Raw genomic sequence first — 115,343 nt, 5'->3', positions numbered from 1 at the left:
CGTTGACCGGCCAGCCCAACGCCATGGGCGGGCGCGAAATGGGTTACATGGGACCCGGTTTGCCCGGTCAGCGCAGTGTGCTCGCGGTCGATGACCGGGAATTCGTGGAAACCGCGTGGGGTCTGGCTGCGGGTACCATCCGGTCCGACGTGGGTCCGGGCACCATCGGCATGTTCGAACAGATGGAGCAGGGCCTGATCAAGGCCTGCTGGATCATCTGCACGAATCCCGTTGCCAGCGTGGCCAACCGTAAGACCGTGATCAACGGCCTGGAGGCGGCCGAGCTGGTCGTCGTGTCCGACGCCTACCGGTCCACGGCGACCAACCACTACGCCGACATCCTGCTGCCGGCCGCGTTGTGGGCGGAATCCGAAGGCGTCATGGTCAATTCGGAGCGCAACCTCACGCTGCTGTCGCAGTCGGTGGAGCCGCTGGGGCAGGCGCGGCCGGATTGGCAGCTGATCTGTCAGGTGGCCGCACAGTTGGGGTTCGCCGAGCATTTCACGTACTCGTCGGCCGAAGAAATCTTCGACGAGATCCGCCGGTTCGCCAACCCGAAGACGGGTTACGACCTGCGCGGCGCCAGCTATGAGCGGCTGCGCCAGACGCCGCTGCAGTGGCCGGTCCCGCCCGCGGACGCCCCTGCCGGGGACGACGACCGCCACCCCATCCGCTATCTCAACGACGGTGTCAGCCAGGACCTGTTCGTCGACGCCGACGGGCACACCCCGCGGCTGGCCTTCGCCACCCCGTCGCGGCGTGCGGTGTTCCATGCCCGGCCGCACATGGATGCCGCGGAGTTGCCCGACGACGACTACCCGATGGTGCTCAACACCGGTCGCCTGCAACACCAATGGCACACCATGACCAAGACCGGCAAGGTGGACAAGCTCAACAAACTCAACCCGGCCGCGTTCGTCGAGATCCACCCGCTCGACGCCGCCGAGCTGAAGATCGTCCAGGGACAATCGGTCGAGCTGACCTCGCGGCGCGGCCGGGCGGTGCTACCCGCGGTGCTGACCGACCGGGTCCGTCCGGGCAGTTGCTTTGCGCCATTTCACTGGAACGACGAACACGGCGAGTACCTCACCGTCAACGCGGTCACCAACGACGCCGTCGACCCGGAGTCGCTGCAGCCCGAGTTCAAAGTGTGCGCGGTCAGCCTGCGCCCGATCCCGACGGTCGAGCCGGTCCGGCCGGCCGAACCGGCCGAACCGGCCGCGGTGCTGCATCCGCTGGCAGCCGAACTCGGGTTGGCAGCCATCCCCAAGCCGTCCTTGAACGACGACGAAATGACCTATCTGGCGGGGTTTTTCACCGGTATGCCGGCAGATCCCGGTGGGGTGCCGGTGTTGCCGGAAACGGCGCCGATCAGCTCGAAGGTGCGGCTGTGGGTGGACGGCATGCTCGCCGGGCGCTACTCGCGGGCCGCCGGCTACCTCGCAGGCGGTGTCGACGGCGCCGTCGATCACTATGGCGAACGCCATGGCCAACGCAGCGCGGATACCGGTCCACTGGTGCTGTGGGCCTCCCAGACCGGCACTGCCGAGGAATTCGCGGCCGGGCTGGCCGGGCGGATCACCGGGGCCGCGCTGGTCAACATGGACGAACTCGAGCTTGCCGATCTGGCCGCCGCCCGCGATGTCCTCGTCGTCACCAGTACTTTCGGTGACGGTGGTCCACCGGACAACGGCGCCGACTTCTGGAGTCGGCTGCAGGCGGCGGACGCCCCGCAGCTGCACGGGATCCGGTACGCGGTGCTCGGTATCGGGGACAAGTCCTACGACAACTTCTGTGGGCACGCCAGATCCCTGGACCAGCGGCTGGCCGATTTGGGTGCCACCAAGCTGCTCGACCGCGCCGAGTGCGAGGCCTACGACGACGAGCCGCTGCGGACCTGGGTCGATGCGGTCACCACGGCACTCACCGGTGCGGCCGCCACCTCGGCCGTCGTCGCCGCCCCGGCCCGCACCGTGCTGCCGACCGAGCCGGACGAATTCACCCGGGCCAAACCGATTTTGGCCGCCATGGTGCGCAACGAGCTCCTGACGAAGCCCGGCTCGGTCAAGGAGGTACGCCAGTTCGGCTTCGACATCTCCGAGTACGACGTCAGCTACGCGGTCGGTGACTCGCTGGGCGTGTACGCCAGCAACGATCCGGCGGTCGTGGACGCCTGGCTGCTGGCCACCGGCCTGAACCCGAACGGGGTGATCGAGGTCGACGGCGTGGAGCAGTCGCTGCGCGATGCCCTGATCTGTTCCTACGACATCTGCCGGGTCACCCCCGACCTGCTGCGCTTCGTCGCCGATTCGTGCCCCGATCGCCGGGCGGCCAAGGTCCTGCGCAATTCCGGTGAGCGGCGCAGCAATTGGCTGCGCAACCGCAACGGTCTCGACCTGGTGACCGAGTTCGCCGTGCATGCCGACGCCGAACAGTGGCAGGAAGTGCTCGTCCGGCTGACCCCGCGCAACTACTCGATCTCGTCGAGCCCGCTGGTCAGCCCGCACGAGGTTGCGCTCACCGTGTCCGTGGTGCGGTACCGGGGCGCCTCCGGTGCCGCTCGCGGCGGGGTGTGCTCGACGTTCCTGGCCGACCGGGCCGCCGCGGCACCGGTGTTCCTGCAGCGTTCACCACACTTCCGTCCGCCCGAGGACCCACAGACCCCGATGATCATGGTGGGCCCGGGCACCGGGGTGGCCCCGTTCCGGGGCTTCCTGCACGAGCGTCGGGCGCTGGGGCACAGCGGTGCCAATTGGCTGTTCTTCGGTGATCAGCACCGCACCGAGAACTTCTACTTTCGCGACGAACTGGAGGGTATGGCGCGCGACGGTTTCCTGAACCGGTTGGACCTGGCGTTCTCCCGGGATCAGGCCGACCGGGTCTATGTCCAGCACAAGATGCTCGACGAGGGGGCCGAGGTCTGGCGCTGGCTGGACGCCGGTGCGCACTTTTACGTCTGCGGTGACGCCGCCCGGATGGCCAAGGACGTCGACGCCGCGCTCAGCACGATCCTGCGCACCCACGGCGGGATGTCCGAGGAGGCCGCCCGTGACTACAAGCGCGAGCTGGTGGCCGAGAAGCGGTACGTACGCGACGTCTACTGAGCGAGGCCTACCGGGTCAGGTCGCTCCAGACGATCTTGGCGAGCTCGTCCCGATCGGCGACGCCGAGCTTGATGCAGGCTCGGTAGATGTGGCCCTCCACAGTGCGGACCGAGACGATCAGACGCTCGGCGATCTCGCGGTTCGACAATCCTTGCGCCACCAGACCGGTCACCTCGCGCTCGCGGGCGGTCACCGGCAGCGGGCGGGCCGCCGAGCGAATGGCCGGGGTGGCCGCGCCACCGCACTTGGCGGCCAATTGCAGTGCGTGAGCGGCTGATTCGGTGCTGTTGCGGCGATGGCCCGCGCGGTCGTGCAGCGGGACCGCCTGGGCGGCCGCGTCGGCTGCCGACAGGAACAGGCCGGCCTGTTCGAACGCGGCGGCGGCCTTGTCCAGTTCGGCCGGATCGGCGGCGGCCACGGCGGCGGCGTGCCGGGCGTAGAGCCCGGGCAACGGGCCGTCCACCCGGTCCACCAGGTCCTGCAGGCGGCGGGTCACGCTGCGGTCGCCGAAGCGGGCGGCGGTGTGCAGTGCCTCGGCCTCGACCGCGTACTGGCCGGAGGAATGTGCGGCATCGGCGGCGGCCCGGGCTTCGTCGATGGCCGAGCGGTGACTGCCCTTGGCGGCGGCCAGCCAGGCCTTGGCGATCATCCGGTGTGGTTCGTGCAGCGCCATGAAGTCCCCGGAGTGTTCCTCGGCGTCCTCCAGCACGCGTTCGGCGTCGGCCGGATTGCCCACCGCGGCGTAGGCGCGGGCCAGCAGCAGCCGGCCCGGAAGTTGCCAGGGCAGCGAACTCTCGGCGTTCAGCGCGGCCAGGGCCTGTTCGATCGCGGCGATGGCGTCGCGGAATCGCCCGCTGTGGGTGGCGGCCACACCTTCCATGATCTTGGCGATGGCCCAGCCGGCGAACTGGCCGGCCGAGGAGAACTCGGCGTACTCGGCGGCGCGCTGCCGGGCCGATTCGAGCCGGCCGATATAGGCCAGGGCCAGTACCTCGCCGTAGAACACCATGATCCGGACCATGCCGTCGGTGGTCTTGCGCTGGGCGCGGCAGCGCGAGGCGATGGGCAGGAAATCGGTACCCCGGCCCACCAGCGGCATCGAAAGACCGGCCGCGAACGCCGCGAAATCGACCGCCTGCCGGGGCGCTTCGGGGTTGGCCAGCACCTGCTCGGCGATCGTCAGGCCCTCGTCGATCTTGTTCTGGTGCACGGCCATGCCCGCGCCGGTCGCATCGATGATCGATTTGAGGGCCGGGTGGGTGACCCGCTCGCGCACGAGATCGAGCACCTCGTTGGCCCGGGGCACATCGCCCATGGACCAGAACAGGTTGGACAGCCGGGGAACACCCCACTGCACGAGTTCCATCTCGTTGAGGTCGGCGGGGGAGAACTGTTCGAGGATGGCGTCGGCCTGGGCCGGATGGCCCTGCCACAACAGCGCGCGGGACAGCAGTGCGGCCGCGCCGAGACCGCCGCCGTGGTCGAAGGCCGCCCGGGCCAATTTCTCCCCGAGCGGAAGGTTGGACAGGAACACCGCGTCCTTGGCCGCGGTGACGAGCAGTTCGACATCGGCGCCCTGGTCACTCTCGATCGCCAACTCGGCCAACTTGATTCGGCTGGCCGGGGAATCGAGGTTGCGCTCGTGCAGCACCTTGGCGATCCGTCCGCGCAGTTTGCGTGCCGATGCGGTACCGACCCGGCGCCGTACCACCTCGCCGAACAGCGGATGGCTGAAACGGGCGTTGAGCTGACCGTCGTCGGCGACGACCCGGATCAGCCCGCGCATCTCGGCGGTGTCCACGGCGTCGGCCCCGGCCAGTTCGGCGAGCGCGTCGATGTCGAGCGGCTCGCACAGCGCCAGCAGCTTCAGCGCGTGCAGCACATCCTCGCCGGCGTGTACCAGCCGCTCGTCGAGCAACTCGACGAGGCCCGACGGGATCACGGTGGGGCCGCGGAACTGCCACACCCCGTTGACCTCGGTCAGCGCCCCGGCGTCGAGCGCGCCCTCGACCATGTTGCGCAGGAACAGCGGATTGCCGCCGGAGGTCTCCCACATCACGTCGGCGCTGAGGCCTTCGAGCGTTCCGCCCAGCACGGTTTCGATCAGGGCGATGCTCTGCTGCTTGGTGAACGGGTTGAGCTCGAATCGCTGGAGGTAGCCGTCCTTCCACAGTGAGGTGACGGCGTCGGGCACCGGTTCACCGCTGCGCACCGTGGCCACCACGTGTCCGGAACGCTCCACGGCGATCTGATGTAACAGGGTGGCCGACAACTGATCCAGCAGATGCGCATCGTCGATGCCGACGATGGTGTCGCCGGCCGCCACCAGGGATTCGTGGGCCGAGCCGATCAGGGCGATCGGATCGCGCGAGGCCGAGGAGGACACCCAGTGGGCGAACGCGCCGAGCGGGATGCTGCGCGAGGACTCGGTGCATGCGGTCCAGTGCACCTTGCGGCTCAGTGAGGCCGTGACGGTGCGTGCCAGCGTGGTCTTTCCGACTCCTGCGGCCCCGACGAGAACAACTCCGCAGCTGTCCGTCCCGCTGAGGGCGGACCGAATGGCCTCGTGCTCGGCGGGCCGGTCCATCAGCTGCCACTGACCAGGCATGAATCCTGAGTCTAGGGGCACTGGGCTTCCAACGCTGCCGAACAGCGGGTCAACTGCGGGTTTGGCGGGCCTGAGCGCGAAAGTTCTTCCCATTGCAAGTATTTCCCGTTCGCAGCCGTCAATCCGGAAGCTCGGCGATGTCGGCGGGTTCATGCCGGTCGATGTGGTTCACGTCGTGCCGGAAGTTGCTCGACGCCTCGTATACCGTGCGTTTGAGCCGGTTGATCGAGCCCAGCGGGCGGTGCGCCGCCAGCCCGCGCCACGAGTTGAACGACAACACGTCGTCCCCGTACGCGCGGCGCAGCGCACTGTAGGGATTCTGCCGGGGAAACACGACGGTGGCCACCGGCAGATACGGGGAATCCCAATGCTTCGTGGCGTCCTCGATCGGCATGGTGTCCGGATCGGTGCACAGCTGCACGCTGAATGTGTATTCCGCAGAGTTGTTCTCGAAGAACGCCATGATCAGGTCGCGGTGCTCGTCCTGCCCCGGGTTGCGCGGAAGGGTCTGCCCGGCAAGTGCTTTCAATTCCGGGCTGGCCGGCTCGTACTTGAACCGCGCCACGTAGTCGCCGTAGCGGATCGGGGCGGAGGAGAAGAAGGTCTCGCCCAGGATCGGCCGGTTGGGCGCGACAAACACCGCCAGGTTGGGCGGCAGCGGCACACCGATCTTGCGGACCAGGCCCAGAAGTTCGCTGCCCGCCCACAGCACGTTGTCGGGCAGCTTGGCCAGCGCCGTGGCGGTGGGCATCCCCAGCTTGAGATAGGCGTGGGCGTCGGCGAACAGAAATTCCTCGTGGGTGACCAGCACGAAATCCTGGGTGACATTCGGTTCATCGGCCGGGTCCTTCATGGCGCGGTCGCCGGACACCCCGATGGCCTTGAGGCCCAGGCCCCGGACACCGCGCATCTTGTCGCTGCGCAGCACCCCCGAGGTGGTCGAGATCCGGGCGATCACCGGATAGCTGCGGGGTTCGGCGAACATGCCCTGGGCCAGTACCTCCGGCAGATCCGGATGGACGGTCAGCTCGCCGCGCAGGATGGCGTGGCTCTTGGCGTGGGCGTCGCGCAGCCCGTGCTTGAACTTCCGGTAGGCACGTTCGTTGTTCTTGCGCAGTGCGGCGATGATCTTGTCGATCACCTCGGCCTCGTCGGCCTTCGGCTGCTCGAGGTTGTCGTGGTAGCGGACGGGACGGAGGTTCTCGGCGATACCGGTCATGTGGCGGCCTTTCTTTCAGGGGGAGACGGGATTCCACGGGGCGAACGGATTGGCCACCCCGGCCAGGGCCGGCGCCAGCTCGGGGAAGTGGCGCAGCAGCACCGAACGCATGTCGTTGTCGCGCACCCAATCCATTCCCGCGCGGGTGTAGGTCTCGTCACGGAAGTCGGTGGTGAAGAAGCGGTCGCTTTCCAGCCGCCGCGTCGCCATCAGGATGAAAACCCGGAACGCGGTGTCGCTGAAGCCGAACCCGGGTGGTTTGGGCTCGGCGTAGAGGCCGATCATCAGGTCGACCAGCTCCACGTCGTGATAGATCTCACGCAGCTCGGCCGCCAGTGCGCTCTCCCCGGTGAGCTCCTCGAACGTCGCCGCCGGCTTCAGCCGGAACAACCTGCGGAACTCGTTGTAGCGCGGCACCCCCCGCTCCCGGGACCGGATCACGTCGACGGTCCCCAGATCGAGCAGGGTGCCGTCGACCTGCTGCAGGTGTTGCAGCTGCCGGGGAAAGTTGTGCAGCGACAACGACCCCGGGTGGGCACGCCCGAACGAGTACAGCAGATCGGCAATCGGGGTTTCGGCCAGCCGGGCCCGCACGTTGAGCACCGTGAGCTCCCCGAACTCGTGCCGGGCGGTGATCCGGTCATCGGCCAGGGCGCGGAACGTGAACTCGTCGGGGATCAACGGGTGCATCCGATAGACCGCGACGAACTCCTCGGTCAGTGAGTACGGCACGCCGTGGTGGGTGGTCGGCGAACCCGGGATGCCGTGCAGCAGCGGGCTGCGCCCGATGCGCCCGAATCGTCGTCGCAATCGGGTGCCGAGCCGCTCGCCGAGCACACCGAACCAGTTGATCCGCATCGCTGCCACCGTCGTCGGATGCGCGATGATGGCCGGCGTCCAGTCCACGGTGTGGATCTTGGCCAGCAGCGCGGAATTCACCAGCCGCGCCTTGTCGTACAGCTGTTGGTCGGTCAGGTGCGGGTGTGCCTGCGCCAGGTGCTCGCAGATGGCGTTGTGTTCGCGCATGAACAGCGAGTGCAACAGGGCCAGGCCGACCCAGAAGTTGCCCGCGGTGCCGGTCAGATCGGCGGTGGCCTCGACCTCGGGCGGGGGCAGCCCGGACGCGTCGATGCGCAGCTTGCCCTTCTCCGGGGCACGCAGGGCACTGGCGAATTCCGGTGTGGTCCCGTAGATCTGGGAGCCGTCCCACCAGTGTGATTCCTGCGTGGTGAAGCTGGGCGGCCCGGGTGCCCCGGGATCCGGATCGGGGGCGGTGCGCTTCACCCGCATCGGCTGCTGCGGCCACGGATCGTCGTCGCGCAGCGGCACCACCCAGGGCTTGTCAGCCACGGTGCCGTGGGCGAACCAGTCGTGCACCTCGAACTGGATCCACGCCGCGGCCAGGAGATTCAGCGTGCGCGCCGGCTGGAATTGCTCGCGGGTCAGCAGTTTGCGGCTGATCAGTCGCGGGTTGGGGTCGACGACGCGGTGCGGGGATTCGGGATACGAGTGCTCGGGTGCGACATTGCGGCCGAACCGGCAACCCACCGCACCCATCCTCGGGTCGGCGAGGTCGTTGTAGGACCCGTCACGAGTGCGTGCACCCAGATAGTTGCCGGCATCGACCGGACCACCCGGTGGGTGCGCTACCGGTGCGGCGCCATACAGGTTCGATGTGCGCAGCTGGTGGCGCAGCCCGACCAGCACCGCCAGGCCGACCAGCTTGGGCAGCCGGGCCCAACCCACCCGCTGGTCGGTGAGCTGGGCCAGCCTGGCCGCTCCGGCGATGGTGGCCGACCGGACCCGGGAGCGGATGTGTTTTTGACACACACGGTGATTGTTGTGCACCGCGGCCGACTCCACATGCGTAGTGGGCTACTCGAACCCACCCGTCGCCCGGTCCGGCCGCGCACCCTCGGCCGACCACCCGGGGCGCCACCGCGGCGAGCACGCCGCGAATACAGGTAGCGGTCCACTCGTGTGACGGGCGCGGACCGCGCCGTACGTTCGCCGCTGACACCGATTGCATCCGGAGCCGAAGGAGGGACGACGATGGCATTCATACCGTGCACGATCAAGAGGTTGCCGACCGAGAAAGTGATCGCCTCCGCGGATGCGGCGGTGGCGGTCAACCCGGCGAATGCGCCGAACATCACCGGCCTGCCCGCACGCGATCGGCCGACGCGGGCACGCCTTTCGGTCATGACCAACAAGCGCTGGAGTGCCGGCGGTGTCCGGCTCACCGTCGGCTTCCTCGACAGCCCGCCCGCCGACCTTCGGCGCCGGATCCTGGCCCACATGAACGCCTGGGGCGCCTGGGCCAACGTCAGATTCGTGCCGTCGGCCGTCGACCCCCAGGTCCGGATTGCCCGCCTCGCCGACGATGGGTATTGGTCCTACCTGGGCACCGACATCCTGCTCGCCGGTCCGAACGAGGCGACGATGAACCTCGAAGGGTTCACGATGAACACGGCCGAGTCGGAGTTTCACCGGGTGGTCCGTCACGAGACGGGTCACACCCTGGGATTCCCACATGAACACCGGCGCAAGGCGATCGTCGACCGGATCGACCGGGAGAAGGCCATCAGCCTGTTCATGGCGACCCAGGGGTGGTCGCGCGAAGAGGTGATCGAGCAGGTGCTGACGCCGTTCGAGGTGTCCGCGCTGACCGCGACGAGCCAGACCGACGAGAACTCGATCATGTGTTACGAACTGCCCGGTTCGATCATGACCGACGGCATCGCGGTGCCCGGCGGAACCGACATCGGCAACCTGGACGCCCAGTTCGCGGCCAGTCTGTATCCGGGTCCGGTGTCCCCGAGTTCGGTGTGGCCCAGCGGCAAGATGTATTTCTTCAACGGTTCGCAGTACGCGCGGTTCGACGACGCCGCAGGCAAGACCGATCCCGGCTATCCGCTGCCGATCGCCGGATTCTGGGCCGGCTTCCCGGCGGACTTCGCCGACGGGATCGACGCCGACGTGTTGTGGACCAACGGCAAGGCGTATTTCTTCAAGGGGAGTCGGTACGTGCGCTTCGACCTGCCGAACGACAAGACCGATCCCGGCTATCCGATGGACATCTCGGCGGGCTGGCCGGGGGTGTGGCCGGACGGAATCGATGCCGTCGTGGTCTGGCCGAACAGCAAGGCGTACTTCTTCAAGGGCGCCGAATACCTGCGCTACGACATCGCCACCGATCAGGTCGACGCCGGATATCCCAAGCCGATCAAGGACAACTGGGCTCCCAATCTGCCCGTCGCGTACGAGAGCGGCGTGGACCACGTGGCGGTCAGGAACAACGGCAAGGCCTATTTCTTCAAGGGCTCGCAGTACATCCGGTACGACATCGCCTCGTCCCGGGTGGATGCCGGATATCCGAAGCAGGTGGCCGGGAACTGGCCCGGACTGTGGGCCGACGGTGTCGGCCGGCCGGACTGATGATGACGGCGCCGTTCACCACGCGGGCGCTCCTGCTCGAACCCGGTGCGCTGCACCGCCGCCTGAGCCACCTCGACTGTATCGATGAGCTGACCCGGCGCCAGCCGAAAACCCTTGCCGCCGTGGTGCACCGGGTGCAGCTGGGAGTGCACAACCACTACGTCGACGGTATGCCCAGGGTGCTGCCGATGATCGCCGGCCGGGCCCGCGGGGCATATCTGGCCGATGTCGACGGCAACACGTTCGTCGACCTCGACAACGGTCGGGGCGCGAACATTCTCGGCCACGCGCCGGCGGTGGTGACCGACGCCCTGCGGGCCGCGCTCGACGACGGTCTGTCGTTCGCCGCCGGGCACGAGACCGAGACCGCCCTGATGGGTCTGTTGCTGGATGCCGTGGACTGGGCCGGGGGCGGCTTTTTCGGAAACTCCGGCACCGAGGCGACAATGCACGCCCTCAAGCTGGCCCGGACCTACACGGGCCGGCCCCTGGTGGCGATGTTCGATCAGTGCTATCACGGCCATCACAACGATGTGCTGGCCACCCGCGCGCCCGACGGATCGACGGTGGGTTCGATGCCCGGCACAGCGCGGCCGGCCTCGACGCTCGTCCTGCCGTATGACCGCAGGGCGTTCGAGGTGATCGAGGCGCGGGCGCGCGAACTCGCCTGTGTCATCGTCGAACCCATCCGATCGAGTTGGCCGCAGTTGGACCGCGACTTCCTCTTCGGGCTGCGTGAGGTGACGGCGCAGCACGGCGTGCTGCTGGTGTTCGACGAGGTGCTGACCGGCTTCCGGTTCCGCTTCGGTGGTGCCCTCGGCACCCTGGGCCCGACCCCCGACCTGGCCACCTTCGGCAAGATCATCGGCGGTGGACTGCCCATCGGGGCCACCGTCGGCCGCGCCGAGGTGATCGAGATGGGGGTGAGCACCGGGGAACACCTGCGTGACATGCAGGACCGCACCCGGATTCTCGGCACCTTCTGCGGCAACATCCTGTCCTGCACCGCCGGTCTGGCTCAGCTCAGATATCTGCGCGAGCACCAGGATTCGGTGTACGCCACCATCCACGCGGCGGCCGAGCGTTTTGCCGGCGAGCTGCAGCGGCTGCGCGACGAGGCAGGGTTCCCGATCGCCGTGCGGCGCTACGAGTCGCTGGTCCGTCCGATGTTCGGCACCATGGGTACCGACGAGTTCGTCGATCTGGTGCATCCGCAGCGGTACCCGGTGGCCGAATACATGTGGACCTATTACCTGCGGGCCGCCGGAGTCCATCTGCCTGAGTTCCTCTATCCACTGTTCACCGCCGCGCACGACACCGTCGTGATGGACGCGGTCTGCGAAGCGGTCACCCGATCGGTTGCCGGCCTGCGGCGCGACGGGTTGTTGTGAATCACAACAGGCCGCGGTGGCGCAGCGCGTCGAGGTATCCGCCGATGAGCTGCGGGGTCAGCCGCGGCACCGGGCGCCGCTGCGACGGGAAGGCCGATCCCGCAACGGCTTCGGCCGGCTCGCTGAAGGCCGCCAGGAGCGGGAGCAGGCAGTGCCTGCGTGGCCGCGGCGGCAGGGCACGCAGGGCGGTGTCGAGGCGCGTCACCCAGTCCCGGTGCGACGCGATGCGGGTGATTGGCGGCCCGGCCTCGGTCAGCCAGTCCACGATGACGTCGAGTGAGATCGCGTCGTCGTGGTGGTTGACGATGTTGTGGGTGGCGAAGGTGCCCGCGGGTCCGGCCGGCCAGGCCAGTTCCACGATCGTGGCGGCGACGACGTCGACGGGCAGGCCGTCGTAGTGCGGCCGGGTGGCGGGGTGCCGGTAAAACGAACGCGGCGCGATGCCGGTCGCGGCCACGCTCAGGATCAGCCGGGTGAACACGTCGTCGATGTTCAGATAGTCCCTGAACCTGCTGTGCGCCAGGATCATCGACGGACGCAGCACCGTCACCGGCAGTCCGCACCGGTCGTGGGCTTCGCGCAGCAGCACCTCGCCGGCCCACTTGCTGAGCAGGTAGCCGTTGGCCGGTGCGGCCGTTCTGGTCCGGGCCGGGCAGCCGGCGCGGATGTCGATGTGCTCGGCGAGGGGGCGGCCGTAGTCGGTGGTGCCGGCTGCCGCGGTGGACACAAAGGCCATCGGTTTCAGGCGATCGGTGATCGCCAGCCGTACCACCTCGGCGGTGCCGGCGACATTGGGGGCGAACAACTCTGAGTAGGGCAGCAGATGGTTGACCAGCGCGCCCGGGTGCACGATCAAATCCACCGTGGCGGCCAGGCGTGACCAGGTGGCGCGGTCCAGGCCGAGCGCGGCGCGGGTCAGATCGCCGGCCAGGACTTCGAGCCCGGAGTCGGCCCGGCTCCAGGGCTCAAGCGTCATCCGGTGCCGGGCGTCGTCGTTGTCGGCGCCGCGGACCAGGCAGATCAGCCGGCCTCCGGTGGGGGCCAGCCGGCGCAGCCACTCGGTGCACAGGACGCGTCCGAGAAAGCCGTTGGCACCGGTCAGCAACACCGTCCGGGGCGCGTCGGTGGGAAGTCCGAGTCCGGTGGTGGCCCGGCCGAGGATGCCCGGCTCGATGAACCGGTCCAGGGTGAGGTCACGGGCGCGCACCCGGTCGGTGTCGCGGGCGGGCCCGGTGCCCCGCGGCCGGCCGCTCGCGCCGCGGCGCGAGCAGACAAGTGTGGCAAGCCCGCCCAGGCTGCGGGTGGGGGCGAGAACATCGGCCGCCGCGACGTCCACGCCGAAGAGCTCTGACAACAGGGTGGCCAGGCTCAGGGCGGTCAAAGAGTCCACACCTACGTCGGCCGGCACGGTGTCACAGGACAGCCCCGGGATGCCGAGCACGGCGCGGGCCGCCCGGCACACGGTCTCGGTGGGGTTCGCGGTGCCGCGGCGCAGCGCGGCGAGCTCGTGCTGCCGGCGGTCGGCGATGGCCGCATACAGCTGATCGAGCCGGTCGCGGTAGCGGTCGGTCAGCGCAGGCCGGGCGAGCTTGCCGGTGGCGGTGAGCAGACCGTTGTCGACACTGAACGGTTGTGTCTCGATCAGGATGTCGCGCGGTACTTCATAGGGACGCAGGCGCTGTTCCCGGGCGATGCGCCGCAGCGATTGAACGATCGCGGCCGTGCCGGCGTGGGGCTCGGGCACGACCACGGCCAGGACGAATGCCTGCGCGCTGTCGGCGTAGACGAAGATCTGGCGGATGCGCGGGCTGGCGACGAACACCGATTCCAGCTGCGAGAGCGCGACGAACTCACCCTGGGACAGCTTGACCACGTTGGTTCGCCGTTCCACGAATTCCAGCTGATCCGGCGCGATCTCGGCCATGATGTCGCCGGTGCGGTAGTAGCCGTCGGCGTCGAAGGAGCCGGCCGTGCTCTCGGGGCGCCGGTAGTAGCCGGGGCTGAGGTTCTCGGACTTCACCAGCAGCTCGCCGCGGGGATAGGGCCGGTCGGTGCCGTAATACCCGAGCTCGGGCACGTCGAGAAGTTTGTAGTCGGTCACCGGGGGCCGCACCACCCGACCGTCGTGGAGAATGTTGCCGGTTTCGGTGGTGCCGTAGCCGATTGAAAGGTGCACTCCCAGGCACGATTCGAGGAAGGTGGCCAGCTCTGTCGACAGCGGTGCACTCCCGGACGCCGCCAGCAGCAGTCGGCCGCCGAGCACGGTCTCGCGCAGCTCCGACATCACCTGTGCGCGCAGGGTCGCGGGATCGGTGTCCGGTGTCAGCCGGCGATCGTACTCGTGCTGGTACCGGCTGAAGATCAGCTCGGACACCCGGGGGATCAGCGGCAGTACGGTGGGGCGCACCGCGGTGAGGTCGTCGAACAGTGACGACATGTCCGATGTGGCGGCGAAATGGGCGGTGCCGCCGCTTGCCAGGGTGGTGAGTGCCAGCGCCTTGCCGCCGTAGTGGCTCATCGGCAGGTAGTTGTAGGAGATCACTGGTACGGCAACCGGATTGCGCCACGTGCCGGCCACCATCCGTTCGGTGTACATTGCGGCCTTGGGCCTGCCGGTGCTGCCCGAGGTGTAGTACAGGCCGACCAGCCGGTCCGGGTCGGCGGCCGGGGCCGGAACCGGCGGCAGTCGGCAGCCCCGCCGGATGACCTCGTCGAGATATTCGAGCACAACCGGATGCCGCGCCGCGGTCGCCCGAACACGGGCGGCCGCCAGGGTGTTCCGCGCGACGTCGGGGTCGGGCGACCGGTCGAACACGATGATCCGGCGCACCGCGGGTTCGGCGAGGGCCGCCGCTACCGCGGTGCTCAGCAGATCGGCGCTGACCGCGAGCACCGGGGCCCGGGTTTCGTCCAGGATCTGGGCCAGCTGCGCCGGAGCCGCACCACAGGGCGCCGGCACCGTCACTGCACCGGCCAGCGCGCAGGCCAGATCCACCGTCAGGTGGTCGGCGCTGGCAACGCCCAGAGTACAGACGAAATCACCCGGCAGTACCGGGAATTGGTAGTCGTGGCGCCACTGGGCGGCGATCGCGTTGATCCGGATCCACAGCGCGCGGTAGCTGACCGTGCGCGGCGTGGGCCAGCGCCGAACCAGGGCCGGCCGGCCGGAGTACGCACGCATCACCGTGCCGATGATGGCGGCGAGTCCGAGCCCGTCTGCGCTGAGCGCGGCGGAAACCTCGGGCCGCGGCAGGCATTCGCGGAACTGCCGATCCTCGGCATACAGCGCGGCCGCGCGGGCCGCGACCGGTGGCGCTACGGCTGGGCGCAGCGCGCGGCCGCATACGGTGCCAGGATCGGGCATACCGCCACCCCGAAAGGTGCCGAGCGGACAAACGGTGCGGGATCGGCCGGGTCGGGGCCGAAGGGGCCGAACCGGGAGAATCGGGCGATCTTGGTGACGCCGTCGTCATCGAATTTCTGGTCCGGGCCGGGAGTCGTCCGCAGGGTGTGCAGGTTGCCCCGGTCCACCACGCCTTGGATGGGCAAAAACGGCCGGTTCGGTGGGCGCTGCACGTAGCGGAGCACGCGCGGCGGCAGCTGCTGGAAGTCGGGTTTGATCAGTGCGGTCGGCCGGTCCCGCAGGATCGGTGCCTGTTGCATACCGAGCGAGAATGCGCGGATGCGTGCAGTTTCGGTCATGATTGGCTCCGTCGTTCGAGGGGGCGTGCGGGAGTGCGGCGCATCGGTGGTGCGACGGCCACCGATGCGCCGCAACAGGTTTCAGAGCAGGCCGCCCAGGATTCCGATTCCGGTGGTGGCGACTTGCTCCCACGGGAAGTCGAACGAGGCCGACACGCCCGCCTGGTTGGTGAATGCGGCGGCCCCGGCCGGCGTCCGGTCGATCGGCGACGCCTGGGGCGGCAACATCTCATGTGCTGTACTCATGGGTTTCTACTTTCTGGTTGTGTTTTTCGAGTGTTCGACTGGTGAGAATTCACCGGTTGTGTTGGTTTGCGATTCGCTCCTTTCCGGGCTCGACGGCGCTAGTACTTGATCCCCTGCTAGTACTTGATCCCCTTGGCGGCGTAACACATCGAACGGGCCAGTCCGGGAAGGTCTCCGCAGCTGACTGAGGCCTGTACCGAACCTGATCCGGGGCCGCCCGGGCGGCCGGCAGCTTCGGCGCCGTCGAGACGTGCGATACCGGCCCGCTGCGGGGGCAACGCGGCGGCGGGCGCCTGCCGAGAATGGGTACTCATATTCCTAACCTCCTGAAACCAGGTACTGATGGATGGGCGCCAGTTGAACCGGCCATGGATCACTGACGTCGACGGTGGCCTGGTAGACCACCCGGGCCCGGCGCTCGTTCTCGGGGGAGAAGAACGTGATCTTGACGTCCCAGCAGTCGCAGTCGAGCCGGCCGAACGGGCTCTTCACCGCGCTGATGCTCTCGAGCGAATACAGGCTGGTGACATCGCCGTCCACCAACTCGCCGGCCAACAGGCCCTTGGCCATGATGTCGGAGAAGATGAATGCGTTGGTGGCGGTGTAGTTGATCGCCCGATCTGCCGACGACTGGCCGAGATTGCGCAGTTCGTAGTAGACCTTGTCGAGCATCTGCCGCAGCTTGAGCTCGGTGCGGGCTTGCGCCTTGGACCGGTCGATGCCGAGCTGGTTGGTCAGCCGGTCGAAGTCGATTGCCCCCAGCACGGCTCGCACCAGGTTGTTCTCGTTCCAGGTGTAGAGGCCGCGACGCTGCACCACGATCACCGGAAGGCGTTGCCCGGCAAACGTTGTCACGGTGCGGCTGGTGAGCACGCCGGGCAGTGACACCCGCGAGATGAACTCGTCGTCCTCGGCCGGGAGCACCTGGCAGCGCAGTGCGTGGCGCAGCATCTGGTACACGGCTTCGTGATACGTGACCTCCGCCTCGATCGCGTAGATCGGGGTGAGGTTCAGGTTCATCGTCCAGATGAGTTTCGTCGACTCCCAGGGGTGCTCGTCGAGGTAGTTGGCGAGCTGGACCGCGTCGTACGGATTGGGTTCGCTCACGATGGGTGTTTCGTCCGTGCTCTCGACCGTCGGCATGAGTTGGCGGAAGCCGTCACGGCGCGCCTCGGTGCCGAAGTCGAATCCGATGTTTCCCAGTGCGAACACATTTGAGGCCGGCAGCGGATGGGCGGCCTGGGGCGGGGTCGGCGCTTCGTGTGCCGGGGCCGCCGGCGCGGCCTCGGCTGCCGCGGTGGCTCCGCAGGTGCACGGTGCGCCACCACACGACGGTGTCACGCCGGCCGGCTCGGGTTCGATGATCGGTGTTGCAGCTGTCTCGGTCACGGTGTCTCCTTGGGTGATCAGCGCATGTGCGCCGTGGACGTTGAGAATTCCCGCCAGGCAGCGGGGGTCTGGATCGGCGGTGGGCGAACCGCAGGGTTGGGCGGCGGCCAGGACCGCCCGGCGTACCGCGTCGATGTCGATCGCCTCGCCGCGGCGCCGTTGCGCGGACAGCAGCAGGGCGGCCAGGGCGCTGACGATGGGGGTGGCGAAGCTGGAACCGGTGAGCTCGGCGATCCCGCCGCCCGGGAGGGCACCGGGGATCGCCTCGCCCGGCGCCAGCACCCCGTTGACCAGGTAACGGTCGCCGAAGTTGCTCGACGGCAACGCCGTTCCGTCGCGGCCGAGGGCGCCGACGGCCAGCACCGTGGGCAGCGCGGCGGGTACGTGCAGGCAGTCACAGCCGTCGTTGCCGGCCGCGGCGACGATCAGCACCCCGTTGCGTTCGCAGGACTCCACCGTGCGGGCCAACAACGGGTCCGGTTCGCCGCGCTCCACGAGTTCGCCACCGCTGATGTTGATCACGGTCGCCCCACCGGCCATCGCACGTTCGATGGCGCGGGCCAGATCGAGCTGGGACAGTCGCCCGGTGCTGTCGGTGAAGATCGGGACCGACAGCCCGCGGCAGCCGGCGGCCAGGCCCAGCGCGCCGGTGTCCGGTTTGCCGAACACGACGCTGGCCACGTGGGTGCCGTGGCCGGACATGGCACCGGTCCCGGCTTCGTCGAGAACCAGCGAATCGGCGCGGGTGATCTCTGCGTCGGCGAAACACGGATGGCTCAGATCGACGGGGCCGTCCAGGATGGCCACACATATCGCTGGATCGGGAACCACGGTGTCCCGCAGTGACTTCAGCTCACCGAGAATGGCGTCGGTGTCGGCCGCCCGCGCACTCTGCTGCGGTGGTTGGGGGGTCGGCGCCTGACTCATAGCGCAATGGTGCGCGGCCGCACCTGGCGCCACAATTGCCCGACCGGTCGATTTTCACGGTGCCCCGTGTGGGGGTCACGGATGTATCGACATCGCCACCCGGCCTATATCTTTCGGGTGGTTTATCGGCGCCGGCATTGACAACGCCGCCGGCGCCGCAGTAGCACGAGAGTCATGGCAACCAAGAAGACCAAAAGAACCGTCGAGCAGATGCGGGAAGATCTGCTCGCGGTCAAGCAACGTCAGGACGGTCTGCGGGCCGAACACCGCCGGCTCATCGGCGAGCTCGACCTCAGCTCAGGTGGCGAGTCAGCTGTCCTTCGCCGGCAGCGCCGGTGGAACACCAGCCCGCCTCCGCTGCGCCCGTATGTCCGGCCGGCGCGGACTCCCTGACCCGAACCGCGGCGCCGGCGTGGCCCAGCTTGCGGGCCACATACGCTCGACGCCGCACCCCGAGCTTGCAGATCACGTTGTGCACATGGCTTTTCACCGTCCCGGGGGAGATGTGCAGATGGTCGGCGATCTCCTTGTTCGTCAACCCGTGCGCCAGCAGCCGCGCCACTTCCTGTTCGCGGTCGGTGAGGCCGTTGTGTGCATCGGCCGCGGACCGGCCACCATTGGCCCCGATCCCGCGCAGCAGCGCACCTGATATCTCGTCGGAACAGTGCACCGCGCCGCGCGCGACGTTGACCAAGGCATGGCCGAGCTGTTCGGCCGACGCGTTGCGGCCCAGCAGGCCGGCCGCACCGACACTGGCCCACGCCATCGCCTCGCCGGGGTCGTCGTCGAGGGCGACCGCGATGAGCTTTCGCGGTGGATCGGCCCGGCGCAACGCCGCCACGGATTCCAGCGCCAGCCGGGTGCTGACCTCGATCATCACGATGTCGACGGGGGAGTCGATCCGGGCCAGTTCGACCAGGGCGGTGGCGGCGTCGGCGGCCGTACCCGCCATTTCGAACCCCGGGATGCCGCGCATCCAGTCGCCGAGGAGCTCGGCCCAGGCCCGGACCGCGACGATGGCGAAGACGTGGTGTCGCATGGCCGGTGCCGATGCGTCAGGCCGGGCTGTCGGTCAGGAAGTCATGGACCACTTCAACATTCATGCCAAGCGATGCTAGGGGCCGTGCGCACCGGTGGTATCGAGTAATCCACTACGTGAGTTTTGCCATGGCCGACGGTGGCTGCGCCGACCCGGATAAGTCTGGCTGCGCGCCGGGCCGGGTATTCGGGTAGTGGGCTACGCGTGCCGGATGGGCAGGTTCGCGCCACGATCGACGTCATGGCCGATTTGGCGCACTATCACCTCCGCGCCGGCCGATTCTGTGTTGAATGCCATCTAGAGCGTCGATGTGAGCCGAGGTGATGCGGTGAGTCCGTCCGACAGCGACATCTGGACCGATCGGGTGCTGTGCGCCCTGGGTGATCTGGATGCCAAGCAGATCGACGCCACCGACCAGCGACTTCTGGAGGCGGTGGCGGCCCGGTTCGCGTCGCGTTTCGACACCGACGATCGGCTGTGCGCCGACGGTACGCCGCGGTGGCACCGCAGCGTCGCCGATGTCGTCGAGGACCTGGTGGGCCGGAAGTTGGTCAGCCGGCGCAGGCCGCCGAAGCGGACGCTGCGGCTGACCGCCACCAGCCGGTCCGGTGCCGGGCAGGCGTGTGAACGGGCGCTGGCACCCCTGGAGCGGGCCCGGGCGGTGGCCGCCACGCCGGCCGAGCCGCCACCGCCGCGGGATCTGCTGGTGGCCGGTGTGATCACCCCGCCGCTGCGGGCGAAGTTTCTGGCGGCCCCGGACGAGGATTCCGAGCGGTCGCGGGAAACCTTGTGGCCGATCATGATCGAACTGAATCTGCGGTTCGGCGCCGGCGTTCCGGCGGCGATGGACCGGGTACGGGAGCTGTGGCGGCTGCTGGACGGAAACGGCGAACCGGTCCCGGTGGCCGATCAGTTCATGGTCGGCGAGCTGACGACCCGCCAGATCGAAGGGCTGGTGTCGGCCGATGCCGTCCCGCAGAGCTGGCCCGAGCGTGCCGTCTACCGGATCTGGCCGGATTTCGAGGCCCACCCGCAGATCGACGCGTCGTCCACCACGGTCAAAGCGGTCCCCGCGCAGCGGACATTCGCCTGCTACGGGTCTGGAATCGTCTGGGCTGTAGTGGATTCCGGGATCGATGAGACCCATCCGCATTTCGCGGATCGCGGCACCGTCGCCGATGCGGCGGTGCACGATCTGCACCGGGATTTCACGATCACCGGCGGTGACACGGCGTTCGCGCCGACCGCGCTGCAGGATGTCGACGGGCACGGCTCGCACGTCGCGGGCATCATCGCCGGCGGGTTGGTCGGCAAATCCGCCGACGACGTGTACGTGGCCGAGAAGCGCTTCAATGTCGGTGCACCGGAAGGGGATATCCCCATCCTGCAGAGGCGGGTGGTCGGCGAACCCGGCCGGCTGGCCGGCATGGCGCCGGAGACGAAACTCGTCAGCCTCAAGGTGCTCGGCCCCGGTGAGAAGGCCGCCCGGGTGAGTCGGGTGATGCGGGCCCTGGCCTATGTCCGGCAGGTCAACGCCGAGAGCTCGCGGATGCCCCGCATCCACGGGGTGAATCTGAGCCTCGGCTACGAGTTCGCGGCGGAATGGTTCGCCTGTGGGCAGAGCCCGCTGTGCATCGAAGTCGACAAGACCGTACGCACCGGAGTGGTGGTGGTCGCCGCGGCAGGCAACAGCGGCTACGTCTCCCTCAACCCGCTGTTCACCACCGACGTCACGAAATTCAGTGCGGGCATGACGATCAACGACCCGGGCAACGCCGAGCGGGCGATCACCGTGGGGTCCACCCATCGTGACGCCCCACATACCTCGGGAGTGTCGTACTTCTCATCGAAGGGGCCCACCGGGGACGGCAGACGCAAACCGGACCTGCTGGCCCCCGGTGAACGCATCACCTCGGTGGCGGCGGGCAGGATGCGTGACGATGTGCTGCGCCAGACCGATGCCCCGGCGCAGGGCGCGGCGATGTACATCGAGGCCACCGGGACGAGCATGGCCGCACCGCACGTGTCCGGCGCCATCGCCGCCTTCCTGTCGGTGCAGCGCGAACTGATCGGACGACCCGAGGAGATCAAGCGGATCTTCACCGAGTCAGCCACCTCCCTCGGCCGCGACCCGGCGTTCCAGGGCGGCGGGCTGCTGGACCTGATGCGGGCACTGCAGTCCGTCTGACGTGTTCGCCGACAAGTGTCGAGGAGTCATCATGACCGAGAGAATCAACGGCAGGCCGCTGTGGCGGTTGGTGTTCGACGCCGAGGGCGACGTCGACGCGGCGACGCTGAGCGCGTTGCGCGACGGCATCGCCGCCGAAGCCCTGACCGACCTCGTGCTGTTCTCCCACGGCTGGAACAACGACGAGGGCGCCGCGCAGTCGCTGTACGCCCGCTGGTTCGCCCTGCTGGCCGATCAGCTCGACCCGGGCCGGACGGTGGGATTCGTCGGTATCCGCTGGCCGTCGCAACTGTGGCGGGACGAACCGATCCCGGACTTCGACACCGCTCCCGCGCCCCGAAGCGGTGGGGGAGCCGCTGGGCTGGACGGTCCCGCGCTGATCGAGGCAGAACCGGTCACTATCGATCCGGCCGAACTGGCCGACCTCAAGGACATGTTCCCCGACGGCAGCGCCCAGCTGGATGCCATTGCGGCCCTGTTGGAGAAGCCGCCCACCGCGCAGCGGGCCCAGCGGATGTTCGACGAGCTGAGACAGTTCAGCACGGCTACGGCGGCCGGCTGCGACGACGGCGAGCGCGACGCCCCGGCGCCGGTGCCCGGCATGCTCGACACCCAGCGCGAACCCGTCGACGTGTTCAACCGGTTCGCCGACCGGCTGGCCGATGCCGGCGTGCGATTCGACGACGGCGGCGGTGGTGCGGCCGGGCTGGGCGATCTGGGCAGCAGAATCTGGCACGGCGCCAAGGAAGTGCTGCGTCAGCTCAGCTACTGGAAGATGAAGAACCGGGCCGGCGTCGTCGGCCGCAACGGTCTCGGCCCGGCGATCGACGACCTCGTGGCGGCCCGCCCGGATCTGCGGATCCACTTGGTCGGGCACAGTTTTGGCGCCCGGCTGGTGTCGTTCGCGCTCGACGGGATCACCGAGCGCAGCCCGTCACCGGTCAAATCCGTGACCCTGCTGCAGGGGGCGTTCTCCCGGTTCACCTTCACCAAGGGGCTGCCGTTCCGGGACGGCGACGGGGCGCTGGTCGGGCGGTTGGCCCGGATCGACGGGCCGATGGCGGTCTGTTTCTCCAGCCATGACCGGGCGTTGGGGACGTTCTATCCGCTGGCGTCGCTGACGGCACGTGACGATGCGGCCGGGCTCGACGATCCGATGGCCCGCTGGCGGGCGATGGGAGCACTGGGGGCATTTCGTTGTGACACACAGTCGCTGGGCGAGGTCGGCGCCGAATACCCGTTCGCGCCGGGGCAGATCCTGAACCTGGATTCCTCGGAGGTGGTGGTCGCGGACGCGGGTCCGTCTGGCGCGCACAGCGACATCTTTCACAGCGAACTGAGTTGGGTGGCTGCGGCCGCCGGGAAGTTGCTTTCGGGCTAGCCGGTCTTCGAGGCGCTCGACGGCGTGCCGGTGACCACCCCGTTGACGACGACGTAGTAGCCGTCGCCGACGGTGAAAGTGATATCGCCGGTGCCGCTCGCGGAGAAGTCCTGCAGTCCGCCGCTGCCGTACCAGTTGAAGGTGTTCGTCGACCTGCTGAACGTGTACCAGGGTGTGCCGTCGTTGGCATTGCCGTTGTGCGGCTTCGAGTTCGAGGTCAAGTCACCGTCGGCGTCGCTGACCTTCACGGCCGTGCCGATGGTGACCAGGAGGTGGGTGACACCCCACGAGTCGACCGTGGGCGCGCTGTTGAGCGCGTAGATCGGCACATTGAGTGTGTAGGTGGCGGTCCCGCCATAGCCGTCGCTGGCCGTGACGGTGAACGTGTCGTTCATCTGCGCGGCGGTTGCGCCGATCTTTGCGGCCGCGTGCCGGACCTTGTTCGACAGGGTTCCGGTGTAGGTGAAGTTGCCGTCGGAGTTGAACGTCAGGGTTCCGCCCAGGGATCCGGTGCTCGCACTGTAGGTCACGGTGTCGCCGTCGTCGTCGGTCGAGGTGAACTTGCCGGTGGTGGTCTGCGTCGACGTGGCCGAGCCGGTGGTGTCCGTGGACCCGGACAGCGTGCCGACCGTCGGGGCGGTGGTGAGTGTCAGCGTGGGCGCGGTGTCGGCGACGGTCGGCTGGACGGGCACCTTGAGGGTGACCGTGCGGCCGTTCGCGTCGGTGGCGATCACGGTGAACGAGTCGGCCGCCGGAGTGGAGTGGTCCGTGGCGGTCCGGGTGTAGGTGAAGGCGCCGGTGGCCGGGTTGAACGACAACGTCCCGTATGACGGGCCGCTGCCCAGCGCGTAGCTGAACATTCCGGCGTCGGCGGTCGGGGCCGGTAGCGCACCGGTGACGACGCCCTGGGTGGAGGTGTCGAGGTTGGCCGGGGTGATCGCGGCGGTGTTGGGCACCGTGACTGTCGTGGTGGTGAGGCCGCCGTGCCCGTCGTTCACCTGCACCTGGAAGCTCGCCGACGAGCCACCGGTCGACGTCGAGGCGTAGGTGAAGTCGCCGGTGGACGGGTCGAGGGTGACGATGCCGCCGTTGGTGGTGTAGGCGGAGTTGCCGGACAGGCCGGTGACCGACGAGCCGACCAGCGAATAGGTCAGGGTGTCGCCGTCGGCGTCGCTGCCGGCGGCGGTACCACGCACCACGCCCAGCGCGTCGCCGCTGCCGACCGAATTGGTCACCGTGGGAGTGCTGTTCTCCGTGTCGATGATCTTGACCTGGAAGGTGATGTCATACGGTGCGCCGTCCGCTGTGTATACGGGTATCGTCACGGTGTCGTACTCGCCGGCCGCACCCGCGTGGAAGTAGTCTTCGCCGGGAAGCGTTGCGGTGTAGGTGTATCCACCGTCGTAGGTGTTGATCGTCACCAACGCGCCCCACTTCGAGGTGTAGGTGAGCCCGTCGGCGGGCTGGAAGTTCACCGGACGGCCATCCTGGTCGTACGCGTGGAACGATCCCGCCGCATACTGCGAGCGGGTGCTGGCGCTCCCGAGATCTACGGTGTAGATCCAACTCTCGTATGTGGTGTTGGTGGTGAACTTCGCGAAGTTGGCAATCTCCTGGAACCGTTTGTACATGCCGACCAGCGCCACATAGGTCATGATCGTGAACGGATTGACCTGCTCTGCGGTCCAGACCGGTAATGTCGTCTCGGACAATACTTTTGACGGGTTGCTGTAAGCGCCGCCGCCCACGAGTATCGACGCGGCGACCTTGGTTCCGAGAGTGGTCAAGTTGGTCAGGTCGGACCGCGTCACGGTGGCCCCGGTGGTGACGCGGATGACGTCGATCTCGATCTGCTGCAGGTCGTAGACGCCGTTGAGCATGTCGCTCAAGGCCGTTGCGGTGCCGGCCACCGCGGCGCCCATGATCTTGTACACCGAGATGATGCTGAGTGTGCCCGCCCCGTCGACGATGTTGAACGGTGGCACCACCCGGTTGAGGAAGTCGCCCATCGCGTTGAGGGTGTCCGAGAACGAATAGTTCGGGACCGCCGGGGCCATCCAGAAGTGCAGGATGTCGACGAAGTCGGACACCACCTGTGCCGGGGTACCGGCCGGCGCGGCCGCGATCAAGGCGTCGAGTTGATCGTCGGCGGCGTCGAGGACCCGGTCGATCTGGTTGTTGGCCACGTCGACGAACTGGTGTGGCGGTCCGGGCCAGGTCAGTTGGTGCCAGATCCAGGTGCTCACCCCGGCCAGTCGGTCGACCGCCCGTTGGATGACGGCGTTGAACGCGGCCGCATCGGTGGCGGCGGCGGTGGCGGCGGCAGTGGTGACGCCATCGGTGGGGACGGCGGCGGCAGCCGTGACGGAGTAGGTCTGGCTCGACGTCGCGACGTCGTGCAGTTCCCGCACGAGCGCGCCGACGACCGGCACTCTGCCGATGAGATCGACTGCTAAATCGGCTATTTCGGTGAGATCCGGGGGATCGACGGCGGCATCCGGCAGCACGTCCGATGTCGTGATCGTGGCGGCCGGGAGCTCGGCGTTCCGGGCGCTGTGGAGTTGGCGGGAGGCCAGCCACGCCGCCGGCACCACCGTGTCCACGGGTCCGATGGGGGAGGAACCGCGCTTGGCGGAGTAGCTCAGGCCGAGCGTCTCGAGGACGTCGTCGAGGACGGCCTGGAAACCGGTGGTCCGGGGTTCGGCTGCCGCGACCTGGACCGGCGACGGTGCGGCGGTGGCGACCGCAGTACTGGGGGCGGCGGCCGGCAGTGGCGCGGGTTCGGGCGTCTCCACCACCGCGTCGGACTGCGCCGCTGCCGCGGGGGCCGACGGTGTGGTGTCGATGTCCGGGTTGCGCTGGGATTGGGCTTTCGGCGCTGCGGTCGGGCGGGCGGTGCGCGTCTGGGGCGAGTGGTCCGATCCCGCCGGGGTGTCCTGCGATGGGGCCGTGCCGGTGTGGGACTGCTTCCGGCGATGGATCCTGGTGGTGGCGGTGCGCGGGGTGGCGCTCGAGCCGGTGGCACCGGAGTCATCGGGGTCGTCTGTCGAGGCGGAATTCGAGTTTTTGGTGGTCGTGGTGTCGGCGTCGTCGTCGGTGGTGTTGCGGGTGCGCGTGGAGCCGGTCGTGGTGGGTCGTTTCGACTTGGCTTTGCTCTGGGTGGCACTGACGGATTTCTTTGTGGCTGTTGACCCGGAGCTGGGCGCGCCGGCATTGGATTTCGTGTGCGTGGAATCGTCGGCCGACGCCACACCGGCGGCGCTGGCGGCCGACGCGACCAGCCCGATGCCGACCGCGCCCACTCGCAGCCAGTGCGCATAGCCGGAAGCCGGAGAGTTCGACGGCTTACGGTGCTTCCCCTGGGTCCGCCGCGGTTTACGTGGACTGGGGGCGGCCATGGCATTCCTTTGCTCTCGCGGATTTGGGCAGACACGTTGGTTCAGCGCGGTAACGTCGACTGCTCGCGGGCGCGCCGGTGGCGCTCACCTCAAGAGGCATCCGCAGCAATCCACGTCGTAAATTAACATCGCAGTAAATTAGCATGCGGAACTGTGCTCGAGGTCATATCGGGCGTGTCCCCGCCGCAGACGTCTGAGCAGTGCGTTCGGTGTCGGGGTCGGGGCGCGGGGCGGCGCAGTGGTGACACTGCGGGCGGCGGCCCACGTGACCAGAACATCTGCGCATCGAATGCCCGAAAGCGGGCGGCTCGAACGGGCGGGAACGCGGACGCTTCGCCGCCCTGGCTATGCCGCGCGGCGAAGCGAGTTCCGGTTGCTGCCCGCTGACGACGGTCAGTGGCGCCGACATCGACCATGGAAGGAGTTGGCGACCAAACCAAGGCAGCCGCCGGCGCCGTCTCGACGCGAAGGAAAGAGAAAAACTGTGTCCGAGGGGGGACTTGAACCCCCACGCCCGTTAATAGGGCACTAGCACCTCAAGCTAGCGCGTCTGCCATTCCGCCACTCGGACCTGCCAACCTTGCGGGTTGGGCGCCTAAGGCTATCGGATTGAGTGCCCCAGGCCCAAACCGGCGCCTCGGTGGTACGAATGGACACTGTGACTGTCCCCGCCTCCAGCGCCGACGAGGTGGTCGATCTCGTCAGCGCACTCATCCGATTCGACACGTCCAACACCGGAGACCCGGCCACCACCAAGCCTGAGGCCGACTGTGCCGAATGGGTGGCCGACCGGCTCCGCGAGGTCGGCTACAGCACCGAGTACGTCGAGGCCGGCGCGCCGGGGCGCGGCAACGTGTTCGCCCGGCTGCCCGGGGCCGACCCGTCGCGCGGAGCGTTGATGATCCACGGCCACCTCGACGTCGTACCCGCCGAGCCGGCCGACTGGAGCGTGCACCCGTTCTCCGGGGCGGTCAAGGACGGCTATGTCTGGGGCCGCGGCGCGGTCGACATGAAAGACATGGTCGGGATGATGATCGCGGTGGCCCGGCACTTCAAACGGGCCGGCATCGTGCCCCCGCGTGACCTGTTGTTCGCGTTCGTCTCCGACGAGGAGCACGGCGGCACCTACGGGGCCAACTGGCTGGTGGACAACCGGCCCGACCTGTTCGAGGGCGTCACCGAGGCCATCGGCGAGGTGGGCGGGTTCTCCCTGACCGTGCCCCGCAAGGACGGCGGTGAACGCCGGCTCTACCTGATCGAAACCGCCGAGAAGGGCCTGTCCTGGATGCGGCTGACGGCCCGCGGCCGGGCCGGGCACGGCTCGATGGTGCACGACGACAACGCCGTGACGGCCATCGCCGGTGCGGTGGACCGGCTGGGCCGCCATCGGTTCCCGCTGGTGCTCAACCCGGCCGTGGAGCAGTTCCTCACCGCGGTGGCCGAGGAGACCGGGTACAGCTTCGACGTGGACTCGCCGGATTTGGAGGGGACCATCGCGAAGCTCGGCGGGGTGGCCCGGATCGTGTCGGCCACCCTGCGCGACACCGCCAATCCGACCATGCTCAAGGCCGGTTACAAGGCCAACGTGATCCCGGCGTCGGCCGAGGCGGTGATCGACTGCCGGGTGCTGCCGGGCCGCAAGGAGGCCTTCGAGCGTGAGGTCGACGAGTTGATCGGCCCCGACGTCACCCGCAGCTGGGAGCGTGACCTGCCGTCCTACGAGACGACGTTCGACGGCGACCTGGTGGACGCGATGAACGCGGCGATCCTGGCGCTCGATCCAGAGGCCCGCACCGTGCCGTACATGATGTCGGGCGGCACCGATGCGAAGTCGTTCCAGCGGTTGGGGATTCGCTGCTTCGGCTTCGCGCCGCTGCGGCTGCCGCCGGAGCTGGACTTCGCGGCGCTGTTCCACGGGGTCGACGAGCGGGTACCGGTGGACGCGCTGCAATTCGGTGCCGGCGTTCTGGAACACTTTTTGCAGCACTGCTGAGCGCACGAGTAACGACGAGAGGGAACCATGACCACATCTCCGTACGACAGCCTGCCGAAGCTGCCGACGTTCACCCTGACCTCCGAATCGGTCAGCGACGGCGGGCCGCTGGCCAATGATCAGGTCAGCGGGATCATGGGGGCCGGCGGATCCGACGTCTCGCCGCAGCTGAGCTGGTCGGGTTTCCCGGCCGAGACCAAGAGCTTCGCGGTCACGGTCTACGACCCGGATGCGCCGACGGCTTCAGGTTTCTGGCACTGGGCGGTGGCCGACCTGCCTGCCTCGGTCACCGAGTTGCCCGCCGGCGCCGGGGACGGCGGCGAACTGCCCGGTGGTGCGGTGACGCTGGCCAACGACGCGAGCCTCAAGCGCTACCTCGGGGCGGCCCCGCCGGCCGGGCACGGCCCGCACCGGTACTACATCGCCGTGCATGCGCTGCCGGTCGAGTCACTGGAGCTGCCCGACGGGGCGACCCCGGCCTACCTGGGCTTCAACCTTTTCGGTCAGGCCATCGCGCGTGCCGTCATCCACGGCACCTACGAGCAGCGCTGAGTGAGCGGCTAGCACCGCGAGCGTGCGCGTCTGCTGCCCGCCACTCCGTGTTGGGGCAGCATTCCGCGCACGCTCGCGCCCGGTCAGCGTGCAGCCGAGCCCACCGCGTCGGCCAACGAGGCGAATCCGCCGGAGCGCAACCGCTCGGCGATCCCGTCGTGAATGTGTTTGGCCCACAGGCCGCCGCCGTAGATGAACCCGGTGTAGCCCTGCAGCAGGGTGGCGCCCGCGGTGATCCGTTCCCAGGCGTCGTCGGAAGTCTCGATGCCGCCGACGCTGATCAACACCAGCCTGTCGCCCACCCGGGAATACAGCCGGCGCAGCACCTGCAGGGACCGGGCCGCCACCGGGCGCCCGGAGATCCCGCCGCTGCCCAGCTCGTCGACACCGGGGGTGGCCAAGCCGTCCCTCGATATCGTGGTGTTGGTGGCAACGATGCCGGCCAGGCCCAATTCGACTGCCAGATCAGCGATTTCGTCGATGTCGGCGTCCGAGAGGTCCGGCGCGATCTTGACCAGCACCGGCTTGTCGGTCTCGGCCTTGACCGCGGCCAGGATGGGACGCAGCGATTCGACGGCCTGCAGATCACGTAACCCCGGGGTATTGGGAGAGCTGACGTTGACCACGATGTAGGCGGCCAGCGCGCTGACCAGCCGGGTGCTCTCGGCGTAGTCGGCCACCGCGTCCTGCGGCGGCGTCAGCTTGGTCTTGCCGATGTTCACCCCGATCGGGACATCGGGGGTGTGCCGGGCCAGTCGGATCGCCAGCGCGCCGGCGCCCTCGTTGTTGAACCCCATCCGGTTGAGCAGCGCGTGATCGGCGGGCAGCCGGAACAGCCGGGGCTCGGGGTTGCCGGGTTGCGGCTGTGCGGTCACCGTGCCGACCTCGGCGTACCCGAAGCCGAGTGCGCCCCAGGTGCCCAGTCCGCGACCGTCCTTGTCGAAACCGGCGGCAAGGCCCAGCGGGCCGCCGAACCGCACCCCGAACACCGTGCTCGCCAGCACCGGGTCGGTCGGGGTCAACCGGCGCGCCAACGCCCGGCGCAGCAACGGCACCCCGGTGACCGCGCGCAGCAGGGTGAACACCCACAGGTGAATTCGTTCTGGGGGCGCCAGAAACAGTGCCCGCCGCAGGGCGCCGTAGATCACAGCGACGGCGCCTGGGGTGTGCCCGGCATGGTTGAGGCAGTTTTCTTGCGGCGCAACAGCACCCGTCGGCTCCCATCGGTGTAGGCCCGCACCCGGGTGAGTTCCCAGCCGCGGTACTCGGCCTCGATCGACAACCGGATCGAGGCGCTGATCCTGGTGACATCAGGAGGCAGGCGTAGCGGAATCCAGTCGTACTCTTCGGACAGATCCTCGGCGACCACCTTGTCCCACCCCGGCGGCATGCGGCCCTGCTGGATCGTGGTCATCGGCGGCCCGCCGCATCGTGGATCACCTGAACACCGGCTCCCGAGCCGGACACCACGTAGAGGGTGTCGGTCTTGTCGTCGTAGGCCAGGGAGTTCGGTTGCTGCACGGTTCGATAACGCACCTTTTCCACGGGTATGCCGGTGGACAGATCGTAACCAATGACGGTGTTGGCCGCGGTCTGCGACACCCAGGCCAGCTGCGCGGATCCGGCCAGACCGTAGGGCGCGGCGGGCACCGGGTAGCGCTGCCGCATGATCAGCGGATCGGTGCCGAACACCAGTAACTCGTCGCCCCGGGTGTCGGCCACCAGGACCCGGCCGCGTGCGTCGGCGGCCATGGTGGTGGCGCCCTCGCCGGCCCGCAGCGCCTGGGCGGCCTTGGTTCCGTCGGGGTTGACGGCGGTCACCGAGGTTTGCCCGCGATCCAGCACCACTGCGGTATTGCCCTGTGTGACAAGTGAATCCACTCGCGCGAAGATCTTGAGCCGGACGCTCACGGTGTGGTCGTCGCCCAGCGTATAGAGCGCTCCGTCGGAGCTGCCCAGCACCGGCCGACCGTCGGCACGCAGCGCGATCGCAGTGAATACCGTGTCCGCGGCGCCGTCCACCTCGATTTTGTCGGCCTTGGCGGTGGCGATGTCGACCCGGACGTACCCGCCCCGGGTGGCGGCCAGGATGGCGCCGTGGCCGTCGGGGGCCAGCGCCGTGGCCGCCGGTGCCAGCGCCACATCGCGCACCGGCCGGTTGCCGGTCACCAGGCTCAGAGTGGACCGGCCCTCGGGGGCGGGGCTCAGCACGGCCAGGGTGGCGGTGGCCGGGTCGAACACCGCGGCCTCGGCGCGCCCGGGCAGTTGCCGGATCTCACCGGTCGGGGTCACGGTGACCGGGGGTGAAACAGCGGCCTGAGCGGGCTCGATGGTGGGTGGCGGCGCGTCGGCGGAGTGGGATGTACAGCCCGCGCTGAGCAGCAGGGCCAACGCGACCAGGCCGGCACGAACGGGCTGACCTGCAAGGATTGGGCGCAACGGAGGGCTTTCGATCGGGCGACGGATGTCGGTGACGGGCAAGAATCCAGTTTAGGCATGGCCGTCGGCCGCAATTGGTCGAGTCTGCGACCGACGCGGCATAAGTCGAGGTATGGTTCGACCATGACCCTCGCCGCAGACCGGGAATTGGGTAACCGAGAGTTTGCTATGGAGGATATTTCCACTGGTGTCCACGCCAGCGGATTTGGCCAGGTTGGCGATGGCCGGAGTTTTTCGTTCCACATCGAACGCCAGCAGCTGATGATCGAGGTCTACCGTCCCCGGTTGTCCGGACCGGTTCCGGTGGAGGACGACGTGGTGGCTGTGGCCACCCGCAAACTGACCGATATCGACCTGTCTGACGAACGCAGCCTGTCGGCAACGGTCCGCGACGCCGTCGCCGACGCGCAGCCGGTTTCGCGCGGTACTCGCTGAACGAACCCACCGCTGCCGTCACGGTACGGTCGTCGTCGTGACTGACGTCGGTGCCATGTCCTGGCTGCAAGTGGTGGTGTTGTCGATTGTCCAGGGACTCACCGAGTTTCTTCCGGTCTCGTCGTCCGGGCACCTCGCGATCACGTCCCGGGTGTTCTTCTCCGACGACGCGGGCGCCTCGTTCACCGCTGTCACCCAACTGGGAACCGAGCTGGCGGTGCTGGTGTACTTCGCCCGCGACATCGTGCGCATCATCAGGGCCTGGTTCAACGGATTGTTCGTCGCCGCGCACCGCTCCGCCGACTACTGGCTGGGCTGGTGGGTGATCATCGGCAGCATTCCCATCGGGGTTTTCGGGCTGCTGTTCAAAGACGAGATCCGTACCGGCGCAAGGAATCTGTGGCTGGTGGCGACTGCGTTGATCGTGTTCTCGGCGGTGATCGCCGCGGCCGAGTACTACGGCCGGCAGACGCGCCGTGTCGAGCAGTTGACCTGGCGCGACAGCATCGTGGTGGGTCTGGCCCAGTGTCTGGCGCTGGTACCGGGGGTGTCGCGCTCGGGTGCGACGATCAGCGCCGGGCTCTTCCTCGGCATGGAGCGCGAGTTGGCGGCCCGGTTCGGTTTCCTGCTGGCGATCCCCGCGGTCTTCGCCTCGGGGCTGTTCTCCCTGCCGGATGCCTTTCATCCGGTCGGGGAGGGGATGAGCGCCAGCGGCGCCCAGCTGCTGGTGGCCACGGTGATCGCGTTCGTCGTCGGCTTCGCGGCCATCGCCTGGTTCCTGAAATTCCTGGTGTCGCACAGCATGTACTGGTTCGTCGGCTATCGCATCGTGCTGGGCGCGGTGGTGCTGGCGCTGCTGGGCACCGGAGTGGTGGCCGCGCAATGATTTCAGACAGTGCACGACCCGATAGTGAGGATTGAGAGATGACCGTGATCCTGCTGCGGCACGGCCGTTCGACCTCGAACACCGCGCACACCCTGGCCGGCCGGAGCGACGGCGTCGACCTCGACGAGCGCGGTGCCGAGCAGGCGGCCGGCCTGGCCGCGCGCCTCGGGGAACTGCCGCTGACCGCGATCGTGCGCTCGCCGCTGTTGCGTTGCGAGCGCACGGTGGTGCCACTGGCCACTGCGCTCGGGCTGGCACCGATCGTCGACGAGCGGCTTACCGAGGTGGACTACGGCAGCTGGACCGGACGCGCCATCGGCGAACTGGTGAAGGAACCCCTGTGGAAGGTGGTCCAGCAGCAGCCCAGTGCCGCGGTGTTTCCCGACGGGGAAGGCCTGGCCCAGGTGCAGGCCCGGGCGGTGGCCGCGGTGCGCGAGCGGGACCGGGCGCTGGCCGACGAACACGGCGCCGACGTGCTCTGGCTGGCCTGTACCCACGGCGACGTGATCAAGGCGGTGCTGGCCGACGCGCTCGGTGTGCACCTGGACGGATTTCAGCGCATAACCGCCGACCCGGCCTCGATGAGTGTGATCCGCTACACCGACATGCGTCCGTTCGTCATGCACATCAACCACACCGGCCCGCAATTGAGTGCGGGCTTGGCCGCCAAACCCGCCACGGATGCCGTCGTGGGTGGGTCCACCGACTGACCCGCAGTGCCGATACCGGTATTTTGGAAGGTGCCATGGCCCGCGCAATTCACGTATTCCGCACACCCGACCGCTTTGTGGCCGGGACTGTCGGCCAACCCGGTAACCGCACGTTCTACCTGCAGGCGGTCCACGACAAACGGGTGATCTCGGTGATCTTGGAGAAGCAGCAGGTCGCGGTGCTGGCTGAGCGCATTGCGGCGTTGCTGACCGAGATCAATCGCCGTTTCGGCACGCCGATCCCGCCGGACACCGGTGAGGTGAGCGACCTGCAGCCGCTGGTCACGCCGGTCGATGCCGAGTTCCGGGTCGGGACGATGGGGCTGGGCTGGGATTCGGAGGCGCAGACCGTCGTGGTCGAGTTGCTCGCCGTGTCCGAAGGGGAGTTCGACGCCTCGGTGGTCCTCGACGATGCCGAGGACGGGCCCGATGCGGTCCGGGTGTTTCTCACCCCGGAGTCGGCCCGCGAGTTCGCCACCCGGTCCAATCGGGTGATCTCGGCCGGACGTCCACCGTGCCCGCTGTGCGATGAGCCACTGGACCCCGACGGCCACATCTGCGTTCGTACCAACGGTTATCGGCGCGGTGAGGTGGCCGGGTCCGACGATGCCGCAGACACCTGACGCCACGGTGCTGGCCGACGGTGAGCTGACCGTGATCGGCCGCATCCGGTCGGCGAGCAACGCCACCTTCCTGTGCGAGGCCACCATCGCAGACCGGCAGGTGCACTGCGTGTACAAGCCGGTCCGGGGTGAGGCGCCGCTGTGGGATTTTCCCGACGGCACACTGGCCGGGCGTGAGCTGTCCGCCTACCTGATCTCGGTGGCATTGGGCTGGAACATTGTGCCGCACACCATTGTTCGTGACGGTCCGGCCGGGCCCGGCATGTTGCAGCTGTGGGTGGACCAGCCGGGCGACCAGGTGGGCGATGAGCCCGGCGCCGGCCCCGATCTGGTGGATCTGCTGCCGGCCGGGCACATTCCGCCGGGTTTCCTGCCGATCCTGCAGGCCTACGACTACACCGGTGACGAAGTGACCCTGGTGCACGCCGACGATCCCCGGCTGTTCCGGCTGGCGGTGTTCGACGTCCTGATCAACAACGCCGACCGTAAGGGCGGGCATGTCCTGGCCGGTCTCGACGGCGCGGTCTACGGCGTGGACCACGGGGTGAGCTTGCACGTCGAGGACAAGCTGCGCACGGTGCTGTGGGGCTGGGCCGGCAAGCCCGTCGACGACGAAACGCTGGCCGACGTCACCGCATTGCGTGACGGATTCAGTGACCTGGCAGAGCAACTGTGCCCGCACATCACCGACGCCGAGATCGCCGCGTTGCGGTCCAGAATCGTTGGGCTACTGGAGAACCCGGTGATGCCGACCCCGGATCGGCATCGGCCGATCCCGTGGCCGGCCTTTTAACCCGCGCGCCCGAATCCCTCGAACGGATTCCAGGATTGGCTGCCGCGCACCACATGAAGGTAGTACGCGTAGTTGGCGGTGGACATCGCCAGCGCCGCGATACCGAGTCCGATGGCCCGGGCGATCGTATCGCTGACACCGAGCGACACCCCCACTGCCGCGACCACGACGGTCAACGCCAACAGCGTCAAACCTTTGCGCCACATGCCTTTGACGAAGAAATAGATCGGGCCGAACAGGAAAGCCAAGATGTTCGAGTTGAGCCGCAGCTTGGCCATGAAGCTGAGGTTGCGGTAGGCGGCCTTGGCTGCCGGCGTCGAGTTCGGCTGGCCGTAGGTGTTAAAGAAATCGAACTTCCACCGCCACGAGTCGGACAGGTTGTCGGTCGGGGTCTGCTCGGCCATGGATCTCCTCAACTGGACGACGTGGCCCGACTTTACTGGCACAACGAACCCCGCCAACGCACCAGTTCGACGCGCCACCGATACTGATCCGGTGCACTCGACCGACGCCGACCTGGCTGCCGCCGTGGCCAAGGAGGCCGGTGAGTTGCTGTTGGCCGTGCGCGAGGAGGTCGGTTTCTACGACCCGTACTACCTCGGCGACGAGGGGGACCGGCGGTCCAACGCGCTGATCCTCGACCGCCTGGCCCAGGCCCGCCCCCGGGATTCGGTGCTCAGCGAGGAGGCGGTCGACGACCTGTCCCGGGTCGACGCCGACCGGGTCTGGATCGTCGATCCGGTGGACGGCACGCACGAGTTCTCGCTGCCCGGCCGTGAGGACTGGGCGGTGCACATCGCGTTGTGGCAACGCTCGGTGGGTGTCGACGGGGGACTATCGGATGCCGTGGTGGCCCTGCCGGCCCGCGGCGAGGTCTACCGCAGCGATACCGTCCGCCCGCCTGGGCCACGGCGCGACGGGCCACTGTTGGTCACGGCGAGCTCCAATCGGCCCCCGGCGGTGCTCTGGCGGATCCGTGAGCATCTGGATTTCCGGCTGGTGCGCATCGGCTCGGCCGGGGCCAAGGCGATGGCCGTGGTGCGCGGTGATGTGGACGCCTACATCCACGCCGGTGGGCAGTGGGAGTGGGATTCGGCCGCCCCCGCGGGTGTGGTGCTGGCCGCCGGTCTGCACGCCTCGCGGCTGGACGGCTCGCCGTTGCGGTACAACCGCGCCGACCCGTACCTGCCGGATTTCGTCATGTGCCGTCAGGAGTTGGCGCCGATCCTGTTGGAGGCGATCGGGATGGCCCGATGAGAATTGGGCACAGCGAGGCGGGAATGGATTCGCGCGCCCATTTGTCTGTCTACCTGAACTTGTCTGTCTACCTGAACTGTGCCGGACCGACCGGCGGGAGGCCGTCCTGAGCGAGCACCTTAGAGTCGAGGCCATGCAGTCGTGGTCGGCGCCATCAATTCCGGTACTGCCGGGGCGGGGTCCGCAACTGCGGCTGTACGACACCGCAGACGGGCAGATCCGGCCCGTTGCCCCGGGGCCGACGGCCACCATGTACGTGTGTGGCATCACGCCGTACGACGCCACACATCTCGGGCATGCGGCCACGTATCTGACCTTCGACCTGGTACATCGGCTGTGGCTGGACGCCGGGCACACCGTGCACTACGTCCAGAACATCACCGATGTCGACGACCCACTGTTCGAGCGAGCCGCTCGCGACGGCATCGACTGGCGTGACCTCGGCGACCGCGAAACCCAGCTGTTCCGCGACGACATGACCGCGCTGCGGGTCCTGCCGCCGCGGGACTACGTGGCCGCCACCGACGCGATCGCCGAGGTGGTCGAGCTGGTGGAGAAGATGATGGCCTCCGGCGCGGCCTACGTCGTCGACGACGCCGAATATCCCGACGTCTACTACCGTGCCGACGCCACCGTGCAGTTCGGCTACGAGTCGGGCTATGACCGTGACCTCATGCTGCGGCTGTTCGGCGAGCGTGGCGGTGATCCCGACCGCGTCGGCAAGACCGACCAACTCGACGCCCTGCTCTGGCGGGCGCAGCGCCCGGGTGAGCCGAGCTGGCCCTCGCCGTTCGGGCCCGGCCGGCCCGGCTGGCACGTGGAATGCTCGGCGATCGCGCTGAGCCGGATCGGCTCGGTCGTGGACATCCAGGGCGGCGGCAGCGATCTGATCTTCCCGCACCACGAGTTCTCCGCCGCGCACGCCGAATGCGTCACCGGCGAGCGGCGATTCGCCCGGCACTACGTACACGCCGGGATGATCGGCTGGGACGGGCACAAGATGAGCAAGAGCCGCGGCAACCTGGTGCTGGTGTCACGGCTGCGTGCCGACGGCGTCGATCCGTCAGCCGTGCGGCTCGGACTGTTTGCGGGCCATTACCGGTCGGACCGGTACTGGAGCGACGCGGGGCTGGAGGAGGCCAACCGCCGGCTGCAGCACTGGCGCAGCGCTACCGCGCTGCCCGCCGGGCCGGATGCCACCGATGTGGTGGCCCGGGTGCGCCAGTACCTCGCCGACGACCTGGACACCCCGAAAGCCCTTGCCGCACTGGATGGTTGGTGTACCGACGCGCTGGCCTACGGCGGGCATGACGCGACGTCGCCACGCCAGGTCGCCGACACGGTGGACGCCCTGCTGGGAGTGCAGCTCTAGGTTTGGCTGCGGCCGCCGCTGGTCCTGGGAACTGACGGTTGCGCCGGGGGTTTTGGCGGCCTAGACTCGAACATGTGTTCGATCAGTGTGGGGTTGATCCCGATGCCTCTGAGGGGGCGTTGGTTGATCAGCTGGCCGCGATGCAGCGCGCCGCTGCCGCGATCGCGGCCGGGCAGGTGCGGGTGACCGCACTGCTGGAGGCCAAACGTCATGCGCGGGAGGCGGCCGCGGGGGTGGCGGTGGCCCAGCGGGGCCGTGGTCTGGCCTCCGAGGTCGGGCTGGCCCGCAAGGCCTCCCCGTGGCATGGGGCCAAGTACCTGAAGATGTCGCGGATACTGGTCGAGGACATGCCCTACACGCTGGCCGCGTTGCAGTCGGGGCGGCTGACCGAGGCGCGGGCGATGATCATCGCCGACCAGGCCGCCTGCCTGGCACCGGCCGATCGGCGCGTGATGGATGCCGAGCTGTGTGCCGATCCTGACGTGCTCGACGGGTGCGGGGACCGCAAGGTTGAGGCCGCGGCCGGGCGGGTGGCGATTCGGCTCGACCACGACGCGGTGATGGAACGCATCAGCCGCCATCAGTGCGACCGCGCCGTCACCGCGCGGCCGGCCCCACACGGCATGATGTACGTCACGGCGCTGCTGACCTCGACCGAAGGCCTCACGGCCTATCAGTCGTTGCAGGCCGAAGCCGCTGCCGCCGCGGCGGCCTCGATCGCCGCCGGCGATGGATGCCAGGGGCGGGGCGCGTTGATGGCCGATGCCTTCTACCGACGCGTCACCGGCCGTGAGGTCGCCGCCGCGGTCCCGGTCGCGCTCAACCTGGTGGTCTCCGACGAAAGCTTGCTGGCCCACGGCCCCGACCCGGCGGTGTTGACCGGTTACGGCCCCATCCCCGCGGCGGTGGCCCGGCAGATGGCCTTGGCCGCACTGCTCGATCCCGAGGCCGAGGCCACGGTGCGCAAGCTCTACGCCGATCCGGCCACCGGCAACCTGGTCGCCCTGGAATCGGCCGCCCGGGCCTTCCCCAAAGGGCTGCGCTGGCTGATCGCGCTGCGTGACCAGCGCTGCCGCACCCCCTACTGCAACGCACCGGTCCGCCACATCGACCACATCACCCGCCACGCCGACGGCGGTCCGACCAGCGCCGGCAACGGCCAAGGCCTGTGCGAACGCTGCAACTACACCAAAGAACACCCCGGCTGGACCACCGCGACCGTCTACGACCGACACGGCCGCCACACCACCGAACTCACCACCCCCACCGGCCGGACCTACCGAAGTACCGCCCCACCGCTACCCGACGGGGCCCGAATCCTGACCAGCGACATCCACGTCGTGAGGCTGCACCCTGCCGCATAATCAGGGTAGTTTCCGGCCATGGGTTCTGTGAACGGGAAAGTCGTCTTCATCACCGGTGGTGCGCGCGGGATCGGTGCCGAGGTGGCCCGCAGGCTGCGGCGCCGGGGCGCCAAGCTGGTGCTCACCGACCTCGATGAGGCACCACTGAGCGCGCTGGCCGCCGAGCTCGGCGAGGAGCACGTGCTGACGGCGCTGGCCGACGTCCGGGACCTGGCCGCGATGCAGAAGGCCGCGGATGCCGCCGTCGAGCGCTTCGGCGGCATCGACGTCGTGATGGCCAACGCCGGTATCGCCAGCTTCGGTTCGGTTCTGCAGGTGGACCCCGAAGCGTTCAAACGGGTGATCGACATCAACGTCACCGGGGTGTTCAACACCGTGCGCGCCACGCTGCCGGCGGTGGTCGAGCGGCGCGGCTACGTGCTGGTGGTCTCCTCACTGGCGGCGTTCACCTCAGCGCCCGGCCTGGCCGCCTATCACGCCTCCAAGGCCGGGGCCGAGTACTTCGCCAACACCCTGCGCCTGGAGGTGGCCCACCTCGGTGTGGACGTCGGCTCGGCGCACATGAGCTGGATCGACACCCCGCTGGTGCAGGACGCCAAGTCCGATCTGTCGGCGTTCCGGGAAATGCTGTCCAAGCTGCCGCCTCCGTTGAACCGGACCACCACCGTCGACGCCTGCGGGGCGGCCTTCGTCAAGGGCATCGAGGGCCGCAAGAAACGCATCTACAGCCCGGAGTGGGTCGGCGCCTTCCGATGGATCCGGCCGTTCGTCACCACCCCGCCCGCCGAGCGCGACATCCTCAAGTTCACCCCGACCCTGCTACCCAAGCTGGACGCCGAGGCGGCCGCGCTCGGCCGCTCGACCAGTGCCCGCATCGAGGCCTTGGAGAACCCAGAGAAGCCAGAGAAGCCGGAGAAGCCAGAGACGCCGGAGAACCCAGCGAAGCCAGAGGGCTAACGGCCCCTGCGCCGCAGGTAGCGCTCGAACTCCGCGGCCAGTGCGTCGCCGTCGATCTTGCCGAGCACCTCGTGCATGTCCACCTCGGCGTCGCCGCGCTCCTCCAGTGAGGCCACGTACTCGGCGATCTCCTCGTCTTCGGCGGTCATCTCGGAGACGGCCTGCTCCCACTCCTCGGCGGCGGCGGGCAGATCGGCCAGCGGCACCTCGACGTCGAGGACATCCTCGACCCGGCGGAGCAGCGCCACCGTGGCCTTCGGGTTGGGCGGTTGCGACACATAGTGCGGAACCGCCGCCCAGAACGTCACGGCCGGGATGCCGGCCTGGACGCAGGCGTCCTGGAATACCCCGGCGATGCCGGTCGGGCCTTCGTAGCGGGTCTCGTCCAGGCCGAAGAACTTGGCGGAATCGGCCGAGTACGCCGAGCCCGAGACCGGGACCGGCCGGGTGTGCGGGGTGTCGGCGAGCAGGGCGCCCAGGATTACCACGGTCTGCACGTTGAGCTTGTCGGCGATGGCCAGCAACTCGGCGCAGAACGTGCGCCAGCGCATGTTGGGTTCCACACCGTGCATCAGCACCACGTCACGGCTGCTGCCCGGGGGGCGGCAGTGCGAGATCCGCATCGAGGGCCAGACCAACTCCCGGGTGACCCCGTCGACCTGGCGGATGACCGGGCGATTCACCTGATAGTCGTAGTAGGACTCGTCGTCGATTTCGACGATCTGCTCGGCCTCCCAGATCGCATCCAGGTGGTCCAGTGCGTCACTGGCCGCATCGCCGGCGTCGTTCCAGCCCTCGAAGGCGGCTACAATTATCGCGTCCGTCAATTCGGGCAGATTCATGCGCCGGCCGGCGTTAGGATACGGCGGTGTCACACCTTCAGCGTAAGCCTTGGATGGTGCCGGTGAGCCGGTTGTGCTCGTGGGTCGCCACAACGCCGATCGGCCGGTTCGATAGACCGACTATCCTGTTCGTGTGACCGACGGCGTGGTCGAGACGAAATATGTTCGGCTGCAATCTGGTTAGCCGTGGTGCCGGGGTCGATCGCAGCGACGAATTGGGCGTCCAGACGTCGTCTTGGTGACGACGTATACTCGGCAGGTCGAGAGGCGTTGCAACGGTTCCGGTTTTCGCCGGTGGCCGCCACGCTCGGCAGAGTCAAGGACGCCTTCCGTTACGGAAGGAGCGCACGTGGACATTGTTCAGTCGGACACCGTTCAGTCGGACACCCCCAAATCGAACACCCCTGATTCGAAGGCCTTTGCGCCGAACATCCGTCCCGACTGCACCGACGAACTGACGTCAGCTCTGCGCCGGCGCATCGTCGTCATCGACGGCGCGATGGGCACCGCGATCCAGCGGGACCGGCCGGACGAGGCCGGCTACCGCGGGGAGCGATTCACCGAGTGGCCGACGGCTCTGCAGGGCAACAACGATCTGCTCAACCTGACACAGCCGCAGATCATCGAGGGCATCCACCGCGAATACCTCGAGGCGGGCGCCGACATCCTGGAGACGAACACGTTCAACGCGAACGCGATCTCGCTCTCCGACTACGACATGGCCGACCTGAGCTACGAACTGAACTACGCCGGCGCCGCCCTGGCCCGCAAGGCCGCCGACGAGTACAGCACCGAGGACAAGCCCCGCTACGTCGCCGGTGCCATCGGGCCGACGACGCGGACCGCATCGATCTCGCCGGACGTCAACGATCCCGGCGCCCGCAACGTCTCCTACGACCAGCTCGTCGACGCCTACCTCGAATCTGTGGGCGGACTGGTCGACGGGGGAGCCGACCTCATCCTGATCGAGACGATCTTCGACACCCTCAACGCGAAAGCAGCGGTGTTCGCCGTCGAGACGCTGTTCGAGCAGCGCGGCCGCCGCTGGCCGGTGATCATCTCGGGCACGATCACCGATGCGTCCGGGCGGACCCTGTCCGGTCAGGTCACCGAAGCATTCTGGAACTCGATCAGGCACGCGAAGCCGATCGCGGTGGGCCTCAACTGTGCACTCGGCGCGCCCGACATGCGGCCCTACATCGCCGAGATGGCGCGGATCGCGGACACCTATGTGTCCTGCTACCCGAACGCGGGCCTGCCCAACGCATTCGGCGAGTACGACGAGTCGCCCGAGCGTCAGGCCGGCTACATCGCCGAGTTCGCCGACGCCGGCCTGGTCAACCTCGTCGGTGGGTGCTGCGGCACCGCACCGGAGCACATCGCCGAGATTGCCAAGGTCGTCGAGGGCAAGTCGCCGCGTGAGCTGCCCGAAGTCGAGGTGGCGACCCGGCTGGCCGGCCTGGAGCCGCTCAACATCACCGAGGACTCGCTGTTCGTGAACATCGGTGAACGCACCAACATCACCGGCTCGGCCCGGTTCCGCAACCTGATCAAGGCCGAGGACTACGACACCGCGCTGTCGGTCGCCCTGCAGCAGGTCGAGGTCGGTGCGCAGGTCATCGACATCAACATGGACGAGGGCATGATCGACGGCGTCGCCGCGATGGACCGGTTCACCAAACTGATCGCGTCCGAACCCGACATCAGCCGCGTCCCGGTGATGATCGACTCCTCCAAGTGGGAGGTCATCGAGGCAGGCCTGAAGAACGTGCAGGGCAAGCCGATCGTCAACTCGATCTCCATGAAGGAGGGCGAGGAGAAGTTCATCCGCGAGGCCCGGCTGTGCCGCAAGTACGGCGCCGCCGTCGTGGTGATGGCCTTCGACGAGACGGGGCAGGCCGACAACCTGGAGCGCCGCATCCAGATCTGCGGGCGCGCCTACCGGATCCTGACCGAACAGGTCGGCTTCCCGGCCGAGGACATCATCTTCGACCCGAACTGCTTCGCGCTGGCGACCGGCATCGAGGAGCACGCGACATACGGCATCGACTTCATCGAGGCCTGCGCCTGGATCAAGGAGAACCTGCCCGGGGTGCACATCTCCGGCGGTATCTCCAACGTGTCGTTCTCGTTCCGGGGCAACAACCCCGTCCGCGAAGCGATCCACGCGGTGTTCCTGTACCACGCCATCAAGGCCGGCCTGGACATGGGCATCGTCAACGCCGGTGCCCTGGTGCCCTACGACTCGATCGACCCCGAGCTGCGGGACCGCATCGAGGACGTCGTGCTGAACCGGCGCGCGGACGCGGCCGAGCGGTTGCTGGAGATCGCCGAACGGTTCAACACGAAGAACGCCGGGGAGGACGACGCGGCGGTGGCCGAGTGGCGCAGCCTGCCGGTCCGCGAGCGCATCACCCACGCCCTGGTCAAGGGCATCGATGCCCACGTCGACGACGACACCGAGGAACTGCGGGCCGAGATCGCCGCCGCGGACGGGCGTCCGATCGAGGTGATCGAGGGCCCGCTGATGGACGGCATGAACGTCGTCGGCGACCTGTTCGGCGCGGGCAAGATGTTCCTGCCCCAGGTCGTCAAGTCGGCCCGGGTGATGAAAAAGGCCGTGGCCTACCTGCTGCCGTTCATCGAAGCGGAGAAGGAACAGAACGGGACGGCCGATACCAAGGACACCAACGGCACCATCATCATGGCGACGGTCAAGGGCGACGTCCACGACATCGGCAAGAACATCGTCGGGGTTGTGCTGCAGTGCAACAACTTCGAGGTGATCGACCTCGGTGTGATGGTGCCGGCCCAGAAGATCCTGGACGCGGCGCGGGAGCACAACGCCGACATCATCGGACTGTCCGGTCTGATCACCCCGTCGCTGGACGAGATGGTCAACTTCGCCGTCGAAATGGAACGCGAAGGCCTGGAGATCCCGCTGCTGATCGGTGGCGCGACCACCTCGCGCGCCCACACGGCGGTGAAGGTGGCGCCGCGGCGCAAGGGCCCGGTGGTCTGGGTCAAGGACGCCTCCCGCTCGGTGCCGGTGGCCGCCGCGCTGCTCGACGACAAGCAGCGTCCCGCCCTGCTGGAGGCCACCGCAACCGATTACGCCGCCCTGCGTGAACGGCACGCCCAGAAGAACGAGCGGCCGATGCTGACGTTGGAGAAGGCCCGGGCCAACCGGACGCCGATCGAGTGGGACGGCTACACACCGCCAGTGCCCGCCCAGGGGCTCGGCGTGCGCGAATTCACCGACTACGACCTCGCCGAATTGCGCGAGTACATCGACTGGCAGCCGTTCTTCAACGCCTGGGAGATGAAGGGGCGGTTCCCCGACATCCTCAACAACCCGGTCACCGGCGAGACCGCCCGCAAGCTGTACGACGACGCCCAGGAGATGCTCGACACCCTGATCAAGGAGAAGTGGCTCCGGGCCAACGGGGTGATCGGCTTCTTCCCGGCGAACGCAGTCGGTGACGACATCGAGGTCTATACCGACGACACCCGCACCGAGGTGCGGACCACGTTGCACAACCTGCGCCAGCAGGGCGAGCACCGCGACGGTATCCCGAACCGGTCACTGGGCGACTTCATCGCCCCCAAGGAAACCGGGATCGCGGACTACGTCGGCGCCTTCGCCGTCACCGCGGGGCTGGGCAGCGGCGAAAAGATCATGGAGTTCAAGGCGGCCCTCGACGACTACAGCGCGATCCTGCTGGAGTCGCTCGCCGACCGGCTGGCCGAGGCGTTCGCCGAACGGATGCACGAACGGGTCCGCCAGGAGTTCTGGGGGTACCAGCCCGACGAACAGCTGGACAACGAGGAACTCATCGGCGAGAAGTACGTGGGGATCCGTCCGGCCCCCGGCTACCCGGCCTGCCCCGAGCACACCGAGAAGACGACGCTGTGGGAGCTGATGGACGTCCACGAGCGGACCGGCATCGAGCTGACCGAGTCGATGGCGATGTGGCCGGGTGCCGCCGTCAGCGGCTGGTACTTCTCGCACCCGCAGTCGCAGTACTTCGTGGTCGGCCGGATGGCCCAGGACCAGGTCGCCGACTACGCCAAGCGCAAGGGCTGGACCCTGGCCGAGGCCGAACGCTGGCTGAGCTCCAACCTGGCCTACAACCCCGAGGACTGAGTCTGTCCTTGGGGCCATGGGACAATCGGATCATGCGTGCGGTGCTGTGGGACATGGACGGCACCCTCGTCGACTCCGAAAAGCTGTGGGACATCTCCATGCAGGCGCTCTATGCCCGCATGGGTGCGACGCTGAGCCCGCAGGTGCGGGAGTCGACGGTCGGCGGCTCGGCCGAGGGCGTGATGCGGATCGTCTACGACGATCTCGGCCTGGAGCCCGATCCGGCGGCGATGGCCGAATCGGCCGATTGGCTGCACGAGTACACCGGCGAACTGTTCGCGCAGGGGCTGCCCTGGCGGCCGGGCGCCCAGGAGATGCTGGACGCGTTGACCGTGGCCGGGGTGCCGATGGCGTTGGTCACCAACACTCGCCGGGACCTGGCCGAGCGGGCGCTCAACAGCATTGGCCGCCACTATTTTTCGGTGACCGTGTGTGGTGACGAGGTGCCCAGCGCCAAGCCGGCCCCCGATCCGTACCTGCGGGCCGCCGAGTTGCTCGGCCTGCCCACCGCGTGTTGCCTGGCGGTCGAGGATTCGGTGACCGGTACAGCCTCGGCCGAGGCGGCCGGCTGCCCGGTGCTGGTGGTGCCCAACGATATCGAGGTGCCCGACGGTCCGCGGCGCCGGCACGTCGCCTCGCTGAACGGCTTGGCCGTGGCCGATCTGCGTGCGGTGTACCGAGATCTGGTCGGGCGGACGGACGAGCGCACCGCTTGACGCGTCGGCAGGCTAGCTGCCCAGATATGCCGCGACCGCCGCGCTGACTGTGCGATTGTGAGGGTGACCGGTTACGCATCGTTGCGGAGAGGACGCGTCATGTCACACGGCCCGGCAGGTGACGGCACTCCCACCGTCGGCGACGAGGACACTCCGTCGGGCATCAGCGCGCTGCGCATCGCGTCGGTGGCGGCCCTGGGCGGGTTGCTGTTCGGTTACGACAGCGCGGTGATCAACGGCGCCGTCGACGCCATCCAACACCACTTCGGGATGAGCAACTTCGTTCTCGGGGTCACGGTGGCCTCGGCGTTGCTGGGCGCCGCTGTCGGCGCCCTGACCGCGGGCCGCCTCGCCGACCGGATCGGACGCGTCGCGGTCATGAAGCTGGCGGCGATGTTGTTCCTGCTGAGTGCGATCGGCTCGGCATTGTCGCCGCACGTCACACTGATCGTCTGCTTCCGCATCGTCGGCGGGATCGGGGTGGGCGTCGCTTCGGTGATCGCGCCGGCCTACATCGCCGAGACCTCGCCACCGCGGATCCGGGGGCGGCTCGGCTCCCTGCAGCAATTGGCCATCGTGACGGGCATTTTCGTGTCGCTGACGATCGACTGGGTGCTCGCCCATCTGGCCGGCGGATCGGATTCCGAGCTCTGGCTCAACATGGAAGCCTGGCGCTGGATGTTCCTGATGATGTCGATCCCGGCGCTCCTCTACGGCGCGCTGGCGTACACCATCCCAGAGTCGCCGCGTTATCTCGTTGCCACACATCGTATTCCGGAGGCCCGCCGGGTGCTGTCGATGCTGCTGGGGGAGAAGAACCTGGAAATCACGATCGGCCGCATCGAGGACACGCTCAAGCAGGAGAAACCGCCGTCGTGGCGGGACATGCGCAAACCGACCGGCGGCATCTACGGCATCGTCTGGGTTGGCTTGGGGCTGTCGATATTCCAGCAGTTCGTCGGCATCAATGTGATCTTCTATTACTCGAACGTGTTGTGGCAGGCGGTCGGGTTCGACGAGAGTTCCTCGTTCGTCATCACCGTGATCACCTCGGTGACCAACATCATCACCACCCTGATCGCGATCGCCCTGATCGACAAGGTGGGCCGCAAGCCGCTGCTGCTTATCGGGTCGACCGGGATGGCGATCACGCTGGCGACGATGGCGGTGATCTTCAGCACGGCCGGCACCCACGAGGTGTTCGACACCAAGACCCAGGAGATGGTGCAGCAGCCCTATCTGGCCGGGGCGTCCGGACCGATCGCGCTGATCGCGGCCAACCTGTTCGTGGTGGCCTTCGGGATGTCCTGGGGCCCGGTCGTCTGGGTGCTGCTCGGCGAGATGTTCCCCAACCGGATCCGGGCCGCGGCGCTCGGCCTGGCCGCGGCCGGCCAGTGGGTGGCCAACTTCCTGATCAGCGTGACGTTCCCGGGTCTTCGCGACGTGCTCGGCGCGGCGTACGGCTTCTATGCGGTGTGCGCGCTGCTGTCGCTGTTGTTCGTCTGGCGCTGGGTCGAGGAGACGAAGGGCAAGAACCTCGAGGACATGCACGCCGATGCGCTGGGTCGCTAGCGCCGGGAGGAGTGCTCCGACCCGGGCGGCAGCGGTGGCGGCTCGTAGTCGTCGGTGTAGGGCGCGCAGCTGACGCTACGGCCGATCTCGGTGGCCGCCTCGATCAACGTCTCCGGTGCGATGCCGCGGTGGGCCAGGTAGACCTCGCAGTGCCCGACGATCATCCAGATGCTGGACAGCTGCCTCTGGACCACGGCGAACTCGTCGGGCGCTGCGCGCGGCACCTCGGCGGTGTCCAGCATCAGTTCAGCTGAGCAGCGCAGCTCGGAGATCTCGGCGGCGACGTCGGTAACCGGCAGGATCGCGAGGGTGAGGATCGGCACCGCGGCCACTTCGGTGGCCCAGGACGCGGACAGGCAATCGCTGGGAGAAATCGGGTTGGCCAGGCGATTGTTCTGGATCAGGCCCTCGAGGGGCAGGTGTTTGGCCAGTATCGTCCGGATTGCCGCGACCCGGGAAGTGTAGGTGGACAGCTCGTGGCCGGCTGATTCGCTCACCCTTCCATTGCACCCCACAAATGGACCCCCGCCGAGCATGAAACAATTCATGCCTGTGAAGACCTTCGAGGCCCTGTTCGCCGAACTCAGCGACAAAGCGCGCACCCGACCCGCCGGCAGCGGCACGGTCGCCGCACTTGACGCCGGTGTCCATGGGCTCGGCAAGAAAATTCTGGAGGAAGCCGGCGAGGTGTGGCTGGCCGCCGAGCACGAGAGCGACGAATCGCTCGCCGAGGAGGTCAGCCAGTTGCTGTACTGGACCCAGGTGCTGCTGATCTCCCGCGGTCTGACCCTCGACGACGTCTACCGGAAGTTGTGAGCCGTGGCCGACCAGATGTTGCGCGTCGCGGTCCCCAACAAGGGTTCGCTCAGTGAAGCGGCCGGCGAGATCCTGGCCGAGGCCGGATATCGGCGCCGCCGCGATCCGAAGGATCTGACCGTCGTCGATCCGGCCAACAACGTCGAGTTCTTCTTTCTGCGGCCCAAGGACATCGCGATCTACGTGGGGTCGGGGCAGCTCGACCTGGGCATCACCGGGCGTGATCTGGCCGCCGATTCCGACGCGCCGGTGCGTGAGCGGCTGTCACTGGGCTTCGGCAGTTCGACGTTCCGCTACGCCGGGCCGGCCGGCCGGAATTGGACCGCGCAGGATCTGGCCGGCAAGCGGATCGCCACCTCGTTTCCGAACCTCGTCCGCAAAGACCTTGCCGCCCAGGGCATCGAAGCCTCGGTCATCCGGCTCGACGGTGCCGTGGAGATCTCGATCCAACTCGGGGTCGCCGACGTGATCGCCGACGTGGTCGGCTCGGGTCGCACCCTGGGGTTGCACAACCTCGTCGCCTTCGGCGCACCGCTGTGCGAGTCCGAGGCGGTGCTGATCGAGCGCGACGGGGCGCAGGGCGACGGCAGTGCCGCGGCGCGCGACCAACTCACCGCGCGGGTGCAGGGCGTGGTGTTCGGTCAGCAGTACCTGATGCTGGATTACGACTGCCCGCGTGCGGTTTTGGATCAGGCCTCCGCGGTGACGCCGGGGCTGGAGTCCCCGACCATCGCGCCGCTGGCAGATCCGGACTGGGTGGCCGTGCGGGCCCTGGTGCCGCGGCGCGACGTCAACGCCATCATGGACGAGATCGCCGCGATCGGCGCCAAAGCGATACTGGCGTCGGATATTCGGTTCTGCCGGTTCTGACCGGCGACACCGCCCTTTCTGATCGGCGCGTGCGGCGCCAGATTGCGTGTTAGCGTCCGGGGGACAATTCCAGGCCTCGGAGGTTGCCATGACGCATTTTCTGGTTCTGCTGTTGGCTTTGTTCATCGGCGTGGTGGCAGGTTTGCGGGCATTCACCGCGCCGGCCGCGGTGGCCTGGGCTGCGGCATTGAGCTGGATCAACCTCGACGGCACCTGGGTGCAGTGGTTGGCACATCCGATCACGGTCACCGTACTGACGATTCTGGCTGTGGTGGAACTGGTTACCGATCAGCTGCCGCGTACCCCGAGCCGTAAAACCCCGGTGCAGTTCGTCGCCCGACTGATCACCGGCGGTTTCGCCGGCGCGGTCATCGGCACCGCGTGGGGCTACACCTTCGGAGGGCTGGGCGCCGGCCTGATCGGTGCCGTGCTGGGTACGCTCGGCGGCTACGAGGCCCGCAGGCGGCTGGTCGCGGCCAACGACGGACACGACTTGCCGGTCGCCTTGCTGGAGGATGCCGTTGCGGTGCTCGGCGGTTTCGCGATCGCCGCGTTGACGTCGATCGTCTGATCCCGTGGCGGCCGCGCAGAGCTTCGACGCGATCATCATCGGTGCGGGCCAGGCGGGGCCGCCGTTGGCCGGCCGGCTGACCGCGGCGGGGCAGAGCGTCGCGGTGATCGAGCGCAAGCTGGTCGGCGGCACCTGCGTCAACTATGGCTGCATTCCCACCAAAACCCTTGTCGCCAGTGCGCATGCCGCGCACCTGGCCCGCCGCGGTGCCGATTTCGGCGTCCGCACCGGCGAGATCGTCGTCGACATGGCCCAGGTCAAGGCACGCAAGGACGCGATCATGCTGGCCGACCGCCACGGCGTGGAGGACTGGCTGGGCGGCATGGACGGCGCCACCCTGATCCGCGGGCACGCTCGCTTCGTCGACCCGCACACCGTCGATGTCGACGGCGAACTGCTCCGCGGCGACCGGATCTTCCTCAATGTCGGTGGGCGCGCAGTGGTTCCGGATTTTCCCGGCCTGGACGGCATCGACTACCTGACCAACGTCGGCATCCTCGACCTCGACGAGTTACCCGAGCACCTGGTGATCGTGGGCGGCAGCTACATCGCGTTGGAGTTCGCCCAGATGTACCGCCGGTTCGGCTCCCGGGTCACGGTGATCGAGAAGGGCCCACGGCTGACATCCCGTGAGGACGAAGACGTCTCGGACGCCATTGCCGAGATCCTGCGGGGCGTGGACATCACCGTGGTGCTCAACGCCACCGGTATCCGATTCACCAAGCATGACAACGGTTTCGAGGTGACACCCCGCGACGGTGCCGAGCCGATCTGGGGTACCCATCTGCTGTTGGCGGTCGGGCGGACACCCAACACCGACGATCTCGGGTTGGAGAACGCCGGCGTGGACACCGACTCGCGGGGCTACATCGTCGTCGACGACCTGTTACGTACCACCGCCGAGCACATTTGGGCGATGGGGGACTGCAACGGCAAGGGGGCGTTCACCCATACGTCCTACAACGACTTCGAGATCGTCGCGGCCAACCTGCTCGACGACGACCCCCGCCGGGTCAGCGACCGCGTCACCAGCTACGCGCTCTACATCGACCCGCCACTGGGCCGGGCCGGGATGACGGTCGATCAGGTCCGGAAGTCGGGCCGAAAAGCGTTGGTGGGTCAGCGTCCGATGAAGCGCGTGGGCCGTGCAGTGGAAAAGGGCGAGACCGAGGGCTTCATGAAGGTGGTGGTGGACGCCGAGTCAAAGCAGATTCTCGGCGCGGCCATCCTCGGTGTCGGCGGTGACGAGGTGATCCACTGCATCATCGACGTGATGACCGCCAAACTGCCCTACACCGCGATATCGCGCACCATGCACATCCACCCCACCGTGAGCGAGCTGGTGCCGACGATCCTGCAGGAGCTCAAGCCGCTGGAGTGAGCGCGCGGCGCAGGCCGATCACGGTGCCCGCAACACCAGCAGGGTCTGCGCCGAGGTTCCGATAAACCCTTGGCGGTCAAAGATTTCCGCGGTGGTGGCGCCGATGCCGTCCGGACCGATCGAGCCACGGGCCCGCACCGCGAAATCCGAACCCTCCGGCAGCCGGTGTAGATGCACCGAGGTGTCGGTGTTCATGAAGATGAACTTCTGCGGATCCAGCGCCGCACCAATGCCGTTCGCCGAGTCCACCACGAGTGCCAGCCGCTGCAAGGCCGTCGTCTCGTCGTCGTCGACCACGGGCGTCAGCGGACTCATCCAGGCCACGGCCGCGGCGCCCTCGGCGGTGCGTTGGCGCCGCCAGGACACCGTTTCCAGGTAACCCGGCGCGCCTTCCCAGCTGTGGGCCACGTCCGCGGCCTCGCCCTCAACCAACGGCGCAAATCGGTCGGTGACCGCGTCACTCGTGTCGCTGGGCGCCAGCAGCCACGCCGTCACCCGGGCCACTGCGCGCCATTCGCCGTCGGGCCGGGCCGCCTGCATCTCGGCCACGACCATCGAGATGCGTGATCCTGGCCGCTCCACCCAAGCCCGAACCCGTACCGGCGCAACCGGAATCGCGCCCAGGATGTCGAGCGTCAACCGGCCGGCCCGCAAACCCGAACCGGCGGTGAGCTCCTCGATCGCCTTGGTCAGCAGTGCCAGCGGCGGTGAGCCGTGCTGAATCGCCGGATCCCAGTTGCTGCGGGTGTCGGCGGTGGACTCGAACAGCTCATACTCACCATCGGAACCGAGCCGATGGTAGTGACACCCGATCATGCAGCTCCTGATTCCGGCCACCCGGGATATGGCGGTGGGGTACCGCCGAACGCCGGGCACACACTCTGATGCGCACACCACGAACACAGACGCGACGGGTTGGGCCGGAAATCCCCGGTGGCGGCGGCCACCTGGATGGCCCGCCAGATCGCCATCAGCGTGCGCTCGAACCGCAGCAACTCGTCGTGGTTGGGGGAGTAGTCGAGCACCTGCCCGTCGGCCAGGTACAGCAGCCGCAGCCGCGCCGGCATCACCCCACGCGAACGCAGCAACGCCACCGCGTAGAACTTCATCTGGAACATGGCCTTGAACTCGGCCTGGGCGAACGCCGGCGACGGGGCCTTGCCGGTCTTGTAATCGACCACGCGCACCTCACCCGAGGGGGCGACGTCGATGCGGTCAATGAATCCGCGCAGCAGGGTGCCGTCTGCCAACTCCACCTCGAGGCGGTGTTCGCAGCATTCCGGGTCGAACCTGGTCGGATCCTCCAGCCGGTAATAGCCGGACAGCAGCGACCGGGCCTCGGCGAGCAGGGTCGCCGGATGTTCGGTGTCGGCGAGTTCGGGTTCGGCGGCCACCACCTGCTCCCAGGCCGGCTCGACCAGCGTCAGGGCGGTGTCGTGCACCCGCTCGGCGGCCGGCAGAGCGTAGAGCTGCTCCAGGGCCGCATGCACCAGGGATCCGCGCAGTTGCGCAGGCGATCGGGGCTCGGGCAGCCGGTCGATGGCGCGGAACCGGTACAGCAGTGGACACTGCTTGAAATCGCCGGCCCGTGACGGCGACAGCGCCGGGCGGCGCGGTGTCGGAACCGGTTCTTCACTCACACCCGTAAGCCTAGGACCGCACACCGACAAAGTTGCCGAACCCCGGGCACTCGGCCCGGCGGGCCTACTGGCAGGCTGGACATCCGTGGCAGGGAAGAGACCGACCGGACCGTTTGCCGTTGGCGACCGGGTGCAACTGACCGACGCCAAGGGCCGGCGCTACACGATGGTGCTCAACCCCGGCGGTGAATTCCACACCCATCGCGGGATCATCGCCTTCGACGATGTGATCGGGCTGCCGGAGGGCAGCGTGGTCAAATCCACCAACGGCGATCAGTTCCTGGTGCTGCGTCCGCTGCTGGTCGACTACGTGATGTCGATGCCGCGCGGCGCCCAGGTGATCTACCCCAAAGACGCCGCGCAGATCGTGCACGAGGGCGACATCTTCCCGGGGGCTCGGGTGCTTGAGGCCGGCGCCGGATCGGGAGCGCTGACCTGCTCGCTGCTGCGTGCGGTGGGACCCGAGGGGCGCGTGACGTCCTACGAGATCCGCGACGATCACGCCCCCACCGCCGAGCGCAACGTCATCACGTTCTTCGGTGAGCGCCCGGAGAACTGGGACCTGGTGATCGGTGATCTCGCCGACTACGACGGCCCGGAGATGGATCGCGTGGTGCTGGACATGCTGTCGCCGTGGGACGTGCTGCCCGCGGTGTCCAAGGCTCTGGTGGCCGGTGGCGTGCTGATCGTCTACGTCGCCACCGTCACGCAGCTGTCGCGGGTCGTGGAGGCGCTGCGCGAACAGCAGTGTTGGACCGAGCCGCGGGCCTGGGAGAGCATGCAGCGCGGCTGGCACGTGGTGGGGCTGGCGGTGCGCCCGGAACACAACATGCGCGGCCACACCGCGTTTCTGGTCAGCGCGCGCAAACTGGCCCCGGGCGCGGTGGCGCCCGTCCCGCTGCGCAAGAAGCGTCTCCCCGCCGCCGGGTCTGAGCCGAGCGCCTGAGGGCTCATCTGCCGCCGTCACTTTCCGCACCACGGTCGCTCGTCGTTGGCAACCACCGCCCTCAGGTCGAAAACGGCGCGGCTGGCGAACCGCGGGCTTGACCGTGGATCCCGCGCTCACGGCTCAGTCGTCGCCGTGCTGCAAGCCCCGTCGGGCCGAGAGCAACTCGACTTCGGGGCGGGCCGCGACCAGGCGTTCGGCGGTGTCGAGCACCTCGACCACATGCGCACGGTCGGCGGCGACCAGCGCCACGCCCACACTCGCGCGGCGGTGCAGATCCTGGGTTCCGGTTTCGGCCGCCGACACCGCGAGCTTGCGGTGCAGCTCGGCGATCACCGGCCGGATCACCGAGCGTTTCTGTTTGAGCGAATGCACGTCACCGAGGAGCAGGTCGAACTCCAGCCAGCCGATCCACATGGCGGCTCAGCGGGGCGGTGTCGGTGCGGGCGGCGGGACCGGGGTTTCGCCACCGGCGCCCATCACCAGCAAGAGGTCGGCGGTGTGTCTGGTCAGCTGCCAGCCGTCGCCGTGCGGGGTGAATTCCATCGGGAAGCTGAAGTCGCGGGCCGAATCGTCCCCGCCCGCGGTGACGTTGACGGTCGCGGTGACATTGTCCGGTTCGGTTTGCGACCAGGCCAGCTCGGTGGCCTCGAAGGTCAGCGGAGCGAACCCGTTGTCGGCCAGGGCGTGGCTGAACTTGTCCAGCGCCACGGCGTCGTCGGCGGTGCCCTGCTCCACCAGGGCGACCTTGTCGGCGCCTGGGATATTGACGTCGGCCAACCGGTAGAGCACATCGGTCAGAGCCTCGGCCGCGGGCAGCGGTGAGGCCGGCGGTGCTTCCGTGGTCGTCGTCGTGGTCGGTGCGCTGCTGATCGGACGCGACGTGTCGGCGTCGTCACGACTGCACCCACAGAGCCCAAGTGCCGCCACGATCGTGGCGGCACTCAGGACTGCGATACGCGTGCGGTTCAACTACCTACTCAGCCGACGGAGGACAGCAGGTTCAGCGCCGACGCCTTGGAGATCTGCCAGCCGGTCGGGCTCGGGCCGGCCACGAACTGGATGTTCTGGGTGGCGGTGCCACCGGTGGCCGAGGTCGCGGTGACGTCGGCGTATGCCACGCCGCCCTGATCATCGATGTTGGCGATGTCGAAGGTCAGCGGGAACTTCCCCTCCGCGGCGGCCTTGTTGTAGGCGCGGTCGGCGGCGAGGCTCTCGATGCGGCCGATACCACCCTGGATGTAGGGGGCCTTGCCGCTGAACGAACCACCGCTGGCCAGCGCCTGCAAGGTCTGCACCAGCGGCGACGCCAGTTCCGGCGCGGGGGTCTGCGGCAGCGGGATCTCGAACACCACCGGCTGCACGGCCGGTGCGGTCGACATGCCGCTGGATGCAATGGAAGTCACACCCGCCGCAGCTCCGCCCACCACGGCGGCGGCTGCAGCTGCGGTGATAAAGCCGGTAACGAGGGTTTTCGGGGTCACGACTGTCCTTTCGATCGGACCAACTGAACTTAGAGGCTAACAGTGCTGCTGGTGTGTCTAATTCCTAGAGCGCACACAATGGCTGAATCGCCGGTAGCGTTGAAGTTGTTACTGCACCAACTTACGGTGCGGGAGGGAGCGCAGTATGAGTGAGTCAGAGCGTTCGGACGGCTATGCCGAGGACTTCTCGGCCGGCCAGTCGCAGCCCATGTCCGGCGACGAGGCTGCCGAGCTGGAATCGCTGCGCCGTGAGGCCGCGGTGCTGCGCGAGCAGCTGGAAAACGCGGTAGGGCCCCAGAGCGGACTGCGCAGTGCCCGTGACGTGCACCAGCTGGAAGCGCGGATCGACTCGCTTGCGTCGCGCAACGCCAAGCTCATGGACACCCTCAAAGAGGCCCGCCAGCAGCTGCTCGCCCTGCGCGAGGAGGTGGACCGGCTGGGCCAACCACCCAGCGGCTACGGCGTACTGCTGGGGACCCACGAAGACGACACGGTCGACGTGTTCACCTCGGGTCGCAAGATGCGGCTGACCTGCTCGCCGAACATCGAGACCGCCTCTCTCAAGCAGGGCCAGACGGTCCGGCTCAACGAGGCGCTCACCGTGGTCGAGGCCGGCGACTTCGAGTCGGTCGGCGAGATCAGCTCGCTGCGCGAGATCCTGGCCGACGGTCACCGGGCCCTGGTGGTCGGGCACGCCGACGAGGAGCGCATCGTCTGGCTGGCCGAGCCCCTGATCGCAGCCGCCGACCTGCCCGAAGGCTACGAGGGCGCGCTCGACGACAACCGGCCGCGCAAGCTGCGTCCCGGCGATTCACTGCTGGTCGACACCAAGGCCGGTTACGCGTTCGAGCGCATCCCCAAGGCCGAGGTCGAGGACCTGGTGCTCGAAGAGGTGCCCGACGTCAGCTACAACGACATCGGCGGGCTGGGCCGGCAGATCGAGCAGATCCGCGACGCCGTGGAGCTGCCCTTCCTGCACAAGGAGCTCTACCGGGAGTACTCGCTGCGGCCGCCCAAGGGGGTGCTGCTCTACGGCCCGCCCGGTTGCGGTAAGACCCTGATCGCCAAGGCCGTGGCGAACTCGCTGGCCAAGAAGATGGCCGAGGTTCGTGGCGACGACGCCCGCGAGGCGAAGAGCTACTTCCTCAACATCAAGGGTCCCGAGCTGCTGAACAAGTTCGTCGGTGAGACCGAACGTCACATCCGGCTGATCTTCCAGCGCGCGCGTGAGAAGGCTTCCGAGGGCACCCCGGTGATCGTGTTCTTCGACGAGATGGACTCGATCTTCCGTACCCGTGGCACCGGCGTCAGCTCCGACGTCGAAACCACTGTCGTGCCACAGCTTCTCAGCGAGATCGACGGTGTGGAAGGGCTGGAGAACGTCATCGTCATCGGCGCCTCCAACCGCGAGGACATGATCGATCCGGCGATCCTGCGGCCCGGCCGCCTGGACGTCAAGATCAAGATCGAGCGGCCGGATGCCGAGTCGGCACAGGACATCTTCTCCAAGTACCTGACCGAGGATCTCCCGGTGCACGCCGACGATCTCGCCGAGTTCGGCGGCGATCGGTCGCTCACGATCAAGACCATGATCGAGAAGGTCGTGGACCGGATGTACGCCGAGATCGACGACAACCGGTTCCTGGAGGTCACCTACGCCAACGGTGACAAAGAAGTCATGTACTTCAAGGACTTCAACTCCGGGGCCATGATCCAGAACGTCGTCGACCGGGCGAAGAAAAACGCGATCAAGAGCGTGCTGGAGACCGGTCAACCCGGTCTGCGCATCCAGCACCTGCTGGATTCGATCGTGGACGAGTTCGCCGAGAACGAGGATCTGCCCAACACCACGAATCCCGATGACTGGGCTCGGATCTCGGGCAAGAAGGGCGAGCGGATCGTCTACATCCGCACCTTGGTCACCGGCAAGTCGTCGAGCGCCAGTCGTGCCATCGACACCGAGTCGAATCTGGGTCAGTACCTGTAGTCGCAGACGGTGCGGTCAGGGGATCGTGAAACCACCACGGTTCCCTACCGCCACACCGTCTTTGACGACCAGCAGGATGTTGTCGGCGACGCCGACGCTGTCGATATCGGCCAGCGGGTCACCGCGCACGACCACCAGGTCGGCGAGCTTGCCCGGCTCGACGGTGCCGAGCGTCTCGTCGACCCCGCACAGTTCCGCCGATGTTCGGGTGCCGGCCACGATGGCCTGCATCGGGGTGAGGCCGCCGAACTTCACCAGCAGGCCGAGCTCCTTGAGGTTGGTCCCGTGATCGGGGGACAGGCCGGCATCGGTCCCCACTGCGATCTTGACCCCGGCGCGAGCCGAGGCGTGGATCGAATCATGCGCCATCGCATGCCATTTCGCGCTCTTGGCGGCGCCCTGCGGTGAGGCGGTGACGGTGTTCATGGTCTCCAGCAGGGTGGGCACCAGAAAGGTGCCCTGCGCCACCATCTGCCCGCGGAGCTCGTCGTCCAGCTCGTAGCCGTGTTCCACACTGTGTACGCCGGCCTCGACCGCCGCCCTGACGCCGGCGTGACCGATGGCGTGGGCGGCCACCGGTCGCCCGCCGTAATCGCGGCCCTCCTCGACGATGGCGGCGATCATTTCCCGTCGCATGCCCAGCCAGGACGGGTCGTCGCTGGGCGAGGACACTCCGCCGCTGGAGGCGACCTTGATCACGTCGGCGCCGGCGCGGATCAGCTCCCGGGTCCGGGTCCGGGCGGCATCGACCGAGTCCACCAGCGCACCGCCGATGAACGGGGTGAGGTCGATGCCGGACGGCAGATGGAAGTCGGCGTGGCCGCCGGTCTGGCTGAGCATGTTGATGGCGACCAGCAGACGCGGGCCGGTGAGCAAGCCATCGGCCACTGCCTGCCGGACGCCGGCGTCGACGCCCATCAGGTCGCGCGCGGTGGTGACACCGTTGAGCAGCGTCACCCGCAGCCGCTCGATGAGCTCGAAATAGGCGTACGACGGCGGCTTGAGCACCCGCTCCAGCGGGCTGCTGGTCGTCCCGGGCAGGCCGAAGTGGACATGGCAGTCGAAGAAGCCGGGACATACCGTGTTGCCGCCGAGATCGACTGTCGGCACGTCGGCGGCCTGCCCGGGCGGTAGCCTGCTTTCCGGGCCGGCCCAGCCGATGGCACCGTCGGAGACCAGTATCGCGGCGTCCGGTACCGGGTCGGCGCCGGTTCCGTCGACCAACGTGGCGTTGCGCAACACGAAGTTCTTCATCGCGACACTGCATCAGGCAAAGCCCGCGACGGCAAGCACCGCACGGTGAGCACGCTGGACGTGTCGAGGTGGCAATTCAGGCCGGGTACGGGCCGCGCCGGCCGCGGCGATGGCGGCCGGCCCGCGACGGATCGCGCAGGGTTGCCCGGGACGCCGGGAGCGGGGCCGCGCACGGTTGCCCACAATGTGCGATATCACACAGCGCATTCGTTCGGCGAGCGTGCTCGATTATTAAATTTTGATTGGAATTCGCCGACGTTGTAATCTGCGTCGGGGTCCCGCGAAAGTCGTGTTTCCCGGCCCGTCGTCTCCCGGCCGAACGCCAAGTGCCGACAGCGCGTCACGGCTGGAACCGCCGCATCGATGTCACGATTCGATAACGGTGATGAAACTTATCTGAGATTGTCTATCTACGAGATTTCTGCAGGTCAGCGCACTTGAATGTGGCGGCGACAACGCTCCTGAGACGGTGGCGGAGCTTGATCCGGGCAAGTCGTTGTGCTTACGTCGATAGCACCGATGGCTTGAAACTGACGATGATCGCTGAGAAGTTCGGTGGTGACTTTTAACTCGATATGCATGTTTTAGAAAGCGTGCCGGGACGCCATTCCCGGGAGGAATTCCTGCGCCCGCCACGGGGCACCGACGCGATTGGCATCCGTGATCTCGCGGAAGCCACCGGGGTGCTCGATGTGAATTCCACCTACGCCTATCTGTTGCTGGCAACGGACTTTGCTGCCACGTCAATAGTGGCTGAATCTGACGGTGACCTGCACGGATTCATCACGGGTTACCACCCGCCGCCACGGCCCGACGTGCTGTTCGTCTGGCAGGTCGCGGTGTCGCCGTCGGCGCAGGGCGGGGGACTGGCCAGCACCATGCTCGACGCGCTCGTCCACCGGGTGCGCGCGGAGCGGGACGGACGCCCGATCACCGTGGAAGCCACCGTCGCGCCCGATAACTCCGCGTCACGTGCGTTCTTCGGCGCCTTCGCGCGCCGCCACGGCGTCCCGATGGTCGAGGACCCGCATTTCGGGGCCGACCTGCTGGCCGCCGACGGCTCGCACGAGGAGGAGCCGATCCTGCGCATGGGGCCCATCTCCACGCCGTTCTCTCGCTGAAATCAGTTGTCTGATAAGTAATTTGATCCGATTGGAGGGATCTTCCCTTGCTGCTCGCCACAACCACACCGTTGACCGAGTCCGACCTGCCCGACGTGTTCAGCTCAGTCGAGTCCGAAGTTCGCAGTTACTGCCGTAGCTGGCCCACGGTGATGAACACCGCCTCGGGTTCCTGGGTGACCGACACCGCCGGGCGGAGCTACATCGACTTCTTCGCCGGTGCCGGGGCCCTGAACTACGGCCACAACAACCCCGTGCTCAAGGAGCCGTTGTTGCAGTACCTCGTCTCCGACGGAATCGTGCACTCGCTGGACATGGCCACCGAGGCCAAGCGGCGCTTCCTGGAGAGCTTCGAGCGCCTCATCCTGAAACCGCGCGGGCTCGACTACAAGGTGCAGTTCCCCGGGCCGACCGGTGCCAACTCGGTCGAGGCGGCCCTCAAGCTGGCCCGCAAGGTGACCGGCCGCGAGTCGGTTATCAGCTTCACCAACGCTTTTCACGGCATGACGCTCGGTGCGCTGTCGGTCACCGGTAACTCGATGAAACGCGCGGGCGCGGGAATCCCGCTGGTGCACGCCACCCCCATGCCCTACGACAACTACTTCGGCGGGGTCACCGAGGACTTCCAGTGGTTCGAGCGGGTGCTCGACGATTCGGGCAGTGGCCTCAACCGTCCGGCCGCGGTGATCGTGGAAACCGTTCAGGGCGAAGGCGGTCTGAACGTCGCCCGCATCGAATGGCTGCGGGCGCTGTCGGAACTGTGCCGCAAGCGCGACATCCTGCTGATCGTCGACGACGTCCAGATGGGGTGCGGCCGCACCGGGCCGTTCTTCAGCTTCGAGGCCGCCGGAATCGTGCCCGATATCGTCACGGTATCGAAGTCGGTCAGTGGTTACGGTCTGCCGATGGCGCTCACCTTGTTCCGGCGCGACCTCGACGTGTGGACGCCCGGCGAGCACAACGGCACCTTCCGTGGTCACAACCCGGCCTTCATCACCGCCACCGCGGCGATCGAGACTTACTGGGAGAACGACCAATTCAGCAAGGACACGGCCGCCAAGGGTGAGCTCACCCGGGCCCGGCTGGACGAGATCGCGGCCGCCCACGACGGGGTGAGCTCCCGCGGCCGCGGCCTGGCCCAGGGCCTCAAGTTCGAGAAGGCGGAGCAGGCCGGGCAGGTGTGCCGGGCGGCTTTCGAGCGCGGCGCGCTGATGGAGACCAGCGGCCCGTCCGACGAGGTGGTCAAGCTGTTGCCGCCGCTGACCACGTCGCCCGCCGAATTGTCCGAAGGACTCGACATTCTCGCGGAGTCCGTCGCCGTCACGTTGGCCTGAGGAGGTTTCACACATGATTGTTCGCACCACAGCTGAGATCACCGGGACCGACCGCGATGTCGCCGACGGCACCTGGCGGTCCAAGCGCATCATCCTGGCCGGCGACGGTGTCGGCTTCTCGTTCCACGAGACCACCATCGAGGCCGGTTCCGTGAACGAGTTCCACTACCAGCACCACGTCGAGGCGGTGTGGGTGATCGAGGGCACCGGCACGCTGACCGATCTGGAGACCGGCCAGCAGTACCCGCTGGCCGACGGCACCATGTACCTGCTCAACAACAATGACCGGCACCGGGTCACCTGCGACGAGCAACTTCGCATGCTGTGCGTGTTCAATCCACCGGTGACCGGCCGGGAGGTGCACGACGAGAACGGCGTTTACCCGGCGCCGCAGTCAGTGGCATGAGCATGCAGCGAGAAGCCGAAGGCCGATCGCGCATGACTACCCACATTCCGGACCAGTACCCGACCCGGCTGGACCACGCGATCGAACCGATACCCCGCCAGGAGCCGACGGTCTGGGGTGCGCCGGCCGACGGGCCGTTGAGCCAGACTCACCTCGACGGGTTCTCCGACTACGGCTACCTGGTCGCCCCCGGTACCGTGTCGGACGACTGGCTGCCGTTGCTGCGCCACGAAATGGACCGCATCGCAGCAGATTTGCCTGCCGACGACCCGCGGGTGATCCGTGAACCGGGCGGCACCATCCGGTCGATCTTCGAGCCGCATCTGCTGAGTGATCTGGTGGCCCGGGTGGTTCGGCTGGACACCGTGCTACCGGTCGCGCGGCAGTTGCTGGGCGGTGACGTCTACATCCACCAGGCCAGGATCAACCTGATGCCGGGGTTCACCGGCACCGGCTTCTACTGGCACTCGGACTTCGAGACCTGGCACGCCGAGGACGGGATGCCGGCCATCCGTGCGGTGTCGTGCTCGATCGCGCTGACCCACAACTACCCGTACAACGGATCGCTCATGGTGATCCCGGGCTCGCACCAGACGTTCTACCCCTGCGTGGGCGCCACCCCGGAGGACAACCACAACACGTCATTGGTGGCGCAGAACATCGGTGTGCCCGATCAGACGACGCTGACCAAGGCTGTCGACCAGTACGACATCCACCAGTTCACCGGGCCGCCGGGCACCGCGCTGTGGTTCGACGCGAACCTGTTGCACGGCTCGGGGTCGAACATCACCCCGCTGCCGCGGTCGAATGTGTTCCTGGTGTTCAACTCGGTGGACAACGCCTTGACCGAGCCGTTCGCCGCCCCGCGGCCACGACCCGAATACCTGGCGGCTCGGGGTGCGCAGGCCGTCACCTAGGCTGGCCGCATGCAACGGATTATCGGAACTGAGGTCGAATACGGCATTTCCTCGCCGTCCGATCCGACCGCCAATCCGATCCTGACCTCGACTCAGGCGGTGCTGGCGTACGCGGCGGCCGCCGGGATCCAGCGGGGTAAGCGCACCCGCTGGGATTACGAGGTGGAATCGCCCCTGCGCGACGCCCGCGGTTTCGACCTGTCCCGGGCGTCGGGACCGGCCCCGATCGTCGATGCCGACGAGGTCGGCGCGGCCAACATGATCCTCACCAACGGCGCCCGGCTCTACGTCGACCACGCCCATCCGGAGTACTCCGCGCCCGAGTGCACCGACCCGATGGACGCGGTGATCTGGGACAAGGCCGGTGAGCGCGTGATGGAGGCCGCGGCCCGGCACGTCGCCAGCGTGCCCGGGGCGGCCAAGCTGCAGCTGTACAAGAACAACGTGGACGGCAAGGGGGCGTCCTACGGCTCGCACGAGAACTACCTGATGAGCCGTCAGACCCCGTTCTCCGCGGTGATCGCCGGATTCACTCCGTTCCTGGTGTCCCGCCAGGTGGTGACCGGGTCGGGCCGGGTCGGGGTCGGCCCGTCCGGGGACGATCCGGGCTTCCAGTTGTCCCAGCGGGCCGATTACATCGAGGTTGAGGTCGGTCTGGAGACCACGCTCAAACGCGGCATCATCAACACCCGCGACGAGCCGCATGCCGACGCCGACAAGTACCGGCGGCTGCACGTCATCATCGGGGACGCCAACCTGGCCGAGACCTCGACCTACCTCAAGCTCGGGACCAGTTCGCTGGTGCTCGACCTGATCGAGGAAGGCCCGGCGCACGGCATCGACCTGAGTGACCTGGCGCTGGCCCGCCCGGTGCACGCCGTCCACGTGATCAGCCGGGACCCGTCGCTGCGGGCCACGGTGGCGCTGGCCGACGGGCGCGAGATGACGGCCCTGGCGCTGCAGCGGGTCTACCTGGACCGGGTGGCCAAGCTCGTGGACAACCGCGATCCGGACCCGCGGGCCGCCCACGTCGTCGAAACCTGGGCGAATGTGCTGGACCTGCTCGAACGCGATCCGATGGAGTGCGCCGAGATCCTGGACTGGCCGGCCAAGCTGCGCTTGCTGGAGGGGTTCCGCCAGCGCGAGAACCTGGCCTGGTCGGCGCCGCGGCTGCATCTGGTGGACCTGCAGTACTCCGATGTCCGGCTGGACAAGGGGCTGTACAACCGGCTGGTGGCCCGCGGTTCGATGCAGCGCCTGGTCACCGAGCAGCAGGTGCTCGACGCCGTGGAGAACCCGCCGACCGACACCCGGGCCTACTTCCGGGGCGAATGCCTGCGCCGGTTCGGTGCCGACATCGCCGCGGCCAGCTGGGACTCGGTGATCTTCGACCTGGGCGGGGATTCGCTCGTCCGGATTCCCACGCTGGAGCCGCTGCGGGGCAGCAAGGCCCATGTCGGCGCCCTGCTGGACTCGGTGGACAGCGCCGCGGAACTCGTCGAACAACTGACCAACTGACGATCTCGAACCGGTGAGCTATCACGGGCAATCCGGGTTCAGACCGGTACTGTGGAAGAACCGGTTGGGCGGTTAGCCCAGCCGATGACAATTGCAGGAGGCAGCGATGGCTCAAGAGCAGACCAAGCGTGGCGGTGGCGGCGGTGAGGACGACGACCTCCCGGGTGCATCTGCCGCCGGCCAGGAGCGTCGCGAGAAGCTGGCCGAAGAGACCGACGATCTGCTCGACGAGATCGACGACGTGCTGGAAGAAAACGCAGAGGACTTCGTGCGCGCGTACGTCCAAAAGGGCGGCCAGTGACCTGGCGCGAAAACCTGTCGTCTTCCCTTTCCACCCCTCGACCCCTCGGCGGTATGCCGGCTGTAGGTATGGACCTGTCGTCTTTTTCTGAGTTGCTGCGCCGTCAGGCCCCGGAGTTGTTGCCCGTCAACCGGGTCGCCGACGGCGCGCTCAACCCGACCAATGCGGTGCCGCACGGCACCACGATCGTCGCGATCAAGTACCCCGGCGGCGTGCTGATCGCCGGTGACCGCCGCTCCACACAGGGCAACATGATCGCCGGGCGTGACGTGCAGAAGGTGTACATCACCGACGACTACACGGCGACCGGTATTGCGGGCACCGCGGCCATCGCCGTCGAGTTCGCCCGGCTCTACGCCGTGGAGCTCGAGCACTACGAGAAGGTCGAAGGGGTGGCCCTGACCTTCCGCGGCAAGGTCAACCGGCTGGCCATCATGGTGCGCGGCAATCTCGGTGCGGCCCTGCAGGGTTTCGTGGCGCTGCCGCTGCTGGTGGGTTTTGACGTGGACGCCGCTGATGCCGAGAACGCGGGCCGCATCGTCTCGTTCGACGCGGCGGGCGGCTGGAACATCGAGGAGGAGGGCTACCAGTCGGTGGGCTCGGGCTCGATCTTCGCCAAGTCCTCGATCAAGAAGCTCTACCCGAATGTGGTGGACGCGGATTCGGCACTGCAGGTGGCCATCGAGGCGCTGTACGACGCCGCCGACGACGACTCCGCCACCGGTGGGCCCGATCTGGTGCGCGGCATCTATCCGACCGCGGTCACCATCGGGGCCGAAGGGGCTGTGGAGATCACCGAGGAACGCATCGCCGAGTTGGCCCGCGAAGTCATCGCGCGCCGGACCCGGACGGGCGGTGAGGGGTAAATGAGCTTCCCGTACTTCATCTCGCCCGAACAGGCGATGCGTGAACGTTCCGAGCTGGCCCGCAAGGGAATTGCCCGGGGCCGCAGCGTGATCGCGCTGGCTTACGCCGACGGCGTGGTGTTCGTGGCGGAAAACCCGTCGCGGTCGCTGCAGAAGATCAGCGAGCTCTACGACCGCGTCGGCTTCGCCGCCGTCGGCCGGTTCAACGAGTTCGACAACCTGCGGCGCGGGGGAATCCAGTACGCCGACACCCGTGGCTACGCTTACGACCGTCGGGACGTGACCGGCCGGCAGCTGGCCAACGTCTACGCGCAGACACTCGGCACCATCTTCACCGAGCAGGCCAAGCCCTACGAGGTCGAGCTGTGTGTGGCCGAGGTGGCGCACTACGGCGAGACGAAAGCCCCTGAGCTGTACCGGATCACCTACGACGGGTCGATCGCCGACGAGCCGCATTTCGTCGTGATGGGCGGGACCACCGAGCCGATCATCGCCGCGCTCAACGAGTCCTACACCGAGAACGCCGATCTGGGTGCGGCGGTGAAGATCGCCGTCTCGGCGCTGAGCGCCAGTGGCAACGGTTCGGAGCCACGGGCGCTCGGCCCGGCCACTCTCGAGGTGGCGGTGCTCGACGCCACGCGGCCGCGTCGCTGCTTCCGCCGGATCACCGGAGCGGCCCTGGAAGCCCTTCTGCCCGAGGCTGTTTCGGACGCTCCCGCGGCTGAAGAGCCGTCGGAGAAGCCGAAGAAGTCAGGAAAGTAGGTTGATCACCGCTTCGGCCTCCGTGCCGTCGCGGTAAAGACCCCACATCTGTTCTGCCAGTTCGTCGGGATTTATCGTCGGCAGCTCGGCGTTACCCGCCATTGCCCGGTGAATGTCACCGCGCTCGATCAGTCCGCCGATGGTGATGGTGCCGGCATAGACGCCGGCGGGGCGCAGCGCGGTGTGCAGGGTGATCGCATAGTTGCGTAATGCCGCTGCCGCCAGTGCCAGGCCGCCGAGTGGGGGCATCGGTACCACGCTGCTCAGCCCGCCGGCGAACAACAATCCTCCGCTGCCGCGTTCACGCATCTCGGGCAGGAGCTGACTCGCGAAGTCGACTGCGGGCACCACGCTGTTCAGCGCGGCCCGGGCGCCGCTGGCGTCGAGATCGGCGATGTTTTCGGTGGGCGCCGTTTCGAATGCGGCCGGACCGTAGTAGCCGACGTCGATGCGGCCGAAGCGTTCACGCACCGCACCCAATGCCGCCGTGAGTTGGTCCGGATCGTCCGCATCGGCCACGTAGGCGGCGGCCTCGACGCTGTTGCCGGTCAGGGCTTCCAGGTAACCGGGATGGCGCGTGGGGGACCGTGAGATCAGGGCCACGCGGTGGCCGGCGGCGCCGAAGCGCTGGGCCACCGACATCCCGAGGCCTGGTCCGACGCCGAGTATCGCCAGGACGGGAGAAGAAGTTGAGGTCATGCTCAACTTATTAGCACAAGTTGAGTGCACCCTCAACTTCGCTATGCTGGACGGCATGTCGGCGATGCGTGCGGATGCGGTCCGCAATCGAGATCGTTTGACGGCCGCCGCCGCCGAGCTCTTCACCGAACGGGGCGTCGACGTCCCCCTCGACGAGGTCGCCCGGCGGGCCGGCGTCAGCATCGGCACGCTCTACAACCATTTCCCGAACCGTGGCGCACTGCTGGATGTGGTGCTGTCCGAGCGGCTGGCCGTCATCGACCGGCTGGCGCAGCAGGCGCTCGACGACGCCGACCCGTGGCGGGGATTCGCCGGATTCCTCGACGGGCTGTTCGCGATGCAGGCCGCCGACCGCAGCATCAACGATGCGGTGGCCCGCAATCCGGTCGGCGCGGTCGACGTGGCTGGCGAATGTGGCCGTGCCGGGGGAGTGCTGGAGAACGTGGTGGGCCGGGCCAGGGATACCGGGGTGCTGCGGCCCGATTTCGGCGCCGACGACCTCGCGATGTTGATGTCGGCGATGTCGAAGGTGATCGCGATGGCCGACGGAGACGACGCCGTCTGGCGGCGGCACCTGGGCTTCGTCCTGGACGGGCTGAAAGGTACTTCAGCTCAACGGGAAACGTAGTTTCGCGACCGCGGTCTGGTTCCAGATGCTCGCGCTGATCTCGTCGGGTCGCACGGCGACGGCCTTGCCGCCCTGGTCGAGAACCGTCACCGCGATGCGCGACAGCACGTCGTAACCGGCATCGTCGTAATGCAGGGCCCCGGTAGCCGCCTCGATCCGACCCAGGACGTCGACGGTGAAGTTGTACACCAGGGTGTCCACCGCGCCGGCCGTCGCGGCCCGGGCGATATCGCCCAGATCGGTGGCGACGAGTCCCTTGCTGACGTCGTTGCCCACCTCGTCGACCCAGGCGCTGGCCTGCTCGGCGTTCAAAGCGGGCAGCGACTCGCGGATGGCGCCGTCGATCTGATCGGGCCGCAGTTCGTCGGCGGCGCCGGGCACCGCCACGATCCGGCGTTTGTGATCCAGGCCGCGGTACATGTCCAGCAGCGGGTCGGTGGCGAACAGGTACAGCGGTCGTATCGCCGACGGATCGAGCCGGCCCAGTTCGGTGTCCACCGCGTCGGCCACCCGCTTGGCGTACTGCTCCAGCAACACCTTCTTGCCCTCGTCGCCGACCAGGCGGCGCATGTGACCCCGGTCGCGCAGGGTGGCACGGTTGGTCGCGTCGGCCGCATCGGTCGCGTACTCGCCGGTGAGCTCCAGCTCCTCGGCCCGCGTGCTGGCAGTGGCCTGCCACAGGTTCCAGCCGTCGGCCGACAGGGTCAGGGCATAGGCGTCCTGCGGAGTGGTGACCGCGCGTACCAGCTGACCGATGTCGAAGTGGCTGCCGACCTGCAGCTGGTTCTCCAGCGCGTTGGGCAGCACGTAGACCTCGTGGAAATCGTCGGCGATGAAGATGGCCACCGAGCGGGACAGGCTCAGCCACAGATCCGAATCGGCGATCTCCTTCCAGCGGGTCCGCAACTGTTCCTCCACCGCGTGCTTCGCCCCGGCATCGCGGATGGTGCGCAGCGCCCGGTCCACCGCACTCTTCGCGGTCAGCACGCTCTTTTCCCGTTCATCGGGCCCCGGGGCGGTCTCGGCGTACACCGTGATCGCATTCTCATGGGGCTCGCCCAGGCGGATCAGATCGGCAACATCGGGCAGTTCATAACGGGTCATCACCACTCCTTTGTGTGCGCTCTGGCTCAACCCTATGCCCGGGTGCGCGGCTGACCAGGGGAAAAAGTCCCGTCGAGCGCGCCACGAACACGATGGCCGTGCTTGCCCACCGTTACCGTCAGCCACCCCGTAAGCTCGATGGCGTGCAGCGACGAATCATGGGCATCGAGACAGAATTCGGTGTGACCTGCACGTTCCATGGCCATCGTCGGCTCAGTCCCGACGAGGTCGCCCGCTATCTGTTCCGGCGGGTGGTGTCGTGGGGCCGCAGTTCCAACGTGTTCCTCCGCAACGGGGCCCGGTTGTACCTGGACGTGGGCAGCCACCCCGAATACGCGACCGCCGAGTGCGACAACCTGACCCAGCTGGTCACCCACGACCGCGCCGGCGAGCGCGTGCTGGAGGACCTGCTGATCGACGCCGAGCAGCGGCTCGCCGACGAGGGCATCGGCGGGGACATCTACCTGTTCAAGAACAACACCGACTCGGCGGGCAACTCCTACGGCTGCCACGAGAACTATCTGATCGTGCGGGCCGGCGAGTTCTCCCGGATCTCCGACGTGCTGCTGCCGTTCCTGGTCACCCGCCAGCTGATCTGCGGTGCCGGCAAGGTGCTGCAGACGCCGAAGGCGGCCACGTTCTGCCTGTCCCAGCGCGCCGAGCACATCTGGGAGGGCGTCTCCAGCGCCACCACCCGTTCGCGGCCGATCATCAACACCCGGGACGAGCCGCACGCCGACGCCGAGAAGTACCGCCGGCTGCACGTCATCGTCGGTGACTCCAACATGTGCGAGGCCACCACCATGCTCAAGGTGGGCACCGCCTCGCTGGTGCTGGAGATGATCGAGGCCGGCGTGCCGTTCCGCGACTTCTCGCTGGACAACCCGATCCGGGCCATCCGCGAGGTCAGCCACGACCTGACCGGGCGTCGCGCGGTCCGGCTGGCCGGTGGTCGGCAGGCCAGCGCCCTGGACATCCAGCGGGAGTACTACAGCCGCGCCGTCGAGTACCTGCAGACCCGCGAACCCAGCAGCCAGATCGAGCAGGTGGTGGACCTGTGGGGCCGTCAGCTCGACGCGGTGGAGAGTCAGGATTTCGCCAAGGTCGACACCGAGATCGACTGGGTGATCAAGCGCAAGCTGTTCCAGCGCTACCAGGACCGGTACAACATGGAGCTGTCCGATCCGAAGATCAGCCAGCTCGACCTGGCCTACCACGACATCAAACGTGGTCGCGGCGTGTTCGACCTGCTGCAGCGCAAGGGGCTGGCCGCCCGAATCACCACCGACGAGGAGATCGACGCCGCCGTCGACACCCCGCCGCAGACCACCCGGGCCAAGCTGCGCGGCGAGTTCATCAGCGCCGCACAGGAAGCCGGCCGGGACTTCACCGTCGACTGGGTGCACCTCAAGCTCAACGACCAGGCTCAGCGCACCGTGCTGTGCAAGGATCCGTTCCGCTCGGTTGACGAGCGGGTCAAGCGTCTGATCGCGAGCATGTGAGCTCTAAGCTTTCCTCTCGTGGCGGTATCCAAAGTCGAACGGTTGTTGAGTCTGGTCATCGCGCTGCTGTCCACCGAGCGGTTCCTGACGGCAGACAAGATCCGAAGGACCATCAAGGGCTACAACGAGAGTCCCACCGACGAGGCGTTCTCCCGCATGTTCGAGCGGGACAAGAACGAGCTGCGTGACCTGGGTATCCCGCTGGAGACCGGCCGGGTCTCGCGACTCGACCCGACCGAGGGCTACCGGATCAACCGGGACGACTACGCCTTGCCGCCGGTGCAGCTGGGGGCCGACGAGGCGGCGGCGGTCGCGGTGGCCACACAACTGTGGCAGTCCCCGGAACTGGTCACCGCGACACAGGGGGCACTGCTGAAACTGCGGGCCGCCGGGGTGGAGCTGGACGTGGACGGGGCCGGGGTGGCCATTCCGTCGACCGCGACATTGCCGGGGCTGCGTGATTCCGAGGACGTGCTGCATTCCCTGTTGCCGGCAATCGATTCCGGCCACGCCGTGCAATTCGATCATCGTCCGTCCCGGAACGCCGAATACGTCACGCGCAACGTCGAGCCGTGGGGTGTGCTGACCTATCGCGGCAGGCTGTACCTGGTCGGTCATGACCGTGACCGTGACGCGCCCCGCACCTTCCGGCTGTCCCGCATCGATGCGAGCGTGCGGACCGTCGGCCCGGCCGGCGCGGTGCGCAAGCCCGAAGACGTTGACCTGCGCGAGATCGTCCGCCGCGCGGTCGCCGCAAACCCGACCGGGGAGCTGGCGAAGGTGTGGATCGCCGACGGCCGGGGCGCAGCCCTGCGTCGAGAGGCCAAGACCGCCGTGCCGCGCACGCTCGGCGGCCGTTCCGGGGAGGAGATCACCGTCGACATCGGGATGTGGGACCGGCTCGCGCGCGAGATCGCCAGTTTTGGAGCCGACGCGGTCGCCCTTGAGCCGCAGTCTCTGCGCGACGACGTGGTGGCGCGGCTACGAGCGCAGGCGGGTGTCGCATGAGCAGCCAGGTATCGGCGCGGGTGGTGCGGTTGCTCAACATGGTCCCGTATTTCCAGGCCAATCCGAGGGTGACCCGCGATGAGGCTGCCGCCGCGCTCGGGGTGTCGCGTAAACAGCTCGACGCAGACCTCGAACAGCTGTGGATGTGCGGCCTGCCCGCTGACGGCCCGGGCGATCTGATCGACTTCGATTTCGTCGGCGACACCGTCGAGGTGACGTTCTCGGCGGGCGTCGACCATCCGCTGCGGCTCACCTCACCGGAGGCGACCGTGATCCTGACGGCGCTGCGGTCCATTGTCGACGTGCCGGGGGTCGTCGACCCCGAGGCGGCCCGCAGCGCCATCGCCAAGATCGAGTCGGCGGCGGGCAGCCAGCGTGCGGCAGTCGAAGAATCCGTTCCCGAGGAGCCCGGTGCCGCGGCCGCGGTGCGAGCGGCGGTGCGGGCCCGCCGGGCGGCGACGCTGGACTATTACTCGGCGTCGCGGGATTCGTTGACCACGCGCACGGTGGACCCGATCCGGGTTGTGCTCATCGGGGACAACAGCTACCTGGAGGCGTGGTGTCGCACGGCCGAGGGCGTGCGACTGTTCCGGTTCGACCGGATCGTCGCGGCGACCGTGCTCGACGAGGCGTCGATGCCACCGCCACCGGCGGTGCAGGCCGGCGCGGACACCTCGCTGTTCTCGCCCGAGACCGCTGATCCGTCGCTGCCGAGCGCGACGTTGCTGATCGACGCGAGCGCGGCGTGGATGTTCGACTACTACCCGCTGCGGGTGGTCCACGAATTGCCCGGCGGCGCGTGCGAAGCCGCGATGACCTACGCCTCCGACGAGTGGATGGCCCGGTTCGTGCTCGGCTTCGGCTCGGCCGTACAGGTGCTGGCCCCCGAATCTCTGGCGCGACGGGTGCGCGACGCCGCCGGCGACGCGCTGCGCGCCTACGACGATGTGGCCGCTGACGAGTAGACTCGGCCCAGACGTCTGGAGGTAACCAAATTGGGTGGTCTACAACCCTGGCACTGGGTCATCGTCATCGCGGTGTTCGTGCTGCTTTTCGGCGCCAAGAAGTTGCCGGACGCGGCGCGATCGCTCGGTAAGTCGATGCGGATCTTCAAATCCGAGATCAAGGAGATGCAGTCGGATTCTTCCGGGTCTTCAGGTCCTGCGGCCGACAGCACCCCGCCGGCCAAGCCGATTGCTTCCGAGCGCGTCGAGGCGCCCGCCCCCGAGCAGTCCCCGGACCGCCACACCGCCTGACCGGTCCGCAGCCGCGCGCGGTCATCGTCCCGCGGCGCGGTTGCGCGTCTGCACCGGCCTCTAGAACACTCCTGTGACCTCCGGATTCATCAAGAAACTCGATCCACGCCGCCGTCGTTCGCGGGTCAATCCCGACGGCACCATGTCGTTGGTCGACCACCTGCACGAGCTGCGGAACCGGCTGTTGATCGCCGTCGCCGCCGTCGTGCTGACGACGGTCTTCGGCTTCGTCTGGTACACCCACGGCTTCTTCGGCCTGCACAGCCTGGGGGAGTGGCTGCGCGGCCCGTACTGCGCACTACCCGACTCGGCACGCGCGACGATCGCCCCGGACGGCGAGTGCCGGCTGCTGGCCACCGGTCCGTTCGACCAGTTCATGCTGCGCCTCAAGGTGGCGCTGGCCGCCGGATTGGTGATGGCCTGCCCGGTGTGGCTGTATCAGCTGTGGGCGTTCATCACGCCGGGTCTGTACAAGAAGGAGCGCCGCTTCGCGATGGCGTTCGTCGGCATCGGCGCCGTACTGTTCGTCACCGGCGCGATCCTGGCCTACGTGGTGCTGGCCACCGCGCTGGGCTTCCTGCTCACCGTCGGCAGCGACGTGCAGGTCACGGCGCTGTCGGGTGAGCAGTATTTCGGGTTCCTGATCAACCTGCTGTTGGTGTTCGGCATCAGCTTCGAGTTCCCGCTGTTGATCATCATGCTCAACCTGGTCGGCATGCTCAGCTACGAGCGGCTCAAGGCCTGGCGTCGCGGCTTGATCTTCGGGTTGTTCGTGTTCGCGGCATTCGCCACCCCCGGTTCGGACCCGTTCACCATGCTGGCGCTGGCCTGTGCGCTCAGCCTGCTGCTGGAGTTCGCCATCCAGACGGCGCGGATCAACGACAAGCGCAAGGCCCGGCGCGCGGCACTGGAAGTGCCCGAGGACGAAGCCGCGCCGATACCGACGGTGGAGCCGGTCGGCCGGCCCGAACCGGTCACCGAGCCGGATGTGGGTCCGTCGCGGACCGGCATCGACGACGATGCCACCTGAGGCGGGCGACCGCAGCGGCGCTGAACTGACCACGTTCACCGCCGAATACCCGTTCGCGCTCGATGACTTCCAGGTGCGCGCCTGCCGGGCACTGGAGGCCGGGCACGGCGTGCTGGTCTGCGCCCCCACCGGGGCGGGCAAGACCGTGGTCGGTGAGTTCGCGGTGCACCTGGCGCTGGCGGCCGGCGGAAAATGCTTCTACACCACGCCGATCAAGGCGCTGAGCAACCAGAAACACACCGACCTGGTGGCCCGCTACGGCGCCGACAAGATCGGGTTGCTCACCGGCGACCAGTCCATCAACGGTGATGCCGACATCGTGGTGATGACCACCGAAGTGCTGCGCAACATGCTCTACGCCAACTCGTCTGCGCTGCACGGCCTTTCCTACGTCGTGATGGACGAGGTGCATTTCCTGGCCGACCGGATGCGCGGGGCGGTGTGGGAGGAAGTCATCCTGCACCTGCCCGAGGAGGTGCTGCTGGTCAGCCTGTCGGCCACGGTCAGCAACGCCGAGGAGTTCGGCGGCTGGATCCAGACCGTGCGGGGCGACACCACCGTCGTCGTCGACGAGCACCGGCCGGTTCCGCTGTCCCAGCACATGCTCGTCGGGCGGCGCCTGTTCGATCTGTTCGAGGGCACCGGAAGTTCGCCCGCAGCCGCCCCTGCGGCGACATCGACGTTGGTGGATCCGGAACTGTTGCGCCACATCAGCCACCGGCGCGAGGCCGACCGGCTGGCCGACTGGCAGCCGCGTGGCCGGGGCCGGGGACGCGGCGGTGGCGGCCGCCCGCAGCTGTACCGGCCGCCGAGCCGCCCCGACGTGATCGCCACCTTGGATGCCGCCGGGCTGCTGCCCGCGATCACCTTCGTGTTCTCCCGGGCCGGCTGCGACGCCGCGGTGCAGCAGTGCCTGCGCGCGCCGTTGCGGTTGACCACCGAGGAGGAGCGCGGCCGGATCGCAGAGATCATCGACCGGCGCTGCGCCGATCTGGCCGAATCCGACCTGATCGTGCTGGACTACCACCTGTGGCGCGAAGGGCTGCTGCGGGGCCTGGCCGCCCACCACGCCGGGATGCTGCCGGTGTTCCGGCACACCGTCGAGGAGTTGTTCACCGCAGGTCTGGTCAAGGCGGTCTTCGCCACCGAGACCCTGGCGCTCGGGATCAACATGCCGGCCCGCACCGTGGTGCTCGAGCGGCTGGTGAAGTTCAACGGTGAGCAGCACGTGCCGTTGACGCCGGGGGAGTACACCCAGCTGACCGGTCGCGCGGGGCGCCGCGGCATCGACGTCGAAGGCCACGCCGTGGTGCTGTGGCGTCCCGACGACAGCAACGCCGAACCCGCCGAAGTGGCCGGCCTGGCCTCGACCCGCACCTTCCCGCTGCGCAGTTCCTTCGCGCCGAGCTACAACATGACCATCAACCTGGTCCAGCAGATGGGGCCCGAACAGGCGCGCAGACTGCTGGAGCGGTCGTTTGCGCAGTACCAGGCCGACCGCTCGGTGGTCGGCCTGGTGCGCGGGATCGCCCGCGGTGAGCGGATGATGGGCGAACTGGCCGCCGAGCTCGGCGGAAAAGATGCGCCCATGCTCGACTATGTCCGGCTGCGGACCAAGATCGGGGAACGCGAACGCGCGCAGTCGCGGGCCTCGCGGCTGCAGCGGCGCCGGGCCGCCACCGATGCCCTGGCGGCGCTGCGCCGGGGCGACATCATCACGATCACCCACGGCCGTCGCGGCGGGCTGGCCGTGGTGTTGGAGCCCGCCGAACGCGACAGCGACGACCCGAGACCACTGGTGCTCACCGAACACCGTTGGGCGGGCCGGATTTCGTCGGCCGACTACTCGGGTGCCTCGGCGCCGCTGGGCACGATGACGCTGCCCAAGCGGGTCGAACACCGCCAGCCCCGGGTACGCCGCGACCTGGCCTCGGCGTTGCGGTCGGCGGCCGCCGACCTGGAGGTGCCGTCGGCCCGGGCGGGCCGCCGCGGCGCCGGTGGCCCGGATCGCGACGTCGATCCCGAATTGGCCGGACTGCGGGACCAACTGCGCCGCCATCCGGCCCATCAACTGCCCGACCGTGAGGCCCAGGCCCGCATCGCCGAGCGTTATCTGCGCATCGAACGCGACAACGCCCAGATCCAACAGAAGGTCAACGCGGCGACGAACTCGCTGGCCCGTACCTTCGATCGGATCGTGGCGCTGCTGAGTGAGCGCGGCTTCATCGGAAAAGGCGACGGATTCACCGGAAAAGACAGCGACGGCCCGTCCACCCCGGACCTCAAGGTCACCGACGCCGGGCGACTGCTGGCCCGCATCTACAGCGAGAGTGACCTGCTGGTGGCCGAATGCCTGCGCGCCGGGACGTGGGAGAAGCTGCAGCCCGCGGAACTGGCCGCCGTGCTCTCGGCGGTGCTGTTCGAGTCACGTGGGGACGCCGCGGGCGGGGTCGTGGGCGTCGACGTGCCGACCGCGGGTCTGCGCCGGGCGTTGGCGGCGACCCGACGCATCTCGGCGGACCTGCGCGGCGACGAACAGCGGCACCGGCTGGCCCCGAGCCGCGAACCCGACGAAGGGTTCGTCACCGCCGTCTACCGCTGGGCCACCACCGGGGATCTGGCCACCGCGCTGGCCGCCTCCGATGTCAACGGATCGGGTTCGACACTGCCGGCCGGCGACTTCGTGCGTTGGTGTCGCCAGGTGCTCGACCTGCTCGACCAGGTACGCAATGCCGCACCCACGTCTGCCCTGCGCAATGCCGCGAAACGCGCCGTCGCCGACGTTCGGCGCGGCGTTGTTGCTGTTGACGCAGGGTAGGGTGTTTTAGGCGATACCGAACGGGATCAAGGAGAATCATGAGCGGACCGCAGGGATCTGACCAGGGACAGCAATGGCCCGGTCAGCAGCCTGAGCCGGGTGCGGAGCAGGCGACGGGTGCCGAGGCGTGGCAGCCGCCGACGCCGGCGTCCGCAGACCCCACGGCCAACGCTCCGGCTTGGCAGCCCCCCGCCTACACCCCGCAGCAATACCCGTCGTACCAGCCGCCGTCGCAAGGCGGCCAGCCGCCGCAGTACCCCGCACCCGACCAGTACGGCCAGCCGGTGTATCCGCCGCCCGGCCAGCCGCAGTACGGGCAGGTCCCCGGCTACGGGCAGCAGCCGCAGTTCGGTCAGCCCGGTCAGCAGCCGCAGTTCGGTCAGCCCGGTCAGCCCCCACAGTTCGGCCAGCCCGGCCAGTACCCGCAGCCGGGCCAGTACGGTGCACCCGGCCAGTTCGGGCAATACGGGATGCCTGGCGCTCCGGGGGAGTCCAAGCGATCGCTGCCGATGATCGGCGGCATCATCGGCGGCCTGGTGGCCCTGCTGCTGGTGATCCTCGGGGTGACCGCGTTCTGGCTGCCCGGGTGGGCGGTGACGACCAAGCTGGACATCAACAAGGCCCAGAGCGGCGTCGAGCAGGTCCTCACCGACAAGACCAACGGGTACGGCGCCACCAAGGTCAGCGGCGTCAAGTGCAACGACGGCGAGAACCCTGAGGTCAAGAAGGATTCGACCTTCGACTGCGAGGTCACCATCGACGGCACCAAGCGCAAGGTCACCGTGACGTTCAAGGACGACAAGGGCACCTACGAGGTCGGTCGACCCAAGTAAGGCCTCTCGCGTCACAGATCGAAACCGGCGACCGAAAGCCCGGATCAGCCCGGCAGTTGGTCCAGCGCTGTCTGTAACCGGCTGATCGACGACGTGACACCGTACGCTGCGGCCAGCTCGGCCACCCGGCCCGGATCGTCGGCGGCCAGCGGCAGGTCGTCGGTCGAGGTGGACAGCGTCACGGGGGCATCGGTGGCCACCCGCACGACCGGCTCGGCGGCGGCGATGTAGTCGACGGCCGCCAGCAGCTTGCTCCGATGTGCTTTGGACAGTGCGGATTTCGGATCCTCGGCGGCCGCCTGGATGCCCTGCAGCGAGCCGTGCCGGGCCAGCAGCGTGGCCGCCGTCTTCTCTCCGATCCCGGCCACCCCGGGCAGCCCGTCGGACGGGTCGCCGCGCAGCAGCGCCAGCTCGGCGTACCCGGCGCCGGCCCGGTCGAGGGGCACGCCGTAGGTTTCGGCGACTTCGGCCGGGCCGTATTTGGTGGCCTTGGCCAGGCCGCGGCCGATGTACAGCACCCGCACCGGGGGAGCCGGCTGGTCGCGGACCAGTTGCAGCAGGTCGCGATCACCGCTGACCACCACCACCGGATCATGCTGCTCGCGGGTGGCCAGCGTGCCCAGCACGTCGTCGGCCTCGAAGCCGGGCGCACCGGCCGTCGCGATGCCGAACGCGTCGAGCAGTTCCATGATCATCTCGACCTGGGGACTGAGCTCGTCGGGAACCTCCTCGACATCGGGGATTCCGTCAGGCCGGGGCTCCTCGACCCGATGGGCCTTGTAGGACGGCACCAGGTCGACGCGCCACTGTGGCCGCCAGTCGTCGTCGCGGCACACCACCAGCCGGCCGGGCCGTTCCCGGGTGACCAGCGTGGCGATCGAGTCCAGGAATCCGCGCACCGCGTTCACCGGACGTCCGTCCGGCGCCTTGATCGAGGACGGCACGCCGAAGTAGGACCGGAACCACATGCTGGCGCCGTCGAGCAGCAGCACCGGCCGGCTCACCGGGTGGTCCCGAACACGTAGGAGGCCGCGGTGATCGGTTTGCCGCCGGCGCCCTCGTCGTGCAAGGTGGCGCGCACCGCGACAGTGCCGCCCGCCCCGGGCATCACCTGGGTGTCGACGCGGAACGGCCCGCTCTTGCCCCGGGCCAGGAACATCACGTGCGAGGAAAGGCCGTGCAGCGCATCAGAGTTCGTGGCGTCGGCGGCAGCATCCAACGCGGCTGTCTCGAGGATCACGAACTGCGGGCCGATGTGCAGTGCCGCGTCGGGTGAGGCCACCTCGACCGCCAACTCCGGCAGCGCCCACTCTCCGCTGTCGCGCTTGTGGCCGCCGAACACCTGCCACAACGGTGGCAGATCCGGACCGTCGACGACGTCGATCGGATCGACCGGCATCTTCTCCAGCCCCTCGGGCGGCGTGCCGATGGAGACGCCCTGACCTTCAGTGAGCGCGATGACACGCTCGGGGTTGTCGGCGTCGACCAGAACCGACCGGCTGTAGGCCATCTGCCGGCCCTGTTTGAGGACCTCGGTGTCGATGCGGATGCGTTTCACATCGCGCGCCGGATCGAGGACCTGACACGAATGGATCACCGGGTTGGGCACGGCCTCCAGATCGCTCACCCCGCCGCTGTCCGGGGAGGAGATGCTCAGCACCGCCAGCAGCACGCCGCCGGCCGGGTTGCGCATGTCGCGGCGCAGGGTGACGGTGTCGTCGGCGGGGCCGAGATCCATCGACGAGTATGTCCGGCCCAGGTATCGATAGCTCAGCAGGCCACCCCAGCGGCGCCGCAGCTCGGCGGCGTACGCCTCGGGATCGTCGGTGAGATCGCGGATATCACGCAACATTCCAGCGACAGTAGCGGTTGCGCGGACAGGTACTAGCCTCGACGCCATGACTGTTGGCCGATTCAGCACTGATGTCTACGCCCACCGGCTGTCCGCGGCCGCCTCCGCCGCGGCCGAAGCCGGTCTGGCCGGCCTGGTCATCACCCCTGGCTATGACCTGCGGTATCTGGTCGGCTCCCGCGCGCAGACCTTCGAACGGCTGACCGCGCTGGTGCTGCCCGCCGCCGGCGAGCCCACCATCGTGGTGCCGCGGCTGGAACTGGCCGCGCTGCGGGAATCGTCGGTCACCGAACTCGGTGTGACGGTTCGCGATTGGGTGGACGGGCAGAACCCGTACCAGATGGTGGTGGATGCGCTCGGCGGCACCGGTGTCAAGACAGCGGTCACGGATTCCATGCCGGCCCTGCATCTGCTGCCGTTGGCCGACCTGCTCGGCGTGGTCCCGGTGCTGGCCACCGACGTGCTGCGGCGGCTGCGGATGATCAAGGACCCGGCCGAGATCGACGCGCTGCGCAAGGCCGGTGCCGCGATCGACCGGGTGCACGCCCGGGTCCCCGAATTCCTGGTGCCCGGCCGCACCGAGGCCGACGTGGCCGCCGACATCGCCGAAGCGATTGTCGCCGAAGGGCATTCGGAGGTCGCGTTCATCATCGTCGGCTCCGGCCCCAACGGCGCCGACCCGCACCACGAATGCTCCGACCGCGAGCTGAGCGCCGGTGACATCGTCGTCGTCGACATCGGCGGACCCTACGAGCCCGGCTACAACTCCGACTCCACCCGCACGTACTCCCTGGGCGAGCCGGACCCCGAGGTGGCGCGCCGCTACGCGGTGCTGCAGCGGGCCCAGCGGGCGGCGGTGGCTGCCGTGCGGCCGGGGGTGACCGCCGAGCAGGTCGACGCGGCCGCCCGCGACGTGCTGGCCGCCGAGGGCCTGGCCGAGGCCTTCGTCCACCGCACCGGGCACGGCATCGGGCTGTCCGTGCACGAGGAGCCCTACATCGTGGCGGGCAACGAGCTGCCGCTGGAACCCGGGATGGCGTTCAGCGTGGAGCCAGGGGTGTATTTCCCGGGGCACTGGGGCGCCCGGATCGAGGACATCGTCGTGGTCACCGAGGACGGCGCGTTGTCGGTCAACAACCAGCCCCACGAGCTGGTGATCGTCCCGGTGACGTAGCCGGGGATCAGTCCTCGCCGCGGTCCAGCAGCTCCGAGGAACCCAGCACCCGCTCGATGCGCACTTCGATCACCACACGTCGGGGGTTGATCCGCGGGGTGCGGTAGCGCTGGGCGTAGCGCAGCTCGGCGTCCCGGACCGCGTCGGGCTCGCTGCTCACCGTGGACTTGCCCTCCAGCGACAGCCAGCGGGCCCCGTCGACCTGGCTGAGCACCGCGATGCCGCGCTCCTGGGCGTTCACCGCCTTCTGCGACCCGCCGTTGGTGATGACCCGCGCGATGTGGGTCTTGGGGTCGAAGGTGAAGCCCACCGCCACCACGTGCGGGGAGTTGTCCGAGCGCAGCGTGGTCAACATCGCCAGGTGGCGTTCGGTGAGAAACGCCAGGGCCTCGTTGGTGAGCTTGGTGGTTGCCTTGCGACGGGATGTAGCCATCGGGGTCCACGCTAGCGCAGGCAATAATCACTGCCATGAATGACACGGCTGACACGAATCGTCGTGTCGTGGTGATTTTCGGGGGCCGCAGCGAGATCGGCGTCGAAATCGCCGTGCGGCTGGCGCCCGGGGCGGTCGTGGTGCTGGCCGCCCGCCGCGCCGGCCAACTGGCCGAGCAGGTCGCGGCGGTGCGTGCGGCCGGCGCGGCAGAGGTGCACACGCATGAATTCGACGCCGACGATGTTGCCGGCCACGCCCACGTGGTCGAGGCGCTCGAGGCCGAGCACGGACCGATCGACACCGCCGTGCTGGCCTTCGGCGTGCTGGGCGACCAGGCTCGGGCCGAGGCCGACCCGGCCCACGCGGTGGCCGTGGTGCACACCGACTACGTGGCCCAGGTCGGGCTGCTCACCGTGCTCGCCGAGCGCATGCGTGCCACCGGCCGGGGCCGGCTGGTGGTGTTCTCCTCGATCGCCGGAGCCCGGGCCCGGCGCGCCAACTACGTTTACGGCTCGGCCAAGGCCGGCCTCGACGCCTTCGCCAGCGGGCTGACCGACGCCCTGCACGGAACCAGTGTGCAGCTGCTGATCGTGCGTCCCGGCTTCGTGATCGGCCGGATGACCCAGAGCATGGAGCCCGCACCGTTCCCCAGCACACCGGCCCAGGTGGCCGAGGCCACCGTCAAGGCCCTGGCCCGCGGCAAGCGTGCGGTGTGGGTGCCGTGGGTGATCCGCCCGATGATTTTCGTGACGCGGTTTGTGCCGCGGCCGATCTGGCGAAAGATGCCCAGATGAGCGGGATGATCATCGTGGTCGGCATCGGCGCCGACGGGATGGCAGGGTTGTCGCAGGCCTCGCGTGACGAGTTGGCGCGCGCCGGCGTGGTGTACGGCTCGCCGCGGCAGTTGGAACTGCTCGACGACAGCGTGACGCCGGACCGGCGCGAGTGGCCGTCGCCGATGCTGCCCGCCCTGCCGACCCTGTTCGGCGCGGCGGGCGGCGCCGATGTGCACGTGGTCGCGAGCGGGGACCCACTGCTGCACGGCGTCGGAGCGACGTTGATCCGGCTGTTCGGCGCGCAGCGGGTCCGGGTGCTGCCGCACGTGTCGAGCGTGACGCTGGCTTGCGCCCGGATGGGCTGGACGGTGCCCGACACCGAGGTGATCAGCCTGGTCACCGCCGCGCCGCACACCGCGGTGCGCCGGGGCGGGCGGGCGATCGTGCTGTCCCGCGACGGGCAGACGCCGGCGACATTGGCCCGGCTGCTGAACGAATCCGGCCGGGGCGATTCGGAATTGACCGTGCTGGAGCAGTTGGGCGGGCCGGGGGAGCGCCGCCGTGACGGCATCGCCCGGGACTGGGCGAAGGCCGGTCCCGCCGAGGTGGGCGACCTCAACGTGGTGGCGGTGGCCTACCGTCCCGACGAGCGGCGGGCCCATGCCCTGCCCGACGAGGAGTTCGCCCACGACGGGCAGCTCACCAAGCAGCCGCTGCGTGCGGTCACGCTGGCCGCGCTGGGGCCGCGACCCGGGGAACTGCTGTGGGATGTCGGTTCCGGCTCGGGCAGCATCGCGATCGAATGGTCGCGCAGCGCACCCGGTTGTGCCGCGGTGGCATTCGAACGCGACGAGCAGCGCCGCGAGCGGATCTTGGCGAACGTCACCGCATTCGGGGTGCGGGTGGACGTGCGCGGCGGTGCCCCCGAGGCACTGGCCGATGCCCCCGAGCCCGCGGTGATCTTCGTCGGCGGTGGCCTCACCCAGCCTGGATTGCTGCAGGCCTGTTTCGACCGGTTGCCCGCAGGCGGGCGGCTGGTGGTCAACGCGGTCACCCTGGAATCAGAAGCAGTTGTGGCGCAATGGTATTCGAAGGAAGGTGGCGAAGTGCGGCGCTATCAGCACTATCAGGGTGGCGCGGTCGGCGGGTTCACCGGCTGGCGCCCCGCGCTTCCGGTCACCCAGTGGTCGGTGGTCAAGGGATGACGGTGTACTTCATCGGGGCCGGTCCGGGCGCTGCCGACCTCATCACCGTGCGCGGGGCGCGAATCCTCGGTCGCTGCCCGGTCTGCCTGTACGCCGGGTCGATCATGCCCGACGACCTCTTGGCGCTGTGCCCGCCCGATGCGAAGGTGGTCGACACCGGGCCGCTGAACCTGGACCAGATCATCGCCGAGCTGGTGGCCGCGGACCGGGCGGGCGTCGACGTGGCGCGGCTGCATTCCGGCGATCCGTCCATATACAGCGCCTTGGCCGAACAGTGCCGGCACCTCGACGATCTCGGCGTCGACTACGAGATCGTCCCCGGCGTACCGGCATTCGCCGCGGTGGCCGCCGCGCTGGGCCGCGAGCTGACCGTCCCCGGCGTCGCCCAGACCGTCACCTTGAGCCGGGTGGCCACCTTGTCCACCGCGATGCCCGAGGGGGAGGACCTGCGCACCCTTGCGGCCCCGGGGGCGACTCTGGTGCTGCACCTGGCCGCCGCCCAGATCGACAACATTGTCCCGCAACTGATCGACGGCGGCTACGGTCCCGAAACACCTTGTGCCGTCGTCGCGTTCGCCAGCTGGCCGCAGGAGATCGTGTTGCGCGGCACACTCGCGGACATCGCGCAGCAGATGCATGATGCGGACGTGACCAAGACCGCCGTCATCGTCGTCGGCGATGTGCTTGCCGCCGAAGGGTTTTCCGACAGCTACCTGTATTCGGCGGGGCGACGCCGGGGAGCGACGCACTGATGAAGGTGCTGCTGCTCGGCGGCACCGGTGAGGCCCGCGCACTGGCCGCCGCGCTGCCTCCGGGGATCGAGGTGATCAGCTCACTGGCCGGACGGGTGCCGGATCCGGCGCTGCCGGTCGGCCCGGTGCGGATCGGCGGATTCGGCGGGGTGGACGGGCTGCGCCGATGGCTGCTCACCGAACGCGTCGACGCGGTCGTGGACGCCACCCACCCCTTCGCCGCCACCATCACCGCACACGCGGCTCAGGTGTGCGCCGAACTGGGGCTGCCGCATCTGGTGCTGGCCCGGCCGGCCTGGGCCCCCGGCGCGGCGGCCCTGGTGGGCTCCGATCGTGACGCGGCCGAAACCGTCGTGGCACACGGCTACTCGCGGGTGTTCCTGACCACGGGGCGGTCCGGGACCGCCGCGTTCAAAGGCGTCGACGCCTGGTTTCTGATCCGCGCCGTCACCGCACCGGACCGGGACACCCTGCCGCCGAATCACGAACTGCTGCTGTCGAGGGGCCCGTACGACTACGACGGGGAACTGGCGCTGCTGCGCGAGCACCGCATCGACGCGCTGGTGACCAAGAACAGCGGCGGCGCGATGACCGAGCCCAAGCTGCGTGCCGCCGAGACGGCCGGGGTGCCAGTGGTGATGGTGGACCGTCCGCCCCTGCCGCCGGGCGTGCAGACGGTGGCCACGGTGCCCGACGCCGTCGAGGTGGTCGGGACCTGGGTCAGGCGCTGATCAGATCCAATGTGCCGAGCTCCCGGATCGCCCGGCAGCCACGCTGCGCCATCACCACCATCATGTCGTCGCCGCGTTCGGTGGAGGTGGCGAACGCGGTGCCGAGCACGGTGATCAGCGGTGCCTGTAGCATCCCCAAACGGTAATCCTGCCAACAGGTTTCGTAGTCATATCCGGTGACGCCATGCGACAGCAGCCGGTCGTGGTAGGCCCGGACCAGGTCGGCTTCGGCGGCGGCGCGGACCGCGGGGTCCAGGCTGGTGGCGGTGAAGTAGGACAGGTCGCGGGCCGGCAGGCCCGAGCCCAGGGTCTGCCAATCCACCACGGTGATCCGGCTGCGGTCGGGGTCGAACAGCATGTTGTCCAAGCGGTAGTCGCCGTGCAGGATGGCGAACCGGTCCGGTTCGGCCAGCAGCCACGGGGTGACCATGGACATGGCGGTGCGCAGGGTGTCCTGGTCCTCGGCGTCCAGACGCGCGCCGAGCTTGTCCAGGGTGATGTCGGCGGCCATCTTGGCGATGTCGCCGAATCCCTTGGCGGAGTCGGGTTCCGGCTTGGGCATCGCGATGCCCGGGAAGTTGGCCCAGCGCGGGTCGGCCCAGGTGGGCCCGTGCAGATCGGCCAGTGCCAGGACGGCCAGATTCGCCTCGGCCGGGGTGCACCCGGCGATCTGGTCGCCCTGCTCGGCCGGCGCCATGTCGGCCAGGAGCAGCACGAAATCGGCTCCCTCACCGGCGATTTCGCAGTGGTGACAGGCTGGGACCGGGATCTGCACGTGCTCGGCGACGTTGGTGTAGAAGGCATGCTCGGAGCGGTAGCCGATGGAGACCCGGTCCCGCACGGTGTCGTCCTGTGACGGCAGCTTGACCGCGAAGGTGGCCGGCAGGTCGGTATCGCCGCGGTAGGTGACCGACACCCGGTAGGTGGCACCGGTCTGGCCGGTGCCGATCGGGGTGGTCTGCACCGTGTCCACCTCGGTGCCCAGGATCTGTGACAGCCAACCGGCGGTGACCTCGGCGGGCCTGGCCGGGATGGACGTGGGGATCGACCCTGCCGCGGTCATCGCGCCACCCCGGTGCCATCCACAGTGCCGTAAATCGTGCCCATCCACATCGCCTCTGCGCCTTCCAGTAGTTGCCGGCGGCTCAACGGCCCGCCGACGATGATCCGCTCCACCAACCGATCGTTGAGTTCCATGAGGAGGCTGGCCAGCACCCGCGCGTCGGGGCCGTCGGGCGCGCGGCCGGCGGCCCGCTCGGCAGAGATCACGGCCGCGACCCGCGGGACGAATGATTCCCTGGCCTCGTCCCACATGTCCCGCACGGCGGAGTTGGCCCCGCGGGCCTCCCACATCGCCTGGAACAGGTAGCGGTGCTCCTCGGCGGTCTGCGCCACCGCCTCAAGCGTGTCGCGGATACGGGCTCGGGGTGGTTGGGCGGTATCGGCGAGGATCGTGTTGGCGGCCAGCAGGGCGTCGTGCATCGGCTCCAGCAACGCGGCCACCGCGGTGGCCTTGTTCTCGAAATAGAAGTAGAACGCCGAGCGGCCCACCCCGGCCTGCCGGGCCACCTCGGCGATGTTGAGCGCGTCGAAGCCGGTCTGTTTCAAGTGTTCGTCGAGGGCGGCCAGGATCGCGGTGCGGCGCTGATCGCTGCGCTGCGGCTGCCGACGGTCGATGGGTGAGCGCGCGGGTGCGCCCTGTGCTGCCGTCGGCATGACCGCGCCTCCCATTCGAACAGGTGTGACGCCGGACACTATCGGGCTTTCTGACAGCAGTCAACAAAATTCGACGCGAGTCAGTGCGTTGGTCAGCCCGGATAGTGCCGCGGGGTGAACACCCGATCCTCGGTGCGCTCACCCGTGGTCGAACCGGTGTACCACTGCGTCTGCGACGAACCGACGATCAGCATCGTGCGCATGTCCACCTGGGTCGGATCCAGGTCGGCCAGACGCACCACGCCGACCTTTTCCCCCGGGCCGGGCTGCGCGCCGGAGACCGCGCGCCCGACGACCACCGGCGTGCTCGGATCGCGGTAGTCCAGCAGCAGATCGCGCATCGCGGCCACCTGCCAGGTGCGCGTCTTCGATGCCGGGTTGTAGATCGCCAGCACCAGATCGGCCTTCGCGGCGGCGGTGAGGCGTTCGGCGATGACCTCCCACGGCTTGAGCCGGTCGGACAGCGAGATCACCGCATAGTCGTGCCCCAGCGGGGCGCCGACACGGCTGGCCACGGCCTGGGCCGCCGTCATCGCCGGAATCACCCGCACCTCGACGCCGGGCCACTGCTTGGCCTCTTCCAGGACCGCGGTGGCCATCGCGAACACCCCCGGATCCCCGGAGGACACCACCGCGACGGTGCGGCCGTCTTGGGCCAGCTTGCACGCGAGCTGGGCGCGGGCCGGCTCGTCGGTGTTGTCGCTGGGGTGGTGGCGCTGCCCGGCGCGGGCGCCGACCCGATCGAGATACGGGCCGTAGCCGATCAGATCGGTGGCCGCGGCGAGCTCGCGACGACTCTGCGGGGTCATCCAGTCGGAGTCACCCGGGCCGAGTCCGACGACCACCACCTTGCCGCGGGGAGTGGTCGCGCGCGCCGTCCCGGGCACCATGGCCAGCGAGAAATACGGCACCTTGACATCCGCGCCCCCGTCGCTGCCGACCTCGCGCGCCGGCGACACCCGCTGCCGCTCGGTGGAGGCCCGCTCGACGTAGTACGCCTCGTCGAGCCGCCCGGTCGAGGCCAGCGCCTCACGCACCCGGGTGTAGGACCGGCCCAGTTTGAGCACCACGGCCGCGTCGGTATCGGCCAGACGGCGTTCCAGCTCGGCGGTGGGCAGGGTGCCGGGCAGGATCGTCAACACGTCGTCGCCCTGCACCAGCGGGGTGCCGGTGGCCGCCGAGGCCGCGCTCACCGAGGTGACCCCGGGAACGATGACGGCGTCGAACCGTTCGGTGAGGCGGGTGTGCATGTGCATGTACGAGCTGTAGAACAGCGGATCGCCCTCGGCCAGCAGGGCCACGTCCCGGCCGCCCTCCAGATGGGCGGCGATGCGCTCGGCGGCCTCGGCGTAGAAATCCTCCATCGCACCGACGTAGCCGCCGGGATGCTCGGTGGTCTCGGTGGTGATCGGGTAGACCAGGTGTTCTTCGAGCTGCCCGTCCCGCAGGTACGGCTCGGCGATCCCGCGGGCGATGCTGTGACCGTGCTTTGCGCTGTGATACGCCACCACATCGGCCGCACCGATGAGCCGGGCCGCCTTTACCGTCACCAGCTCCGGATCACCCGGGCCCAGCCCGACCCCGTAGAGCGTTCCTCTTGTCGTCACTCGCGTTCACTCGCAATCGCATTGACGGCAGCCGCGGCCATCGCGCTGCCACCGCGCCGGCCGGTCACCACCAGGTAGGACATCCCGCGTGGGCGCTCGATCAGCTCCTGCTTGGACTGTGCCGATCCGACGAAACCCACCGGGCCGCCCAACACCGCGGCGGGAACCGGGGCGCCCTCGTCGAGCAGTTCCAGCAATCGGAACAGTGCCGTGGGCGCATTGCCGATGGCCACCACCGCGCCACCGAGGCGATCGGCCCACAGGTCCACGGCCGCCGCCGAACGGGTGCTGCCCAGGGTGGCGGCCAGCTCGGGGGCGCGCGGGTCGGCCACCAGCGAGACCACCTCGTTGTCGGCCGGGAGCCGGGACCGGGTGATACCGGCGGCCACCATCGACGAATCGCACAGCACCGGGGCGCCGGCCGCCAGGGCGGCGTGCGTGCGGGCCACCACATCGGGGGTGTAGGACACGTGATCGGCGACGTCCACCTGGCCGCAGGTGTGGATCAGCCGGACCACGACCCGCGAGACGTCGTCGGGAAAACGGGACAGGTTCGCCTCGGCGCGGATCGTCGCGAACGACTGCCGGTAGATCTCGGCGGCGTCACGGATGTAGTCGAGCACCCGCATACCCTACGGGGGCGTGATATGCAGCCGGTATCCGTCCTCGGTGGCCACCAGGATCTCCCCGGCGGGCGGGCTGCCGCAGGCCCGCTCACAGCCCACGAAGTGGCGGTGGGCTTCGCTCCGGGGACCGGTGCCGTCGGATGGGGCGGGGTTCCTCGCAACGTCGGCGGCGTGGGCACGCACGTCAGCGGCCGAATTGGCGCAGCCGGGGGATCCGGTGCAGGCGCTGACCCGCAGCCAGGGCGACTCCTCGTCGAACACCAGTCCCAGCGGCGCCAGCACCCGCAGCGAGGTGTCCGCGGTCTGCTCGTCGAGGTCACACACCAGCACCGATCGCCACGGGGTGATCACGAGCGGGGCCTCGATCGCGGCCAGGAAGCGCGCGGTCCGGGCCGGCAGCACCCCCAGCGGCAGTGCCGCGCCCAGGGCCACCCGGCTGTCCCGTTGCTCGATCCAGCCCACCGGCGGTGTCATGGTCGGCGGCCAGGTGGCCCCGGCCGCAGCGCTGGGTGCGACGTCAGGCAACACCACCGATCGGTCGTCGAGTTCGGTTATCCGCCAGGCCTTTCCGCGGACATTGACGAACCGTCTCGCCACGTCGATCATGATGGGCACGACGTCGGAGGTGGCCAGCCGCACCCCGGTGTCACGGCCGGCCAGCAGCAGCGCGAAGGTGCCGTCGTCGCGGGCGTGCGCCCCGGCATCGGCGTCGATTCCGGACACATCGCCGCGGCCGTCGTCCAGGCTGAACCAGAATCTGCCGGGCAATCCCGTCAGCGCCGGATCGTGCTGGATGGCCTCGTCGAGTTGGCTGACCAGGGGCCGGACGTCGACGATGCCGCCGTGACGCCCGGACAACGGCGACGCCACGATGTTGCGGGCCCGCTCGTGCGACGGCGACGGCAGCAGCCCGGCGTCGGCCAGGGCGGTGGCCACCGCGCCGGTTTCGGTCAACGCCCGGATCTGGATGTTGCCCCGAGATGTGAGTTCCATTGCCGGAGAGCCGAATTGCTCGGCAGCCTCGGCCAGCGCGACCAGTTGGCCGGCGGTGATCATCCCGCCCGGGAGCCGAACCCGCACCAGGGCGCCATCGGCGGCCTGGTGCACCGTGAGGGCACCGGGGCACCGATCCTGATCGCGGGTCCTGGTCATGACGCCGTCCATCCTACTTTCGGCGCCCGGTGTGACATCGGTCACCAGGCCGGAAACCTGTTCGGTCGCTTACAGATCGGCCGTTTTCGCCGTGTCGGGACGTACGGTTTAGACAGTTTCCCGGGACCACCGGTACTGGGAAATCGCACAATCTGACCAATGGCTCTGACGAGAGGAGCGATCCATGCTTGCCTTCGGTGCCTTCGCGGCGTTCATCCTGGTGCTCATCGGGGCGGCGGGCCTGCCCTACCGGCAGTCGTGGCACGACCGCTTCGGCGAAACCCAGCCCTGACCCTGACCAACCGCGGCCGCACCGGCTACCCCGTACGGGTGGTCGGTGCGGTACGAATAGGGGGTGCCAGCTCCCACAATCCTGCTGCTGTCCACGTCGGACACCGATCTGATCACTGCCCGCGCCAGCGGCGCCCGCTATCGCTGGGCCAACCCGTCGCGGCTGGTCGCCGGTGAACTCGAGGAGCTGCTCGACGGCGCCGACATCGCGGTGATCCGGATCCTGGGCGGCTACCGGGCCTGGCAGGACGGGATCGACACCGTGGTGGCCAGTGGCCTGCCGACGGTGGTGGTGAGTGGAGAACAGTCGCCCGACGCCGAATTGATGGGGCATTCCACCGCCCCGCAGGGCGCGTGCCTGCAAACCCACATCTATCTGGCCCAGGGCGGCCTGGACAACCTGGGCAATCTGCATTCCTTCCTGTCCGACACCCTGCTGATGACCGGTTTCGGCTTCGCGCCGCCGGTGACCACCCCGAGCTGGGGTGTACTGGAGCGGGCCGGCGCACCGGCCACCACCGGACCCACCGTCGCCGTGCTCTACTACCGCGCCCAGCAACTGGCCGGGAACACCGGATACGTGGAGGCGCTGTGCACCGCGATCGAACAGGCCGGCGGACGTCCGGTACCGGTGTTCTGCGCCTCGCTGCGCACCGCCGAACCCGAGCTGCTCGAGCTGCTCGGTACCGCCGATGCGTTGGTCACCACGGTGCTGGCGGCCGGCGGGGCCACCCCGGCCGCGGTGGGAGCCGGTGGCAGTGACGATTCGTGGAACGTCGCTCACCTTGCCGCCCTGGATATTCCGATCCTGCAGGGGCTGTGCCTGACCAGCTCGCGCGAGCAATGGTCAGATAACGACGACGGCATGTCGCCGCTGGACGTGGCCAGCCAGGTCGCAGTGCCCGAGTTCGACGGCCGCATCATCACGGTGCCGTTCTCCTTCAAGGAGATCGACTCCGAAGGGCTGATCTCCTATGTCGCCGACCCCGAACGCTGCGCGCGGGTGGCCGGTCTGGCCGTGCGGCACGCCCGCCTGCGCGCCATCCCCGCTGCCGAAAAGCGGGTGGCCCTGGTCTTTTCGGCCTATCCCACCAAGCACGCCCGGATCGGCAACGCCGTCGGCCTGGACACCCCGGCCAGCGCGGTCGCGCTGCTGGACGCGCTGCGCGAACACGGCTACTCCGTCGGGGACATCCCGGGTCTCGACTCCCGCGATGGGGACGCCCTGATCCACGCCCTGATCGAGCGCGGCGGGCAGGATCCGGACTGGTTGACCGATGACGCGTTGGCCGCCAATCCGATCCGGGTCCCGGCCAAGGACTATCGGGCCTGGTTCGCCACCCTGCCCGCGGAATTCACCGAGGCTGTGGTCGAGCACTGGGGCCCGCCGCCGGGTGAGCTGTTCGTCGACCGTAGCCGCGACCCGAACGGCGAGATCGTCATCGCCGCCATCCAGGCCGGCAACCTGGTGCTGATGGTGCAGCCGCCGCGCGGGTTCGGCGAAAACCCCGTCGCCATCTACCACGATCCCGACCTGCCGCCCAGCCACCACTATTTGGCCGCCTACCGCTGGCTGGACTCGTCGTTCCCGGGCTCATTTGGGGCCGACGTCGTGGTGCATCTCGGCAAGCACGGCAACCTGGAATGGTTGCCCGGCAAGACCCTGGGCATGAGCGCGGCCTGCGGTACCGACGCGGCGCTGGGCGATCTGCCGCTCATCTACCCGTTCCTGGTCAATGACCCGGGGGAGGGCACCCAGGCCAAGCGCCGCGCCCACGCCACCCTGGTCGATCACCTGATCCCACCGATGGCGCGTGCCGAAACCTACGGTGACATCGCCAAACTCGAGCAGCTGCTCGACGAGCACTCCACCGTCTCGGCGCTGGACCCGGGCAAGCTGCCGGCCATCCGTCAGCAGATCTGGACGCTGATGCGGGCCGCCAAGATGGACCACGACCTGGGCCTGGAGGATCGCCCCGACGAGGACTCGTTCGACGACATGCTGCTGCACGTCGACGGCTGGCTGTGCGAGATCAAGGACGTCCAGATCCGCGACGGTCTGCATGTGCTGGGTCAGAAGCCTACGGGCGCAGGCGAACTCGACCTGGTGCTGGCCATCCTGCGGGCCCGCCAGCTGTTCGGCGGCGAGCAGACTGTGCCCGGGTTGCGGCAGGCGCTGGGGCTGACCGAGGACGGCAGCGACGACCGGGCGGCCGTCGATGCCGCCGAGACCGCGGCCCGCGAACTGGTGGCCGCCCTGCAGGAAACCGGTTGGGACACAGGTGCGGTCGACCGCATCACCGACAACCCCGAGGTGGCCCGGATCTTGCGGTTCGCCGCCACCGAGGTGGTGCCCAGGCTGGCCGGTACCGCCGGCGAGATCGACCAGGTGCTGCGCGCGCTGGCCGGCGGCTTCATCGCCTCGGGGCCGTCCGGGTCGCCGCTGCGCGGGCTGGTCAACGTGTTGCCCACCGGACGCAACTTCTACTCGGTGGACCCCAAGGCGGTGCCGTCGCGGCTGGCCTGGGAAACCGGTGTGGCGATGGCAGATTCGCTGCTGGCCCGGTACCGCGACGACTACGGGCGGTGGCCGCAGTCGGTGGGGCTGTCAGTCTGGGGGACCTCGGCCATGCGCACCGCCGGTGACGACATCGCCGAGGTGCTGGCCCTGCTGGGAGTGCGCCCGGTATGGGACGACGCGTCGCGCCGGGTGATCAACCTGGAACCGATCGACCTGGCCGAGCTGGGGCGTCCCCGGATCGATGTGACGGTGCGGATCTCCGGCTTCTTCCGCGATGCCTTCCCGCATGTGGTGACCATGCTCGACGATGCGGTGGCCCTGGTGGCCGGTCTCGATGAGCCGGCCGAGGACAATTACGTGCGCGCCCACGCCCAAGCCGACCTCGCCGAGCACGGTGATCAAAGGCGGGCCACCACAAGGATTTTCGGCTCCAAACCGGGCACCTACGGGGCCGGCCTGCTGCAGCTGATCGACAGCCGCAACTGGCGCGACGACGCTGATCTGGCGCAGGTGTACACCGCCTGGGGTGGCTTCGCGTACGGCCGCGGACTCGACGGTGCGCCTGCCGCCGACGACATGAACCGGGCCTACCGGCGCATCGCGGTGGCCGCCAAGAACACCGACACCCGCGAACACGACATCGCCGATTCCGACGACTACTTCCAGTACCACGGCGGCATGGTGGCCACCGTGCGGGCGCTGACCGGGCAGGCCCCGGCCGCCTACATCGGCGACAACACCCGCCCCGACGCCGTGCGGACCCGCACGCTGTCGGAGGAGACCAACCGGGTGTTCCGGGCCCGGGTGGTCAACCCGCGCTGGATCACCGCGATGCGCCGCCACGGCTACAAGGGCGCCTTCGAGATGGCGGCCACCGTGGACTACCTGTTCGGCTACGACGCCACTGCGCACGTGATGGCCGACTGGATGTATGAACGGCTCTCGGCCGAATACGTGCTCGACGACGAAAACCGCAAGTTCATGGCCGAATCCAACCCGTGGGCGTTGCACGGCATGGCCGAACGGCTGCTGGAGGCCGCGGGCCGCGGCATGTGGGCCGAACCCGAGCAGGCCACGCTCGACGGGCTGCGTCAGGTGCTGCTGGAGACAGAGGGCGAGCTGGAGGGTTAGGTTGTCGGGGTGGCTCTCACCTTCGCCGATGTCGCCAAGGCCAACTACGTATTGCTGACCACGTTCACGAAGGACGGCAGGCCCAAACCCACGGCGATCTGGGCGGTTCCCGACGGGGACCGTTTGCTGGTCATCACCGAGGCCGATTCGTGGAAGGTCAAGCGGATCCGCAATACCCCGCGGGTCACGGTGGCGGTGTGCGATGTGCGGGGCAACCCGAAAAGCGAGCCGGTCGAGGCGCGGGCAGTGGTGTTGGAGCAGACCCGCAACGGCGAGATCTACGCCGGCATCGGCAAGCGCTATGGGCTGCTGGGCAAGACGTTCAATTTCTTTTCCAAGCTGCGTGGTGGCATGCACCGAAACGTCGGCCTGGAGTTGCGCCCAGCCGACTGACACGCCCGACCGACAGCGGCGAGGGAACCATCTCCGGCCCCTCAGACGTTGAACCGGGCATGGCAAAGCGGCTGTTTCTGATCTACGCCCTCGTAGAGGTCGCGGTGCTGGTCGCGTTGGTGGCGACCATCGGTTTCGGTTACACCGCGTTGCTGGTGCTGGCCTCCTTCGCCATCGGGCTGGCATTGGCGGGTTCGCAGATCAACCGCCATATCCGTCGGTTGCGGACCGGCCTGTCGGATGCCCAGGGTGCGGTGTCAGACAGCGTGCTGGTGGCGCTGGGCGCTGTGCTGATGGTGATTCCCGGCCTGGCCAGCTCGGTGCTGGGTGCGCTGTTGCTGCTGCCCGCGACGCGGTCGGTGGCTCGGCCGGCGCTCACCGCACTCGTGGTGCGGCGGATGCCACTGATAGCTGTGACACCGACCGGTTTCGGCCGGACGGCCGGTACCGCCAGTTATCGGCGTGGGACGGGCGACTACATTGACGGCGAAGTCATCGACGTCACCGATGTAGCCGATGTCGACCCGTACCGCCTGCCACCCCAGGCCTGACAGCCACCTGAAACCCGCGTGACGACACTTCTGCTCAATGGGCGGATCCACAGCCCCAGCTACCCCGACGCGACCGCCTTTGCCGTGCGCGACGGTGTGGTGGCCTGGCTGGGCACCGACGACGTGGGCCGGGCACAGTTTCCCGACGCCGAGATCGTCGACCTCGACGGCGGATTCGTCGCCCCGGCATTCGTCGACAGCCACGTCCATCTCACGGCGACCGGCCTGAACCTGCGCGGTCTGGACCTGCGTGCGGCCACTTCCCTGCAGCACTGCCTGCAACTCGTGGCCGAGTACGCCCGCCGGCATCCCGACGGACTGATCTGGGGCCACGGCTGGGACGAGTCGGGCTGGCCCGAGCGCATCGCCCCGAGCACCGAAGACCTCGACGCGGCACTGGGGGAGCGGCCGGCGTATCTGGCCCGCGTGGACGTCCATTCGGCCGCGGCGAGCAGCGCGCTGCGCCGCGTGGCCCCGGCGCTGGCGGAGGCCGGCGGCTTCGATCCGCAGCGTCCGCTCACCTCCGACGCGCATCACCTGGTCCGTGCGGCCGCCCGTGAGCAGCTGTCGGCCCGGCAGCGGCACGACGCCCGCGTCGCGGCCCTCGACCATGCCGCAAGCCTGGGCATCGTCGCGGTGCACGAGTGTGCGGGTCCCCAGATCGGTGGTCTGCTGGACTGGCAGGAGTTGCGCGCGCTGCAGCACGGCGTCGAGGTGATCGGTTACTGGGGCGAGCCGGCCCGCGACGCCGAGCACGCCCGCGCCCTCCTCGCCGAGACCGGGGCCCGCGGGCTGGCCGGCGATCTGTTCGTGGACGGCGCGCTGGGCTCGCGTACCGCGTGGTTGCACGCGCCGTATCACGATGCGCCCCACACCTGCGGCAACCAGTACCTCGACGCCGAGGCCATCACCACCCATCTGCGGGCCTGCACCGAGGCTGGAATCCCGGCCGGCTTCCATGTGATCGGGGACGCCGCCGTCACCGCCGTCGTCGAGGGATTCGCGACGGTGGTCGGGCAGCTGGGCGTGCCGGCCGTGGCCCGGTGCGGGCACCGCCTCGAGCATCTGGAGATGGTCAGTGCCGAGCAGGCCGCCCAATTGGGCACCTGGGGTGTGGTGGCCAGTGTGCAACCGAACTTCGATGCGCACTGGGGCGGTGAGCACGGCATGTACGCCGAGCGCCTCGGGCTTGATCGAGTTCACCAGCTCAATCCGTTTGCGCTGTTAGCATCCGAAGGCGTGCCCCTCGCCTTCGGCTCCGACACCCCCGTCACCAGCATGGATCCCTGGCACACCGTGCGCGCGGCGGTGTCGCACCGGTCCGGCGGCAGTGCCATCTCGGCCCGCGCCGCGTTCGCTGCGGCGACCCGCGGGGGCTGGCGGGCCGGCGGGGTGCGCGATGGTGTCACCGGCACGCTCGCCCCCGGGGCGGCGGCCAGCTACACGGTGTGGGACGCCGAGGACCTGGAGGTCAGCGCCCCGGCCAACGCCGTGCAGCGCTGGTCCACCGATCCGCGCTCCCGGGTGCCCGCGCTGCCGCGGCTGGCGGCCGATGCCCGGCTGCCCCGGTGCCGTCAGACCGTTCACCGGGGTGTCGTCATCCATGGGCAGTGAGCATCCTCGGGGCAGATCGGGTCGGCCGGACAAATTCGGCCGCCCACGGCACGAGACCACCGAGGTGATTCCGGCCATCGAGGAAGACGAACTCGCCGAGCTCGACGAACTCGACGACGAGTCGTTCGCCGAACTGGACGAGGACGTCACCGGTGATCCGGTGGCCGATATCGATCCCGACGAGGAACCCGCGGAACTCGAGGTCCGGCTGACCGCGGCGGGCACCCCGGACCGCTGGTCGATGGTGACCGTGCGGGCGCGGCGATTCGGCCGGGCCACCGCCGCGCGCTGGGCGCAACTGAGCGCGGCGGTGGCAGGCGGGCTCGGGTTGTGCCTGAGCTATCCGCCGACGGGCTGGTGGTGGGCGGCGTTCGTCGGGCTGGCGTTGCTCGGCTGGGTGCTGACGCTGCGATCCACCACCCACCTGGGCGGGTTCGGCTACGGGTTCCTGTTCGGTCTCGCGTTCTATGTTCCGCTGTTGCCCTGGATCAGCGGCCTGGTGGGAGCGATGCCCTGGCTGGCCCTCGCCGCCGTGCAGGCATTGTTCTGTGGGTTGTTCGGCCTGGCGGCCACCGTGGTCCGGCGCCTGCCGGGCTGGCCGTTGTGGTTCGCCGCGCTGTGGGTCACCGCGGAGTGGCTCAAATCGACGGTGCCGTTCGGCGGATTCCCCTGGGGCGTTGTCGGATTCGGCCAGACGAACGGACCACTGCTGGCCATCGCCCGGGCCGGCGGCGCACCGCTGCTGTCGTTCGCGGTCGCGCTCGTCGGCTTCAGCGCCACGCTGCTGGCGCTGGAGATCGTGCAGTGGTGGCGGCACGGACACAAGCCGGGTTTCCCGGCGCCCGCGGTGATGTTGCCCGGCCTGAGCATCACGGTGGTCCTGCTGGCCACCGCACTGCTGTGGCCCCAGGTCCGGCACTCCGGCACCGGGGCCGGTGACGAGCCGGCCGTGACGGTGGCCGCGGTGCAGGGCAACGTGCCGCGGCTGGGCCTGGAGTTCAACGCCCAGCGCCGGGCGGTGCTGGACAACCATGTCAGAGAGACCCAGCGATTGGCCGACGACATCCGTGCCGGGCGCGCCGCCCAGCCGATGTTCGTGGTCTGGCCCGAAAACGCCTCCGACATCGATCCACTGGCCAATGCGGACGCTGCCGCGCAGATCACCGCGGCCGCCGACGCCATCGGCGCACCGATCCTGGTCGGCGCCGTCACCAAGGCCGACGGCTACACCCCGGACAATCCGGTGGCCACCAACACCGTGATCGTGTGGGACCCCGAGCACGGCCCCGGTGAGCGTCACGACAAGAAGATCGTGCAGCCGTTCGGCGAGTATCTGCCCTGGCGCAGCTTCTTCAAACACCTGTCGTCCTACGCCGATCGGGCCGGGTATTTCGTGCCGGGGGAAGGCAACGGCGTCGTGCACGCGGCCGGCGTACCGGTCGGGGTGACCACCTGCTGGGAAGTCATCTTCGACCGGGCCGCGCGCGAGGCTGTGCGCAGCGGGGCCCAGGTGTTGACCGTGCCGACCAACAACGCGACGTTCGACGAGAACATGAGCGCCCAGCAGCTGGCGTTCGCGAAAGTGCGTGCCGTCGAACATGACCGCTACGTCGTGGTCGCCGGGACCACCGGCATCAGCGCGGTGATCGCCCCCGACGGTCGGGAGCTGGCCCGCACCGAGTTCTTCCAGCCCGCCTATCTGGACAGCCAGATCCGGCTGAAGTCTGATGTGACACTCGCCACCGAATGGGTGCCGGCGCTCCAGGTGGTGCTGGTCACGCTGGGTTTCGGAGGCGTTGCTGCGGCGTTGGTCAGCTCGATGCTGCACAATGGAGGGTTCGTGCAAAGAATGTTGAGGCGTCGCACCGGCGGAGGCCCGCGACGATGAAGGAGCCACATGACAGTCCCTGGTGATGGAGCGCAGCTGCCGGGGGAATCCAGCCCTCGCCGGGACGGTGAACGCCCCAGCCAGCGCACCCTGGTGATCATTCCCACCTACAACGAGCGGGAGAACCTGCCGCTGATCGCCGGGCGTGTGCACCACGCCAACGCCGAGGTGCACATCCTGATCGTCGACGACGGCAGCCCCGACGGCACCGGTGAGTTGGCCGACGAGCTGGCCCTGGCCGATCCAGACCGGGTCCACGTGATGCACCGGACCAGCAAGGCGGGTCTGGGTGCGGCGTATCTGGCCGGCTTCGCCTGGGGGCTGGGACGTGGCTACTCGGTGCTGGTCGAGATGGACGCCGACGGCAGCCACGCGCCCGAGGAGCTGAACCGGTTGCTGGATGCGGTCGACGCCGGGGCCGACCTGGCCATCGGCTCGCGCTACGTCCCCGGCGGCACGGTGCGCAACTGGCCGTGGCGCCGGCTGGTGCTGTCCAAGACCGCCAACACCTATTCACGGTTCCTGCTCGGGGTCGGCATCCACGACATCACCGCCGGTTACCGTGCGTACCGGCGTGAGGTGCTGGAGAAGATCGACCTGTCCGCGGTGGATTCCAAGGGCTACTGCTTCCAGATCGACCTGACCTGGCGCGCGATCAACAACGGGTTCCGGGTCGTCGAGGTGCCGATCACGTTCACCGAACGTGAGCTCGGGGTGTCGAAGATGAGCGGTTCCAACATTCGCGAGGCGATGTTCAAAGTTGCCGAGTGGGGGATCCGCGGGCGCCTGGACCGGGCCCGCGGCGTGGTGCGCTAGCTGCAGACACAAAAAACCGCGGCCGTGCCCAGACGGGCACGGCCGCGGTTTTCTCGGTTTCGGCGGCTCAGCTGCCGCGGCGCTTGGTCTTGATCACGTCGAGGCGCTCCTTGAGCAGCTCTTCGAGCTCCTCGACGGAACGACGCTCCAGCAGCATGTCCCAGTGGGTACGCGGCGGCTTGACCTTCTTGGGCTCGGGTACGTCACCCTCGATCAGGGTGCCCTCGAGTCCGTTGCGGCACAGCCAGGTGCCGGGGATCTCGGCGTCATCGGCGAACGGGACGTCGAACTCCTCGCCGTTCTCGGTGCGGTAGCGCGCGACCTGACGCGGCGCCAGGTCATGGTTGCGGTCAGTCTCGTAGCTCACAGCTCCGAGGCGACTGCCTCTCAAGACGCGATCAGCCATCGTCAACACTCCTTATTAGGCGTTTTGGTCCAGGATCATCAACGCGGCACGGCGTTGCCAAGTTCCCGACTCGACCGTCCATGATACGCGGATCACGATGTGGCGCCGTCTACAGTCTTGACCCATGTCGCGCCACCACAGAAAGGAACGTCCGCAGCCGTGCCGATGGTGCGGACGCGAGGTCGCCGATGCGCAGATGGGGCGGCGTCGCCAGTACTGCAGACAGTCCTGCCGCCAGCGTGCCTATGAGCAGCGCGCCATGGTGAAGGGCACCTCGCTGGCGCCGGATTCGGTGGTGCTCACCGCCGACGAGGCGGCCCAGCTGTCCGATCGGGTGTTCCAGGTCCGGTGCGCCGCCGAGGATGTGGCGATCGCGGTCGACGAGGGTGCCGGGGTCGACGAACTGCGGCAGCTGTGCGACGCGCTGCTCCAGGCCGCGAAGGCCGCCGACGGCTGGCGTTAGTCCGGTGCGCAGCTGAGCTGACGTCCGACGCCGACCGGTGGCGGGACCGGCTTCAGACAGCCCAGGGGCTCGACGCCTGACGAGCTCACCAGCACCGCAGACTGGTGGGCGTAGTTGACGCACACCAGCGTGCTGGCATCGGCGCGGCACCGGTAGTCGCCGAAGGCCAGCGATTTCCCCTCGGGCAGTTCGGCGCCGTCGCCGGTGGCGAAGGGTCCCGGATCCCCGTGCAGTGAGCCGATATCCACGGTTTCCCCGGCGAAATCCACCCAGCCTGGGATCCACTGGCCCTCCACGTCGGCGGGCTTGGTGGGCAGACCGTCGGCCTTGATCAGGCAGGCCAGTTGGCCGTCGGCGTATTTGTTGGTGGTGCAGCGGGCGGCGCCCGACGGGGCGACGAACGCGATGTCCTCGCCGAGGTCGGTGGACTGCCCGTCACGGGTGGCGGTGTGGAATCCCGACGGATCGGCAGGGGTGCCCGCCTCGACCCATTTGGTCACTCGGCTCATCGGTGTCCCGGGGGCCGGGGCGGTGGTGGGCAGGGGTGAGGTGGTCGTCGGGGTGGGCTTGGTGATCGTGGTGTGTGGCGCGCCGGCCGGCATCGACATCCGGGGCTGCGAGGTCGGCTGAGACTCGTGCCCCCCTCCCGGCGAGCAGGCCGCCAAGAGAACAACAGCCCCAACAGTCACAGCGATTCGCATACCCGCCAGGCTAGCGGTCGCGTGTCGCGCCCACCGGCTGCCCATCGTCGGCGCTGCGGTTCGATAGCGTCGGGTCATGCACGAACGGACAGTGCGGGCAAAGATCACCACCGGCGTCGTCGAGGGATTCACCCGCGACGGTGTACATCGTTGGCGTGCCATCCCGTATGCCCAACCACCGGTGGGGCCGCTGCGGCTGCGGGCGCCGCAGCCTGCCGAACCCTGGCCGGGCGTGCGCTATTGCCACGGCTACGGATACTGCGCACCGCAGCAACGTCGCTACACGCTCGTCGGGGTGGGCAAGTACCAGCCGATGAGCGAGGACTGCCTGACGCTCAACGTGGTGGCACCGGCGGAGCCGGCGCGCACGCGAGGAGCAGACAACGAGGATGCCGGTCCGTTGCCGGTGATGGTCTTCGTGCACGGCGGCGGCTACATCATGGGCAGCTCGGCCACACCCATCTACGACGGTGCCGCGCTGGCCCGTCGCGGCTGTGTGTTCGTGTCCGTCAACTACCGGCTCGGCATGCTGGGATGCGTCGAGCTGTCGTCGTTGTCGACACCGGAACATCCGATCGAGGACAACCTGTTCCTGCGGGATCTGGTGTTGGCGCTGCGGTGGGTACGCGACAACATCGCGGTGTTCGGCGGGGACCCGGACAATGTCACGATTTTCGGTGAGAGTGCCGGGGCGCACGCGGTGGCCACGCTGCTCGCGGTGCCCGAGGCCGGTGGCCTGTTCGCCCGGGTGATCTCGGAGAGCCCGGCCAGCGGGATGGTCAGTTCCGCCGACGCATCCGCACGGCTGGCGTCTCAACTGGCCGAATTGGTCAGTCCGGCTGGGGGATCGGCGGCCGCGGCGCTCATGACGGCCCGCCCGGCGGAGCTGGGCCGGGCCCTGGAGCAACTGATCCGGCGCGGCCAGACGGACATGCCGGGCGCGTTCCCGGTCGGGCCCACCTTCGGTACCGACTACCTGCCGGTCGATCCGGTCACCGCGATGTCCGACGGCAGCGCGCACCGGGTTCCGTTGATCGTCGGCAACAACTCCGACGAGGGCCGGCTGTTCACCCGGTTCATGCCGCTGCTGCCCACCAACGAGCCGATGATCGAGAAACTGTTCGCCAGAACCGATCCCGAGGAGCGTCGCCGGATCGTCGGGGCCTATCCGGACTATCCGGACAGTGCCGCCTGCGTGCGGCTCGGTGGTGACTTCGCGTTCGCCTCGGCCACCTGGCAGATCGCCGAGGCGCACAGCCGCCACGCCCCGACGTATGTGTACCGCTACGACTACGCGCCGCGCACCCTGCACTGGGCCGGGCTGGGCGCCACCCATGCCATGGAACTGCTGGCCGTGTTCGACACCTACCACACCAGCTACGGCGCGCTGCTGACCGCGGTGGGTGACCGCCGCTCGGCCCGCCAGGTCAGCCGTGACGTACAGCGGCGCTGGCGTGAGTTCACCAGGACCGGCACGCCGGGGCCCGGCTGGCCGGCCTACCGCGACGATCGGGCGGTGTTCGTGTTCGATCGCCGGCCGCGGGTGGAGTACGACCCACGCGCCGAGCGACGGCGGGCCTGGGAAGGTTTCACCCTCGCGCAGGGCTGAGTTTCTTCGTGTTTTCTTGACGCTTTCTTCGCTGCGACTCTCGGCGATTCGCTGCAGGGGATTGCCGGAATGTGGTTGCGTAACAGGCGTGGACTATCCCCTGGATCCGCTGTCGGCTGACGAGTTCCGCGCGGTGGCAGCGATATTGCGGCGTGAACACGGGGTCGGTGACGGGTGGCGGATTGCCTCGGTGGAACTCGTCGAGCCGACCAAGGCCGAGTTGGCGGCCTTCGACGCCGGCGGCGTCACGCCGGCCCGGCGGGCCGCGGTGATCTGTCTGGACCGCTCGGCGAACGCCACCTACAAAGGCGTGGTCTCGTTGACCGACGAGCGGGTGGAGAACTTCGACCACATCCCAGGGGTGCAGGCCAACTTCACCGTCGACGAGTTCGTCGAATGCGACGAGGTGCTGCGCCGCCATCCCGACGTCATCGCGGCACTGGCCCGGCGCGGTATCACCGATCTGGACAACGTGTTCATGGACACCTGGACCTACGGCGATGCGGTGGCCCCGCCGGAATACCGCGACCGGCGGATCGGCTGGTCGGACACCTGGTACAAGCAGGCCCCCGGCGCCAATCCGTACGCCCACCCGGTCAGCGGGCTGCACTGCGTGATCGACACCAACTCGATGGAGGTATTGCGCGTCGAGGATGACGGTAGCTCCGAGATGCCTGACGTGATGGGGGAATACGTTCCGCATCACATCCCCGAACGGATCCGCGCGGCTTCGCGCCGGGAGCCGCTCAAGCCGTTGGACATCACCCAGCCCGACGGTCCGTCGTTCACCGTGGACGGCAATCTGCTGCGATGGCAGAGCTGGTCGTTTCGGGTGGGCTTCAACCATCGCGAGGGGATGACCCTGCACACCGTGCGCTACCGCGACGGTGAGGTGGATCGTTCGGTGGCGCACCGGATGTCGTTTGCCGAGATGGTGGTGCCGTACCGGGATTCCTCGGTCGATCACTACCGGCGCACCGCGTTCGACATCGGCGAGTGGGGGCTGGGGTTCATGACCACCTCGTTGGAGCTCGGCTGCGACTGTCTCGGCGAGATCCGTTACCTGGACGCGGTTTTGCACGACAGCGCGGGCGAGCCATACACGATCACCAACGCGATCTGCATTCACGAGGAAGACAATGCCGTGCTGTGGAAGCACGTCGACCACGACGCCGGCGCCGAGGTGCGCCGGATGCGCCGCTTGACGGTGTCCTTCCACGTCACGGTGGCCAACTACGAGTACCTGGTGTACTGGCGGTTCTATCAGGACGGCAACATCGAGTGCGAGGTCCGGGCCACCGGGATCATGGTCACCACACCGTTCCCGCCCGGGCCGACGCCCAAGAACGGAACGCTGGTCGACGAACGCACCTATGCGCCATTCCATCAGCACTTCCTGATCGCCCGCCTCGACCTGGACATCGACGGCACCGACAACACGGTGTACATGTCGGAGTCCTACGCCGAGCCGACCGGACCGGACAACCCGATGGGCCTGTCCCTGGTGCTGCGCGAGCAGGCGTTGCGCAGCGAAGACGAGGGCCGCCAAGACGTCAACTTCGCCACCCAGCGGGCCTGGAAAGTGGTCAACACCAACGTCGTCAACGGATTGGGCACCCACCCGTCGTACAAGCTGGTGCCCACCGGGGCGATCCCGGCGATGTTCGACCCGTCCTCCCCGGTACTGCGACGCGCCAACGTGATCGGCCACACGCTGTGGGTCACGCCGAACCACCCCGACGAACGGTGGCCGGCCGGCGAGTTCGTCAACCAATCGGTGGCCGACACCGGGCTGGGCGAGTGGACCAAGGCCAATCGCTCCATCGACAACACCGACGTGGTGCTCTGGTACGTCTTCGGGATCCACCACATCACCCGTCCGGAGGACTGGCCGGTGATGCCCGTCGACGTGGTGTCGTTCTGGCTCAAGCCCTTCGGCTTCTTCGACCGCAACCCCGCGCTGGACGTGCCGGCCACCCCGCCGGGTGCCTGTGCCCACGGCCACGCCAAGGCGGCACATCATTAGTTGACACCCGTCATGTGTGATCCGGAACACTGCTAGGTTGCCTGTGTGCAACCGACTCAGACCGCCGTACTCGACCGCCCCGACGACCTCACCTGCGAGTGGCTGACGGCCGCCATCGGCGCCGGCGAGGTCAGTGGATTTCGTTTCGAGCGGATCGGCACCGGCCAGATGAGCGAGTGCTACCGGGTGTCCCTGGAGTACGCGGAGGGGGCGACGGGACCGGCGTCGGTGGTGCTGAAGGTGGCCGCCACCGATCCCAGCAGTCGCCAGACCGGACTGGCGCTGGGACTCTATGAGCGTGAGGTGCGGTTCTATGCCGACATCGCGCCGGCCCTGGCCCCCGGGCCGGTGGCGCCGTGCTACCACGCCGCGATCGATACCGAGACCGGTGCCTTCGACCTGCTGCTCGGCGATGCCGTGTCGGCTGTGGTCGGTGACGAGATCCGCGGTGCCACAGCCGAACAGGCCGCCCTGGCGCTCGCCGAGCTGGGACGCATCCACGGATCGAGCGCCGGAGCCCGGGCCCTGGATCAAGCCGAATGGCTCAACCGCGAGGCGCCCGTCAACCAGGCCCTGATCACCGGGTTGTATGCGGCGTTCGTCGAGCGGTATGCGGATCTGATCACGCCCGAACAGCGCCAGGTCTGTCAACGTCTGGTCGAGAGCTTCGACGCCTATCTCGCCGACGAAGGTGCGCCCCAGCGGCCACAGGGTCTCGTGCACGGCGACTATCGGTTGGACAACCTGCTGTTCGGCGACTCCGGAGCCGACCGGGCGCTGACCGTGGTGGACTGGCAGACCGTCACCAAGGGGCCGACATTCACCGACGTTGCGTACTTCATCGGCTGCGCCCTGCCCGTCGAGCAGCGCCGCGCCCACTACGACGAGTTACTGACCGCGTATCACCAGGCCCTCGGACCGGACTCGACGTTGACACTCGGGCAGGTGCGCGAGGGAGTGCGCCGGCAGAGCTTCTTCGGCGTGATGATGGCGATCATCTCCTCGATGCTGGTGGAACGCACCGAGCGTGGTGACACGATGTTCATGACGATGCTCGACCGGCACTGCAGCCACGTGCTGGACACCAACGCGCTGGATGTGCTTGCGCCACCGGCGCTTCCGGAACCGCTGGTGCCCGCCGCCGAGGACGACTTCGCGCACACCCCCACCGACGAAGAGCTGTGGAACGAGAGTTGGTACTTCGATTTCGCCGACGTCGACGCGGGGTTCGGCGGCTGGATCCGGCTGGGGCTGATTCCCAACCAGGACACCGCCTGGGTCAATGTGCTGTTCTGCGGGCCGGGGATGCCGACGGTGGCGCTCAACGACTTTCACGCCCCGCTGGCCGAACCGTCGGCGGTCAAGGGGGAGGGGGTCGAGCTGAACCTGCACCCGGACGAGCCCCTTGAGGTGTATCGCCTGACCGCCACGGGCACCGGCGAGGCTTTCGACGATCCGTCGGCGTTGCTGCGCGGCGAGCCGGGGCAGGCCACCTCGGTGACGCTGGACCTGACCTGGACCACGGTGGGAACCCCGTACCAGTACCGCATCACGCCCCGCTACGAGATCCCGTGCACGGTGTCGGGGACGGTGATCATCGGCGATCAGACCCACACCGTCACAGCCGTCGCGGGCCAGCGTGACCACTCCTGGGGCGTGCGCGACTGGTGGGCGATGAACTGGGTGTGGAGCGCGATCCACCTCGATGACGGCACCCACCTGCACGGCGTGGACATCCGGATTCCGGGGATGCCTCCGATCGGGATCGGCTATTCCCAGCGTGCGGGTGAACCGCTCGTGGAACTGGAGACGGTGACCGCCCAATATGCATTGGGCGACAACGACCTTCCCGTGTCCACCACGCTGACCCTGCAACCGGGGGACATCGAGGCGAGCATCGACATCCAGGGCCACGCGCCGGTGCTGCTGGTGGCCGCCGATGGCCGGGTCAGTCAGTTCCCCCGGGCCTGGGCGACCGTGCGGACCGCCGACGGCCGGACCGGCGTCGGCTGGTTGGAGTGGAACCGCAACCTGGGATAGCTGGTAGTTGGCTCCCCTTGCCCCGCGAGCGTGCGTGTCTGCTGCCTGACACGCCGCTCACAGTCAGCATTCCGCGCACGCTCGCGCGCGTCAGCTGATGCGAAAACGCTTGAGCCGCGCGGTCGCTCCGGAGATCAACTCCACCCGGCTGCGCGGCACGCCGAGATGCTGGGCCAGCAGTTTCGTGACGGCGTCGTTGGCCTTACCGTCAACGGCGCGCTCGGGCACAAAAACGGTGAGCGCGCCGTCGTCGGCGATTTCAACCAGCGGACCTTTACGGCTGCCGGGTTTGACGCGGACGACGACGGTTTCGCTCACCCGTCACTTTCTACCGCGCGACGATGACCGAGGAGCCGTGGCCGAACAGGCCCTGGTTGGCGGTCACGCCGACCTTCGCGCCCTCGACCTGTCGGCCGGTGGCCTGACCTTTGAGCTGCCAGGTCAGCTCGCACACCTGCGCGATGGCCTGCGCCGGGATGGCCTCGCCGAAGCAGGCCAGACCGCCGGACGGGTTCACCGGCACGCGCCCGCCGATGGTGGTCGCGCCGGACCGCAACAGCTCCTCGCCCTCACCCTTGGCGCACAGGCCCAAGTGCTCGTACCAGTCCAGCTCGAGCGCGGTGGACAGGTCGTACACCTCGGCCAGGCTGACGTCCTCGGGTCCGATACCGGCCTCGGCATAGGCGGCGTCGAGGATCTGATCCTTGAACACCCGCTCCGGGGCCGGCACGACGGCGGTGGAATCCGTTGCGATATCCGGCAATTCGGGCAGGTGTTGCGGGTACTGCGGGGTGACGGTCGAGATCGCCCGTACCGACGGCACGCCCTCCACGGAACCCAGGTGCTTCTCGGCGAATGATTTGGACGCCACGATCAGCGCAGCGGCGCCGTCGGAGGTGGCGCAGATGTCGAGCTGGCGCAGCGGGTCAGAGACCACCGGGCTGGCCAGCACGTCCTCGATCGCGGATTCCTTGCGGTAGCGCGCATTCGGGTTCTGCAGACCGTGGCGGGAGTTCTTCACCTTCACCTGGGCGAAGTCCTCGGCGGTGGCGCCGTAGAGGTCCATCCGGCGGCGGGCCAGCAGGGCGAAGTACACCGGGTTCATGGCGCCGAGCAGATGGAAGCGCTGCCAGTCCGGATCGCTCTTGCGCTCGCCGCCGACGGGTGCAAAGGCGCCCTTGGGCGTGGTGTCGGCGCCGATCACCAGCGCGACATCGCAGAACCCGGCCAGGATGTGGGCGCGGGCGCTCTGCAGTGCCTGCGAGCCGCTGGCACAGGCCGCGTAGCTCGAGGACACCGGCACGCCGTTCCAGCCCAGCTTCTGGGCGAACGTCGACCCGGCGATGAAGCCCGGGTAGCCGTTGCGAATGGTGTCGGCGCCGGCGACCAGCTGGATCTGGCGCCAGTCCAGGCCGGCCTCGGCCAGGGCCGCGCGGGCGGCGACGACGCCGTACTCGGTGAAGTCTCGTCCCCATTTGCCCCATGGATGCATGCCCGCGCCGAGGATGTACAGCGGTTCGGGGGCGCTCATGACGGGATCCTCCAGGCGTGGGTGGTGCGCTCGACGCCGTCGTCGTCGGTGTAGAGCGGCATGGTGGTCAGCTCCATCTCCATACCGACCTTGAGATCGGCGGCCAGCGTGCCCTCGATGACCTTGCCCAGCACGATCAGACCCTCGTCGGCCAGCTCCACCGCGGCGATCGCGAACGGCTCGAACGGGTCGGTTTTCGGGTACGGCGCCGGCGGGAGATACCGGTTCTCGGTGTAGCTCCACACCTTTCCGCGGCGCGACAGCGGAACGAGGTCAAGGGTGTCGCTGTCGCAGGCCGGGTTGGGGCAGTTGTTCTCGCGCGGCGGGAACACGTAGGTGGCGCACTGAGTGCACTTGCCGCCGATCAGATGTGTGGCACCGGCGTCGTCGGTGGCGAACCATCCGTCGATCGCGGGTTGCGAAGATGCTGCTGGCACGGGGCCAGCCTAAACGATCACGACCCTGAAACTGAAACGTGTTGCAGTTTTGTCCTAAGGGCCGGGACTCATGAGTCCCAGGAACTCTCTATGCGGCGGATCACTGCTTGATATTGAGCAGTGATCCGCCGCCTAAGCGCGGGAAGCCGTCGCGCTGCGCGCTATCAGCGACCGGGTTGCAGGTATCGAGCGCGGGAGAGGGCCGCTTCGGTTCCGAGTTCTGCTCGCAGCTCTGGGTTGTCGACGTAGGTCCGCACGTAGCTGTACAGGACGTAGGGGTCGACATCGAATTGCCGACAGTCGAACGCGATCATCGGTACCGGCGGCAGGCGGTCGATACGCCAGAATCGCGTGGTATACCGACGGTGCCAATCGACATTGGCATATCCGAACACCAGGATGTAGGGGTGTCCGTTTGTTGCCGCCTTGGCGCCGGCAACGGCTGACCAGTCCAGTCGGGACTCGAAGCTTCTTCCGCGTTGGAAAATTCCCTGACTCGACAAGGTAACGCCACCCCGGCGGACGCGTCCTGAAACCACAGGTGCCATGAACGACACCGATAAGAGGCCGAGGACGGCGAACAGCACCGAGCGGCTGGCAATTTGGTGGAAAAACACCGCCGCAGCAATGGCGCAAAAGGCAGCGGCGCACCCCATCAGGGCGATGAGGATCGTAAATTGCCAGCCTGAGTATTGGATTTCCGTTGCCGGAATGCCATTCTGCTCCACCGTTCGGGTCGCGGTGGAAAGATCCGCGCGCCGGTGTCGAACGACGGCACTGTAAGCGACCGCGAGAACCATCAACAGCGCGAAGAGCAGACAGCAACCGAGCCCGACGAAGTTACCTGCTGCTGCGGCGATGATTCCGACCAGGAAGGCGATGACTGCGAAGGTGAGGAGTCCCGCGGACGAGAGGTAGAAACGGACGCCATCGTGCGTCTCGGTCCAGCCTTCGGGAATGTCTGGATGCTCAGAAGATCGCATCCCACGCACCTTTCGCAAGTCCGCCGACAGCCTTCCCTGCGTCGGCGACAGCAGTCGCTCCGTCGCTGATGGCGGAGCCGAGGCTGCCTATGCCGTTCTGATAGAGCGAGTCGACAGCGCCGGAGGTAAAAATTCCTACACCTGCTCCGACTACAGCGCCAACTGCTGTTCCGACCACTGGCACGGGAATCGCGGTACCGATCAGCGCGCCAGCGGCAACCGAAGCGCCGAATCCGGCTGCCCCGGACACGATAGCTTGGTCAACGTCTTTGCCGTTGGCGATGTCGTATACGACGCCAACCGCTGCGAGAGCCCCGCCGGCCTTTAAACTGAACGAACCCGCTTTCGCCTTGAAGTTCTCTGCCTTTTTCGCCGCCTCCTCGGCCTTGTACGCGAGGGCGCGAGCATCATCAAAGTCTCGATAAATCACGGCGGCGGGCGTGCCAGGAGGTGCTGATTTTGCCAAATCCATAAACTTTGCTGATTCGCTGGCGTAAAAGTTCGAACCCTCTAACAAGAAGGAAGCGTATCTCGCAGCTAGGGCAGCACCTGCAGTGTTGATTAGGTCTCCAGCAGTGAAAAACCACTTGTTCTTAATGTCGCCCCACATATTCTTAAGTGTGTCGGCGGCGAGTTTGTGCATTGTTCGGGCAGCCTCTGCACCGTGGAACGCTGCGTTGTATGCGTCTATTAATGCTTCTTCCGTGGCATCCTGAATTATCGATCCGTCCACGGTCAAACCGGCGTTCATTGCGGTGTTGCGAATTGTTTCCATCTCAGACTGAGCACGCTGGAGTTCCATTGCAAATTCATTGATCGCCTGGGCGCCTTCATTGATGGCAATTTCTAGGCCCTCAGCCTTCGTCGCACCGCTTCCCATTCGTGCAGCGAAGGCGTCTCCGGCCTCACCGTGCCAATCGGCCGCTGCCGTTGCTCGGGCAGCATGGATCTCATCGGCGGTGTGGGAAACCTTGCTTGCCAGAGTGGAACGAAGCCAGTCCGCTGTTGAGTGGATGGAGTTCGGATCCCCCGGAATTTCTGTGTCGATCGGCACTCACTCACTCCGTCTGCATGGCTGTGGTCAGTGCCTCGGCACCTTCTTCGTCCTGCCCGCGATAGCTGGCACTGGCTGAAGCGACCCCATCCGCGACGGCTTTGACCGCTACGACAAGCTGACCCGCGTTGTCGGTTAGCTGTGCCAGAATCCCGAGAATCGCCGGCGTGCCCCATCCACCGTCAACTGACGTCGGTGCCGATGCGCTCGCGCTATCGAGGTCGGCGCTGGCACTCGACAAAGACTGAGAAATTTTGTTGAGAGATTCGAGGTTAACGTAAAGTGTCAATTTTGCCCTCGGCGTTGTTCGATAGGAATCTCAATATCGAGCATCAGTAATTGAAACGGATGCAAACTCTGCAGCTCGGATAGGAAGGCGGTCGGCACCACAATCCAAGCCTGATCTTCGCCACAGCATTCGTGTAGGCGGTCAAGTGCCGAATATGCTAGAAGCGCCGTTCTTCCGTCCCGGGTCTCGCGCATGTCGATCCGCGCATCATTTGGATCATCGACGGCCTCGGCGCACGGCAGATAGACAACAGGCGGAAAATCGCGCGGAATCGGTTTCGGCTGCGATCGTTTCTCGCCAACACCATCTGCAGCCTCGACGTCGTGTCGCACCGGTGGGCCGTCGACTCGGTCCCGCCCGGCTTGCGGGGCGGGTGGCTTCTTGGCCTGTTCGACAGGGGCTGCCTGCGGACGTGTGCCACGGCCCTGAGATTGCCAGTGTTGGGCGATGTTTTCCGAGTGCGAATCCGCGGGCAAGTGACCCGCAGGTCGCCCACGCTCAGGTACGGAATCCGCACCGTTCTGCGATGGCTCTGAATGGCCCATCAGTCGTAGTCCCCCTCGCGCCGGCCCCGAATGCCGATAGGCCCTGCTTCCTTGAAATCTGATCCTCCCGCGCATCTAGCCCTGCCGCAGGCTGGCAATCCCAGCCTAGCAACCAGTCGATGCCTGTTTCCGCAGCAGTTTTCTATCCCTGGACTGCTCCTCGCTCAGCCACGGTCAGCGCCGTGACCTGCAGGTTGAAGGCCACCGTAAACGCCGGCGCCGGTCGCTGGGCTTGCGTGATCCCGAATGTGATCCTGTCGACAGGCAGTCGAATTGGACCCTCGATCCGTCGTTCAACGGTGCGAACTTACGCGGCGGATTGCAGTCACTATCAAGCAGTGATCCGCCGGATAAAGGCCCGACCGCTGCGCCCGATCCAGTTGACTCGTCGCCGTCTGCGCGTCGGTGACCCCGCATAGAGTGTGGGCCGTGAGCCCCGCGAAGACCGAGACGAAGAACGCGCCGAACCCCACCGCCGACCCAGCGACGGCCGACAAGCCCACACTGATGCTGCTGGACGGCAATTCGCTGGCCTTCCGGGCGTTTTACGCGCTGCCCGCCGAGAACTTCAAGACCCAGAGCGGTCTGACCACCAATGCGGTCTACGGGTTCACCTCGATGTTGATCAACCTGCTGCGCGACGAGCAGCCCAGCCACGTGGCCGCGGCCTTCGACGTGTCGCGCCAGACCTTCCGCAAGGACAAGTACCCGGAGTACAAGGAAGGCCGGTCCGCCACACCCGACGAGTTCCGCGGCCAGATCGACATCACCAAAGAGGTGCTCGGCGCGCTGGGGATCACGGCCATGGCGGAGCCCGGTTTCGAGGCCGACGACATCATCGCCACCCTGGCCACCCAGGCCGAACAGGAGGGCTACCGGGTATTGGTGGTCACCGGGGATCGCGACGCGCTGCAGTTGGTCACCGACAACATCACCGTGCTCTACCCGCGCAAGGGCGTCAGTGAGCTGACCCGGTTCACCCCCGACGCGGTGGTGGAGAAGTACGGCCTGACCCCGGCGCAATACCCGGACTTCGCCGCCCTGCGCGGGGACCCGAGCGACAACCTGCCCGGCATCCCGGGGGTGGGGGAGAAGACCGCCACGAAATGGATCGTCGAATACGGCTCGCTGCAGTCCCTGGTCGACAACGTCGAGAAGGTCAAGGGCAAGGTCGGCGACTCGCTGCGGGCCAACCTGTCCAGTGTGGTGCTGAACCGTGAGCTGACCGACCTGGTCCGCGATGTGCCGCTGGCCCAGACGCCGGACACGCTGCGGATGCAGACCTGGAACCGCGACCAGATCCACCGGTTGTTCGACGATCTGGAGTTCCGGGTGCTGCGGGACCGGCTGTTCGAGACGCTGGTGGCCGCCGAGCCCGAGGTCGAGCACGGGTTCGACGTGCGGGGCCGGGCCCTGGAACCCGGTGAGTTGGCCGCCTGGCTGGCCGAGCACAGCCTGGGCAACCGGTTCGGGCTGGCCGTGGTGGGCACGCACCTGGCTTATGACGCCGATGCCACCGCGTTGGCCATCGTCGCACCCGACGGTGACGGACGCTATATCGACACCGCCACCCTGACCCCCGAGGACGAGGAGGCGCTGGCGCGCTGGCTGGCCGATCCGGGCCCGCCGAAGGCCCTGCACGAGGCCAAGCTGGCGATGCATGACCTGGCCGGTCGGGGCTGGACGCTGCGCGGGGTCACCTCCGACACTGCGCTGGCCGCCTATCTGGTGCGGCCCGGTCAGCGCAGCTTCGCCCTCGACGACTTGGCGGTGCGGTACCTGCGCCGCGAGCTGCGCGCAGAAACGCCTGAGCAGCAACAACTTTCGCTTCTCGACGATTCCGACGGGGTGGACGAGCAGGCGGTGCAGACGCTGATCCTGCGGGCCTGCGCAGTGCTCGACCTGGCCGACGCGCTGGATGAGGAACTGGCCCGGATCGATTCCTCGTCGCTGCTGGGCCGGATGGAGCTGCCGGTGCAGCGGGCGCTGGCCGAGATGGAGTCGATCGGCATCGCCGTCGACCTGGACAAGTTGCAGGAGCTGCAGAGCGAGTTCGCCGATCAGATCCGCGACGCCGCCGAGGCCGCCTATGCGGTGATCGGCAAGCAGATCAACCTCGGGTCACCGAAACAGCTGCAGGCGGTGCTGTTCGACGAACTCGAGATGCCCAAGACGAAACGCACCAAGACCGGCTACACCACCGACGCCGACGCGCTGCAGTCGCTGTTCGACAAGACCGGGCACCCGTTCCTGCAGCACCTGCTGGCCCACCGCGACTCCACCCGGCTCAAGGTGACCGTCGACGGCCTGCTGAATTCGGTGGCCGGAGATGGCCGTATCCACACCACGTTCAACCAGACGATCGCGGCGACGGGCCGGTTGTCCTCCACCGAACCCAACCTGCAGAACATCCCGATCCGCACCGAGGCGGGCCGGCGCATCCGGGACGCCTTCATAGTTGGATCGGGCGGTCGGCACGCTTATTCGGAGCTGATGACGGCCGATTACAGCCAGATCGAGATGCGGATCATGGCCCACCTGTCCAAAGACGGGGGCCTGATCGAGGCGTTCAACACCGGCGAGGATCTGCACTCGTTCGTCGCGTCGCGGGCATTCTCGGTGCCCATCGACGAGGTCACCCCGGAGCTGCGCCGCCGGGTCAAGGCGATGTCCTACGGCCTGGCCTACGGCCTGAGCGCCTACGGGTTGGCCAGCCAGCTCAAGATCTCCACCGAGGAAGCCAAGGTGCAGATGGAGCAGTACTTCGACCGGTTCGGCGGGGTGCGCGACTACCTGCACGATGTGGTGGATCAGGCCCGCAAGGACGGGTTCACCTCGACGGTGCTGGGCCGTCGCCGCTATCTGCCCGAACTCGACAGCAGCAACCGCAATGTGCGCGAGGCCGCCGAGCGGGCCGCCCTCAACGCGCCGATCCAGGGCAGTGCCGCCGACATCATCAAGGTGGCGATGATCAACGTCGACGAGGCGATCAAGGCGGCCGGGCTGAAGTCGCGGATGCTGCTGCAGGTGCACGACGAGCTGTTGTTCGAGGTCGCCGAGGGCGAACGCGACACGTTGGAGGCGCTGGTCCGCGAACACATGGGCAATGCGTATCCGCTGGACGTGCCGTTGGAGGTGTCGGTGGGCTACGGCCCCAGTTGGGACGCGGCCGCGCACTAGCGGGGCGGTGGGCTCATCATGACCGAGACGGCGACGCACCAGCAGATCCGTTTTCTCGCCCGGTTGGGTGCGACGATGGGCGCCGCCAACTATCCGGTCACTCTCGTCCGTCAGATGGTGGAACGCGCGTCCGCCGCGTACGGGGTGCCCAGCGATTACGTGGCTTTTCCCAACCACGTGCAGGTGATCGGGCCCATCACGGAGTCGGGTACCCCGGTGAAGGCCGCTCACGTCAAAGATGACCTGCGGTTCGATCAGACATTCCCGTTGGCGCGGCTGGTATCCGATGCGATGACGGGTCGGGTGCGACCGGTCGAGGGTGAGGCTCGGCTGGACCGCATCCTGCAGGCGCCCGCCCGGTTTCCCAGTTGGGTCACGGTGCTCGGCTACGGGGTTCAGAGCGCCGGCCTGGCGCTGGTGTTGGAGCCTTCGCCGCTGAACCTCCTGGTGGCCACGGTGCTGGGGTTCATGGTGGGGGTTTTCTGCGAAGCCGGGCGCCGGGTCGGGCTACTGCAGCATCTGGTGCCGGCGGTCAGCGCGTTTGCCGTATCGGTGATCTGCATCGCCGGCGCTCATCGCCTGGGCTTCGACCATGTGAGCCTGCGTGCACTGATCCCGCCGCTGGCGATGTTCCTGCCGGGCGCGGCGATCACGCTGTCGGTGGTCGAGTTGACCGCGCGCGACGTGATCTCCGGGTCCAGCCGGTTGATCGCGGGCTTCATGCAAATCGCCCAGCTGGCGTTCGGCATCCTGATCGCCACCCAGGTGCTCGGTACGGACGGGAGTCAGCTCAGCCCCGAGGCCATCAACAAGATCGGGCCGTGGGCACCCTGGCTGGGAGTCGCGGTGTATTCGGTCGGCGTGATGCTCTTCCTGGCCCCACCGCTGTCCTTTCTGCCCTGGCTGGTGCTGATCACGTACACCGCCTTCACCGCGCAGTTCGTCGGCGACATGACCCTGGGCAGCTACGCCAGCGGGTTCTGCGGCGGGCTGGTGCTCACCGTGGCCGCGCTGACGATCTCCCGCCGGTCCGGCGCGCCCCCGGCGATCACCTTGATCCTGCCCGGCTTCTGGCTGTTGGTGCCGGGCTCGATGGGCCTGATCGGGGTGACGGAGCTGTTCGGCGCGGACGGCGATTCGGCGTTCCCCGCGACGGTCATCTCGATGATCTCGGTGGCGCTGGGGCTGCAGGCCGGTCTGGTGATCTGGCAGCTGGTCAAGCGCCGCGCGACACGTCGAGCGCTGGGCGATGGCCGACCGGACCCGGTTCAGTAGCGCACGGGTGCCTGGTAGTGGGCCATCCAGTGCAGGATCGGGGCGGCCGAGCGGGCGGCGGCCACGGCGTACACCTCCTCCTGCTGCAGCGCGTACGTCTGGGCGTCGCCGAACCCGCGGTCGATGCGGTCACGGACGAAGGCCAGTTCGACGACCGCGGCGGCGAAGGCCGCGACCGCCCGGCCGGCGGGGCGCCCACCGGCCAGGGTGGCCTGCCTGACGGCGTCGTGACGGGTGCGCAGGGAACCGAGCCAGGTGGCCTCGTTGTGGGTGATGAGGCCGGCGGCGACCATGCCGGGCAGTTTGGCGGCGACCACGTGCTGTTCGCGGCGACGGCTGAGGACGGCCACCACGATCATCGTGATGAACATCGGCACCATCCAGAACAGGTACACGACGAAGTAGGTGCCGGCGCCCACCAGCGACGAGCCGTTCCACAGGCCGTGCATCAGCACCGCGCCCAGGTAGCCGAGCAGGATGCACAGCGCCTTGCCGAGGCCGCTGCGCCGTTGCAGCGCGAAGTACACCCCGATGGCCGTCATCGTGGTGAACAGGGAGTGCGCGAACGGCGCCATGATCAGCCGCATCGCCGCGGTGAGCAGCGATCCGGCCAGGGAGTCGGCGCTGGCGATGTACATGATGTCTTCCAGCCAGGCGAAACCCAGGCCGACCAGACCGGCGTAGACCAGGCAGTCGGTCAGCGAGTTGAGCTCGTTGCGGCGCCGCCCGGTCATCATGATCAGCAGGAACAGCCCCTTGGCCGCCTCCTCGATGAACGGCGCACGGATCGCGACGGAGGCGAAGCTGGTGGCCCCGTCGACACCGGGGGCCAGCAGGGCGTCGGTGAACAGGCTCAGCACGAGCGACAGCACGATGGCCACCGCCGCGCCCCAGCCGAAGGCCAGCAGCAACAGCCGGGGCGGCTCGGGTTCCCAGCGGTCCAGCCACAGGTAGGCGAACAACGCCCCGGTCATCACGATGCTGGACAGCGTGAAGCCGATGATCGCGCCGACCGGGTTGAGTGCGGTGAACAGCAGCACCAGGGCGCCGATGACGACGCCGCAGGCGATGATCGCGGCCAACGGTGCACCGACCTTGCGGACCGGCCTGGGCAGTGGTGCGGTCATCGGAAACCACGGTCCGGGAGGTGGGCCGGGGGTCGGGGAGTACGCCACCCGCAGAAGCGTAGCGGTGCGACGCTCGGGGGAGGCGGTTTGTCCTGCGTGTGCCTGGTCGAGTACCCTCGTTACGTATCTGTGCACGCAGCTCGACACGTCACGGATGAGCAATACCGCAATCTATCTGTCCCTACGAGTAAACCTGTCCGGAGCAACCCACCACATGCCAAGTCCCTCCGTCACCTCGCCGCAAGTAGCCGTCAACGACATCGGCTCGGCTGAGGACTTTCTCGCCGCCATCGACAAAACCATCAAATACTTCAACGATGGCGACATCGTCGAGGGAACCATCGTCAAGGTTGACCGTGACGAGGTCCTGCTCGACATCGGTTACAAGACCGAAGGTGTCATTCCTTCCCGTGAACTCTCCATCAAGCACGACGTCGACCCCAACGAGGTCGTTTCCGTGGGCGATGAGGTCGAGGCCCTCGTTCTCACCAAGGAGGACAAGGAAGGCCGTCTGATCCTGTCCAAGAAGCGCGCTCAGTACGAGCGGGCCTGGGGCACGATCGAGGAACTCAAGGAGAAGGACGAGGCCGTCAAGGGCACCGTCATCGAGGTCGTCAAGGGCGGCCTGATCCTCGACATCGGTCTGCGTGGCTTCCTGCCCGCATCGCTGGTCGAGATGCGCCGTGTCCGCGATCTGCAGCCGTACAT

At 68.2% G+C, this 115,343-nt stretch carries 102 protein-coding genes and 1 tRNA gene (2 of these 103 cut by a window edge); 60 read left to right on the top strand and 43 right to left on the bottom strand.

Translation table 11 applies throughout. The annotated features are described in order from the left end of the window. Positions 1-3,104, top strand: the 3' portion of a protein-coding gene (locus FR943_RS16830; protein ID WP_217159210.1) for a bifunctional nitrate reductase/sulfite reductase flavoprotein subunit alpha. Its footprint begins 997 nt before the window's first position; the window shows 3,104 of its 4,101 coding nt (coding positions 998-4,101); its start codon lies off the left edge, out of view; its stop codon occupies positions 3,102-3,104. 7 nt (positions 3,105-3,111) lie between these two features. Here the strand turns inward: FR943_RS16830 and FR943_RS16825 are convergent, their stop codons facing one another. The 3 genes from FR943_RS16825 to FR943_RS16815 all read right to left on the bottom strand — a co-directional run bounded on the left by FR943_RS16825 (position 3,112) and on the right by FR943_RS16815 (position 8,653). Continuing rightward, positions 3,112-5,712: a LuxR C-terminal-related transcriptional regulator gene (locus FR943_RS16825; protein ID WP_217159207.1), complete on the bottom strand. Its 2,601-nt coding sequence runs from the start codon at positions 5,710-5,712 to the stop codon at positions 3,112-3,114. Between the two features lie 118 nt (positions 5,713-5,830). Beyond that, complete coding sequence (locus tag FR943_RS16820) at positions 5,831-6,931, bottom strand: catalase family protein (RefSeq protein WP_217159204.1); 1,101 nt, start codon at positions 6,929-6,931, stop codon at positions 5,831-5,833. Between the two features lie 15 nt (positions 6,932-6,946). Next, complete coding sequence (locus FR943_RS16815) at positions 6,947-8,653, bottom strand: peroxidase family protein (protein WP_217159701.1); 1,707 nt, start codon at positions 8,651-8,653, stop codon at positions 6,947-6,949. 330 nt (positions 8,654-8,983) lie between these two features. Here FR943_RS16815 and FR943_RS16810 point away from each other — a divergent pair, with 330 nt between their 5' ends. Together FR943_RS16810 and FR943_RS16805 are read left to right on the top strand one after the other, a co-directional pair. Further along, positions 8,984-10,369, top strand: a complete 1,386-nt coding sequence (locus FR943_RS16810; protein WP_217159201.1) for a hemopexin repeat-containing protein — start codon at positions 8,984-8,986, stop codon at positions 10,367-10,369. A gap of 2 nt (positions 10,370-10,371) precedes the next feature. After that, entirely contained in the window at positions 10,372-11,760 is a 1,389-nt protein-coding gene (locus FR943_RS16805; RefSeq protein WP_217159198.1) for an aminotransferase class III-fold pyridoxal phosphate-dependent enzyme, read from the top strand. 1 nt (position 11,761) lies between these two features. On the opposite strand, the gene FR943_RS16800 is transcribed toward FR943_RS16805, so the two are convergent. From FR943_RS16800 to FR943_RS16770, 7 genes are all read right to left on the bottom strand, one after another. Beyond that, the gene (locus tag FR943_RS16800) at positions 11,762-15,124 is read right to left on the bottom strand and encodes a thioester reductase domain-containing protein (protein ID WP_246585073.1); all 3,363 of its coding nucleotides are present in this window, start codon (positions 15,122-15,124) and stop codon (positions 11,762-11,764) included. Next, positions 15,076-15,462, bottom strand: a complete 387-nt coding sequence (locus FR943_RS16795) for a hypothetical protein (RefSeq protein WP_217159196.1) — start codon at positions 15,460-15,462, stop codon at positions 15,076-15,078. The genes FR943_RS16800 and FR943_RS16795 overlap by 49 nt, the downstream gene beginning before the upstream one ends. 81 nt (positions 15,463-15,543) lie before the next feature. Beyond that, positions 15,544-15,708: a hypothetical protein gene (locus tag FR943_RS16790; RefSeq protein WP_217159194.1), complete on the bottom strand. Its 165-nt coding sequence runs from the start codon at positions 15,706-15,708 to the stop codon at positions 15,544-15,546. A gap of 116 nt (positions 15,709-15,824) precedes the next feature. Continuing rightward, on the bottom strand, positions 15,825-16,022 hold the full coding sequence (locus FR943_RS16785; protein WP_217159191.1) for a hypothetical protein: 198 nt from the start codon (positions 16,020-16,022) through the stop codon (positions 15,825-15,827). Positions 16,023-16,026: 4 nt separating this feature from the next. Next, a complete protein-coding gene (locus tag FR943_RS16780) occupies positions 16,027-18,024 on the bottom strand; it encodes a S8 family serine peptidase (RefSeq protein ID WP_217159188.1) in 1,998 nt (665 codons plus the stop codon). A gap of 75 nt (positions 18,025-18,099) precedes the next feature. Then, positions 18,100-18,291: a hypothetical protein gene (locus FR943_RS16775; protein ID WP_217159185.1), complete on the bottom strand. Its 192-nt coding sequence runs from the start codon at positions 18,289-18,291 to the stop codon at positions 18,100-18,102. Between the two features lie 25 nt (positions 18,292-18,316). Continuing rightward, positions 18,317-19,063 (bottom strand): response regulator transcription factor, encoded by a 747-nt coding sequence (locus FR943_RS16770; protein WP_217159182.1) that lies wholly within the window; start codon positions 19,061-19,063, stop codon positions 18,317-18,319. Positions 19,064-19,391: 328 nt separating this feature from the next. Between FR943_RS16770 and FR943_RS16765 the strand changes: the two genes are divergently transcribed. After that, the gene (locus FR943_RS16765; protein ID WP_308170582.1) at positions 19,392-21,251 is read left to right on the top strand and encodes a S8 family peptidase; all 1,860 of its coding nucleotides are present in this window, start codon (positions 19,392-19,394) and stop codon (positions 21,249-21,251) included. Between the two features lie 31 nt (positions 21,252-21,282). Next, positions 21,283-22,632, top strand: coding sequence for an alpha/beta fold hydrolase (locus tag FR943_RS16760; protein WP_217159180.1), 1,350 nt, complete (start codon positions 21,283-21,285; stop codon positions 22,630-22,632). On the opposite strand, the gene FR943_RS26775 is transcribed toward FR943_RS16760, so the two are convergent. Beyond that, positions 22,629-25,427, bottom strand: coding sequence for an Ig-like domain-containing protein (locus FR943_RS26775; protein WP_217159178.1), 2,799 nt, complete (start codon positions 25,425-25,427; stop codon positions 22,629-22,631). The two genes, FR943_RS16760 and FR943_RS26775, sit on opposite strands and share 4 nt — an antisense overlap. On the opposite strand from FR943_RS26775, the gene FR943_RS16750 reads away from it, so the two are divergent. Then, positions 25,369-25,953, top strand: coding sequence for a hypothetical protein (locus FR943_RS16750; RefSeq protein WP_217159176.1), 585 nt, complete (start codon positions 25,369-25,371; stop codon positions 25,951-25,953). The two genes, FR943_RS26775 and FR943_RS16750, sit on opposite strands and share 59 nt — an antisense overlap. A gap of 562 nt (positions 25,954-26,515) precedes the next feature. On the opposite strand, the gene FR943_RS16745 is transcribed toward FR943_RS16750, so the two are convergent. Next, a tRNA-Leu gene (locus tag FR943_RS16745) sits at positions 26,516-26,601 on the bottom strand. A gap of 78 nt (positions 26,602-26,679) precedes the next feature. On the opposite strand from FR943_RS16745, the gene FR943_RS16740 reads away from it, so the two are divergent. Beyond that, positions 26,680-28,023, top strand: a complete 1,344-nt coding sequence (locus FR943_RS16740) for a M20/M25/M40 family metallo-hydrolase (RefSeq protein ID WP_217159174.1) — start codon at positions 26,680-26,682, stop codon at positions 28,021-28,023. Positions 28,024-28,050: 27 nt separating this feature from the next. Beyond that, positions 28,051-28,575: a YbhB/YbcL family Raf kinase inhibitor-like protein gene (locus FR943_RS16735; protein WP_217159170.1), complete on the top strand. Its 525-nt coding sequence runs from the start codon at positions 28,051-28,053 to the stop codon at positions 28,573-28,575. A gap of 83 nt (positions 28,576-28,658) precedes the next feature. Here FR943_RS16735 and FR943_RS16730 read toward each other — a convergent pair whose 3' ends face one another. Genes FR943_RS16730 through FR943_RS16720 form a run of 3 tightly spaced genes read right to left on the bottom strand, consistent with a single transcriptional unit; the run spans position 28,659 to position 31,029 of the window. Continuing rightward, positions 28,659-29,723 carry a quinone-dependent dihydroorotate dehydrogenase gene (locus FR943_RS16730; protein WP_308170581.1) on the bottom strand — a complete coding sequence of 355 codons (1,065 nt, stop codon included), beginning with the start codon at positions 29,721-29,723 and terminating at the stop codon, positions 28,659-28,661. Next, the gene (locus tag FR943_RS16725; protein WP_217159169.1) at positions 29,720-29,989 is read right to left on the bottom strand and encodes a DUF5703 family protein; all 270 of its coding nucleotides are present in this window, start codon (positions 29,987-29,989) and stop codon (positions 29,720-29,722) included. Before FR943_RS16725 ends, FR943_RS16730 begins: the two co-directional genes overlap by 4 nt. Further along, on the bottom strand, positions 29,986-31,029 hold the full coding sequence (locus FR943_RS16720) for a YncE family protein (RefSeq protein WP_372448177.1): 1,044 nt from the start codon (positions 31,027-31,029) through the stop codon (positions 29,986-29,988). Before FR943_RS16720 ends, FR943_RS16725 begins: the two co-directional genes overlap by 4 nt. Before the next feature lie 108 nt (positions 31,030-31,137). On the opposite strand from FR943_RS16720, the gene FR943_RS16715 reads away from it, so the two are divergent. The 5 genes from FR943_RS16715 to FR943_RS16695 are packed head-to-tail and all read left to right on the top strand — an operon-like array spanning position 31,138 to position 34,461. After that, positions 31,138-31,449: a hypothetical protein gene (locus FR943_RS16715; RefSeq protein WP_217159166.1), complete on the top strand. Its 312-nt coding sequence runs from the start codon at positions 31,138-31,140 to the stop codon at positions 31,447-31,449. Between the two features lie 55 nt (positions 31,450-31,504). After that, positions 31,505-32,335, top strand: a complete 831-nt coding sequence (locus tag FR943_RS16710; RefSeq protein ID WP_217159696.1) for an undecaprenyl-diphosphate phosphatase — start codon at positions 31,505-31,507, stop codon at positions 32,333-32,335. Between the two features lie 38 nt (positions 32,336-32,373). Then, positions 32,374-33,045, top strand: coding sequence for a histidine phosphatase family protein (locus FR943_RS16705; RefSeq protein WP_217159165.1), 672 nt, complete (start codon positions 32,374-32,376; stop codon positions 33,043-33,045). Positions 33,046-33,080: 35 nt separating this feature from the next. Then, positions 33,081-33,668, top strand: a complete 588-nt coding sequence (locus FR943_RS16700) for an Rv2134c family protein (RefSeq protein ID WP_217159162.1) — start codon at positions 33,081-33,083, stop codon at positions 33,666-33,668. Then, positions 33,652-34,461 carry an Rv2133c family protein gene (locus FR943_RS16695; protein ID WP_217159160.1) on the top strand — a complete coding sequence of 270 codons (810 nt, stop codon included), beginning with the start codon at positions 33,652-33,654 and terminating at the stop codon, positions 34,459-34,461. The genes FR943_RS16700 and FR943_RS16695 overlap by 17 nt, the downstream gene beginning before the upstream one ends. Here the strand turns inward: FR943_RS16695 and FR943_RS16690 are convergent. After that, positions 34,458-34,865 carry a DUF2628 domain-containing protein gene (locus FR943_RS16690; protein WP_217159158.1) on the bottom strand — a complete coding sequence of 136 codons (408 nt, stop codon included), beginning with the start codon at positions 34,863-34,865 and terminating at the stop codon, positions 34,458-34,460. The genes FR943_RS16695 and FR943_RS16690 overlap by 4 nt on opposite strands. Before the next feature lie 91 nt (positions 34,866-34,956). On the opposite strand from FR943_RS16690, the gene FR943_RS16685 reads away from it, so the two are divergent. The 4 genes from FR943_RS16685 to FR943_RS16670 all read left to right on the top strand — a co-directional run bounded on the left by FR943_RS16685 (position 34,957) and on the right by FR943_RS16670 (position 39,411). Then, on the top strand, positions 34,957-35,718 hold the full coding sequence (locus FR943_RS16685) for a 3'(2'),5'-bisphosphate nucleotidase CysQ (protein ID WP_217159155.1): 762 nt from the start codon (positions 34,957-34,959) through the stop codon (positions 35,716-35,718). A 133-nt stretch (positions 35,719-35,851) separates the two neighbouring features. After that, complete coding sequence (gene mshC / locus FR943_RS16680; RefSeq protein ID WP_217159152.1) at positions 35,852-37,090, top strand: cysteine--1-D-myo-inosityl 2-amino-2-deoxy-alpha-D-glucopyranoside ligase; 1,239 nt, start codon at positions 35,852-35,854, stop codon at positions 37,088-37,090. 74 nt (positions 37,091-37,164) lie between these two features. Then, positions 37,165-38,454, top strand: coding sequence for an HNH endonuclease (locus FR943_RS16675; RefSeq protein WP_308170580.1), 1,290 nt, complete (start codon positions 37,165-37,167; stop codon positions 38,452-38,454). Between the two features lie 18 nt (positions 38,455-38,472). Further along, positions 38,473-39,411, top strand: a complete 939-nt coding sequence (locus FR943_RS16670) for an SDR family oxidoreductase (RefSeq protein WP_246585072.1) — start codon at positions 38,473-38,475, stop codon at positions 39,409-39,411. Here the strand turns inward: FR943_RS16670 and FR943_RS16665 are convergent. After that, positions 39,408-40,253: a PAC2 family protein gene (locus FR943_RS16665; protein ID WP_217159694.1), complete on the bottom strand. Its 846-nt coding sequence runs from the start codon at positions 40,251-40,253 to the stop codon at positions 39,408-39,410. The two genes, FR943_RS16670 and FR943_RS16665, sit on opposite strands and share 4 nt — an antisense overlap. Positions 40,254-40,608: 355 nt before the next feature. On the opposite strand from FR943_RS16665, the gene metH reads away from it, so the two are divergent. From metH to FR943_RS16650, 3 genes are all read left to right on the top strand, one after another. Then, the gene (metH, locus tag FR943_RS16660; RefSeq protein ID WP_217159693.1) at positions 40,609-44,400 is read left to right on the top strand and encodes a methionine synthase; all 3,792 of its coding nucleotides are present in this window, start codon (positions 40,609-40,611) and stop codon (positions 44,398-44,400) included. Positions 44,401-44,432: 32 nt separating this feature from the next. After that, positions 44,433-45,116, top strand: coding sequence for an HAD family hydrolase (locus FR943_RS16655; protein WP_217159150.1), 684 nt, complete (start codon positions 44,433-44,435; stop codon positions 45,114-45,116). Between the two features lie 99 nt (positions 45,117-45,215). Then, entirely contained in the window at positions 45,216-46,688 is a 1,473-nt protein-coding gene (locus FR943_RS16650; RefSeq protein WP_217159147.1) for a sugar porter family MFS transporter, read from the top strand. On the opposite strand, the gene FR943_RS16645 is transcribed toward FR943_RS16650, so the two are convergent. Beyond that, positions 46,685-47,185 carry a hypothetical protein gene (locus tag FR943_RS16645; protein WP_217159144.1) on the bottom strand — a complete coding sequence of 167 codons (501 nt, stop codon included), beginning with the start codon at positions 47,183-47,185 and terminating at the stop codon, positions 46,685-46,687. The genes FR943_RS16650 and FR943_RS16645 overlap by 4 nt on opposite strands. Positions 47,186-47,222: 37 nt before the next feature. On the opposite strand from FR943_RS16645, the gene FR943_RS16640 reads away from it, so the two are divergent. From FR943_RS16640 to FR943_RS16625, 4 genes are all read left to right on the top strand, one after another. Continuing rightward, the gene (locus tag FR943_RS16640; RefSeq protein ID WP_070188706.1) at positions 47,223-47,504 is read left to right on the top strand and encodes a phosphoribosyl-ATP diphosphatase; all 282 of its coding nucleotides are present in this window, start codon (positions 47,223-47,225) and stop codon (positions 47,502-47,504) included. 15 nt (positions 47,505-47,519) lie between these two features. Then, positions 47,520-48,374 carry an ATP phosphoribosyltransferase gene (gene hisG / locus FR943_RS16635; protein ID WP_217159692.1) on the top strand — a complete coding sequence of 285 codons (855 nt, stop codon included), beginning with the start codon at positions 47,520-47,522 and terminating at the stop codon, positions 48,372-48,374. A gap of 88 nt (positions 48,375-48,462) precedes the next feature. Continuing rightward, positions 48,463-48,945, top strand: coding sequence for a DUF4126 family protein (locus FR943_RS16630; protein ID WP_217159142.1), 483 nt, complete (start codon positions 48,463-48,465; stop codon positions 48,943-48,945). A 4-nt stretch (positions 48,946-48,949) separates the two neighbouring features. Further along, positions 48,950-50,326 (top strand): FAD-containing oxidoreductase, encoded by a 1,377-nt coding sequence (locus tag FR943_RS16625; protein WP_217159139.1) that lies wholly within the window; start codon positions 48,950-48,952, stop codon positions 50,324-50,326. Positions 50,327-50,344: 18 nt separating this feature from the next. Here the strand turns inward: FR943_RS16625 and FR943_RS16620 are convergent, their stop codons facing one another. Next, entirely contained in the window at positions 50,345-51,142 is a 798-nt protein-coding gene (locus tag FR943_RS16620) for a thioesterase family protein (RefSeq protein WP_217159137.1), read from the bottom strand. Further along, complete coding sequence (locus FR943_RS16615; RefSeq protein WP_217159134.1) at positions 51,139-51,966, bottom strand: RecB family exonuclease; 828 nt, start codon at positions 51,964-51,966, stop codon at positions 51,139-51,141. Before FR943_RS16615 ends, FR943_RS16620 begins: the two co-directional genes overlap by 4 nt. A gap of 85 nt (positions 51,967-52,051) precedes the next feature. On the opposite strand from FR943_RS16615, the gene FR943_RS16610 reads away from it, so the two are divergent. Next, on the top strand, positions 52,052-52,912 hold the full coding sequence (locus tag FR943_RS16610; RefSeq protein ID WP_217159132.1) for a tRNA (adenine-N1)-methyltransferase: 861 nt from the start codon (positions 52,052-52,054) through the stop codon (positions 52,910-52,912). 123 nt (positions 52,913-53,035) lie between these two features. On the opposite strand, the gene FR943_RS16605 is transcribed toward FR943_RS16610, so the two are convergent. The 3 genes from FR943_RS16605 to FR943_RS16595 are packed head-to-tail and all read right to left on the bottom strand — an operon-like array spanning position 53,036 to position 54,396. Then, entirely contained in the window at positions 53,036-53,329 is a 294-nt protein-coding gene (locus FR943_RS16605) for a DUF503 domain-containing protein (protein ID WP_217159129.1), read from the bottom strand. Positions 53,330-53,335: 6 nt separating this feature from the next. Then, positions 53,336-53,884 (bottom strand): lipoprotein LppK, encoded by a 549-nt coding sequence (gene lppK / locus FR943_RS16600; RefSeq protein WP_217159126.1) that lies wholly within the window; start codon positions 53,882-53,884, stop codon positions 53,336-53,338. An 8-nt stretch (positions 53,885-53,892) separates the two neighbouring features. Further along, a complete protein-coding gene (locus FR943_RS16595) occupies positions 53,893-54,396 on the bottom strand; it encodes an MTB12 family secreted protein (RefSeq protein WP_217159123.1) in 504 nt (167 codons plus the stop codon). Between the two features lie 145 nt (positions 54,397-54,541). Here FR943_RS16595 and arc point away from each other — a divergent pair, with 145 nt between their 5' ends. Beyond that, positions 54,542-56,383, top strand: a complete 1,842-nt coding sequence (arc, locus tag FR943_RS16590; protein ID WP_217159122.1) for a proteasome ATPase — start codon at positions 54,542-54,544, stop codon at positions 56,381-56,383. 15 nt (positions 56,384-56,398) lie between these two features. Here the strand turns inward: arc and FR943_RS16585 are convergent, their stop codons facing one another. Further along, on the bottom strand, positions 56,399-57,637 hold the full coding sequence (locus FR943_RS16585) for a metal-dependent hydrolase family protein (RefSeq protein WP_217159120.1): 1,239 nt from the start codon (positions 57,635-57,637) through the stop codon (positions 56,399-56,401). A gap of 575 nt (positions 57,638-58,212) precedes the next feature. Between FR943_RS16585 and ectA the strand changes: the two genes are divergently transcribed. The 8 genes from ectA (at position 58,213) to prcA (ending at position 64,862) form a co-directional block, all read left to right on the top strand. Next, positions 58,213-58,758: a diaminobutyrate acetyltransferase gene (gene ectA, locus FR943_RS16580; protein WP_217159118.1), complete on the top strand. Its 546-nt coding sequence runs from the start codon at positions 58,213-58,215 to the stop codon at positions 58,756-58,758. Positions 58,759-58,805: 47 nt separating this feature from the next. Continuing rightward, complete coding sequence (ectB, locus tag FR943_RS16575; RefSeq protein ID WP_217159116.1) at positions 58,806-60,092, top strand: diaminobutyrate--2-oxoglutarate transaminase; 1,287 nt, start codon at positions 58,806-58,808, stop codon at positions 60,090-60,092. A 13-nt stretch (positions 60,093-60,105) separates the two neighbouring features. Further along, entirely contained in the window at positions 60,106-60,498 is a 393-nt protein-coding gene (locus FR943_RS16570; RefSeq protein ID WP_217159115.1) for an ectoine synthase, read from the top strand. 32 nt (positions 60,499-60,530) lie between these two features. Beyond that, positions 60,531-61,415, top strand: a complete 885-nt coding sequence (thpD, locus tag FR943_RS16565; RefSeq protein WP_217159113.1) for an ectoine hydroxylase — start codon at positions 60,531-60,533, stop codon at positions 61,413-61,415. A gap of 9 nt (positions 61,416-61,424) precedes the next feature. Next, entirely contained in the window at positions 61,425-62,933 is a 1,509-nt protein-coding gene (gene dop / locus FR943_RS16560; RefSeq protein ID WP_217159112.1) for a depupylase/deamidase Dop, read from the top strand. A gap of 106 nt (positions 62,934-63,039) precedes the next feature. Then, entirely contained in the window at positions 63,040-63,234 is a 195-nt protein-coding gene (locus FR943_RS16555; RefSeq protein WP_003880265.1) for a ubiquitin-like protein Pup, read from the top strand. 53 nt (positions 63,235-63,287) lie between these two features. Next, on the top strand, positions 63,288-64,100 hold the full coding sequence (prcB, locus tag FR943_RS16550) for a proteasome subunit beta (protein WP_217159108.1): 813 nt from the start codon (positions 63,288-63,290) through the stop codon (positions 64,098-64,100). Further along, positions 64,101-64,862, top strand: coding sequence for a proteasome subunit alpha (prcA, locus tag FR943_RS16545; RefSeq protein ID WP_217159105.1), 762 nt, complete (start codon positions 64,101-64,103; stop codon positions 64,860-64,862). Here prcA and FR943_RS16540 read toward each other — a convergent pair. Beyond that, a complete protein-coding gene (locus FR943_RS16540; RefSeq protein WP_217159102.1) occupies positions 64,851-65,561 on the bottom strand; it encodes an SDR family NAD(P)-dependent oxidoreductase in 711 nt (236 codons plus the stop codon). The genes prcA and FR943_RS16540 overlap by 12 nt on opposite strands. 55 nt (positions 65,562-65,616) lie before the next feature. Between FR943_RS16540 and FR943_RS16535 the strand changes: the two genes are divergently transcribed. After that, positions 65,617-66,189: a TetR/AcrR family transcriptional regulator gene (locus FR943_RS16535; RefSeq protein WP_217159100.1), complete on the top strand. Its 573-nt coding sequence runs from the start codon at positions 65,617-65,619 to the stop codon at positions 66,187-66,189. Here FR943_RS16535 and FR943_RS16530 read toward each other — a convergent pair. Beyond that, positions 66,169-67,293: a baeRF11 domain-containing protein gene (locus FR943_RS16530; protein ID WP_217159098.1), complete on the bottom strand. Its 1,125-nt coding sequence runs from the start codon at positions 67,291-67,293 to the stop codon at positions 66,169-66,171. The two genes, FR943_RS16535 and FR943_RS16530, sit on opposite strands and share 21 nt — an antisense overlap. A gap of 143 nt (positions 67,294-67,436) precedes the next feature. Here FR943_RS16530 and pafA point away from each other — a divergent pair, with 143 nt between their 5' ends. The 7 genes from pafA to FR943_RS16495 all read left to right on the top strand — a co-directional run bounded on the left by pafA (position 67,437) and on the right by FR943_RS16495 (position 75,740). Further along, entirely contained in the window at positions 67,437-68,795 is a 1,359-nt protein-coding gene (pafA, locus tag FR943_RS16525) for a Pup--protein ligase (RefSeq protein ID WP_217159095.1), read from the top strand. 18 nt (positions 68,796-68,813) lie between these two features. Further along, positions 68,814-69,803 carry a helix-turn-helix transcriptional regulator gene (locus FR943_RS16520; RefSeq protein ID WP_217159094.1) on the top strand — a complete coding sequence of 330 codons (990 nt, stop codon included), beginning with the start codon at positions 68,814-68,816 and terminating at the stop codon, positions 69,801-69,803. After that, positions 69,800-70,768 (top strand): helix-turn-helix transcriptional regulator, encoded by a 969-nt coding sequence (locus FR943_RS16515; RefSeq protein WP_217159093.1) that lies wholly within the window; start codon positions 69,800-69,802, stop codon positions 70,766-70,768. The genes FR943_RS16520 and FR943_RS16515 overlap by 4 nt, the downstream gene beginning before the upstream one ends. Before the next feature lie 30 nt (positions 70,769-70,798). Continuing rightward, the gene (tatA, locus tag FR943_RS16510) at positions 70,799-71,059 is read left to right on the top strand and encodes a Sec-independent protein translocase subunit TatA (RefSeq protein ID WP_217159092.1); all 261 of its coding nucleotides are present in this window, start codon (positions 70,799-70,801) and stop codon (positions 71,057-71,059) included. Between the two features lie 73 nt (positions 71,060-71,132). Further along, entirely contained in the window at positions 71,133-72,089 is a 957-nt protein-coding gene (tatC, locus tag FR943_RS16505; protein WP_217159091.1) for a twin-arginine translocase subunit TatC, read from the top strand. After that, positions 72,079-74,907 (top strand): DEAD/DEAH box helicase, encoded by a 2,829-nt coding sequence (locus FR943_RS16500; RefSeq protein WP_217159090.1) that lies wholly within the window; start codon positions 72,079-72,081, stop codon positions 74,905-74,907. Before tatC ends, FR943_RS16500 begins: the two co-directional genes overlap by 11 nt. A 38-nt stretch (positions 74,908-74,945) precedes the next feature. Beyond that, entirely contained in the window at positions 74,946-75,740 is a 795-nt protein-coding gene (locus FR943_RS16495; RefSeq protein ID WP_217159089.1) for a DUF4333 domain-containing protein, read from the top strand. A gap of 44 nt (positions 75,741-75,784) precedes the next feature. Here FR943_RS16495 and FR943_RS16490 read toward each other — a convergent pair whose 3' ends face one another. Further along, positions 75,785-76,744: a 5'-3' exonuclease gene (locus tag FR943_RS16490; protein ID WP_217159087.1), complete on the bottom strand. Its 960-nt coding sequence runs from the start codon at positions 76,742-76,744 to the stop codon at positions 75,785-75,787. Then, positions 76,741-77,592: a hypothetical protein gene (locus FR943_RS16485; RefSeq protein ID WP_217159085.1), complete on the bottom strand. Its 852-nt coding sequence runs from the start codon at positions 77,590-77,592 to the stop codon at positions 76,741-76,743. The genes FR943_RS16490 and FR943_RS16485 overlap by 4 nt, the downstream gene beginning before the upstream one ends. 46 nt (positions 77,593-77,638) lie before the next feature. On the opposite strand from FR943_RS16485, the gene FR943_RS16480 reads away from it, so the two are divergent. Beyond that, complete coding sequence (locus tag FR943_RS16480) at positions 77,639-78,766, top strand: M24 family metallopeptidase (protein WP_217159083.1); 1,128 nt, start codon at positions 77,639-77,641, stop codon at positions 78,764-78,766. A 7-nt stretch (positions 78,767-78,773) separates the two neighbouring features. Here the strand turns inward: FR943_RS16480 and FR943_RS16475 are convergent, their stop codons facing one another. Beyond that, positions 78,774-79,199 carry a PPOX class F420-dependent oxidoreductase gene (locus tag FR943_RS16475; RefSeq protein WP_217159081.1) on the bottom strand — a complete coding sequence of 142 codons (426 nt, stop codon included), beginning with the start codon at positions 79,197-79,199 and terminating at the stop codon, positions 78,774-78,776. Positions 79,200-79,234: 35 nt separating this feature from the next. Between FR943_RS16475 and dprE2 the strand changes: the two genes are divergently transcribed. Genes dprE2 through FR943_RS16455 form a run of 4 tightly spaced genes read left to right on the top strand, consistent with a single transcriptional unit; the run spans position 79,235 to position 82,663 of the window. Beyond that, entirely contained in the window at positions 79,235-79,993 is a 759-nt protein-coding gene (gene dprE2 / locus FR943_RS16470) for a decaprenylphospho-beta-D-erythro-pentofuranosid-2-ulose 2-reductase (RefSeq protein WP_217159079.1), read from the top strand. A 5-nt stretch (positions 79,994-79,998) separates the two neighbouring features. Further along, positions 79,999-81,180: a precorrin-6y C5,15-methyltransferase (decarboxylating) subunit CbiE gene (cbiE, locus tag FR943_RS16465; RefSeq protein WP_217159691.1), complete on the top strand. Its 1,182-nt coding sequence runs from the start codon at positions 79,999-80,001 to the stop codon at positions 81,178-81,180. Then, on the top strand, positions 81,177-81,932 hold the full coding sequence (cobM, locus tag FR943_RS16460) for a precorrin-4 C(11)-methyltransferase (protein WP_217159077.1): 756 nt from the start codon (positions 81,177-81,179) through the stop codon (positions 81,930-81,932). Before cbiE ends, cobM begins: the two co-directional genes overlap by 4 nt. Next, positions 81,932-82,663, top strand: a complete 732-nt coding sequence (locus tag FR943_RS16455; RefSeq protein ID WP_217159075.1) for a cobalt-precorrin-6A reductase — start codon at positions 81,932-81,934, stop codon at positions 82,661-82,663. Before cobM ends, FR943_RS16455 begins: the two co-directional genes overlap by 1 nt. Here the strand turns inward: FR943_RS16455 and FR943_RS16450 are convergent. The 5 genes from FR943_RS16450 to cobG form a co-directional block, all read right to left on the bottom strand. Then, positions 82,653-83,726 carry a phosphotransferase family protein gene (locus FR943_RS16450; protein WP_217159073.1) on the bottom strand — a complete coding sequence of 358 codons (1,074 nt, stop codon included), beginning with the start codon at positions 83,724-83,726 and terminating at the stop codon, positions 82,653-82,655. The two genes, FR943_RS16455 and FR943_RS16450, sit on opposite strands and share 11 nt — an antisense overlap. Further along, complete coding sequence (locus tag FR943_RS16445; RefSeq protein ID WP_246585071.1) at positions 83,723-84,379, bottom strand: TetR/AcrR family transcriptional regulator; 657 nt, start codon at positions 84,377-84,379, stop codon at positions 83,723-83,725. Before FR943_RS16445 ends, FR943_RS16450 begins: the two co-directional genes overlap by 4 nt. A 92-nt stretch (positions 84,380-84,471) precedes the next feature. Beyond that, the gene (locus FR943_RS16440) at positions 84,472-85,986 is read right to left on the bottom strand and encodes a precorrin-2 C(20)-methyltransferase (protein WP_217159069.1); all 1,515 of its coding nucleotides are present in this window, start codon (positions 85,984-85,986) and stop codon (positions 84,472-84,474) included. Further along, complete coding sequence (locus tag FR943_RS16435; RefSeq protein WP_217159067.1) at positions 85,983-86,609, bottom strand: precorrin-8X methylmutase; 627 nt, start codon at positions 86,607-86,609, stop codon at positions 85,983-85,985. Before FR943_RS16435 ends, FR943_RS16440 begins: the two co-directional genes overlap by 4 nt. Before the next feature lie 9 nt (positions 86,610-86,618). Continuing rightward, positions 86,619-87,764 carry a precorrin-3B synthase gene (gene cobG, locus FR943_RS16430; protein ID WP_217159065.1) on the bottom strand — a complete coding sequence of 382 codons (1,146 nt, stop codon included), beginning with the start codon at positions 87,762-87,764 and terminating at the stop codon, positions 86,619-86,621. Between the two features lie 355 nt (positions 87,765-88,119). Here cobG and cobN point away from each other — a divergent pair, with 355 nt between their 5' ends. From cobN to FR943_RS16400, 6 genes are all read left to right on the top strand, one after another. Beyond that, entirely contained in the window at positions 88,120-91,707 is a 3,588-nt protein-coding gene (gene cobN / locus FR943_RS16425; RefSeq protein WP_217159063.1) for a cobaltochelatase subunit CobN, read from the top strand. 9 nt (positions 91,708-91,716) lie between these two features. Beyond that, a complete protein-coding gene (locus FR943_RS16420; RefSeq protein ID WP_217159060.1) occupies positions 91,717-92,100 on the top strand; it encodes a PPOX class F420-dependent oxidoreductase in 384 nt (127 codons plus the stop codon). Positions 92,101-92,159: 59 nt separating this feature from the next. Continuing rightward, positions 92,160-92,651 (top strand): FxsA family protein, encoded by a 492-nt coding sequence (locus tag FR943_RS16415; protein WP_217159058.1) that lies wholly within the window; start codon positions 92,160-92,162, stop codon positions 92,649-92,651. A gap of 18 nt (positions 92,652-92,669) precedes the next feature. Continuing rightward, on the top strand, positions 92,670-94,265 hold the full coding sequence (locus tag FR943_RS16410) for an amidohydrolase (protein WP_217159056.1): 1,596 nt from the start codon (positions 92,670-92,672) through the stop codon (positions 94,263-94,265). Between the two features lie 241 nt (positions 94,266-94,506). Beyond that, entirely contained in the window at positions 94,507-96,153 is a 1,647-nt protein-coding gene (gene lnt / locus FR943_RS16405) for an apolipoprotein N-acyltransferase (protein ID WP_217159690.1), read from the top strand. A gap of 9 nt (positions 96,154-96,162) precedes the next feature. Next, positions 96,163-96,969: a polyprenol monophosphomannose synthase gene (locus tag FR943_RS16400; protein ID WP_217159054.1), complete on the top strand. Its 807-nt coding sequence runs from the start codon at positions 96,163-96,165 to the stop codon at positions 96,967-96,969. Positions 96,970-97,036: 67 nt separating this feature from the next. Here the strand turns inward: FR943_RS16400 and rbpA are convergent, their stop codons facing one another. Beyond that, a complete protein-coding gene (gene rbpA, locus FR943_RS16395; protein ID WP_217159052.1) occupies positions 97,037-97,375 on the bottom strand; it encodes an RNA polymerase-binding protein RbpA in 339 nt (112 codons plus the stop codon). Positions 97,376-97,499: 124 nt separating this feature from the next. On the opposite strand from rbpA, the gene FR943_RS16390 reads away from it, so the two are divergent. Continuing rightward, on the top strand, positions 97,500-97,838 hold the full coding sequence (locus FR943_RS16390; RefSeq protein ID WP_217159050.1) for a hypothetical protein: 339 nt from the start codon (positions 97,500-97,502) through the stop codon (positions 97,836-97,838). On the opposite strand, the gene FR943_RS16385 is transcribed toward FR943_RS16390, so the two are convergent. Next, entirely contained in the window at positions 97,835-98,446 is a 612-nt protein-coding gene (locus FR943_RS16385) for a hypothetical protein (RefSeq protein ID WP_308170578.1), read from the bottom strand. The two genes, FR943_RS16390 and FR943_RS16385, sit on opposite strands and share 4 nt — an antisense overlap. Positions 98,447-98,615: 169 nt before the next feature. Between FR943_RS16385 and FR943_RS16380 the strand changes: the two genes are divergently transcribed. The 3 genes from FR943_RS16380 (at position 98,616) to FR943_RS16370 (ending at position 104,214) form a co-directional block, all read left to right on the top strand. Then, entirely contained in the window at positions 98,616-100,148 is a 1,533-nt protein-coding gene (locus tag FR943_RS16380) for a carboxylesterase/lipase family protein (RefSeq protein WP_217159047.1), read from the top strand. A gap of 88 nt (positions 100,149-100,236) precedes the next feature. After that, positions 100,237-102,174: a primary-amine oxidase gene (locus FR943_RS16375; RefSeq protein WP_217159045.1), complete on the top strand. Its 1,938-nt coding sequence runs from the start codon at positions 100,237-100,239 to the stop codon at positions 102,172-102,174. A gap of 45 nt (positions 102,175-102,219) precedes the next feature. Continuing rightward, a complete protein-coding gene (locus FR943_RS16370; RefSeq protein ID WP_217159044.1) occupies positions 102,220-104,214 on the top strand; it encodes a DUF7064 domain-containing protein in 1,995 nt (664 codons plus the stop codon). 90 nt (positions 104,215-104,304) lie between these two features. Here FR943_RS16370 and FR943_RS16365 read toward each other — a convergent pair whose 3' ends face one another. From FR943_RS16365 to FR943_RS16340, 6 genes are all read right to left on the bottom strand, one after another. Continuing rightward, positions 104,305-104,532 (bottom strand): DUF167 domain-containing protein, encoded by a 228-nt coding sequence (locus FR943_RS16365; protein WP_217159043.1) that lies wholly within the window; start codon positions 104,530-104,532, stop codon positions 104,305-104,307. 10 nt (positions 104,533-104,542) lie between these two features. Beyond that, complete coding sequence (locus FR943_RS16360; RefSeq protein WP_217159041.1) at positions 104,543-105,745, bottom strand: lipid-transfer protein; 1,203 nt, start codon at positions 105,743-105,745, stop codon at positions 104,543-104,545. Beyond that, on the bottom strand, positions 105,742-106,182 hold the full coding sequence (locus FR943_RS16355; RefSeq protein WP_217159039.1) for a Zn-ribbon domain-containing OB-fold protein: 441 nt from the start codon (positions 106,180-106,182) through the stop codon (positions 105,742-105,744). The genes FR943_RS16360 and FR943_RS16355 overlap by 4 nt, the downstream gene beginning before the upstream one ends. A gap of 164 nt (positions 106,183-106,346) precedes the next feature. Further along, positions 106,347-107,165 (bottom strand): hypothetical protein, encoded by an 819-nt coding sequence (locus FR943_RS16350; RefSeq protein WP_217159037.1) that lies wholly within the window; start codon positions 107,163-107,165, stop codon positions 106,347-106,349. Continuing rightward, positions 107,152-108,219: a hypothetical protein gene (locus FR943_RS16345; RefSeq protein ID WP_217159035.1), complete on the bottom strand. Its 1,068-nt coding sequence runs from the start codon at positions 108,217-108,219 to the stop codon at positions 107,152-107,154. Before FR943_RS16345 ends, FR943_RS16350 begins: the two co-directional genes overlap by 14 nt. A 285-nt stretch (positions 108,220-108,504) precedes the next feature. Further along, positions 108,505-108,840 carry an SAV_915 family protein gene (locus FR943_RS16340; RefSeq protein WP_308170577.1) on the bottom strand — a complete coding sequence of 112 codons (336 nt, stop codon included), beginning with the start codon at positions 108,838-108,840 and terminating at the stop codon, positions 108,505-108,507. A gap of 642 nt (positions 108,841-109,482) precedes the next feature. On the opposite strand from FR943_RS16340, the gene polA reads away from it, so the two are divergent. Together polA and FR943_RS16330 are read left to right on the top strand one after the other, a co-directional pair. Beyond that, entirely contained in the window at positions 109,483-112,233 is a 2,751-nt protein-coding gene (gene polA / locus FR943_RS16335; RefSeq protein WP_308170576.1) for a DNA polymerase I, read from the top strand. 18 nt (positions 112,234-112,251) lie between these two features. Beyond that, complete coding sequence (locus FR943_RS16330; RefSeq protein ID WP_217159033.1) at positions 112,252-113,508, top strand: threonine/serine exporter family protein; 1,257 nt, start codon at positions 112,252-112,254, stop codon at positions 113,506-113,508. On the opposite strand, the gene FR943_RS16325 is transcribed toward FR943_RS16330, so the two are convergent. Next, positions 113,502-114,635: a PrsW family intramembrane metalloprotease gene (locus FR943_RS16325; protein ID WP_218045810.1), complete on the bottom strand. Its 1,134-nt coding sequence runs from the start codon at positions 114,633-114,635 to the stop codon at positions 113,502-113,504. The genes FR943_RS16330 and FR943_RS16325 overlap by 7 nt on opposite strands. A gap of 214 nt (positions 114,636-114,849) precedes the next feature. Between FR943_RS16325 and rpsA the strand changes: the two genes are divergently transcribed. Then, positions 114,850-115,343, top strand: partial view of a 30S ribosomal protein S1 gene (gene rpsA / locus FR943_RS16320; protein WP_217159029.1) — the start only. Its footprint extends 949 nt past the window's final position; 494 of the gene's 1,443 nt are visible here — the first part of the coding sequence; the start codon lies at positions 114,850-114,852; its stop codon lies off the right edge, out of view.

It is taken from the genome of [Mycobacterium] fortunisiensis (genome assembly GCF_019050325.1).
In the GTDB taxonomy this organism is placed as follows: Bacteria; Actinomycetota; Actinomycetes; order Mycobacteriales; family Mycobacteriaceae; genus Mycobacterium; species Mycobacterium fortunisiensis.
The sequence above is the reverse complement of the archived record's forward strand: the minus strand, read 5'-3'. Positions and strand labels throughout refer to the sequence as shown.

Bases quoted from the DNA above. Each gene is read 5' to 3' on its own strand.
- FR943_RS16585 (WP_217159120.1), bottom strand. From the start codon at position 57,637: ATGAAGAACTTCGTGTTGCGCAACGCCACGTTGGTCGACGGAACCGGC.
- dop (WP_217159112.1), top strand. From the start codon at position 61,425: ATGCAACGGATTATCGGAACTGAGGTCGAATACGGCATTTCCTCGCCG.
- prcB (WP_217159108.1), top strand. From the start codon at position 63,288: ATGCCGGCTGTAGGTATGGACCTGTCGTCTTTTTCTGAGTTGCTGCGC.
- dprE2 (WP_217159079.1), top strand. From the start codon at position 79,235: ATGAATGACACGGCTGACACGAATCGTCGTGTCGTGGTGATTTTCGGG.
- FR943_RS16455 (WP_217159075.1), top strand. From the start codon at position 81,932: ATGAAGGTGCTGCTGCTCGGCGGCACCGGTGAGGCCCGCGCACTGGCC.
- FR943_RS16820 (WP_217159204.1), bottom strand. From the start codon at position 6,931: ATGACCGGTATCGCCGAGAACCTCCGTCCCGTCCGCTACCACGACAAC.
- FR943_RS16710 (WP_217159696.1), top strand. From the start codon at position 31,505: ATGTCCTGGCTGCAAGTGGTGGTGTTGTCGATTGTCCAGGGACTCACC.
- FR943_RS16805 (WP_217159198.1), top strand. From the start codon at position 10,372: ATGACGGCGCCGTTCACCACGCGGGCGCTCCTGCTCGAACCCGGTGCG.
- FR943_RS16620 (WP_217159137.1), bottom strand. From the start codon at position 51,142: ATGATCGGGTGTCACTACCATCGGCTCGGTTCCGATGGTGAGTATGAG.
- FR943_RS16555 (WP_003880265.1), top strand. From the start codon at position 63,040: ATGGCTCAAGAGCAGACCAAGCGTGGCGGTGGCGGCGGTGAGGACGAC.
- FR943_RS16360 (WP_217159041.1), bottom strand. From the start codon at position 105,745: ATGAGCGCCCCCGAACCGCTGTACATCCTCGGCGCGGGCATGCATCCA.
- FR943_RS16790 (WP_217159194.1), bottom strand. From the start codon at position 15,708: ATGAGTACAGCACATGAGATGTTGCCGCCCCAGGCGTCGCCGATCGAC.
- FR943_RS16485 (WP_217159085.1), bottom strand. From the start codon at position 77,592: ATGTTGCGTGATATCCGCGATCTCACCGACGATCCCGAGGCGTACGCC.
- FR943_RS16605 (WP_217159129.1), bottom strand. From the start codon at position 53,329: ATGTGGATCGGCTGGCTGGAGTTCGACCTGCTCCTCGGTGACGTGCAT.
- FR943_RS16495 (WP_217159089.1), top strand. From the start codon at position 74,946: ATGAGCGGACCGCAGGGATCTGACCAGGGACAGCAATGGCCCGGTCAG.
- FR943_RS16500 (WP_217159090.1), top strand. From the start codon at position 72,079: ATGCCACCTGAGGCGGGCGACCGCAGCGGCGCTGAACTGACCACGTTC.
- thpD (WP_217159113.1), top strand. From the start codon at position 60,531: ATGACTACCCACATTCCGGACCAGTACCCGACCCGGCTGGACCACGCG.
- FR943_RS16530 (WP_217159098.1), bottom strand. From the start codon at position 67,293: ATGACCCGTTATGAACTGCCCGATGTTGCCGATCTGATCCGCCTGGGC.
- lnt (WP_217159690.1), top strand. From the start codon at position 94,507: ATGGTGACCGTGCGGGCGCGGCGATTCGGCCGGGCCACCGCCGCGCGC.
- FR943_RS16700 (WP_217159162.1), top strand. From the start codon at position 33,081: ATGGCCCGCGCAATTCACGTATTCCGCACACCCGACCGCTTTGTGGCC.
- FR943_RS16760 (WP_217159180.1), top strand. From the start codon at position 21,283: ATGACCGAGAGAATCAACGGCAGGCCGCTGTGGCGGTTGGTGTTCGAC.
- FR943_RS16780 (WP_217159188.1), bottom strand. From the start codon at position 18,024: ATGAGTCAGGCGCCGACCCCCCAACCACCGCAGCAGAGTGCGCGGGCG.
- FR943_RS16705 (WP_217159165.1), top strand. From the start codon at position 32,374: ATGACCGTGATCCTGCTGCGGCACGGCCGTTCGACCTCGAACACCGCG.
- FR943_RS16810 (WP_217159201.1), top strand. From the start codon at position 8,984: ATGGCATTCATACCGTGCACGATCAAGAGGTTGCCGACCGAGAAAGTG.
- FR943_RS16695 (WP_217159160.1), top strand. From the start codon at position 33,652: ATGCCGCAGACACCTGACGCCACGGTGCTGGCCGACGGTGAGCTGACC.
- FR943_RS16480 (WP_217159083.1), top strand. From the start codon at position 77,639: ATGACTGTTGGCCGATTCAGCACTGATGTCTACGCCCACCGGCTGTCC.
- FR943_RS16325 (WP_218045810.1), bottom strand. From the start codon at position 114,635: ATGACCGCACCACTGCCCAGGCCGGTCCGCAAGGTCGGTGCACCGTTG.
- FR943_RS16415 (WP_217159058.1), top strand. From the start codon at position 92,160: ATGGCAAAGCGGCTGTTTCTGATCTACGCCCTCGTAGAGGTCGCGGTG.
- FR943_RS16390 (WP_217159050.1), top strand. From the start codon at position 97,500: ATGTCGCGCCACCACAGAAAGGAACGTCCGCAGCCGTGCCGATGGTGC.
- FR943_RS16800 (WP_246585073.1), bottom strand. From the start codon at position 15,124: ATGCCCGATCCTGGCACCGTATGCGGCCGCGCGCTGCGCCCAGCCGTA.
- FR943_RS16795 (WP_217159196.1), bottom strand. From the start codon at position 15,462: ATGACCGAAACTGCACGCATCCGCGCATTCTCGCTCGGTATGCAACAG.
- FR943_RS16665 (WP_217159694.1), bottom strand. From the start codon at position 40,253: ATGAATCTGCCCGAATTGACGGACGCGATAATTGTAGCCGCCTTCGAG.
- FR943_RS16770 (WP_217159182.1), bottom strand. From the start codon at position 19,063: ATGCGACACCACGTCTTCGCCATCGTCGCGGTCCGGGCCTGGGCCGAG.
- FR943_RS16740 (WP_217159174.1), top strand. From the start codon at position 26,680: ATGGACACTGTGACTGTCCCCGCCTCCAGCGCCGACGAGGTGGTCGAT.
- FR943_RS16450 (WP_217159073.1), bottom strand. From the start codon at position 83,726: ATGACCGCGGCAGGGTCGATCCCCACGTCCATCCCGGCCAGGCCCGCC.
- FR943_RS16785 (WP_217159191.1), bottom strand. From the start codon at position 16,022: ATGAGTACCCATTCTCGGCAGGCGCCCGCCGCCGCGTTGCCCCCGCAG.
- FR943_RS16445 (WP_246585071.1), bottom strand. From the start codon at position 84,379: ATGCCGACGGCAGCACAGGGCGCACCCGCGCGCTCACCCATCGACCGT.
- FR943_RS16380 (WP_217159047.1), top strand. From the start codon at position 98,616: ATGCACGAACGGACAGTGCGGGCAAAGATCACCACCGGCGTCGTCGAG.
- FR943_RS16350 (WP_217159037.1), bottom strand. From the start codon at position 107,165: ATGCGATCTTCTGAGCATCCAGACATTCCCGAAGGCTGGACCGAGACG.
- rbpA (WP_217159052.1), bottom strand. From the start codon at position 97,375: ATGGCTGATCGCGTCTTGAGAGGCAGTCGCCTCGGAGCTGTGAGCTAC.
- FR943_RS16540 (WP_217159102.1), bottom strand. From the start codon at position 65,561: ATGACCTCAACTTCTTCTCCCGTCCTGGCGATACTCGGCGTCGGACCA.
- FR943_RS16725 (WP_217159169.1), bottom strand. From the start codon at position 29,989: ATGACCACGATCCAGCAGGGCCGCATGCCGCCGGGGTGGGACAAGGTG.
- FR943_RS16735 (WP_217159170.1), top strand. From the start codon at position 28,051: ATGACCACATCTCCGTACGACAGCCTGCCGAAGCTGCCGACGTTCACC.
- FR943_RS16475 (WP_217159081.1), bottom strand. From the start codon at position 79,199: ATGGCTACATCCCGTCGCAAGGCAACCACCAAGCTCACCAACGAGGCC.
- cobG (WP_217159065.1), bottom strand. From the start codon at position 87,764: ATGACCAGGACCCGCGATCAGGATCGGTGCCCCGGTGCCCTCACGGTG.
- hisG (WP_217159692.1), top strand. From the start codon at position 47,520: ATGTTGCGCGTCGCGGTCCCCAACAAGGGTTCGCTCAGTGAAGCGGCC.
- prcA (WP_217159105.1), top strand. From the start codon at position 64,101: ATGAGCTTCCCGTACTTCATCTCGCCCGAACAGGCGATGCGTGAACGT.
- FR943_RS16655 (WP_217159150.1), top strand. From the start codon at position 44,433: ATGCGTGCGGTGCTGTGGGACATGGACGGCACCCTCGTCGACTCCGAA.
- FR943_RS16400 (WP_217159054.1), top strand. From the start codon at position 96,163: ATGACAGTCCCTGGTGATGGAGCGCAGCTGCCGGGGGAATCCAGCCCT.
- FR943_RS16715 (WP_217159166.1), top strand. From the start codon at position 31,138: ATGACCCTCGCCGCAGACCGGGAATTGGGTAACCGAGAGTTTGCTATG.
- FR943_RS16535 (WP_217159100.1), top strand. From the start codon at position 65,617: ATGTCGGCGATGCGTGCGGATGCGGTCCGCAATCGAGATCGTTTGACG.
- FR943_RS16630 (WP_217159142.1), top strand. From the start codon at position 48,463: ATGACGCATTTTCTGGTTCTGCTGTTGGCTTTGTTCATCGGCGTGGTG.
- arc (WP_217159122.1), top strand. From the start codon at position 54,542: ATGAGTGAGTCAGAGCGTTCGGACGGCTATGCCGAGGACTTCTCGGCC.
- mshC (WP_217159152.1), top strand. From the start codon at position 35,852: ATGCAGTCGTGGTCGGCGCCATCAATTCCGGTACTGCCGGGGCGGGGT.
- cbiE (WP_217159691.1), top strand. From the start codon at position 79,999: ATGATCATCGTGGTCGGCATCGGCGCCGACGGGATGGCAGGGTTGTCG.
- FR943_RS16690 (WP_217159158.1), bottom strand. From the start codon at position 34,865: ATGGCCGAGCAGACCCCGACCGACAACCTGTCCGACTCGTGGCGGTGG.
- FR943_RS16650 (WP_217159147.1), top strand. From the start codon at position 45,216: ATGTCACACGGCCCGGCAGGTGACGGCACTCCCACCGTCGGCGACGAG.
- FR943_RS16670 (WP_246585072.1), top strand. From the start codon at position 38,473: ATGGGTTCTGTGAACGGGAAAGTCGTCTTCATCACCGGTGGTGCGCGC.
- FR943_RS16385 (WP_308170578.1), bottom strand. From the start codon at position 98,446: ATGTCGATGCCGGCCGGCGCGCCACACACCACGATCACCAAGCCCACC.
- cobM (WP_217159077.1), top strand. From the start codon at position 81,177: ATGACGGTGTACTTCATCGGGGCCGGTCCGGGCGCTGCCGACCTCATC.
- FR943_RS16570 (WP_217159115.1), top strand. From the start codon at position 60,106: ATGATTGTTCGCACCACAGCTGAGATCACCGGGACCGACCGCGATGTC.
- ectA (WP_217159118.1), top strand. From the start codon at position 58,213: ATGCATGTTTTAGAAAGCGTGCCGGGACGCCATTCCCGGGAGGAATTC.
- FR943_RS16330 (WP_217159033.1), top strand. From the start codon at position 112,252: ATGACCGAGACGGCGACGCACCAGCAGATCCGTTTTCTCGCCCGGTTG.
- FR943_RS16825 (WP_217159207.1), bottom strand. From the start codon at position 5,712: ATGCCTGGTCAGTGGCAGCTGATGGACCGGCCCGCCGAGCACGAGGCC.
- FR943_RS16640 (WP_070188706.1), top strand. From the start codon at position 47,223: ATGAAACAATTCATGCCTGTGAAGACCTTCGAGGCCCTGTTCGCCGAA.
- FR943_RS16515 (WP_217159093.1), top strand. From the start codon at position 69,800: ATGAGCAGCCAGGTATCGGCGCGGGTGGTGCGGTTGCTCAACATGGTC.